The 115343-nt window shown below is 43.9% G+C and carries 110 protein-coding genes, 1 tRNA gene, 3 rRNA genes, 1 pseudogene, 1 riboswitch and 1 other annotated feature (2 of these 117 only partly in view); of the genes and pseudogenes, 6 read left to right on the top strand and 109 right to left on the bottom strand.

The genetic code is table 11. The annotated features are described in order from the left end of the window. The 76 genes from MHH49_RS12855 to MHH49_RS12480 form a co-directional block, all read right to left on the bottom strand. On the bottom strand, nucleotides 1–118 hold the 5' end (the start) of the coding sequence (locus MHH49_RS12855; RefSeq protein ID WP_076186606.1) for an Mrp/NBP35 family ATP-binding protein. Its footprint begins 992 nt before the window's first position; the window shows 118 of its 1110 coding nt (coding positions 1–118); its start codon is at nucleotides 116–118; its stop codon lies beyond the left edge, outside the window. 90 nt (nucleotides 119–208) lie between these two features. Next, a complete protein-coding gene (gene cwlD / locus MHH49_RS12850) occupies nucleotides 209–949 on the bottom strand; it encodes an N-acetylmuramoyl-L-alanine amidase CwlD (RefSeq protein WP_038573445.1) in 741 nt (246 codons plus the stop codon). Nucleotides 950–1027: 78 nt separating this feature from the next. Next, a complete protein-coding gene (sat, locus tag MHH49_RS12845) occupies nucleotides 1028–2197 on the bottom strand; it encodes a sulfate adenylyltransferase (RefSeq protein WP_076186611.1) in 1170 nt (389 codons plus the stop codon). Between the two features lie 37 nt (nucleotides 2198–2234). Next, entirely contained in the window at nucleotides 2235–2927 is a 693-nt protein-coding gene (locus tag MHH49_RS12840) for a phosphoadenylyl-sulfate reductase (RefSeq protein WP_036680616.1), read from the bottom strand. A gap of 227 nt (nucleotides 2928–3154) precedes the next feature. Continuing rightward, the gene (gene rpsI, locus MHH49_RS12835) at nucleotides 3155–3547 is read right to left on the bottom strand and encodes a 30S ribosomal protein S9 (protein WP_025706574.1); all 393 of its coding nucleotides are present in this window, start codon (nucleotides 3545–3547) and stop codon (nucleotides 3155–3157) included. 20 nt (nucleotides 3548–3567) lie between these two features. Next, complete coding sequence (gene rplM / locus MHH49_RS12830; protein WP_036680589.1) at nucleotides 3568–4005, bottom strand: 50S ribosomal protein L13; 438 nt, start codon at nucleotides 4003–4005, stop codon at nucleotides 3568–3570. Nucleotides 4006–4234: 229 nt separating this feature from the next. Then, nucleotides 4235–5017 (bottom strand): tRNA pseudouridine(38-40) synthase TruA, encoded by a 783-nt coding sequence (gene truA, locus MHH49_RS12825; protein WP_036680587.1) that lies wholly within the window; start codon nucleotides 5015–5017, stop codon nucleotides 4235–4237. 317 nt (nucleotides 5018–5334) lie between these two features. Beyond that, nucleotides 5335–5700: a 50S ribosomal protein L17 gene (gene rplQ, locus MHH49_RS12820; protein WP_019908254.1), complete on the bottom strand. Its 366-nt coding sequence runs from the start codon at nucleotides 5698–5700 to the stop codon at nucleotides 5335–5337. Between the two features lie 34 nt (nucleotides 5701–5734). Next, nucleotides 5735–6679, bottom strand: coding sequence for a DNA-directed RNA polymerase subunit alpha (locus tag MHH49_RS12815; RefSeq protein WP_036680585.1), 945 nt, complete (start codon nucleotides 6677–6679; stop codon nucleotides 5735–5737). 130 nt (nucleotides 6680–6809) lie between these two features. Next, nucleotides 6810–7205 carry a 30S ribosomal protein S11 gene (rpsK, locus tag MHH49_RS12810; protein ID WP_019908251.1) on the bottom strand — a complete coding sequence of 132 codons (396 nt, stop codon included), beginning with the start codon at nucleotides 7203–7205 and terminating at the stop codon, nucleotides 6810–6812. 19 nt (nucleotides 7206–7224) lie between these two features. Then, the gene (rpsM, locus tag MHH49_RS12805) at nucleotides 7225–7593 is read right to left on the bottom strand and encodes a 30S ribosomal protein S13 (RefSeq protein WP_036680583.1); all 369 of its coding nucleotides are present in this window, start codon (nucleotides 7591–7593) and stop codon (nucleotides 7225–7227) included. A 19-nt stretch (nucleotides 7594–7612) separates the two neighbouring features. After that, nucleotides 7613–7726, bottom strand: coding sequence for a 50S ribosomal protein L36 (gene rpmJ, locus MHH49_RS12800; RefSeq protein ID WP_003322638.1), 114 nt, complete (start codon nucleotides 7724–7726; stop codon nucleotides 7613–7615). Nucleotides 7727–7779: 53 nt separating this feature from the next. Further along, nucleotides 7780–7995, bottom strand: coding sequence for a translation initiation factor IF-1 (gene infA / locus MHH49_RS12795; protein WP_036652996.1), 216 nt, complete (start codon nucleotides 7993–7995; stop codon nucleotides 7780–7782). Between the two features lie 2 nt (nucleotides 7996–7997). Continuing rightward, nucleotides 7998–8306, bottom strand: a complete 309-nt coding sequence (locus MHH49_RS12790; protein ID WP_036680581.1) for a KOW domain-containing RNA-binding protein — start codon at nucleotides 8304–8306, stop codon at nucleotides 7998–8000. Nucleotides 8307–8317: 11 nt separating this feature from the next. Further along, nucleotides 8318–9070, bottom strand: coding sequence for a type I methionyl aminopeptidase (map, locus tag MHH49_RS12785; protein ID WP_038573450.1), 753 nt, complete (start codon nucleotides 9068–9070; stop codon nucleotides 8318–8320). Between the two features lie 4 nt (nucleotides 9071–9074). Continuing rightward, nucleotides 9075–9719 (bottom strand): adenylate kinase, encoded by a 645-nt coding sequence (locus tag MHH49_RS12780; protein WP_038573451.1) that lies wholly within the window; start codon nucleotides 9717–9719, stop codon nucleotides 9075–9077. A 96-nt stretch (nucleotides 9720–9815) separates the two neighbouring features. Then, on the bottom strand, nucleotides 9816–11114 hold the full coding sequence (gene secY, locus MHH49_RS12775) for a preprotein translocase subunit SecY (protein WP_340394666.1): 1299 nt from the start codon (nucleotides 11112–11114) through the stop codon (nucleotides 9816–9818). Beyond that, the gene (gene rplO / locus MHH49_RS12770) at nucleotides 11114–11554 is read right to left on the bottom strand and encodes a 50S ribosomal protein L15 (protein WP_036680569.1); all 441 of its coding nucleotides are present in this window, start codon (nucleotides 11552–11554) and stop codon (nucleotides 11114–11116) included. Before rplO ends, secY begins: the two co-directional genes overlap by 1 nt. 40 nt (nucleotides 11555–11594) lie before the next feature. Next, nucleotides 11595–11780, bottom strand: a complete 186-nt coding sequence (rpmD, locus tag MHH49_RS12765) for a 50S ribosomal protein L30 (RefSeq protein ID WP_036680567.1) — start codon at nucleotides 11778–11780, stop codon at nucleotides 11595–11597. Nucleotides 11781–11794: 14 nt separating this feature from the next. After that, nucleotides 11795–12292 (bottom strand): 30S ribosomal protein S5, encoded by a 498-nt coding sequence (rpsE, locus tag MHH49_RS12760; protein ID WP_036652980.1) that lies wholly within the window; start codon nucleotides 12290–12292, stop codon nucleotides 11795–11797. A gap of 27 nt (nucleotides 12293–12319) precedes the next feature. Continuing rightward, the gene (gene rplR, locus MHH49_RS12755) at nucleotides 12320–12688 is read right to left on the bottom strand and encodes a 50S ribosomal protein L18 (RefSeq protein WP_036680564.1); all 369 of its coding nucleotides are present in this window, start codon (nucleotides 12686–12688) and stop codon (nucleotides 12320–12322) included. An 84-nt stretch (nucleotides 12689–12772) separates the two neighbouring features. Then, a complete protein-coding gene (rplF, locus tag MHH49_RS12750; RefSeq protein ID WP_036680562.1) occupies nucleotides 12773–13315 on the bottom strand; it encodes a 50S ribosomal protein L6 in 543 nt (180 codons plus the stop codon). Nucleotides 13316–13345: 30 nt separating this feature from the next. Then, nucleotides 13346–13744, bottom strand: a complete 399-nt coding sequence (rpsH, locus tag MHH49_RS12745; protein ID WP_036680560.1) for a 30S ribosomal protein S8 — start codon at nucleotides 13742–13744, stop codon at nucleotides 13346–13348. 32 nt (nucleotides 13745–13776) lie between these two features. Next, the gene (locus tag MHH49_RS12740) at nucleotides 13777–13962 is read right to left on the bottom strand and encodes a type Z 30S ribosomal protein S14 (protein ID WP_013312154.1); all 186 of its coding nucleotides are present in this window, start codon (nucleotides 13960–13962) and stop codon (nucleotides 13777–13779) included. A 49-nt stretch (nucleotides 13963–14011) separates the two neighbouring features. Next, nucleotides 14012–14554, bottom strand: a complete 543-nt coding sequence (gene rplE / locus MHH49_RS12735; protein ID WP_036680558.1) for a 50S ribosomal protein L5 — start codon at nucleotides 14552–14554, stop codon at nucleotides 14012–14014. A gap of 31 nt (nucleotides 14555–14585) precedes the next feature. Then, nucleotides 14586–14939, bottom strand: a complete 354-nt coding sequence (gene rplX, locus MHH49_RS12730; RefSeq protein WP_076099615.1) for a 50S ribosomal protein L24 — start codon at nucleotides 14937–14939, stop codon at nucleotides 14586–14588. Between the two features lie 48 nt (nucleotides 14940–14987). Then, complete coding sequence (rplN, locus tag MHH49_RS12725) at nucleotides 14988–15356, bottom strand: 50S ribosomal protein L14 (protein ID WP_036680556.1); 369 nt, start codon at nucleotides 15354–15356, stop codon at nucleotides 14988–14990. A 38-nt stretch (nucleotides 15357–15394) separates the two neighbouring features. Next, nucleotides 15395–15661: a 30S ribosomal protein S17 gene (rpsQ, locus tag MHH49_RS12720; protein ID WP_036680554.1), complete on the bottom strand. Its 267-nt coding sequence runs from the start codon at nucleotides 15659–15661 to the stop codon at nucleotides 15395–15397. A 43-nt stretch (nucleotides 15662–15704) separates the two neighbouring features. Continuing rightward, nucleotides 15705–15902: a 50S ribosomal protein L29 gene (gene rpmC, locus MHH49_RS12715; protein WP_019908232.1), complete on the bottom strand. Its 198-nt coding sequence runs from the start codon at nucleotides 15900–15902 to the stop codon at nucleotides 15705–15707. Beyond that, on the bottom strand, nucleotides 15892–16326 hold the full coding sequence (rplP, locus tag MHH49_RS12710; RefSeq protein ID WP_036680552.1) for a 50S ribosomal protein L16: 435 nt from the start codon (nucleotides 16324–16326) through the stop codon (nucleotides 15892–15894). Before rplP ends, rpmC begins: the two co-directional genes overlap by 11 nt. 2 nt (nucleotides 16327–16328) lie before the next feature. Then, complete coding sequence (rpsC, locus tag MHH49_RS12705; RefSeq protein WP_038573452.1) at nucleotides 16329–16994, bottom strand: 30S ribosomal protein S3; 666 nt, start codon at nucleotides 16992–16994, stop codon at nucleotides 16329–16331. Between the two features lie 13 nt (nucleotides 16995–17007). Beyond that, nucleotides 17008–17340 (bottom strand): 50S ribosomal protein L22, encoded by a 333-nt coding sequence (gene rplV, locus MHH49_RS12700; protein WP_036680546.1) that lies wholly within the window; start codon nucleotides 17338–17340, stop codon nucleotides 17008–17010. Nucleotides 17341–17373: 33 nt separating this feature from the next. Further along, nucleotides 17374–17652 (bottom strand): 30S ribosomal protein S19, encoded by a 279-nt coding sequence (gene rpsS / locus MHH49_RS12695; protein WP_036652940.1) that lies wholly within the window; start codon nucleotides 17650–17652, stop codon nucleotides 17374–17376. A 76-nt stretch (nucleotides 17653–17728) separates the two neighbouring features. Beyond that, nucleotides 17729–18559: a 50S ribosomal protein L2 gene (rplB, locus tag MHH49_RS12690; protein ID WP_036680541.1), complete on the bottom strand. Its 831-nt coding sequence runs from the start codon at nucleotides 18557–18559 to the stop codon at nucleotides 17729–17731. A gap of 29 nt (nucleotides 18560–18588) precedes the next feature. After that, on the bottom strand, nucleotides 18589–18882 hold the full coding sequence (gene rplW / locus MHH49_RS12685; RefSeq protein ID WP_036680537.1) for a 50S ribosomal protein L23: 294 nt from the start codon (nucleotides 18880–18882) through the stop codon (nucleotides 18589–18591). Then, nucleotides 18882–19505: a 50S ribosomal protein L4 gene (gene rplD / locus MHH49_RS12680; RefSeq protein WP_036680536.1), complete on the bottom strand. Its 624-nt coding sequence runs from the start codon at nucleotides 19503–19505 to the stop codon at nucleotides 18882–18884. Before rplD ends, rplW begins: the two co-directional genes overlap by 1 nt. 25 nt (nucleotides 19506–19530) lie before the next feature. Beyond that, nucleotides 19531–20154 carry a 50S ribosomal protein L3 gene (gene rplC / locus MHH49_RS12675; RefSeq protein ID WP_036680532.1) on the bottom strand — a complete coding sequence of 208 codons (624 nt, stop codon included), beginning with the start codon at nucleotides 20152–20154 and terminating at the stop codon, nucleotides 19531–19533. Nucleotides 20155–20196: 42 nt separating this feature from the next. Beyond that, nucleotides 20197–20505 carry a 30S ribosomal protein S10 gene (gene rpsJ, locus MHH49_RS12670; RefSeq protein WP_017692074.1) on the bottom strand — a complete coding sequence of 103 codons (309 nt, stop codon included), beginning with the start codon at nucleotides 20503–20505 and terminating at the stop codon, nucleotides 20197–20199. Between the two features lie 225 nt (nucleotides 20506–20730). Then, nucleotides 20731–22080, bottom strand: a complete 1350-nt coding sequence (locus MHH49_RS12665) for a globin-coupled sensor protein (RefSeq protein ID WP_076130018.1) — start codon at nucleotides 22078–22080, stop codon at nucleotides 20731–20733. A gap of 259 nt (nucleotides 22081–22339) precedes the next feature. Next, nucleotides 22340–23530 carry an elongation factor Tu gene (gene tuf, locus MHH49_RS12660; RefSeq protein ID WP_036680523.1) on the bottom strand — a complete coding sequence of 397 codons (1191 nt, stop codon included), beginning with the start codon at nucleotides 23528–23530 and terminating at the stop codon, nucleotides 22340–22342. Between the two features lie 109 nt (nucleotides 23531–23639). After that, the gene (fusA, locus tag MHH49_RS12655; protein WP_036680521.1) at nucleotides 23640–25718 is read right to left on the bottom strand and encodes an elongation factor G; all 2079 of its coding nucleotides are present in this window, start codon (nucleotides 25716–25718) and stop codon (nucleotides 23640–23642) included. Nucleotides 25719–25765: 47 nt separating this feature from the next. After that, complete coding sequence (gene rpsG / locus MHH49_RS12650) at nucleotides 25766–26236, bottom strand: 30S ribosomal protein S7 (RefSeq protein WP_036680520.1); 471 nt, start codon at nucleotides 26234–26236, stop codon at nucleotides 25766–25768. Nucleotides 26237–26281: 45 nt separating this feature from the next. Beyond that, the gene (gene rpsL, locus MHH49_RS12645; RefSeq protein ID WP_036680518.1) at nucleotides 26282–26701 is read right to left on the bottom strand and encodes a 30S ribosomal protein S12; all 420 of its coding nucleotides are present in this window, start codon (nucleotides 26699–26701) and stop codon (nucleotides 26282–26284) included. A 133-nt stretch (nucleotides 26702–26834) separates the two neighbouring features. Next, a complete protein-coding gene (locus MHH49_RS12640; protein ID WP_038573459.1) occupies nucleotides 26835–27086 on the bottom strand; it encodes a ribosomal L7Ae/L30e/S12e/Gadd45 family protein in 252 nt (83 codons plus the stop codon). Between the two features lie 180 nt (nucleotides 27087–27266). Continuing rightward, nucleotides 27267–30878 carry a DNA-directed RNA polymerase subunit beta' gene (gene rpoC / locus MHH49_RS12635; protein ID WP_076130019.1) on the bottom strand — a complete coding sequence of 1204 codons (3612 nt, stop codon included), beginning with the start codon at nucleotides 30876–30878 and terminating at the stop codon, nucleotides 27267–27269. Between the two features lie 116 nt (nucleotides 30879–30994). Beyond that, nucleotides 30995–34540 carry a DNA-directed RNA polymerase subunit beta gene (rpoB, locus tag MHH49_RS12630; RefSeq protein ID WP_038573461.1) on the bottom strand — a complete coding sequence of 1182 codons (3546 nt, stop codon included), beginning with the start codon at nucleotides 34538–34540 and terminating at the stop codon, nucleotides 30995–30997. Nucleotides 34541–34962: 422 nt separating this feature from the next. After that, nucleotides 34963–35562 carry a class I SAM-dependent methyltransferase gene (locus MHH49_RS12625; protein ID WP_038573463.1) on the bottom strand — a complete coding sequence of 200 codons (600 nt, stop codon included), beginning with the start codon at nucleotides 35560–35562 and terminating at the stop codon, nucleotides 34963–34965. A gap of 111 nt (nucleotides 35563–35673) precedes the next feature. Then, nucleotides 35674–36033 carry a 50S ribosomal protein L7/L12 gene (gene rplL, locus MHH49_RS12620; protein ID WP_036680508.1) on the bottom strand — a complete coding sequence of 120 codons (360 nt, stop codon included), beginning with the start codon at nucleotides 36031–36033 and terminating at the stop codon, nucleotides 35674–35676. A 65-nt stretch (nucleotides 36034–36098) separates the two neighbouring features. Beyond that, complete coding sequence (gene rplJ, locus MHH49_RS12615) at nucleotides 36099–36602, bottom strand: 50S ribosomal protein L10 (protein WP_076099619.1); 504 nt, start codon at nucleotides 36600–36602, stop codon at nucleotides 36099–36101. A 64-nt stretch (nucleotides 36603–36666) separates the two neighbouring features. Further along, nucleotides 36667–36819, bottom strand: a sequence feature (ribosomal protein L10 leader region). A 67-nt stretch (nucleotides 36820–36886) separates the two neighbouring features. Next, nucleotides 36887–37579, bottom strand: a complete 693-nt coding sequence (rplA, locus tag MHH49_RS12610; protein ID WP_036680504.1) for a 50S ribosomal protein L1 — start codon at nucleotides 37577–37579, stop codon at nucleotides 36887–36889. Nucleotides 37580–37661: 82 nt separating this feature from the next. Then, a complete protein-coding gene (gene rplK / locus MHH49_RS12605) occupies nucleotides 37662–38087 on the bottom strand; it encodes a 50S ribosomal protein L11 (RefSeq protein ID WP_036680502.1) in 426 nt (141 codons plus the stop codon). Nucleotides 38088–38161: 74 nt separating this feature from the next. Next, the gene (gene nusG, locus MHH49_RS12600; protein WP_036680499.1) at nucleotides 38162–38695 is read right to left on the bottom strand and encodes a transcription termination/antitermination protein NusG; all 534 of its coding nucleotides are present in this window, start codon (nucleotides 38693–38695) and stop codon (nucleotides 38162–38164) included. Nucleotides 38696–38716: 21 nt separating this feature from the next. Then, a complete protein-coding gene (secE, locus tag MHH49_RS12595; RefSeq protein ID WP_036680497.1) occupies nucleotides 38717–38908 on the bottom strand; it encodes a preprotein translocase subunit SecE in 192 nt (63 codons plus the stop codon). Between the two features lie 20 nt (nucleotides 38909–38928). Then, complete coding sequence (rpmG, locus tag MHH49_RS12590) at nucleotides 38929–39078, bottom strand: 50S ribosomal protein L33 (RefSeq protein WP_076099620.1); 150 nt, start codon at nucleotides 39076–39078, stop codon at nucleotides 38929–38931. A 391-nt stretch (nucleotides 39079–39469) separates the two neighbouring features. Further along, complete coding sequence (sigH, locus tag MHH49_RS12585; RefSeq protein ID WP_036680496.1) at nucleotides 39470–40114, bottom strand: RNA polymerase sporulation sigma factor SigH; 645 nt, start codon at nucleotides 40112–40114, stop codon at nucleotides 39470–39472. Between the two features lie 158 nt (nucleotides 40115–40272). Further along, entirely contained in the window at nucleotides 40273–40794 is a 522-nt protein-coding gene (locus MHH49_RS12580) for an NYN domain-containing protein (RefSeq protein ID WP_036680494.1), read from the bottom strand. Nucleotides 40795–40796: 2 nt separating this feature from the next. Further along, entirely contained in the window at nucleotides 40797–41561 is a 765-nt protein-coding gene (gene rlmB, locus MHH49_RS12575; protein WP_076317119.1) for a 23S rRNA (guanosine(2251)-2'-O)-methyltransferase RlmB, read from the bottom strand. 36 nt (nucleotides 41562–41597) lie between these two features. Next, nucleotides 41598–42032 (bottom strand): Mini-ribonuclease 3, encoded by a 435-nt coding sequence (locus MHH49_RS12570; protein WP_038573467.1) that lies wholly within the window; start codon nucleotides 42030–42032, stop codon nucleotides 41598–41600. Next, nucleotides 42029–43435, bottom strand: coding sequence for a cysteine--tRNA ligase (gene cysS / locus MHH49_RS12565; protein ID WP_076274936.1), 1407 nt, complete (start codon nucleotides 43433–43435; stop codon nucleotides 42029–42031). The genes MHH49_RS12570 and cysS overlap by 4 nt, the downstream gene beginning before the upstream one ends. Nucleotides 43436–43484: 49 nt before the next feature. Continuing rightward, entirely contained in the window at nucleotides 43485–44177 is a 693-nt protein-coding gene (cysE, locus tag MHH49_RS12560; RefSeq protein WP_036680489.1) for a serine O-acetyltransferase, read from the bottom strand. 553 nt (nucleotides 44178–44730) lie between these two features. Then, entirely contained in the window at nucleotides 44731–46194 is a 1464-nt protein-coding gene (gltX, locus tag MHH49_RS12555) for a glutamate--tRNA ligase (RefSeq protein ID WP_076105939.1), read from the bottom strand. Nucleotides 46195–46245: 51 nt separating this feature from the next. After that, nucleotides 46246–46734, bottom strand: coding sequence for a 2-C-methyl-D-erythritol 2,4-cyclodiphosphate synthase (ispF, locus tag MHH49_RS12550; RefSeq protein WP_036680486.1), 489 nt, complete (start codon nucleotides 46732–46734; stop codon nucleotides 46246–46248). Then, entirely contained in the window at nucleotides 46731–47429 is a 699-nt protein-coding gene (gene ispD / locus MHH49_RS12545; protein WP_076317118.1) for a 2-C-methyl-D-erythritol 4-phosphate cytidylyltransferase, read from the bottom strand. Before ispD ends, ispF begins: the two co-directional genes overlap by 4 nt. Before the next feature lie 95 nt (nucleotides 47430–47524). Further along, nucleotides 47525–48613 carry a PIN/TRAM domain-containing protein gene (locus MHH49_RS12540; RefSeq protein ID WP_036680481.1) on the bottom strand — a complete coding sequence of 363 codons (1089 nt, stop codon included), beginning with the start codon at nucleotides 48611–48613 and terminating at the stop codon, nucleotides 47525–47527. A 177-nt stretch (nucleotides 48614–48790) separates the two neighbouring features. Beyond that, entirely contained in the window at nucleotides 48791–49528 is a 738-nt protein-coding gene (gene pssA, locus MHH49_RS12535) for a CDP-diacylglycerol--serine O-phosphatidyltransferase (RefSeq protein ID WP_036680477.1), read from the bottom strand. A 64-nt stretch (nucleotides 49529–49592) separates the two neighbouring features. After that, nucleotides 49593–50669, bottom strand: a complete 1077-nt coding sequence (gene disA, locus MHH49_RS12530) for a DNA integrity scanning diadenylate cyclase DisA (RefSeq protein ID WP_036680475.1) — start codon at nucleotides 50667–50669, stop codon at nucleotides 49593–49595. 13 nt (nucleotides 50670–50682) lie between these two features. After that, nucleotides 50683–52050, bottom strand: coding sequence for a DNA repair protein RadA (radA, locus tag MHH49_RS12525; protein WP_036680472.1), 1368 nt, complete (start codon nucleotides 52048–52050; stop codon nucleotides 50683–50685). Between the two features lie 186 nt (nucleotides 52051–52236). Continuing rightward, nucleotides 52237–54705, bottom strand: coding sequence for an ATP-dependent protease ATP-binding subunit ClpC (gene clpC, locus MHH49_RS12520; protein WP_036680471.1), 2469 nt, complete (start codon nucleotides 54703–54705; stop codon nucleotides 52237–52239). Nucleotides 54706–54740: 35 nt separating this feature from the next. Further along, a complete protein-coding gene (locus tag MHH49_RS12515; RefSeq protein ID WP_036680469.1) occupies nucleotides 54741–55805 on the bottom strand; it encodes a protein arginine kinase in 1065 nt (354 codons plus the stop codon). Nucleotides 55806–55833: 28 nt separating this feature from the next. Then, a complete protein-coding gene (locus MHH49_RS12510) occupies nucleotides 55834–56358 on the bottom strand; it encodes a UvrB/UvrC motif-containing protein (RefSeq protein ID WP_036680467.1) in 525 nt (174 codons plus the stop codon). A gap of 30 nt (nucleotides 56359–56388) precedes the next feature. Continuing rightward, nucleotides 56389–56850: a CtsR family transcriptional regulator gene (locus MHH49_RS12505; protein ID WP_036680465.1), complete on the bottom strand. Its 462-nt coding sequence runs from the start codon at nucleotides 56848–56850 to the stop codon at nucleotides 56389–56391. Nucleotides 56851–57144: 294 nt separating this feature from the next. Then, entirely contained in the window at nucleotides 57145–58317 is a 1173-nt protein-coding gene (locus tag MHH49_RS12500) for a GNAT family N-acetyltransferase (RefSeq protein ID WP_076215388.1), read from the bottom strand. A gap of 421 nt (nucleotides 58318–58738) precedes the next feature. Continuing rightward, nucleotides 58739–58855: ribosomal RNA gene (rrf, locus tag MHH49_RS12495) — 5S ribosomal RNA — on the bottom strand. Nucleotides 58856–58984: 129 nt separating this feature from the next. Continuing rightward, nucleotides 58985–61910 (bottom strand): 23S ribosomal RNA (locus MHH49_RS12490). A 142-nt stretch (nucleotides 61911–62052) separates the two neighbouring features. Beyond that, nucleotides 62053–62128: transfer RNA gene (locus MHH49_RS12485), tRNA-Ala, on the bottom strand. Nucleotides 62129–62229: 101 nt separating this feature from the next. Then, a 16S ribosomal RNA gene (locus tag MHH49_RS12480) occupies nucleotides 62230–63787 on the bottom strand. The 16S, 23S and 5S rRNA genes sit together here with 1 tRNA gene alongside, the layout of an rRNA operon. Nucleotides 63788–64191: 404 nt before the next feature. On the opposite strand from MHH49_RS12480, the gene MHH49_RS12475 reads away from it, so the two are divergent. Continuing rightward, nucleotides 64192–65448, top strand: coding sequence for an MFS transporter (locus tag MHH49_RS12475; RefSeq protein ID WP_076215995.1), 1257 nt, complete (start codon nucleotides 64192–64194; stop codon nucleotides 65446–65448). A gap of 4 nt (nucleotides 65449–65452) precedes the next feature. On the opposite strand, the gene MHH49_RS12470 is transcribed toward MHH49_RS12475, so the two are convergent. The 25 genes and pseudogenes from MHH49_RS12470 to MHH49_RS12350 all read right to left on the bottom strand — a co-directional run bounded on the left by MHH49_RS12470 (nucleotide 65453) and on the right by MHH49_RS12350 (nucleotide 93703). Next, nucleotides 65453–67255 (bottom strand): transglycosylase domain-containing protein, encoded by a 1803-nt coding sequence (locus tag MHH49_RS12470; RefSeq protein ID WP_235219412.1) that lies wholly within the window; start codon nucleotides 67253–67255, stop codon nucleotides 65453–65455. Nucleotides 67256–67308: 53 nt separating this feature from the next. Then, nucleotides 67309–67893 carry a HAMP domain-containing protein gene (locus MHH49_RS12465; RefSeq protein WP_036678672.1) on the bottom strand — a complete coding sequence of 195 codons (585 nt, stop codon included), beginning with the start codon at nucleotides 67891–67893 and terminating at the stop codon, nucleotides 67309–67311. Nucleotides 67894–67955: 62 nt separating this feature from the next. Then, complete coding sequence (locus MHH49_RS12460; protein WP_036678670.1) at nucleotides 67956–69068, bottom strand: sensor histidine kinase; 1113 nt, start codon at nucleotides 69066–69068, stop codon at nucleotides 67956–67958. A gap of 19 nt (nucleotides 69069–69087) precedes the next feature. Then, complete coding sequence (locus tag MHH49_RS12455; RefSeq protein ID WP_036678667.1) at nucleotides 69088–69795, bottom strand: response regulator transcription factor; 708 nt, start codon at nucleotides 69793–69795, stop codon at nucleotides 69088–69090. Between the two features lie 180 nt (nucleotides 69796–69975). Beyond that, a complete protein-coding gene (gene ligA, locus MHH49_RS12450; RefSeq protein ID WP_036678665.1) occupies nucleotides 69976–71988 on the bottom strand; it encodes an NAD-dependent DNA ligase LigA in 2013 nt (670 codons plus the stop codon). 77 nt (nucleotides 71989–72065) lie between these two features. Continuing rightward, nucleotides 72066–74405: a DNA helicase PcrA gene (pcrA, locus tag MHH49_RS12445; RefSeq protein WP_036678664.1), complete on the bottom strand. Its 2340-nt coding sequence runs from the start codon at nucleotides 74403–74405 to the stop codon at nucleotides 72066–72068. Between the two features lie 61 nt (nucleotides 74406–74466). Continuing rightward, a complete protein-coding gene (locus MHH49_RS12440) occupies nucleotides 74467–75186 on the bottom strand; it encodes a heptaprenylglyceryl phosphate synthase (RefSeq protein ID WP_094902717.1) in 720 nt (239 codons plus the stop codon). A gap of 226 nt (nucleotides 75187–75412) precedes the next feature. Beyond that, nucleotides 75413–76279: a phosphatidylinositol-specific phospholipase C/glycerophosphodiester phosphodiesterase family protein gene (locus tag MHH49_RS12435; RefSeq protein ID WP_036678660.1), complete on the bottom strand. Its 867-nt coding sequence runs from the start codon at nucleotides 76277–76279 to the stop codon at nucleotides 75413–75415. A 108-nt stretch (nucleotides 76280–76387) separates the two neighbouring features. After that, nucleotides 76388–77794 carry an undecaprenyl-phosphate glucose phosphotransferase gene (locus MHH49_RS12430; protein ID WP_036678658.1) on the bottom strand — a complete coding sequence of 469 codons (1407 nt, stop codon included), beginning with the start codon at nucleotides 77792–77794 and terminating at the stop codon, nucleotides 76388–76390. Then, the gene (locus tag MHH49_RS12425) at nucleotides 77791–78690 is read right to left on the bottom strand and encodes a glycosyltransferase family 2 protein (RefSeq protein ID WP_051491035.1); all 900 of its coding nucleotides are present in this window, start codon (nucleotides 78688–78690) and stop codon (nucleotides 77791–77793) included. Before MHH49_RS12425 ends, MHH49_RS12430 begins: the two co-directional genes overlap by 4 nt. 162 nt (nucleotides 78691–78852) lie before the next feature. After that, on the bottom strand, nucleotides 78853–79881 hold the full coding sequence (locus MHH49_RS12420; protein WP_036678654.1) for a glycosyltransferase family 2 protein: 1029 nt from the start codon (nucleotides 79879–79881) through the stop codon (nucleotides 78853–78855). 62 nt (nucleotides 79882–79943) lie between these two features. Further along, nucleotides 79944–81371: a DUF6056 family protein gene (locus tag MHH49_RS12415; RefSeq protein WP_036678651.1), complete on the bottom strand. Its 1428-nt coding sequence runs from the start codon at nucleotides 81369–81371 to the stop codon at nucleotides 79944–79946. Between the two features lie 18 nt (nucleotides 81372–81389). Further along, nucleotides 81390–81839: a GtrA family protein gene (locus MHH49_RS12410; protein WP_081383742.1), complete on the bottom strand. Its 450-nt coding sequence runs from the start codon at nucleotides 81837–81839 to the stop codon at nucleotides 81390–81392. Between the two features lies 1 nt (nucleotide 81840). Then, nucleotides 81841–82767 carry a glycosyltransferase family 2 protein gene (locus tag MHH49_RS12405; protein WP_036678648.1) on the bottom strand — a complete coding sequence of 309 codons (927 nt, stop codon included), beginning with the start codon at nucleotides 82765–82767 and terminating at the stop codon, nucleotides 81841–81843. 140 nt (nucleotides 82768–82907) lie between these two features. Then, the gene (gene rfbD / locus MHH49_RS12400) at nucleotides 82908–83771 is read right to left on the bottom strand and encodes a dTDP-4-dehydrorhamnose reductase (protein ID WP_036678647.1); all 864 of its coding nucleotides are present in this window, start codon (nucleotides 83769–83771) and stop codon (nucleotides 82908–82910) included. 24 nt (nucleotides 83772–83795) lie between these two features. Then, the gene (rfbB, locus tag MHH49_RS12395; RefSeq protein WP_036678645.1) at nucleotides 83796–84818 is read right to left on the bottom strand and encodes a dTDP-glucose 4,6-dehydratase; all 1023 of its coding nucleotides are present in this window, start codon (nucleotides 84816–84818) and stop codon (nucleotides 83796–83798) included. A 30-nt stretch (nucleotides 84819–84848) separates the two neighbouring features. After that, complete coding sequence (gene rfbC / locus MHH49_RS12390; protein WP_036678644.1) at nucleotides 84849–85400, bottom strand: dTDP-4-dehydrorhamnose 3,5-epimerase; 552 nt, start codon at nucleotides 85398–85400, stop codon at nucleotides 84849–84851. 19 nt (nucleotides 85401–85419) lie between these two features. Next, a pseudogene (locus tag MHH49_RS12385) lies at nucleotides 85420–86049 on the bottom strand (sugar phosphate nucleotidyltransferase). Then, a complete protein-coding gene (locus MHH49_RS12380; RefSeq protein WP_036678642.1) occupies nucleotides 86046–87185 on the bottom strand; it encodes a DegT/DnrJ/EryC1/StrS family aminotransferase in 1140 nt (379 codons plus the stop codon). The pseudogene MHH49_RS12385 and the gene MHH49_RS12380 overlap by 4 nt, the downstream one beginning before the upstream one ends. A gap of 24 nt (nucleotides 87186–87209) precedes the next feature. After that, nucleotides 87210–87896 (bottom strand): PglD-related sugar-binding protein, encoded by a 687-nt coding sequence (locus MHH49_RS12375; protein WP_036678641.1) that lies wholly within the window; start codon nucleotides 87894–87896, stop codon nucleotides 87210–87212. 12 nt (nucleotides 87897–87908) lie between these two features. Further along, a complete protein-coding gene (locus tag MHH49_RS12370) occupies nucleotides 87909–89015 on the bottom strand; it encodes a glycosyltransferase (RefSeq protein ID WP_051491034.1) in 1107 nt (368 codons plus the stop codon). A 14-nt stretch (nucleotides 89016–89029) separates the two neighbouring features. After that, the gene (locus MHH49_RS12365) at nucleotides 89030–89941 is read right to left on the bottom strand and encodes a glycosyltransferase family 2 protein (protein ID WP_036678639.1); all 912 of its coding nucleotides are present in this window, start codon (nucleotides 89939–89941) and stop codon (nucleotides 89030–89032) included. Then, entirely contained in the window at nucleotides 89934–91556 is a 1623-nt protein-coding gene (locus MHH49_RS12360; RefSeq protein ID WP_036678637.1) for a class I SAM-dependent methyltransferase, read from the bottom strand. The genes MHH49_RS12365 and MHH49_RS12360 overlap by 8 nt, the downstream gene beginning before the upstream one ends. Nucleotides 91557–91573: 17 nt before the next feature. Continuing rightward, the gene (locus MHH49_RS12355; RefSeq protein ID WP_036678636.1) at nucleotides 91574–92884 is read right to left on the bottom strand and encodes an ABC transporter ATP-binding protein; all 1311 of its coding nucleotides are present in this window, start codon (nucleotides 92882–92884) and stop codon (nucleotides 91574–91576) included. Nucleotides 92885–92899: 15 nt separating this feature from the next. After that, entirely contained in the window at nucleotides 92900–93703 is an 804-nt protein-coding gene (locus tag MHH49_RS12350; RefSeq protein ID WP_051491033.1) for an ABC transporter permease, read from the bottom strand. A 156-nt stretch (nucleotides 93704–93859) separates the two neighbouring features. Between MHH49_RS12350 and MHH49_RS12345 the strand changes: the two genes are divergently transcribed. Beyond that, nucleotides 93860–96613, top strand: coding sequence for an O-antigen ligase family protein (locus tag MHH49_RS12345; RefSeq protein ID WP_036678634.1), 2754 nt, complete (start codon nucleotides 93860–93862; stop codon nucleotides 96611–96613). Nucleotides 96614–96684: 71 nt separating this feature from the next. Here MHH49_RS12345 and galU read toward each other — a convergent pair whose 3' ends face one another. From galU to uvrB, 7 genes are all read right to left on the bottom strand, one after another. Next, a complete protein-coding gene (gene galU, locus MHH49_RS12340) occupies nucleotides 96685–97572 on the bottom strand; it encodes a UTP--glucose-1-phosphate uridylyltransferase GalU (protein WP_036678633.1) in 888 nt (295 codons plus the stop codon). A 319-nt stretch (nucleotides 97573–97891) separates the two neighbouring features. Further along, nucleotides 97892–100414, bottom strand: coding sequence for a U32 family peptidase (locus MHH49_RS12335; protein WP_036678631.1), 2523 nt, complete (start codon nucleotides 100412–100414; stop codon nucleotides 97892–97894). 607 nt (nucleotides 100415–101021) lie between these two features. Continuing rightward, complete coding sequence (locus MHH49_RS12330) at nucleotides 101022–102935, bottom strand: stalk domain-containing protein (protein WP_036678629.1); 1914 nt, start codon at nucleotides 102933–102935, stop codon at nucleotides 101022–101024. A gap of 27 nt (nucleotides 102936–102962) precedes the next feature. Beyond that, the gene (locus MHH49_RS12325) at nucleotides 102963–104036 is read right to left on the bottom strand and encodes a S1C family serine protease (RefSeq protein WP_370511531.1); all 1074 of its coding nucleotides are present in this window, start codon (nucleotides 104034–104036) and stop codon (nucleotides 102963–102965) included. 152 nt (nucleotides 104037–104188) lie between these two features. Beyond that, nucleotides 104189–104398 carry a DUF2759 family protein gene (locus MHH49_RS12320; RefSeq protein WP_036678627.1) on the bottom strand — a complete coding sequence of 70 codons (210 nt, stop codon included), beginning with the start codon at nucleotides 104396–104398 and terminating at the stop codon, nucleotides 104189–104191. A 1036-nt stretch (nucleotides 104399–105434) separates the two neighbouring features. Next, on the bottom strand, nucleotides 105435–108308 hold the full coding sequence (gene uvrA, locus MHH49_RS12315; protein WP_036678625.1) for an excinuclease ABC subunit UvrA: 2874 nt from the start codon (nucleotides 108306–108308) through the stop codon (nucleotides 105435–105437). 447 nt (nucleotides 108309–108755) lie between these two features. Then, the gene (gene uvrB / locus MHH49_RS12310) at nucleotides 108756–110747 is read right to left on the bottom strand and encodes an excinuclease ABC subunit UvrB (RefSeq protein WP_036678623.1); all 1992 of its coding nucleotides are present in this window, start codon (nucleotides 110745–110747) and stop codon (nucleotides 108756–108758) included. A 179-nt stretch (nucleotides 110748–110926) separates the two neighbouring features. On the opposite strand from uvrB, the gene MHH49_RS12305 reads away from it, so the two are divergent. Together MHH49_RS12305 and MHH49_RS12300 are read left to right on the top strand one after the other, a co-directional pair. Beyond that, a complete protein-coding gene (locus MHH49_RS12305; RefSeq protein WP_036678620.1) occupies nucleotides 110927–111709 on the top strand; it encodes a flagellar motor protein in 783 nt (260 codons plus the stop codon). Next, nucleotides 111706–112536 carry a flagellar motor protein MotB gene (locus MHH49_RS12300; RefSeq protein WP_036678617.1) on the top strand — a complete coding sequence of 277 codons (831 nt, stop codon included), beginning with the start codon at nucleotides 111706–111708 and terminating at the stop codon, nucleotides 112534–112536. Before MHH49_RS12305 ends, MHH49_RS12300 begins: the two co-directional genes overlap by 4 nt. Nucleotides 112537–112929: 393 nt before the next feature. Here MHH49_RS12300 and gcvH read toward each other — a convergent pair whose 3' ends face one another. After that, the gene (gene gcvH / locus MHH49_RS12295; protein ID WP_036678614.1) at nucleotides 112930–113322 is read right to left on the bottom strand and encodes a glycine cleavage system protein GcvH; all 393 of its coding nucleotides are present in this window, start codon (nucleotides 113320–113322) and stop codon (nucleotides 112930–112932) included. Nucleotides 113323–113600: 278 nt separating this feature from the next. Then, nucleotides 113601–113699, top strand: a riboswitch (glycine riboswitch). Between the two features lie 186 nt (nucleotides 113700–113885). On the opposite strand from gcvH, the gene gcvT reads away from it, so the two are divergent. Both gcvT and gcvPA read left to right on the top strand, forming a co-directional pair. Continuing rightward, complete coding sequence (gcvT, locus tag MHH49_RS12290) at nucleotides 113886–114998, top strand: glycine cleavage system aminomethyltransferase GcvT (RefSeq protein WP_076099655.1); 1113 nt, start codon at nucleotides 113886–113888, stop codon at nucleotides 114996–114998. A gap of 106 nt (nucleotides 114999–115104) precedes the next feature. Further along, nucleotides 115105–115343, top strand: partial view of an aminomethyl-transferring glycine dehydrogenase subunit GcvPA gene (gene gcvPA / locus MHH49_RS12285; RefSeq protein ID WP_076099656.1) — the start only. Its footprint extends 1114 nt past the window's final position; 239 of the gene's 1353 nt are visible here — the first part of the coding sequence; it begins with the start codon at nucleotides 115105–115107; its stop codon lies beyond the right edge, outside the window.

Raw genomic sequence — 115343 nt, 5'->3', positions numbered from 1 at the left:
ATATACGATCTTCTTTAATCATAATGTCACGGATCAGCTGTAGTTCCACAAGGCTTTTTCCGGTTTCCGGGTCTATTATTGACTGCAGTATTTCCTGGATATGTTCCCTAGTCAGCATGGAAAGCACCTCTGTTTCCCTTCCGGAGGAGAATTCTTCCGGAGTTTTTGTCTATTATAGCATTACCCATCTCCTGATGAGTAGTCCCGGCTACTCGGAAGCATAACGAAGAATGCCACGATATATGCTAGTCGCTACCTTGCGTTGATAAACATCATCTCCGAGTAGAACTGATTCCTGAGGGTGCGACAAAAAACCGACCTCTACAAGGATCGCAGGTATTTTTAATGCTTTTAGTAGATAAACAGTATTTACAGTCTTAGCTACACGATCAGTATTCTCCAGTGTAGTCTTCAGCTCACTCTGTACAAACTCTGCGATAGCTTTATTATCCTTGTGATTGGGATAGTAAAAGGTCTGCGCCCCGCTCCATCGGTTCGAAGGCACACTGTTCATGTGAACGCTTATAAAAAGATCTGCGCCCTTCTCTTCAATACTTCTTACTCTTTGCTTAAGATCTTCAGTCTTGCGCTTAGAATAGCCCTTAGTGCCCTCCTGAGCCAAATCATAATCCCCTTCACGGGTCATTACAACAATAGCCCCTGCCTGTTGCAGGTAATCACGTAAATAAAGAGAGACCGCAAGATTAATGTCTTTCTCAATTAGCCCTTCCCGGCTAACTGCCCCTCCATCTGCTCCCCCATGTCCAGCGTCGATAGCGATCACTTTACCAGACAAAGGCAGACTCCAATAATTTAACGTTTTGGCAGTAGGCATGTCATACGCTATAATGCCGATCATTATAGCTAGCAGTGTCGCGCCCAGCATACATTTTTTGATACTGCTCCATGAGATCCAGACCGAGACTTTACTGTGTTTTCGGCCAGACATAACAAAGACCCCCTCGTCCCGATAGATAATACTCATCTATATGGGACAAGAAGGCCAAATAGTACTAGCTAACTATGATTAAGCTGTTACTTCTTGAGTCATGCCTTCAATTAGAATCTGCGCAACCTCAGGTCGCGTAAATTCAGGAGGCGGACATTGACCCTCCCGAAGCAAAGCCCGTACCTTTGTACCCGACAAAGTCATATGATCATCGCCAGGATGTGGGCAGGTTTTACTGGAAGCCATATTTCCGCATTTTTTACAGAAGAAGCTGTGTTCAAAAAATAATGGAGTAATATCAAGTTCCTCAGCGGTGAAATTCGCGAAAATTTCTTGCGCTTCATAAGTTCCGTAGTAATCACCTACGCCCGCATGGTCACGTCCGACAATAAAATGGGTGCAGCCATAATTTTTGCGAACCATAGCATGAAAAATCGCTTCTCTCGGACCAGCATAACGCATGGCCGCCGGGAAAACACCTAGAAAGGTACGATCCTCAGGATAATAATTCTCCAAAAGCGCCAGGTAGCTCTTCATTCGTACATTTGCCGGTACATCATCAGACTTCGTCTCACCCACTAGCGGGTTTAAGAACAGAGCGTCTACAACCTCCATAGCGCACTTCTGAATATATTCATGTGCACGATGAACAGGGTTACGCGTCTGGAAGCCTACAACTGTTCTCCAGCCCTTGTCTGCAAATATCTTACGTGTAGCTGAAGGGTCAAAATAAAATTCTCCGAACTTTTCTGGCTGTGGTCTATTCAGCACTGTAATTGGTCCTCCTACATAGATAGCCGGGCGGGCCAACAGCTTACTTACTCCTGGATGTTCAGGGTCTGTTGTTTTGAATACATTTTGCGCTTCAAGGTTTTGATCAACCGTATAAATACTCTCAATATCCAATAAACCGTAGATCTCGCCATCCTCTTCACCGATTAGAGATACCTTGTCTCCAATAGCTAAACCAGAGGCCACATCCTCTTCTACAGCAAGTGTTATTGGAATGCTCCACACTGTGCCATCTGCTAAACGCATGTTTTTGACTACGGAGTGATAATCTTGTTCATTCAAAAATCCAGTCAGTGGAGAAAATGCACCTACCGCAATTAGATCCAAATCAGATAAAGTCCAGGTGTTCACGGCAATCGCCTTATAATCACGTGCAAGCTGCAGTAATTCTTCTCTTTCTGTACCCTCTACTACACAGTTAACTAATGTTCCGCCATGCGGACGTATTGAAGTCATTATCGTCTCTCCTTCTGTGTTCTCACGGGGATAGGTCCTACTTGTGTAATCCGCACTCAGTCTTCTCTGATCCAGCCCAACGTCCAGCACGCGGATCTTCACCAGGCATAACCTGACGTGTACATTGCTCACAGCCGATACTTGGATAGTTACGGTCATGTAGAGGGTTATAAATTACATCATTTTCACGAATATAGTTCCATACATCTTCGGTTGTCCAATCCGCAATTGGATTAAACTTAACCAAACCAAATTTATAATCATACTCAACCTTTTTGGCATTAGCACGGGTAGGCGCTTGGTCACGACGAATGCCTGTAATCCAAGCTTCATATTGAGATAGGATGCGAGTCAGCGGCTCTACTTTACGAATCCCACAGCATTGGTTAGGATCTACTGTCCATAACGCATCACCGTGTTGAAGTGCTTGCTCCTGCGGAGTGATTTGTGGAGACACTCGTACGAACTCCAGCCCGTATTTATCTGCCATCAAATCTCTGGTTTCATAGGTTTCCTTAAAATGATAATCTGTATCGAGATAAAAGACGTCTGTAGACGGACTAACTTTGTGAAGCATATCAACTAGCACTACATCTTCGGCACCAAAACTGCAGGCAAAAGTAATGTTAGGAAATGTTTCTACAGCCCAGCGGATAATTTCCTCGGGTGAAGCAGTTTCTAATTCTTCGGCCTTAACTTTGATTAAATCCTCTTTCTCGAGCAGGTTCATTAAGGTATTCCTCCATCCAAAATATTAATCGTATGAATAAATGAGGTAAAAGAAGTAATAAAACCAACTAATTCTATATGAAATAGTATATAACTTTTACTGAGGAAGTCAATGCGTTTCATCCGTTAGAATTAGTAAATAGATGCAAAAAAAGCCCATTTCTTGTGGAAAGGGGCAACAAAAATAAAACCCTTGGCCATATGGCCAAGGGTTGAATTCTGTAGATATTAACGTTTCGAGAACTGAGGCGCACGACGTGCAGCCTTCAAGCCGTATTTCTTACGTTCCTTCATACGTGGGTCACGAGTCAGGAAGCCGGCTTTCTTCAATGCACCGCGATATTCAGGGTCAACTTTAAGCAATGCACGGGAGATACCGTGACGAATTGCTCCAGCTTGACCGGAAATGCCGCCACCATGTGCAAGAACGATTACATCGTAGTTGCCCAGTGTTTCAGTCAGGTTCAAAGGTTGTTTTACGATCATTTTCAGTGTTTCCACACCGAAATATTCGTCCATCTCACGTTTGTTAATGACAATGCGTCCTTCACCCGGTACAAGGCGAACACGTGCTACCGAATGTTTACGACGACCTGTCCCATAGTATTGTACTTGTGCCATGAAACTGTCCTCCTCTATTCTTATCCGCGAAGTTCGTAAACTTCAGGTTTTTGTGCTGCATGTGGATGCTCGGCGCCTGCATATACTTTCAATCTCAGCTTCATGTGGTCCCCTTGACGAGTCTTAGGAATCATACCATGAACCGCGAATTCAATTACGCGTTCTGGTTTAGTATTCAGCAGAGTTTCAGCATTAGTAACTTTCAAACCACCTGGGTGCATCGAGTGACGGTAGTATTTTTTGTTTTGCAATTTCTTACCGGTCAAGTGAATTTTCTCAGCGTTGATAACGATAACGAAATCTCCTGTATCAACGTGTGGAGTGAATTGCGGTTTGTGTTTGCCACGGATCAAAGCAGCGGCTTCGCTGGCCAAACGACCGAGTGTTTTGCCTTCGGCATCAATAATGTGCCAATTGCGTTCAACTTCGTTCGGCTTCGCCATATAGGTGGTACGCATGAATGTTTCCTCCTTGTTCTCGTACGAAAATCTTCTGTTTCGTATATCTTGTTTCTCATTGAATTACGATTATGTGAGTTAAGCAAAGCATTTTTTTGGCATTTTCTCGATCGGGGCTGTGGGATAGCCATCAAGAAAACACAACTTTTATATTACAGTATAAACATAACAAGTGCAAGTGATTTTTAAACATTTAGCCTATTAATCAGGAAGAAATTTATAGAAAAAACTATTCACTTTCAATCTCGTCATATTCAACACTCCACAAAGCTAACCCCATGGCCACAGCTGTTGGACCAGCATGTGATCGATCACATGCTGCCAATATTTCAGCAACCTTATCAGCAGGTATTTTACCTTCCCCCACATGGATCAAAGTCCCCATAATAATGCGAACCATGTGCTGAAGAAATCCACTACCCGTTATATAAGTATGGATAACTCCTTGATCTGATGAAGAGGGTCGGCACATACTGCGATCTACTTCCATATGAGCTTCAAAGATCGTTCGTACATGAGAAGTCTTCGTAGACCGTCGTGATGCAAACGAAGTGAAGTCATGTGTCCCTATAATTTGCGTTAAGCCTTGCTGCATCGCAGGAATATCCAACTTCACTGGATGGTGAAGCTGCCAGCGCCGCTGAAACGGATCTGGAAACCTGTTGCCATTGATCGTGTATCGGTAAGTTTTACGCTTAGCCCCTCTACGAGAGTGAAACGTTAGCGGAACTTCCCTAGCCTCTGTAACCACGATGTCTTGTGGCAGCCGGGCATTAAGCGCTAGACACCAACGTTCAGTTGGGATTCGAGAGGAGGTTGTAAAGTTAAAAGGCTGGCCATAGGCATGTACTCCGGCATCTGTGCGGCCTGAAGCAGTAATCTTAAGCTTCTCACCTGTCAGATGGAGTATGGCTTGCTCCAGCCGATCCTGAATCGTATTGCCCTGAGGCTGGGTCTGAAAGCCATCATAATTCGTTCCGTCATAATTGACCTTCATCAATAGATTACGCATTCCGTTCTCCTTTTTAAACCGGTCAGCAGAACGTCGATCGAAGCACTGTCTGATCTTCTATTTGAAGAAATGGCTTCGCCGTCCCTAGAAGGACGGCATCCATTTTTCATATATAGAACTACAAGTCCTATAGGATCCTTAATTTCAAAAAAAAGAGCCCCTGCGGGAGCTCCTTCAATTGAACCAAGGTGATTCCCACGGTTATTAGTACAGCAGAGTCTTGCGCCTCTGCAGCACAATAACGCTGATATTTCCCCCATCTTTACTCCAAAGAGGGCTGGATGAAAGGGAAGCATCGGAAATCAATACTTGTGATACTACGCGCGGTCTACCAATTCAAGATAAACCATAGGCGCAGCGTCGCCACGACGAGGTCCTAGTTTAAGGATACGAGTGTATCCACCTGGACGCTCAGTGTAACGAGGAGCAATGTCAGAGAACAATTTTTGAATTGCATCTTGTTCACCATCAACAGTCTCGCGGCGAACAAATGCAGCTACTTGACGACGAGCATGAAGATCACCTTTTTTAGCTTTAGTGATCAGCTTTTCAGCGATAGAACGAACTTCTTTCGCTTTAGCTTCCGTTGTTTGGATGCGCTCGTATAAAAACAGATCCGTTACCATGTCGCGAAATAACGCTTTACGCGCACTGGAATCACGGCCCAATTTTTGGTATGCCATTGTGTTTTCCCTCCTTTACTAAAGCAATCTGCAGCTATTCTTCTGTGCGGAGACCCAAACCAAGTTCCTCAAGCTTTTCCTGAACTTCTTCCAAAGATTTGCGACCAAGGTTACGCACCTTCATCATATCTTCTTCAGTCTTCGTGGTAAGCTCTTGTACGGTATTAATACCAGCACGTTTGAGGCAGTTGTAGGAACGAACAGAAAGATCAAGCTCTTCGATTGTCATCTCAAGTACTTTTTCTTTTTTGTCTTCTTCTTTTTCAACCATAATTTCGGCGTCTTTCGCTTCGTCCGTAAGACCTACGAACAGAACGAGGTGCTCGTTCAAAATTTTGGCTCCGAGGCTTACAGCCTCTTCCGGTCTGATACTTCCATCCGTCCAAATTTCAAGCGTCAATTTGTCGTAGTTAGTCACTTGACCAACACGTGTATTGTCTATGCCGTAGTTAACGCGTGAAATTGGAGTGTAGATGGAGTCAACTGGAATAACACCAATTGGCTGATCGTCACGTTTGTTCCGGTCCGCTTGGACATAGCCGCGACCACGGCCTGCAAAAATACGCATATGAAGTCTCGCACCAGGTCCCAGCGTTGCAATGTGAAGATCCGGATTGAGGATCTCAACATCGCTGTCCGCACGGATATCACCTGCGGTAACGATGCCTTCCCCTTCAGCATCAATCTCGAACACTTTTTCCTCGTCTGAATGAATCTTCAGAGACAAGGCTTTAAGGTTCAGAATGATTTCCGTCACATCTTCCATTACGCCTGGAACGGTCGAGAACTCATGCAGAACGCCGTCAATTTGGACCGAAGTCACTGCGGCTCCTGGAAGCGAAGAAAGCAATATCCGGCGAAGCGAGTTCCCCAGAGTCGTGCCATACCCACGTTCCAGCGGTTCAACTACGAATTTCCCATAGGTACCTTCATCATTAGCTTCTACGGTCTCAATCTTCGGCTTTTCGATTTCTATCACGAGTTTACCCCTCCTTCAACGTCGCTCCTATATGAAACTGTCACCCCATCAGGTGCATCATGTAGTATGCCTAAACACCTATTATTAGCAGATGCGTCAGAATTATACCACATTCACAATACTGATTTCACTATACGCGACGACGCTTAGGCGGACGGCATCCATTGTGAGGAACCGGAGTTACGTCTTTAATAAGGTTAACTTCAAGCCCTGCAGCTTGAAGGGAACGGATGGCTGCTTCGCGGCCCGCGCCCGGTCCTTTAACCATAACCTCAACCGACTTCATGCCGTGCTCCATAGCTGCTTTAGCTGCTGATTCAGCTGCCATTTGCGCTGCGAATGGAGTGGACTTACGGGAACCTTTAAATCCTTGGCCGCCGGAGCTTGCCCAGGAAATTGCATTTCCGTGAGGATCCGTGATGGTAACGATGGTGTTGTTGAACGTGGAACGAATATGTGCCACGCCGGATTCGATATTTTTACGGTCGCGACGTTTGGTACGTACGACTTTTTTCGGTTTAGCCATTGTCTCTTATCCCCCCTTATTATTTCTTTTTGTTTGCTACCGTACGACGCGGGCCTTTCCGGGTACGGGCATTCGTTTTAGTACGTTGACCGCGAACAGGCAATCCACGACGGTGGCGAACACCGCGGTAACAGCCGATCTCAGTAAGACGTTTAATATTTAAGGAAATTTCACGACGCAGGTCACCTTCAACCTTAACCGTTTTGTCGATCGTTTCACGCAGTTTGCTGACTTCATCTTCCGTCAAATCACGGACACGTGTATTAGCGCTAATGCCTGTTTCATTAAGAATTTTCTGAGAAGTCGTTTTACCGATTCCGAAAATATAAGTCAAGGCGATCTCAACGCGTTTGTCACGTGGCAAATCCACTCCAGCTATACGAGCCATTTTACGCTACACCCCCTTCTTAACCTTGTTTTTGTTTGTGTTTCGGATTTTCGCAAATCACCATAACAGTCCCTTTGCGGCGGATTACTTTACATTTCTCGCAAATGGGCTTTACAGAAGGTCTTACCTTCATGTTAATTACCTCCTCAAAGTTTTGCGAAGCAAAACTTTTTTCGTAGTTCCCATCTATTTACGGTAAGTTATACGACCTTTTGATAAATCATAAGGCGATAACTGCACGACCACTTTGTCTCCGGTCAAAATACGGATAAAGTGCATCCGCAATTTACCGGATACATGGGCAAGTATTTGATGACCGTTCTCAAGCTCAACCTTAAACGTTGCGTTTGGCAACGGTTCAAGGACAGTACCTTCTACTTCAATGACATCTTCCTTAGCCACAGTTAGTCTCCTTTCTCATCAGCACTTATTCCGGTGGGTCCAGCATACTTCATGACTGCGAATCGCAGCTTTCCGTTTGTTACCCGCCCAGTTTCCTTCAAACTGTCCACAACCTCACTGCTGATGAAGGGTATGAGCTCAAGATGAAGAATATTCTTCTTCTTTGGCCCATCAAACTTACGTTTGTCTCCATCTGCAATGTATACAAATCTGCTATCAACAACTGCGATAACAACGGCTGCCTCTCCGGCATCTTTGCCTTTGAGAATTCTCACTAATTGACCAACCTGCGGGCTGCTCACAGTATTCAAGAGGAGATCACCTACGCATTCAGTTTTGTGAAAATTTCCATGCCGTCCGGAGTAACTGCTACTGTATGCTCGAAGTGAGCACATAGTGAGCCATCAACCGTAACGACAGTCCAGTTATCTTCCAGTGTTCTGACATGTCTCTTTCCTGCGTTTACCATCGGCTCAATCGCGAGCACCATACCCGGTTTCAGACGTGGTCCGCGGTCCGCTATGCCATAATTCGGAATTTGCGGTTCTTCATGCAGTTTTGCCCCAATACCATGACCAACATACTCACGTACGACTGAGAAACCAGCCTCTTCGATGTATTGCTGAATAGCATGGGAGATTGTAAACAAGCGCACATCCGGCTTAACTAACGCCAGTCCCGCGTACAAGGAGCCTTCCGTAACGTCCAGCAAACGCTGAGCCTCTTCGGAAATGCTGCCCACACCGTAGGTCCAGGCGGAATCACCGTGATAACCGCGGTACTCTGCACCGATATCCAGCGTAACAATATCGCCTTCGATCAGTTTACGTTTACCAGGAAATCCATGCACTAATTGTTCGTTGACTGAAGCGCAAATGCTGGCAGGAAAACCGTTGTAGCCTTTGAAAGACGGCACAGCATCTTGACTGCGAATGTATTGATCGGCGATTCTGTCGAGCTCACCCGTTGTAATGCCAGGCTCAATGGCCTGAGCAATAAGACGGTGACTCTCGGCAACAATTCGACCAGCTTCCCTCATAAAGGCAAGTTCCTGTTCGGATTTACAAATGATCATTACATTAACCCCGCATTAAAGACACGATTTCAGAAGTAACGACATTAATTTCGTTTTCCCCGTTTACCTGACGCAAAAGACCTTTATTATCATAAAACGCAAGCAGCGGCGCTGTTTTATTATCATACTCATCCAGGCGCTTGCCTACACTTTCTTCGTTGTCATCCGGACGTTGATATAATTCACCGCCATCAATGTCGCAAATGCCATCTTGCTTCGGCGGGTTGAAGATTAAATGGTAGGATGCTCCGCAAACGCTGCAGATACGACGTCCAGTAAGACGCGCCATTAGCAATCCACGGTCAACATTCAAGTTGATGACATGATCCAAAGAAGTGTTCAAACGGCTAAGAATATCATCCAGCGCTTCCGCTTGCGAAAGAGTTCTTGGAAAACCATCCAATAGAAATCCTTTTTCGCAATCGGACTGCTGCAACCGTTCTTCGACTATCCCAATGGTCACATCATCTGGTACAAGCAAACCTTGATCTATAAATGATTTGGCCTTCAATCCTACCGGAGTTTCCTGTTTGATTGCCAAACGGAAAGCATCTCCTGTCGAAATATGAGGAATACCAAATTCTTTAACGATTTCTGCCGCTTGTGTTCCCTTGCCTGCCCCAGGAGGGCCCATGAATAAAATGTTCACGATTTCTCTCTCCCCCCAAAAGTTCGCCACCAAGCAAGAAACAGCATAATAGGTGCCGGGAAGAATAAAAACTTAAGCTTCACCGGAACCTATCACCTATTTATTGATGAAGCCTTTGTAATGGCGTTTGATCAATTGGCTCTCGATCTGCTTCATAGTATCCAATGCCACACCGATTACGATTAGCAGTGCAGTACCGCCAATTCGAACTTCTTTAGGCAATCCAGATATAGCACCGAAGAACATCGGCAAAACAGAGATCAGAGCTAGGAATAGCGCGCCAGACATAGTCAGACGAGACATTACTCTAGTCAGATATTTCTCTGTAGCTTTACCAGGACGGATACCTGGAATGTACCCACCATTCTTCTTCATGTTATCAGCCATCTGCTGAGGATTCATCTGCACGAACGTATAGAAGAACGTGAACCCAATGATCATCACTACATACAGAAGCATACCAAGTGGAGCATCGGTTGCTAAATACTTAGCAATCCATTGAGCCCAGGCATGTGTTGACCAGAAACTGGAGAGAACAACTGGGAACTGAAGCAATGATACGGCGAAGATTACCGGAATTACACCTGCCGCATTAATTTTCAATGGGATATGTGTATTCTGTCCACCGTACATTTTATTGCCGACTACGCGTTTAGCGTATTGAACAGGAATCTTCCGAATACCTTGCTGTACGAAGATAACTGCTGTAATAATCGCTACAATCACAATCAGCACGATAACGACTTTAAGAATATTCAGGAACACCTGATCCGGCTGAATAAAACTTGAGTTAGCCGTACTTGTGATATATCCCGGAATGGCGGCGACGATTCCCGCAAAAATCAGGATCGAAATCCCGTTCCCGATTCCCTTTTCGGTAATCTGTTCACCAAGCCACATCAAGAAAGAAGTACCCGCCGTCAAGATAATGGCAACCAGCAAGTAATCAGCAAATGTCGCATTCGGCATCATTTGAGTTCCATAAATCCGGTTAAACCCTATCGACGTAGCAAAACCTTGGATCAGGGCTAATATCACTGTACCGTAACGAGTGATTTGCGCCAATTGTTTTTTCCCGTGCTCCCCTTGTTTAGCCCATTCAGCAAACTTGGGAACAACATCCATCGACAGCAATTGCACGATGATGGATGCTGTAATGTACGGGTAAATACTGATCGCAAATATCGAGAAGTTTTTGAGCGCTCCGCCCGAAAAGGTGTTCAAGAGTCCCATCAAAGCGTCACCGCTCTGATTTGCTGTTTGCAGTACATCTTTGTTCACACCAGGAACCGGAACAAACGAACCGATACGGTAGATAATCAGAATGAACAAGGTAAACAGGATCTTTTTGCGCAAATCTTCAACATGCCAGATATTCTTAAGCGTCTTGAACATTAGATCACCTCGGTTTTACCGCCGGCAGCCTCGATTTTCTCTACCGCAGATTGAGAGAACTTATTTGCTTGTACAGTCAATTTTACGGTCAACTCACCGTTGCCGAGAATCTTGATGCCGCTTTTGGAATTCTTGACAACACCAGTTTCAAGCAACAACTGCGGAGTCACTTCAGTTCCTTCTGCAAAGCTATTCAGATCTTCCAGGTTCACAATCGCATACTCTTTACGGGTAGGATTGACGAAACCACGTTTAGGCAGACGACGATAGAGCGGATTTTGTCCACCCTCGAAGCCCGGACGAACACCACCGCCAGAACGTGAGTTTTGACCTTTGTGACCGCGACCGGAAGTTTTACCATTTCCGCTACTAGGACCACGACCAACGCGATTGCGTTCTTTGCGGGAACCAGGAGCTGGAGCAAGTTCATGTAACTTCATCGTTTGCACCTCCTTATGTTTGTTAATTTATGCGAGGCGTTTAGCCTTCAATTTCAGTTACAGATAGCAAGTGACTCACTTTATTGATCATTCCGCGAATTGCAGGACTGTCATTGTGAACCACTGTCGTGTTGAGTTTACGCAGGCCGAGCGTCTTAACAGTAACACGTTGTGTTTCTGGACGTCCGATTACACTACGTACGAGGGTAATTTGCAATTTTGCCATTGACGTTCCCCTCCTTAACCGCGCAATTCTTCGACAGATTTGCCGCGAAGTTTCGCGACCTCTTCAATGCGTTTCAGACGGGAAAGTCCCTCCAAAGTTGCATTGACCATGTTCATGGAATTCGAAGAACCCAGTGATTTTGTCAAAATGTCGCCAACGCCTGCCAATTCCAATACCGCACGAACTGGACCGCCAGCGATAACGCCAGTACCCTCTGATGCTGGTTTCAACAACACGCGTCCTGCGCCGAAGTGTCCAGTAACGAGATGGGGAATCGAAGTTCCTACGATTGGGATGTGAATCAGGTTTTTCTTGGCGTCTTCAATGCCTTTACGGATGGCATCCGGAACTTCGCCGGCTTTACCGATACCAGCACCGACGTAGCCGTTGCCGTCGCCCACAACAACAAGTGCACTAAAGCTGAAACGGCGTCCGCCTTTTACAACTTTTGCAACACGGTTAATGTGTACAACTCTTTCTGTCAGTTCTAAACTGTTCGGATCTACACGCAAGTCGTTAACCTCCTTTTAAGAATTATTCTAGAATTCAAGACCAGCTTCACGAGCTGCATCAGCCAATGCTTGAATCCGTCCATGGTACAAGTAACCTCCGCGGTCGAATACGACCACTGCATATCCTTTTTCTTTGGCACGCTCAGCGACTAATTGGCCAACTTTCGCTGCAGCTTCAACGCTACCGCCATTACCGATATTAGCGCTCAGATCTTTATCAAGTGTAGAAGCGGATACGATAGTAACCCCTTTAACATCATCGATCAGTTGAGCGTAGATGTGTTTCGAAGAACGGAATACGTTCAAACGTGGACGCTCAGTAGTTCCCTGGATCTTCTTACGAACACGCAGGTGTCTTTTGAGACGAGCCTTGTTTTTATCTTCTTTTGTAATCATGACTTCCCTTTCACTCCCTTCAGTTTGCCGTAAACAGCTTCACTTTAAGATGCACGGGGTATCTTACAATTAAGTTTAAACTGGTTATTTCTTCTTACCAGCTTTACCTTCTTTGCGGATGATACGCTCGCCTTCATATTTGATACCTTTACCTTTATACGGTTCTGGTTCACGAACGGAACGGATTTTAGCAGCGTATGCGCCAACGCGTTCTTTATCGATACCTTTAACGATGATCTTCGTGTTCGCAGGAACTTCGAACTCGATACCAGCTTCCGGTGTAATTTCAACCGGGTGGGAATAACCAACGTTCAGAACGATTTTATCTCCGGATTTGCTTGCACGATATCCGACCCCAACCAGTTCCAGAGATTTCGAGAAACCTTCAGTCACACCTGCTACCATGTTGTTGACAACGGAGCGGGTTGTGCCGTGAAGTGAACGATGCAATTTGTTATCCGACGGGCGAACAACGGTAATTTCGTTATTTTCAACTGTAACCTTCATGTCTTTATGAAGCTCACGAGTCAAAGAACCTTTTGGACCTTTTACTGTAATAACGGCGTTGTCCAAAGTGACATCTACACCGCTAGGTACTGCGATTGGTTTGCGACCAATACGAGACATGTGTTGCACCTCCTTATCTTGTGACGTTTATTACCAAATGTAGCAGACAACTTCTCCGCCAGATTTTGATTGACGAGCTTCTTTGTCGGTCATAACTCCCTTAGATGTGGAGATAATCGCGATTCCTAGACCACCGAGTACACGAGGCACTTCATTGCTCTTCGTGTATACGCGAAGGCCTGGTTTACTGATTCTTTTCAAACCAGAAATAACACGCTCTTGGTTAGGGCCGTATTTCAAGAAGATACGGATAATCCCTTGTTTGCTATCTTCAACGAATTCCGCATCGCGGATGAAACCTTCACGCTTCAAAATGTCAGCGATTTGTTTCTTCATAGTAGAAGCAGGCATTTCTACCGTCTCGTGACGCACAATGTTAGCGTTACGAATACGAGTAAGCATATCTGCAATAGGATCAGACATAGTCATGTGTGTAAACCTCCTTCCCGTTTATAAACTTCTTACCAACTTGCTTTTTTCACGCCAGGGATCTGGCCTTTATAAGCTAATTCACGGAAACAAATTCTGCAAATTTTGAACTTTTGCAGTACCGAATGTGGACGACCACAACGTTCGCAACGTGTATATGCACGTACTTTAAACTTAGGCGTACGTTGTTGTTTAACTTTCATCGAAGTTTTTGCCACTTAGCCTGACACCTCCTAAACATTTTCGGAGAAAATGGATTAACCGACTTTATTTTGCGAAAGGCATTCCCAGCTGACCCAGCAGCTCGCGGGATTCCTCGTCCGTCTTAGCAGTCGTTACAATAACGATGTCCATACCGCGGACTTTATCCACTTTGTCATATTCGATCTCGGGGAAGATCAATTGTTCTTTAAGACCAAGTGTGTAGTTACCACGGCCATCAAAGGCTTTAGTGGAAACACCACGGAAGTCACGTACACGTGGAAGTGTTACGTTGAACAATTTGTCCAAGAAGTAATACATACGCTCTCCGCGCAGTGTTACTTTAACCCCAATCGGCATATTTTCGCGTAGTTTGAAACCAGCGATGGATTTTTTAGCTTTAGTGATTACTGGTTTTTGACCAGCGATCAACTGCATGTCATTAACTGCAGCATCAAGTACTTTGGAGTTTTGAACAGCGTCACCCACACCCATGTTGATGACAACCTTCTCGATCTTAGGCACTTGCATAACAGTTGTATAGTTAAACTTCTGCATCAAAGCAGGTGTAATTTCGTTAAGAAAACGTTCTTTCATTCTTGCTGCCATGAAGATTTAACCTCCTTTCTTAAGGGCTAGATTAGTCGATAATCTCTCCGGATCTTTTAGCAATCCGAACTTTTTTACCATTGTCCAAAACTTTGTAACCGATACGGGTTACTTTGCCGGTCTTCGGATCGATGTGCATTACGTTGGACACATGAATCGAAGCTTCCTGCTCAATAATTCCACCCTGTGGATTCAGCTGGTTCGGCTTTTGGTGTTTTTTCACCATATTGACGCCTTCTACCAGAACGCGGTTTTCACGAGGATAAGCAGCGATGACACGGCCTTTTTTGCCTTTGTCTTTACCACTGATCACAAGCACCACGTCATCTTTCTTCACATGCAGTTTATTGTTATGGGATTCCAGAACTTTTTTCACTCTAGGCATTTATTACACCTCCTATAACTAACCTTCAACTTATTGGTGCCGTGTTTATTAGATAACTTCCGGTGCCAAGGAAACGATCTTCATGTAGTCTTTATCGCGAAGTTCGCGAGCAACTGGTCCAAAGATACGTGTTCCACGAGGGCTTCTGTCGTCTTTAACAACAACAGCTGCATTTTCGTCGAATGCGATGTAAGATCCATCTTTACGACGAACGGAACGTTTCGTACGAACAACTACCGCTCTAACAACATCACCTTTTTTGACAACGCCGCCTGGTGTTGCTTGTTTAACGGAACAAACGATCAAATCACCGATTGCTGCTGTACGGCGTCCAGTACCACCCAGTACGCGGATACACATCAGTTCCTTCGCACCAGAGTTGTCAGCCACATGCAAACGTGTAAATGGTTGAATCATTATAATTTCCTCCTTCCGGAAAAACTCTCTTGATTATCTTAGATGATAACCGCTGCTTCTACCACTTCAACTAGTCTCCAACGTTTGTCCTTAGACAACGGACGAGTTTCCATGAGTTTTACGGTATCGCCAATCTTTGCAACATTTCCCTCATCATGTGCTTTGAATTTCTTCGTAGACTTGATGCGTTTGTGGTACAAATTGTGTTTCTTATAGGTTTCAACAGCAACTACGATGGTTTTATCCATTTTATCACTGACCACTTTACCGATTAGCACTTTACGTGCATTACGTTCTTCACTCATTAGTTAGCCTCCTTCCTGAATACGGATCTGCGATCCGTCTCACTTAACTAATCCCAAGCACTCTTTGATGGATCACGGTTTTAGCACGAGCTATTTCCTTACGCACGTCACGAATCCGAGTTGGGTTGTCCAATTGGCCAGTTGCCAATTGAAAACGGAGATTAAAAAGTTCCTCTTTGAATCCAGCGATCTTTTGTTCAATCTCAGCAGTGGTTAAGTTGCGAAGTTCATTAGCTTTCATTTGCTTCACCACCCAATTCTTCACGTTTCACAAACTTAGTCTTTACAGGCAGCTTGTGAGCGGCAAGACGCATCGCTTCACGAGCGATTTCTTCCGACACGCCTCCGAGTTCGAACATAATCTTGCCCGGTTTAACTACGGCTACCCATTTCTCAACGTTACCTTTACCACTACCCATACGAACCTCGAGAGGCTTTTGAGTAATAGGTTTATCTGGGAAAATCTTGATCCAAACTTGACCGCCACGTTTGATATAACGTGTCATCGCGATACGAGCAGCTTCGATCTGACGGTTAGTGATCCAAGACGGTTCAAGTGCAACCAGGCCGAATTCGCCGAAGTTCAATTCAGTACCGCCTTTTGCCATACCCTTCATGTGTCCGCGTTGTTGCTTGCGGTGTTTTACGCGTTTTGGTACCAACATGATTAGTTGCCTCCTTCCTGAGCAGCTTGTTTCTTAGCTGGGGGAAGAACTTCTCCACGGTAGATCCATACTTTTACGCCGATAAGACCGTAAGTTGTATGTGCTTCAGCCGTTCCGTAATCGATATCGGCACGAAGCGTATGAAGTGGAACTGTTCCTTCGCTATAACCTTCTGAACGAGCAATCTCAGCTCCGCCAAGACGTCCGCCCACTTGAGTTTTAATCCCTTTTGCGCCAGAACGCATAGTTCTTTGAATCGCTTGTTTGAGTGCACGACGGAACGATACACGACGTTCCAATTGTTGAGCAATGCTCTCAGCTACAAGAATTGCATCCAATTCAGGGTGCTTGATTTCATTGATGTTGATGTGTACTTTTTTGCCACCAGCGATTGCTGTAACTGCGCTGCGAAGTACTTCTACTTCTGCTCCGCCTTTACCAATAACCATACCTGGTTTAGCTGTATGAATTGTAACGTTCACGCGGCTAGCCGCTCTTTCGATCTCGATATGGGAAACAGCGGAATCCTTCAATTTGCCTTTAAGGTATTCCCGGATTTTGACGTCTTCCATCAGAAGAGTACCGAAATCTTTTCCTGCATACCATTTAGATTCCCAATCGCGAATAATACCGATTCGGAGTCCGATTGGATTTACCTTTTGACCCACGTGTTATCCCTCCTTATTTCTCAGATACCACCAGTGTAATGTGGCTCGTGCGTTTATTGATCCGACTTGCGCGGCCCATGGCGCGCGGACGGAAACGTTTCATAGTAGGTCCTTGGTTAACGAAAACCTCGCTAACGAACAAACTGTTCACGTCCAAAGAATAGTTATGCTCAGCATTCGCAATTGCCGAATTAAGCAACTTTTCAACGACCGGAGAAGCGGATTTCGGAGTGTGGCGAAGAATAGCAATTGCTTCCCCCACTTGCTTACCACGAATCAAGTCAACAACCAGTTTCGCTTTACGAGCGGAAATTCGCACCGATCTTGCATGTGCTTTTGCTTCCATTGTTTAACCTCCTTTCAAACAGAGACCTTATTATTATCTTCTTGTTTTCTTATCGTCACCCGCGTGGCCTTTGTAAGTACGTGTTGGCGCGAACTCGCCCAACTTGTGACCTACCATATCTTCTGTTACGTATACAGGCACGTGTTTACGGCCGTCATATACACCAAACGTATGTCCGATAAACTGAGGGAAAATGGTTGAGCGACGGGACCAAGTTTTAACAACAACCTTTTTCTCAGCCTCGTTCAGTTCCTCAACTTTTTTAAGCAGGTAGCCATCGATAAACGGCCCCTTCTTTAAACTGCGACCCATGTGTGAATCCTCCCTTCATCCGGTTCTTCAAACCGCGAATCGACGCTTCGCGCTTTATTAACTTGCCAGAAGCGTCTTATTTAGTGCGGCGGCGAACGATATATTTATCAGATGCCTTGTTTTTCTTACGCGTTTTGTAACCAAGGGTTGGTTTGCCCCATGGAGACATTGGCGATTTACGTCCGATTGGAGCGCGACCTTCACCACCACCGTGTGGGTGATCGTTAGGGTTCATTACTACCCCGCGAACTTCAGGACGACGGCCGAGCCAGCGACTACGTCCAGCTTTACCGATTTTGATCAATTCGTGATCTTCGTTACCTACGGAACCGATAGTTGCACGGCATACGCTAAGGATCTTACGAACCTCACCGGATGACAAGCGAACGGAACAGTATTTTTCTTCTTTACCAAGCAATTGAGCTTCTGTACCAGCTGCACGAACCAATTGTCCGCCTTTACCTGGTTTCAACTCAATGTTGTGGATAACTGTACCTACTGGAATGTTCTCCAGTGGAAGACTGTTACCAATTTTGATGTCGGCCGCAGGACCGGACTCTACTTTATCCCCAACTCTTAGACCTTTAGGAGCGATGATATAACGTTTCTCTCCATCAGCATAGTGGATCAAAGCAATATTAGATGTGCGGTTCGGGTCATACTCGATTGTAGCAACGCTACCTGGTATGCCGTCTTTAGTCCGCTTGAAGTCGATAATACGGTATTTACGTTTGTGTCCGCCGCCATGGTGACGAACCGTAATTTTACCTTGGTTGTTGCGTCCCGCATGTTTGAACAGCGGAGAAAGCAACGATTTCTCTGGCTGGTTTGTTGTAATTTCTTCAAACGTAGACACGGACATAGCGCGTCTTGCCGGAGAGGTCGGTTTGTACTTTTTGATTGGCACTGTAGTTCCCTCCTTACTTCAACAGAGTATTATTCTACCGCTTCAAAAAATTCAAGCGGTTTGCTGTCCGGGCTAAGCTTAACGATGGCTTTTTTCCACTCTGGAGTGTAACCAGAATATTTACCATAACGTTTCAGTTTGCCAGGTACGCGCATTGTGTTCACATTAGTTACTTTTACTTTGAAAATAGCCTCGACAGCTTTTTTGATTTCGGTTTTGTTAGCACGGATATCCACTTCAAAAGCGTATTTCATTTCGCTCATGTAGTCGGAAGTACGTTCCGTAATCACTGGACGTTTGATAATATCACGAGGATCTTTCATTACGCGAACACCTCCTCTACCTTCAGAACTGCTTCTTTAGTGATGATCAGTTTGTCGTACGTCAGTACGTCAAGAACATTAATGCCGTCAGCCGCTACGAATTTCACCCCAGGGATGTTACGAGCGGAAAGTGCTACGTTATCATCATAGCTAGTAGCTACGATCAACGCTTTACGATCTACTTTCAGGTTGTTCAAGATTGCTGCGAATTCTTTCGTCTTCGGAGCATTCATTGTCAAGCTATCCAATACGATAATGTCATTCTCGAGTACTTTCGAGGACAAAGCGGATTTGATCGCCAAACGACGAACCTTCTTAGGCAGTTTCCAGGAATAGCTACGTGGTGTTGGTCCGAAGACAACGCCGCCGCCTTTCCATTGTGGAGAACGAATGGAGCCTTGACGAGCGCGACCTGTACCTTTTTGTTTCCAAGGTTTACGTCCACCGCCACGAACTTCAGAACGTCCTTTTACTTTGTGTGTACCACGACGTAGGGAAGCTCTTTGCATAAGCGCAGCTTCATGTAGAACGTGCTCATTCGGTTCAATACCGAACACTGTATCGCTCAGTTCCACTTCACCAACTTCGTTGCCACTAATATTAAAAAGTGTTACTTTTGGCATTTCATGTTCCTCCTTTCTTCAATAATTATTTCTTAACGGTTTGTTTAACTTTCACGAAGCTGTTTTTAGGACCTGGGATAGCGCCTTTAACCAGCAATACGTTACGTTCAACATCAACCTTGATAATTTCAAGCTTTTGAACCGTAATAGTCGTGTGACCCATATGTCCTGGAAGGCGTTTGCCCTTAGGAACACGGTTAGCTTGGATAGAACCCATGGAACCCGGTCTTCTGTGGTAACGCGATCCGTGTGCCATTGGTCCGCGGCTTTGCCCCCAACGTTTGATGTTACCTTGGAAACCTTTACCTTTAGATGTACCAGTTACGTCAACAAATTCGCCCTCAGCAAAGATATCAGCCTTCAGCTCTTGTCCAACCTCGAGAGACCCGAGATCAACACCGCGAATTTCACGAACGTAGCGCTTAGGTGTTGCATTTGCCTTTTTGGCGTGACCCTGTTCAGGCTTATTGGAGCGTTTTTCTTTTTTATCAGAAAAGCCCAATTGCACTGCTTCATATCCGTCGATATTCAGGTCTTTCTTTTGCAGTACTACACAAGGTCCTGCTTCGATAACAGTAACAGGAATTACGTTACCTTCTGGAGTAAACACTTGAGTCATACCGAGTTTTTTTCCTAAGATACCTTTCAATGTTGACACCTCTTTTCTTTTCCTAAGTTACTTAAAATAGAATTACAATTTGATTTCGATATCTACACCGGACGGTAGATCCAAGCGCATCAAGGCATCCACAGTTTGTGGTGTTGGGTTCACAATATCGATCAAACGTTTGTGAGTCCGTTGTTCAAACTGTTCACGGGAATCCTTGTACTTGTGTACCGCTCGGAGAATAGTAATGATTTGCTTCTCAGTTGGTAACGGAATCGGCCCGGACACACCTGCACCCGAACGTTTTGCTGTTTCAACAATCTTCTCAGCGGATTGATCAAGAATTCTGTGGTCGTATGCTTTCAAGCGAATACGAATTTTTTGCTTTGCCATTTTAGTCCCTCCTTCTATCGCCCAATTTGGTATCGGACATACTCCGTGAAAATTTTCTGACCTCGTCCCCATGGCAAAGGGGCCGGGTGTGTCAGTAACCTCTCACATCATCGCAACGTCTCAGAACAACATTTATTATTATATATAATAGGCAGCAGTATTGCAAGCGAAAATAGAAAAACAACGCATATTTTTTTCATGCGCTGTTCTTCTACTATATATATGTTAAAGATTCTCTGTGGCAGACTTAAAAAACTCTGCGGAGGAAGCAGTCTGAGCCGTTGCTGTTCCGATCCCCTCAATGGTTTGGATTAAGGTTCTTATTTCTTCTTCCACTATTACAATCTCCTGTGTACTGCTACGCATAGCGTCTACAATATCAGAGAACAAAAGACTAGTCTCGACCGATTGGTGCTTCCCATTCTTAGTTAACTCCTGCACCTTACGAATCTCTTCTACAACCTGCTGAGTGAGTAGACCAGATTTATTTGTTAGCTCTACGATCTGAATTACAGTACTCTTAGTATCCTCTGCAAGTCGGCTAACTTCTTGAGCAACCACACTAAAACCTCTACCATGCTCACCGGCTCTAGCGGCTTCAATCGTTGCATTAAGTGAGAGGATTTTAGTCTGATCGGCAATTTCCCTTACTGAGTTCACAATTTTTTGAATTTGCTTAGAGGAATCGCTTAACTCAATGATCGAGTCTTCCATCTCACTGGTGGTCTGATATATAAGATTAATTTGCTCAGTCAAATCACCCAAGTGTTCATGCCCATCTGTAGCTAATCCCTGTGACTCCAGGGCGGATGCAGCCGTACGTTGGAATGTTCTACTTACTTCATTGCTGCTTGCCACTAGCTGCTTCACAGCAGCATTAGTATCGATGCTATAATCTATCAATTCAACGCTAAACTCTGAAATTTTTTGTTTTAATTCATTTTTCACCAATAGATATTGCTCTTCCTTCTCTTTTATGTTCTCCTTCTCATATTCTTCTAGAACCAGCTGCTGCTCAAGGTTAAGGAGTTTGGTCACGGTCTGAACCACTCGAAGGCGTGTATTATCATCGTTTGTTTCATTATATATAACGCGTATAAATACGTTCTGAAGATTCTGAAAAGCAGATAAGTACCATTTGGGCTCAAGCCCTACTTTTTTATGAATATTAGCGATCATTAGACGCTTTGCTATGTACTCATCATCAACTTTTCCATTAAAAATCTCTAGAATATGCCCACGAAGAGTAGTTTTTAACCTGTCTATACTGCTATGCTCTAAAATAATAGCTTCAAGTTTATTTACGCCTAATACCGAATTGTAAAATTGATCAATGATATAGTCTATATTCTGCTCAACAACAGGTTTCACCCTGCGTAGTAAGTTCAAATCTGCTTCAGTTAGATCAATCATTCTCATCTGCTCGTTAAGCTCACCATGTCCATCCAGCTTATGAAAAGACTCTGCCACAGAATGATTCTGATCCTTGAAGTCTAAGGAATGAGAGGCAGGAGAATCCACATTATTATTACGTGCAGTTAACGCATGCATGAAGGAAAAAGGACATTTCCCCATATTACCACTCTCCCACAATTCCTATTATTTTACATTATTATTCCTCCTTCATTTTACTCTATCATTAGTATAATTGTAAACAATTGATTGTTGTAATTTGACGAATTATGTAGAAAAAGATCATATTGTTATGCTTTATTATCAATTGGTGTCGAATAATACATTATTCTCAGAAAAAACAAAAAAGCCCCTGATTCTCCGCAAGAAGAATCAGGGGTGTTTGTAATTCGGAATCTACCCGCAGATAGAAGTCGAATTATTATTTTTGGATAGAAGCTACGCTACCAGCACCAACTGTACGGCCACCTTCGCGAATGGAGAATTTAGTACCTTCTTCAATAGCGATTGGGGAGATCAGTTGTACGGTTACGGAGATGTTATCACCAGGCATAACCATTTCAGTACCTTCTGGCAAGTTGATGATACCAGTTACGTCAGTTGTACGGAAGTAGAACTGTGGACGGTATCCAGTGAAGAAAGGCTTGTGACGGCCACCTTCTTCTTTTGTCAGAACGTAAATTTGAGCAGTGAACTCAGTGTGTGGTTTAACGGAGTTCGGCTTAGCCAATACTTGGCCACGCTCGATCATGTTACGGTCAACACCACGAAGCAATGCTCCGATGTTGTCCCCAGCTTGAGCGGAATCCAGCAATTTACGGAACATTTCTACGCCCGTAACTACGGATTTCTTAGTATCTTCGTGAATACCAACGATTTCGATTTCTTCTCCGACTTTAACTGTTCCGCGTTCTACGCGACCAGTTGCCACAGTACCGCGGCCAGTGATGGAGAATACGTCTTCGACAGGCATCAAGAAAGGCTTGTCAGTTTGACGCTCAGGAAGTGGAATGTACTCATCGATTGTTTCAAACATTTCGATGATTTTTTTAGCGTAATCGCCATCTGGGTTTTGCAGAGCTTCACGAGCAGAACCACGGATGATTGGAGTATCGTCGCCTGGGAAGTCATACTCGCTAAGCAAGTCGCGAACTTCCATTTCAACCAATTCCAACAACTCTTCGTCTTCAACCATGTCGCATTTGTTCAAGAAGACAACGATGTAAGGAACGCCTACTTGACGGGACAACAGGATGTGCTCGCGAGTTTGTGGCATTGGGCCATCAGCTGCGGATACAACCAGGATAGCTCCGTCCATTTGCGCTGCGCCAGTGATCATGTTTTTAACATAGTCGGCGTGACCAGGGCAGTCTACGTGAGCGTAGTGACGGTTAGGAGTTTCATATTCAACGTGGGAAGTGGAGATTGTGATACCACGTTCGCGCTCTTCAGGAGCTTTGTCGATTTGATCGAATGCGATAGCTGCGCCACCGTAAGTTTTGGACAATACAGTAGTGATTGCAGCAGTCAGAGTCGTTTTACCATGGTCGACGTGACCAATAGTACCGATGTTAACGTGCGGTTTGTTACGTTCAAACTTTGCCTTTGCCATTTGAACAGTTCCTCCTTAATGTGGGGTTCCTTATATTTGAGCCGCCCGCATACCTGTAATCTTAGATGACTGAGTGTTTATACCCGGGACGGCAAGTTAAAACTGGTAATTATTCAGCGCCTTTGTTCTTTGCAGCGATCTCTTCCGCAATGGATTTAGGAACTTCTTCATAGTGAGAAAGCTCCATTGAGAATACGCCACGTCCTTGTGTACCAGAACGAAGTGTTGTAGAGTATCCGAACATTTCGGAAAGAGGCACCTTAGCACGGATAATTTGCGCTCCACCACGGGAATCCATACCTTCGATACGGCCACGGCGGGAGTTCAGCATACCCATTACATCACCCATATATTCCTCAGGAACAGTTACTTCTACTTTCATGATTGGCTCAAGCAGGACAGGCTTACACTTGTCTTTAGCTGCTTTGAGTGCCATCGAACCGGCAATTTTAAATGCCATTTCGTTGGAATCGACATCATGATAAGAACCATCTACGATGGTAGCTTTAACGTCTACTAGCGGGAAGCCAGCAAGTACGCCGTTTTTCATTTGTTCTTCAATACCCGCAAGTGCAGGAGCGATGTACTCTCTAGGAACCGAGCCACCAACAACTTTACTTTCGAATTTGCTACCAGTACCTGGTTCGAGGGGTTCAAACTCAACCCATACGTGACCGTATTGACCACGACCACCAGATTGGCGTACAAATTTACCTTCGACGCGAGCAGGTGCCTTGAACGTTTCGCGGTAAGCAACCTGTGGTTTACCCACATTGGTTTCTACTTTGAACTCACGACGCATACGGTCGATGATGATGTCCAAGTGAAGTTCACCCATACCAGCCAGGATTGTTTGGCCTGTTTCTTCATCAGTGTGAGCACGAAGAGTTGGATCCTCTTCAGTCAACTTTCCGAGAGCAACGCCCATTTTATCTTGGTCAGCTTTAGTTTTTGGTTCAACAGCGATCTCGATAACTGGATCAGGGAAGTTCATTGATTCCAGAATTACTGGATTCTTCTCATCACACAGTGTATCACCTGTACTGGTATCTTTCAAACCAACAGCAGCTGCGATGTCGCCAGAATACACGATGGAAATTTCTTGACGGCTGTTCGCATGCATTTGAAGGATACGACCAATACGTTCACGCTTGTTCTTAGTTGCATTAACTACGTATGATCCGGACTCAAGTACGCCTGAGTAAACACGGAAGAACGTAAGTTTACCAACATAAGGGTCTGTCATAATTTTAAATGCCAAAGCTGCAAACGGCTCTTCATCCGAAGAGTGACGAACAGCTTCTGTACCGTCATCAAGATGTCCAGTAATAGCTGGAACGTCAAGAGGAGATGGCAAGTAATCAACAACAGCATCCAGCATAAGCTGAATCCCTTTGTTTCGGTAGGAAGATCCAGCAATTACAGGGAACAATTTAACTTCAACTACGCCTTTGCGAATTGCAGCTTTAATTTCCGGAATTGTAATTTCTTCGCCTTCCAAATACTTCATAGTCAGATCCTCATCAAGTTCAGCAACTTTCTCGATCAACTCGAGACGCAGCTCCTCAACTTTGGCCAAATATTCTTCCGGAATATCCGTTACTTCGATGTTTTGGCCCAGATCATCTCTGAACATGTGTGCTTTTTGCTCAACTAGGTCGATAATACCAGTGAAATCACTTTCTGCACCAATTGGCAATTGAATAGCAACTGCATTGGCTTGAAGGCGATCACGCATAGTTTCGATTACGTTAAGGAAATCCGCACCGATAATGTCCATTTTGTTTACATATGCAATCCGGGGAACGTTATAACGGTCAGCCTGTCTCCATACGGTTTCAGACTGAGGCTCAACGCCCTCTTTTGCACTAAATACACCAACTGCCCCATCCAATACACGCAGGGAACGTTCAACTTCAACAGTGAAGTCAACGTGTCCTGGGGTATCAATGATATTGATGCGGTGACCTTTCCACGCAGCAGTCGTAGCAGCGGACGTAATCGTGATTCCGCGCTCTTGTTCTTGCTCCATCCAGTCCATTGTAGCAGCACCCTCGTGAACTTCACCGATTTTGTGCGTACGGCCTGTATAGAAAAGAATCCGCTCTGTGGTAGTTGTTTTACCAGCATCAATATGCGCCATGATCCCGATGTTACGTGTATTTTTTAAGGAGAACTCTCTAGCCATGAAATGGATCTCCCTTCAAAATATAAGTTATTTGAATGACCTTTATCCTACCAACGGTAGTGAGCGAACGCTTTGTTTGCTTCAGCCATTTTGTGTGTATCTTCACGTTTCTTAACAGAAGCGCCTGTGTTGTTGGAAGCGTCGATGATCTCAGCCGCCAAACGCTCTTCCATAGTCTTCTCACCGCGGTTGCGAGAGTAGTTTACGAGCCAACGTAATCCCAGAGCAGTACGTCTCTCTGGTTTAACCTCGATAGGTACTTGATAGTTAGCACCACCGACACGACGAGCTTTGACTTCCAAAACCGGCATGATATTCTTGATGGCAGCTTCGAAAACTTCCATCGGATCTTTACCCGTACGTTCTTCAATCAATTTGAATGAATTGTACAGAATGCTTTGAGCGACACCTCTTTTACCACCCAGCATAATGCGGTTAATCAAACGAGTAACCAACTTGCTATTATACAACGGATCTGGCAATACGTCTCTCTTTGTAACTGGACCTTTGCGTGGCATGGATATCCCCCTTTCTTAAATGTTTATTATTCAGATATTGTTATCTTACTTCTTAGCTTTAGGACGTTTTGCACCGTATTTAGAACGAGCTTGCATCCGGTTAGCTACACCTGCTGTATCCAAAGCACCACGAACGATATGGTAACGAACCCCTGCAAGGTCCTTTACTTTACCTCCGCGAAGTAATACAACACTGTGCTCTTGTAAGTTATGTCCGATACCCGGGATATAAGCTGTTACCTCGAGACGGTTCGTCAAACGAACACGGGCATATTTACGAAGCGCTGAGTTTGGTTTACGTGGAGTCATTGTGCCTACACGAGTGCACACACCGCGTTTTTGCGGAGCGCTCAAATTTGTAGCCTCACGCTTGAGGGCGTTATACCCTTTTTGAAGAGCGGGAGATTTAGATTTTTCGATTTTGGCTTGACGGCCTTTACGAACCAATTGGTTAATTGTTGGCATGTTGTTGCCACCCCCTTCCTGAAATGATAGTCGATTTAAGAACTCTAAGCCCACAGACCCAGGCGGTTCATAAAAAGACAAATGAAAAGTTCTTGCCGCTGGTGTTCACCCCAGTACAAAAACATTTCTGTAGCTATTGTTTTAAGACGGCTGCCATCGCAGCGCCAACTTCTATTCCGCAGGCCTTGCCCAAATTCAGCATCGTATCCACATATGTGATCTTAACACCTTGTTTGTTACAAAGCAAAACTATCCTGGAAGTAAGCCTTTGATCTCCGTCCTCTGCCACATAGACTTCTGCGGCTAGGCCCAACTCTACCGCCTTGACGGTTTGTTTGGTACCGATCTTGACCTGAGCATCCTGTAGTCCTCTATCATCAGTCATTCTCTTTACCTCCAATGAACAAGGATAACATGGCTACTCACGCACCTTAGACATTTTAGCATTATCAATAGATGGTGTCAAGAAATTCAGCAACAATTTTTATAGAAATTATACACAGCAGAACACTCATGCCACACCTATGAGTAGGTATGACATGAGCACACTACCATGATTGCTAATTTATTCAGCAGGAACCGTCTCTAAAGATTCAAGTTCGCTTTCTGCATTTGGATCACTTAGCTTAACGTTACGGTAACGGTTCATCCCAGTACCTGCAGGAATCAACTTACCGATAATAACATTTTCTTTAAGTCCAAGCAACTTATCTACTTTACCTTTGATAGCAGCGTCTGTTAGGACACGAGTAGTTTCTTGGAATGATGCAGCTGACAAGAAGGAATCAGTTTCAAGAGACGCCTTGGTAATACCGAGCAAGACTGGTTTAGCAACAGCAGGCTCTTTACCAGACAAGATAGCTTCCTTGTTAGCACCTTCGTACTCATGAATATCCGCAAATGCACCTGGCAACAGACTTGTGTCACCTGCGTCAATGATACGGATCTTCCGAAGCATTTGCTTGATCATAACTTCAATGTGCTTATCATTGATCTCAACGCCTTGGTTACGGTATACACGCTGTACTTCTTGCAGAATGTAGTTTTGTACCCCACGGATCCCTTTGATACGCAGCATTTCTTTAGGGTCAATCGAACCGTCTGTCAGCTCATCGCCGGCTTCGATTTCTTGGCCTTCGCTAACACGTAGACGTGAACCATAAGTAATGGAATAAGTCTTGGATTCTGCTTCACCTTGAACCTCGATTTCGCGACGGTCTTTGGTTTCACGGATTTCCTTGATTACGCCATCGATCTCACTGATTGTAGCTTGACCTTTAGGGTTACGAGCTTCAAACAACTCCTGAATACGCGGCAAACCTTGAGTGATGTCATCACCGGCAACACCGCCGGTATGGAACGTACGCATTGTAAGCTGGGTTCCTGGTTCACCGATAGATTGTGCGGCAATAATACCAACTGCTTCACCAATCTCAACGTGTTTACCAGTTGCCAAGTTACGTCCGTAACATTTCTTACAAACACCATGACGGGCACGGCAGCTCAGTACAGAACGAATTTGCAGCTTAGTTACACCTGCGTTTACAATTGCCTCCGCTTTATCGGAGTCAATCAAATCATTGCGGTGAACAATGATTTCGCCTGTTTCTGGGTGACGAACAGTTTCGAAGCAGTAACGACCTTCAATACGGTCATACAGATCTTCGATAACTTCTTTACCATCCTGAATACGACTAACTGTGAAGCCTTTATCGGTTCCACAATCTTCTTCACGGACAATAACGTCCTGGGCAACGTCAACAAGACGACGAGTCAGATACCCTGAGTCAGCGGTACGAAGTGCGGTATCGGCAAGACCTTTACGCGCTCCGTGAGTGGAGATAAAGTACTCCAAGACGGTAAGACCTTCACGGAAGTTCGCCTTGATTGGCAATTCAAAAATCCGACCTGAAGGTGTTGCCATCAGACCACGCATACCACCCAGCTGAGTGATCTGCGATTTGTTACCACGCGCTTTAGAGTCAACCATGAGCATGATAGAGTTGAAACGGTCCATCGACTTAAGCAGGATGTTCGTAAGATCATCCTTAGTCTTCGACCAGATCTCAATAACACGGTCATACCGTTCGTCATTGGTGATCAAACCACGGCGATATTGGTTAGCAACCACATCAACCTTAGCTTCAGACTCTTTCAGGATGGTAACTTTCTCCTCAGGGACAATAACGTCCGACACGGCAACTGTAACACCAGAACGTGTGGAGTAAGTGAATCCGAGTTGTTTAATTTTATCCAAAATCATAGAAGTTTTGGTTGTGTGATAAGTTTCAAAACAACGAGCAATAATCAGACCCAGATATTCTTTACCTACAGCACTGGCTTCTGGAGCGGATTCAATCAGCTCGCGAATGTTCGCGCCTTTTTCGTAGATAAAGTATTTCTCTGGTGTGCCGTGCAGCAAGTTAGTTTTGGTTGCTTCGTTGATATAAGGGAAACTACTTGGGTAGATTTCATTAAAAATGATCTTACCGACCGTAGTAATCAACATTGCATTTTGTTGTTCTTCCGTAAAGCATGTTTTGCCAAGTGCTTTAGCCGGAATAGCAACACGAGCATGAAGTCCTGCAGTTCCGCGTTGGTAAGCTGATACAGCTTCGTTAACGGTACGCAGAATCATACCACTACCCTTTTCTTCCTTGTTATCCATGGTCAAGTAGAAAGTACCAAGGACCATATCCTGGGAAGGTGTTACAACTGGCTTACCGTCTTTAGGGTTCAAGATATTACCAGATGCAAGCATAAGAATGCGTGCTTCCGCTTGAGCTTCTGCAGACAGAGGAACGTGCACCGCCATTTGGTCACCGTCAAAGTCGGCATTGTACGCCGTACATACGAGTGGGTGAAGACGAATAGCGTGACCTTCCACCAAGATCGGTTCAAATGCTTGAATACCGAGACGGTGAAGTGTTGGTGCGCGGTTTAGAAGTACTGGGTGTTCTCTAATTACTTCTTCGAGTACATCCCAAACTTCAGGACTTACGCGTTCAACTTTACGTTTCGCGCTCTTTATGTTGTGGGCAAGACCCTTATTGACCAATTCTTTCATAACAAAAGGCTTGAACAATTCTAACGCCATTTTCTTAGGAAGTCCGCACTGATACATCTTAAGGTACGGTCCTACTACGATAACGGAACGTCCAGAGTAGTCAACCCGTTTACCGAGCAAGTTCTGGCGGAAACGTCCTTGTTTACCTTTCAGCATATGGCTGAGCGATTTAAGCGGACGGTTACCAGGACCGGTTACCGGACGTCCCCGACGGCCGTTATCGATGAGAGCATCGACAGCTTCCTGGAGCATCCGTTTTTCGTTCTGCACGATAATGTCAGGAGCACCGAGATCAAGCAGTCTTTTCAGACGGTTGTTCCGGTTAATAACACGGCGATAGAGATCATTCAAATCAGACGTAGCAAAACGGCCACCATCCAACTGAACCATCGGACGAAGCTCCGGAGGAATAACCGGAAGAACATCCATGATCATCCAATCAGGCTTGTTGCCGGAGTTACGGAATGCTTCAATGACTTCCAGACGTTTGATCGCCCGGTTACGGCGTTGGCCTTGGGCCGTACGCAGTTCTTCTTTGAGGAATTCCAGCTCTTTATCAATGTCGATATCTTGAAGAAGCTTTTTAACAGCTTCAGCACCCATGCCGGCTTGGAAACCGTAACCGTATTTTTCACGGTAGCTACGATATTCTTTTTCGGACAGAAGTTGTTTCTTTTCCAGTGGAGTTTCACCTGGATCCGTTACAACATAAGATGCGAAATAGATAATTTCTTCAAGTGATCTTGGAGACATATCTAGTGCAAGCCCCATGCGGCTTGGGATACCTTTGAAATACCAGATATGAGATACCGGAGCAGCCAATTCAATGTGACCCATACGTTCACGACGAACTTTAGCACGGGTAACCTCAACGCCACAACGGTCGCAGACTACGCCCTTATAACGGACACGTTTGTATTTACCGCAATGACATTCCCAGTCTTTTTGTGGTCCAAAGATACGCTCACAGAAAAGACCCTCTTTTTCCGGTTTCAATGTACGATAGTTAATGGTTTCCGGTTTCTTAACTTCTCCGCGGGACCATGAACGAATCTTCTCCGGAGAAGCGAGTCCGATTTTCATAAATTCAAAATTGTTAACGTCCAACAAGGAGCAACCCTCCTTAACCTAATCCTGATTTAGTACCGCTTTGCCCTCTTCTGACTGTTACATCAAAAGAGGGCGTGCGGTCCTTTATAAAATGGAACTTTTAAGCTCCAGCTTGATTATTCTACTCCGACTTCTGAACCTTCTAAATTGAGGCTTAGTTTGTCGCCTGACGTCTCGTCCTCATCGTCCAATTCTCTCATTTCAATTTCCTGCTCGTCACCGCTAAGAATCTTAACATCCATACCCAGGGACTGCAGTTCTTTGATCAATACCTTGAACGACTCAGGAACACCTGGTTCCGGTACATTTTCACCTTTGACAATGGATTCGTACGTCTTCACGCGACCAACCACGTCATCGGATTTCACGGTCAAAATTTCTTGCAATGTATATGCAGCACCGTAAGCTTCAAGCGCCCACACTTCCATCTCCCCGAAACGCTGTCCACCAAATTGAGCTTTACCACCCAATGGTTGTTGCGTAACTAGCGAGTAAGGTCCTGTTGAACGGGCGTGAATCTTATCATCAACCATGTGCGCCAGTTTGATCATGTGCATGACACCAACAGTAACTTCACGTTCGAAGCGTTCACCTGTACGGCCATCATACAGTACAGTTTTACCATTACGCTGCATACCTGCTTCTTCCATCGTATCAAACACGTCGTACTCACGCGCTCCGTCAAATACCGGCGTTGCAATGTGAATTCCCAGACGCAATGCGGCCATACCAATATGGACCTCAAGCACCTGTCCGATGTTCATACGAGAAGGAACGCCCAGAGGGTTAAGAACAACCTGTACTGGCGTACCGTCCGGAAGGAACGGCATATCTTCTTCTGGCAGGATACGGGCAACGACACCCTTGTTACCGTGACGTCCGGCCATCTTGTCACCCTCAGAGATCTTACGTTTCTGAGCGATGTAGACACGAACCAATTGATTTACACCAGGAGGCAGCTCATCCCCGTTCTCACGTGTAAAGACTTTAACGTCCACGATAATACCATCACTACCATGAGGAACGCGTAAAGAGGTATCCCGTACTTCACGAGCTTTCTCACCAAAGATAGCGTGCAGGAGACGTTCTTCTGCTGTCAGTTCAGTTACACCCTTAGGAGTAACCTTACCCACCAGAATGTCACCAGCGCTGATTTCCGCACCGATGCGGATGATTCCGCGCTCATCAAGATTGCGCAGAGCTTCTTCGCCGACGTTCGGAATATCGCGCGTAATTTCTTCAGGTCCCAATTTAGTGTCGCGAGCTTCAGATTCGTATTCTTCGATATGAATCGAAGTATATACATCTTCCTTAACCAGCTTTTCACTTAACAGGATCGCATCCTCGTAGTTGTAACCTTCCCAAGTCATGAACGCAACGACTACGTTACGGCCAAGAGCAAGTTCGCCCATTTCTGTGGAAGGACCGTCTGCCAGGATATCACCCTTCTTAACAATGTCCCCTCTTTTAGCTAGAGGACGTTGGTTAATACAGGTACCTTGGTTAGAACGCATAAATTTGTGTAATTTATATTTAACGATATCGCCTTTAACTTCCTTGCCTTCGACAGTCTCAACGCGACGCAGCCAAATTTCATTAGCTGAAGAACGTTCGATAATACCGTCATACTTGGAAACGATACATACGCCAGAATCCTTAGCGGATTTATGTTCCATCCCTGTTCCGACCAGCGGAGCTTTTGGAATTAGAAGCGGAACAGCTTGACGTTGCATGTTAGATCCCATCAGTGCGCGGTTGGAGTCATCGTTCTCAAGGAACGGAATGAGCGCCGTAGCGACAGATACAACCTGTTTAGGCGAAACGTCCATGTAATCGACACGATTACTTGGCATCGTTGTAATGTTGTCTGAGTCTTTGTTGTAACGAACGATTACCATGTCTTCTTTAAAGGTGCCATCTTCTTCGATCAACACGTTAGCCTGAGCAACTACATAATTATCTTCCTCATCAGCAGTCAGATAGTCAATTTGCTCAGTCACCTTACCAGTCTTCGGATCCACCCAACGATACGGAGCTTCAATAAAGCCGTATTCATTGATGCGGGCAAAGGTAGACAAGGAGTTGATCAACCCGATGTTTGGACCTTCCGGCGTTTCAATTGGACACATCCGACCGTAGTGACTGTGATGGACGTCACGAACTTCAAAGCCCGCGCGTTCACGTGTCAAACCACCAGGTCCGAGGGCGGACAGACGACGTTTATGCGTAAGTTCCGCAAGCGGGTTCGTCTGATCCATAAATTGAGACAGCTGGGAGCTACCGAAGAACTCTTTAATAGACGCGATGACCGGACGAATATTGATCAGAGCCTGAGGCGTAATCGCATTAGCATCCTGAATCGACATTCTTTCACGTACAACACGTTCCATCCGGGACAAACCGATACGGAACTGATTCTGCAAGAGTTCACCTACAGAACGCAGACGACGGTTACCCAAGTGGTCAATATCATCGGTATTGCCAATTCCGTGAAGCAAATTAATAAAGTAGCTGATTGAGGATATAATATCAGCTTGAGTAATATGCTTAACAGATTTGTCGATATTGCCGTTAGCGATCAGCTTAATAACCCGGCCTTCTTCAATTGGCGAGAATACGTCAATTGTTTGAAGAGGAATATCTTCGCTGTCCATAACTCCACCAGTAACACGGTAGTTTTTAAAGGCAACATTCTTTTCGAAATATGGAATCAATTCATCAAGCAGTCTACGATCGACCATTTGGCCGGATTCTGCCAGGATTTCTCCAGTAGAGTCGTCAACCAAAGGCTGAGCAAGACGTTGATTGAAAAGACGGTTCTTAATGTGTAGCTTTTTATTGATTTTGTAACGGCCTACATTAGCTAGGTCGTAGCGTTTTGGATCAAAGAAACGCGCAACCAGCAAACTTTTGGCATTGTCTAGTGTCGGCGGTTCGCCCGGACGCAAACGCTCATAAATCTCAATAAGCGCCTTCTCCGTGGAGTCCGTGTTGTCTTTATCCAGCGTATTGCGAATATATTCATCATTGCCAAGCAATTCCAGAATTTCGGCATCACTACCGAAACCGAGAGCACGCAAAAGTACGGTAACAGGAATTTTACGAGTCCGATCGATACGAACATACATAATGTCCTTAGCGTCGGTTTCAAGTTCCAACCAGGCTCCGCGGTTTGGGATTACTGTGGCGGTGTAGGTTTTTTTGCCGTTCTTATCCACTTTTGTGCTGAAATAGACGCTTGGAGAGCGAACCAACTGGCTGACAATAACCCGTTCCGCACCATTAATAATAAAAGTGCCGGTCTCCGTCATCAGCGGGAAATCTCCCATGAACACTTCCTGCTCTTTAACCTCACCGGTCTCTTTATTAATGAGCCGCACCTTTACACGCAGAGGAGCCGCATACGTTACGTCCCGCTCTTTAGCGTCGTCAACCGTATATTTCGGTTCACCCAGGCTGTAATCAATGAACTCTAGTACCAAATTACCTGTGAAATCCTGGATCGGCGAGATGTCCTGAAACATTTCCCGCAATCCTTCCTCCAAAAACCAATCATAAGATTTTTGTTGGATCTCGATCAGGTTCGGGACCTCGAGTACCTCGTTAATTCTCGCATAGCTCCGCCGAGTGCGTCGACCATACTGAACAAGATGTCCTGCCAACTTTACTCACCCCTCATGTCTACTCACTTAAAAATTGATTGCGAACCCTTGTTTGGAACCGTATAATGGAACCATACTACAAGGATTCAGTCATAAATAAAAGAAAAGCCCTTATCGAAATCTTCGAAAAAAGAGCGCATTTATCCATGACCAAAATACTCCTTATCAAGTAGATTTGCCCAAAACGTACATATTATACGTCACCAAGCAATAGTTTATGCGCTATTATCTATTACCACGTAGCATTCGCTGCGTTAGAGCATAGACAACCAACTCGCAAAAACTTGCCGTGCGGCATGCGCTAGCCGGGCGACAATATATTGCTTGACATTTCAGCAAACTAAAGACATGGAGCCTATCTTAATACTGACATTTTATAATAATACCATTATCACTATCACATGTCAATAACCTATTGTATTTTATTTTTGCGCTTTAATAATACGATAGCCTTTGTCTTTCCCCACTTCTTCCACCATTGAGAACAAGCTTTCTAGTTTTGCCACTGCTGATGGAGCGCCCTGCTTCTTCTGAATTACAATCCACAGATAGCCACCCTCATTTAAATGTTCATAAGCATCTTCAAAAATCTTATGCACTACAGCTTTTCCTGCACGAATCGGAGGATTAGTTAGAATCACATCGAACTTCTGCTGCTCATTCAATGCGCCGAGCACATCGCTTTCCATTATCGTAACATTCCGGATTCCATTGTGCTGAGCATTCTCACGCGCCAGTTCTACCGCACGACTGTTAATATCAATCATGGTCACATGTCCTTTGGGAGCTAGGTATGCTGCACTTATGCCAATCGGCCCATAACCACAACCTACATCAAGCACCGCTGAACCGTCCGGAATTATCATAGCTTCAATAAGAACTCGGCTACCGTAATCGATGTCTCCTTTAGAGAATACACCAGCATCGCTCGTAAAACGAAAGCTTTTGCCTCTTAGTACGGTATCAATGCTACGTCTGTCATGACGTACTTCCGGCTGCTGCGAATAATAATGTTGCGACATCTCTTTCCTCCCTTTCCTATTATGTTAGCAGTTGGTATATACGCCCTACTAACTCTATTTATAAAACAAACCCCTTGAACAAGTTCAAGGGGTTTTCAGTAATAGAAGGAATTACTTCACTTCTACAGCTGCGCCTGCTTCTTCCAATTTTGCTTTAGTAGCTTCGGCTTCGTCTTTGCTTACTTTTTCTTTGATTGCTTTTGGTGCGTTGTCTACAAGATCTTTAGCTTCTTTCAAGCCAAGACCAGTGATTTCGCGAACGATTTTGATAACGTTGATTTTGGAAGCGCCAGCGCCTGTCAAAATTACGTCAAATTCGGATTGCTCTTCAGCTACTGCTGCTACCGCACCGCCAGCTGCTACTGGAGCTGCTGCAGTTACGCCGAATTCTTCTTCAATTGCTTTAACCAGGTCGTTCAGTTCCAATACGCTCATGCCTTTAATTGCTTCCAAGATTGCTTCTTTACTCATGATTGAACCTCCATTTTATATTTAAATTTATTTGTGGTATTGATTATGCTGCAAGAGTCAAAGGCTTACGCGCTTTGTTCTTCTTTTTCAGCAACAGCTTTAACTGCAAGCGCGAAGTTGCGCATTGGAGCTTGAAGTACGCTAAGCAGCATGGACAGCAAACCATCGCGGGATGGAAGCTCAGCCAGTGCTTTCAGTTGTTCCGCGTCAATGACACGACCTTCAACTACGCCGCCTTTCAATTTCAAAGCGTCGTTTTTCTTGGCGAAATCGTTCAAAATTTTAGCTGGTGCTACTGCATCAGTTGTGCTGAATGCGATAGCTGTTGGACCAGTCAAAACTTCATCCAATTCACTCAACTCAGCCGCAGCAGTTGCGCGACGTAGCAATGTGTTCTTCAGGACTTGAAACTCAACGCCAGCTTCACGAAGTTGCTTACGCAGTTCAGTCACTTGGGAAACGTTCAATCCACGGTAGTCAGCTACAACAGTCGAAAGACTGTTTTGCAGTTTTGCAGTAACGACGTCAACCGCGTCTTGTTTTGCTTGAATTACTTTTGCATTTGCCAATGTATACACCTCCTGAAAATTTATGTGTCGGCGTTCTTTCCAAGGAAAGCTTCACCGCTCCTACGCAGGCAGTAGAAAAGCCTCCGCAGAATCACGAAGGCTTGATAAAACGAAAGTTATACGAGCAAGCTCGTTACTTCTTGTTTCTATCACAACACCTCGGTAGGAAATTAAGCACTAAGGCACCTACTGTCTACGGTAAGCATATTCAAGGTTAAGATTGATACCTTAAGTTTCACAACTGTTATAGATTATCAAAATTGACTCAAAGAGTCAACCCTTAATTATCTGAAGACGGTTGTGTTCACACGAGCGCTAGGTCCCATTGTGGAAGAAATCGAGATGCCTTTAAGGTATACACCTTTAGCAGCAGCTGGTTTCGCACGGTTCAAAGCGTCGATAAGAGCTTTAAGGTTATCGTTCAATTGTGCAGCATCAAAGGACACTTTACCGATTGGCGCGTGAATTTGACCTGCTTTGTCGAGACGGTATTCGATTTTACCGGCTTTGATTTCTTGCACAGCCTTGGAAACATCGAATGTAACTGTGCCAGCTTTAGGGTTAGGCATAAGACCTTTACCACCAAGCAGACGACCCAGTTTACCGACTTCACTCATCATATCAGGTGTAGCTACGCAGACATCAAATTCAAACCAGCCTTGTTGAATTTTGTTGATCATGTCTTGATCACCAACAAAATCAGCGCCAGCAGCTTCTGCCTCTTTCGCTTTTTCACCTTTTGCAAATACAAGCACGCGTTGTGTTTTACCAGTGCCGTGAGGCAGGACAACAACACCACGAACTGCTTGGTCTTGTTTACGCGGGTCTACACCCAGACGAACTGCTGCTTCAACGGTTTCGTCGAACTTAGCAGTCGCTGCCTTTTTCACAAGCTCTACAGCTTCTGAAGGCTCGTAAGTTGCTTCGCTGTTGATCAGCTTAGCAGCTTCTTGGTATTTCTTACCATGTTTAGCCATGAAAATGTTCCTCCTTTGTGGTGTTAGCGGAAATTCCTCCCACATACTTGCGGGTCACGAATGACCGATTCTTCGAAAACTACTAGTCTTCGATTGTGATACCCATACTGCGGGCAGTACCTTCAACCATACGCATTGCAGCTTCAACAGTTGCAGCGTTAAGGTCAGGCATTTTTGTTTCAGCAATTTCACGTACCGCAGCGCGGCCGATTTTTGCTACTTTTTTCTTGTTTGGTTCGCCGGATCCTTTTTCTACTTTAGCAGCGATGCGAAGCAGAACAGCAGCCGGAGGAGTTTTAGTGATGAAAGTAAAGGAACGGTCTTCAAATACTGTAATTTCAACCGGAATGATCAAGCCAGCCTGGTCGGCAGTACGAGCATTAAATTCCTTACAGAATGCCATGATGTTGACACCTGCTTGACCTAACGCCGGACCTACTGGAGGCGCTGGATTCGCTTTCCCTGCAGGAATCTGCAGTTTCACCATTTTAATAACTTTTTTAGCCATGAGTGACACCTCCTTGCAAAAATAGTGGTCTTCGAACGCCAATAGCGCTCTCCCACAAGAAACCCTAGCTTATGTTATATTTTCTCCACTTGAGTGAAATCCAACTCTAGCGGGGTTTCCCGTCCAAACATGTTAACATGCACTTTGATCTTGCTCTTGTCAGCCAAAATTTCTTCCACGGAGCCCACAAAATTCGCAAACGGACCAACCATAATACGTACGGATTCCTTGATTTCGAAATCAATCTTCGCTTTAGGTTCAACCATGCCCATATGCTTCAGAATTTGTTCTACCTCTTCCGGAAGCAAAGCTGTTGGTTTAGACCCTGAGCCTGTCGAACCAACAAATCCAGTAACGCCCGGAGTATTGCGGACAACATACCAGGAATCATCAGTCTGAACCATTTCCACCAAAACATATCCGGGGTAAACTTTACGCATAACGGTTTTTTTCTTACCGTCTTTGTTTACGATTTCTTCTTCCATAGGAACAAGAACGCGGAATATTTTGTCTTCCATGCCCATGGACTCAACGCGCTTTTCCAAATTGGCTTTGACCTTATTCTCATACCCAGAATAGGTATGAACGACATACCATCTTTTTTCCATATCAAGCCACCTGGGACCTCTCTAAATAATCGCTTCAATCACAGCGGAAATACCGATGTCCAGAACCCAGAAGTAAATAGCGACAACTACAATCGTACCGAGAACGATCAATGTATAGTTGGTCAATTCTTTACGACTTGGCCAGCGAACCTTTTTGAGTTCACTCCAGCTCTCAGTGAAAAAGGAAAACATAGACTTGAAACTACGTTTCATGCCGACTACACCTCCACAGACTATCTGGTTTCGCGATGAGGAGTTTGCGAGTTACAATACTTGCAAAATTTCTTCATCTCCATGCGGTCGGGGTGATTTCGCTTGTTTTTGGTAGTCGCATAGTTTCTTTGTTTGCAACTTGTACAAGCCAAAGTGATAATTACCCGCATGATGTGCACCTCCCGAGACGTCCTTCTAATTCACATTAGAAGACGCAAATATTGATCCTAAAAAAAAGCCGCGAATTTAGGCCTACCTAAAACACTTTAGCATAATGTCAAGGTCTGTGTCAACGAAAGAATTCCGTTCTGCACTGGGTAATTCCGGGTTTAGTAGTCATATGGCCGTACCCTGTCTTTGGGTCTATCTCTTCCTCACACTTCGCTGTCTTCCTTACCATTATGGGGTATTCCGTCTGTGTATAAACCTACCTTCAACGGCAACGACTAAAATCGGCTCAAATAGAAATTTATGGTGCAAGCACCTAATTCTATCCGAGTGATTTCAAAAAGACTAAAAAAAAGAACTCGATGTCCGAGCCCTCTCTTGTTCATTATATCATCAATTGTCACGTACTTCTAGATATCTTTCTAATTTCCTTTTTACTCGTTGTAGAGCGTTATCAATAGACTTCACATGCCGCTTAAGATCTTCAGCAATCTCTTGATAGGATCTTCCGTCTAAATACAACATCAGAACCTTGCGCTCCAAGTCACTTAGAATCTCCGCCATCTTATCTTCAAGACCAATGAATTCTTCTTGATTAATAATTAGCTCTTCTGGATCTAGAACCTGTGTTCCACAAATGACATCCATAAGTGTTCTATCAGAATCTTCGTCATAAATGGGCTTGTCCAAGGAAACATAAGAGTTCAGCGGAATATGTTTCTGACGAGTGGCCGTCTTAATAGCCGTTATAATCTGTCGTGTAATGCAGAGCTCAGCAAAAGCCTTAAATGAAGAGAGCTTGTCACCTTTAAAGTCACGAATAGCCTTGTATAGACCAATCATTCCTTCTTGTACAATATCTTCACGGTCTGCCCCGATCAAGAAATAAGAGCGGGCTTTAGCACGTACAAAGTTACGGTATTTATTAATCAAGTGTTCTAATGCGCCACTGTCGCCACCACGGAAAGCCTCGACAATATCTTCATCACTTATGAAATCATACTCAGACAGCATTATTTCCTTGAGGTCGACACTCACCAAGAATCCCCCCGGCTGCAACGCAAGACACATCGTTACTTCGCGAAATATAGGATCAGTATATATTATGTTACCTTCCACCGTCAACCGGAGTTTGTCCAAAATCAATCTAGAATAGCATAAATTGGAATAAAATATTTCCTGATTCTTCCTCGATCTCACTGCCTGCGCCATTTTTCCAGCTTACTGCGCACATCGGGAGGCAGTTTGTCTTCCAAAGAATGACGAGTAGAACTGACACCGCCAGGTTCGATAGCTTTTTTTACTTGTTTTTGATTCTCTTCAATTTCCAGATGCAATTCCCTTGCCGAAATTCGCAATGCACCTTGTGCAAAAATAATATGCTGCTCTATAAAATCACTCGTAGCCACATAGATCTGCCGGCGCCGATTGCTATATTCCCCAACCAGTCGCTCAATGCATTCATCTGCGGTTTCTTTTTCCTTGGTGAAGTACACCTGGACCTTACCCTGGACAAAAGACCTTCCCAACCCCGGAACACGGTATGCATCAAAAACAGCAATAACTCTTCGTCCAGAGAAAGCCTGGTAATCTGCCAGCAAATCCATCAAGCGGTCGCGTGCTTCCTGCATACCAATCTGGGACAGTGCCACAAGTTCCGGCCAGCCACCGATCATGTTATATCCATCCACAAGCAGCACATCGCGCCAGTCGGCCATAGCTATCCCTGCTGTTGCCGGCGGCGTATCACTTCATACATAATGACTCCTGCGGCGACAGAGGCATTTAATGAATTGATCTTTCCGGCCATCGGCAGCTTAAGAAGCACATCACATTTTTCACGAATCAGGCGTCCCATTCCTTTATTCTCATTGCCGATTACAACAGCTACCGGACCCGTGAAAATATCGGATTGGTATAGATTCTGATCGGTATCCACGTCTGTTCCTACTACCCAGACTCCCTGCTCTTTTAGACGGTCAATGGTCTGACCCAGGTTTGTAACCCGGGCAACCGGAACATACTCCACAGCACCCGCGGATGTTTTGGACACGGTCGCAGTTATCTGAGCCGAACGGCGTTTAGGTACGATTACCCCATGTACTCCAGTACAATCCGCCGTCCGCAGAATCGAGCCCAGGTTATGAGGATCTTCAATTTCATCAAGCAAAATAAGGAATGCCGGTTCTCCTTTGGCTTCTGCTATAGCTAACAAATCATCCACTTCAACATAGGCAAATGGTGCTGCTTGTGCAACCACCCCTTGATGCTGCACACCTGGTGCCAGTTGATCCAACTTACGCTTGTCCACATGCTGAATGACAATTCCCGCTTTCCGGGCTTCGGCAACGATGGGTGCTGTCAGATGCTTCTGGGCTGTCTCTGCAATCCAAATTTTATTTAATGTACGACCAGCACGAAGCGCTTCAAGCACAGAATGCTTCCCTGCCAATATTTCCTCTTCATTCTTCAATTCTTCTTCCATGTTCACTTCTCCTATTTTCTATTTCGCCAAAGCCTATCACGGCTGTTTCAACATAAACTGTATACCCTTGTGCACAATTTCTTCTATTCTCTCCTGTTGTCCTGTGTAGTACAAGTAACCAATCAAGCACTCAAAAGCTGTAGCATGACGGTATTCAAGCACATCCGCATTCTTAGGAACACTTCCCGATTTCGCATTTCTCCCCTGACGGGCGACATCCTTCTCCTCTTCCGTGAGACTAGGCTCCAAAAAGTTCAGAATTGCACACTGTGCTTTAGCGGATACCAGCCCTGTAGCAGAACGATGCAAATGGTTCGGACGCAAATTCGGAAGAGATACTAAATACTGGCGAACAGCCACCTCATAGATAGCATCTCCTACATAAGCTAGAACAATAGGCGAAAGTAGTCGCGCAGGTTTGGAAGGCTCATAAGGAAACCATCCGTTATCAAACTTGCGTTCCTCACTCATTTACGACGCCACCGCATTCCTTGTGGAGTATCCTCAAGCAATATGCCCAAGCGGCCTAATTCATCACGGATCTCGTCAGACCGGCTCCAATTCTTATTCTTACGAGCTTCAACCCGCTCGGCGATCAACCGTTCAACTTCTTCACTTGCAATTTCCTCTTCCAGTTCAGGCGTCAAACGCAGCACAGCATTCATTTCGCCAAAAGCTTGCTGCAATGCAGCAAAATCAGCAGGAGCAGCCTCGTTATTCGCAAGCGTATGGTTTGCCAGGCTCACCCAGTCGAACATAGCTGTGATCGCATCAGGCGTATTAAAGTCATCCTGCATTCTAGCATGGAAATTGGCCACTATAGCCGACAGCTTATCATTAATCTCTGAGTTGACTTCACCTTGAGCACCATCAGCAGCGAGTTCAAGCCGATGTTTAACGTTACTCTCTGCAAGCGTGATCCGTTCAACGCTCTTTTCGGCGGAAGTCATAGATTCCTCTGAGAAATTCAGCGGGTTGCGGTAATGGGTCGATAGCATGAAATAGCGGATAGCTCCTGCTTTAAAACGCTCACGGATGTCTTTTACAAGCCAGCCATTACCGAGCGATTTCGACATTTTCTCATCACCAATGTTGATGAATCCATTATGCATCCAGTAATTAGAGAGTGGTTTACCAGTCAGAGCTTCAGTCTGAGCGCATTCGCATTCATGATGTGGGAACTGCAAATCTTGTCCACCACCATGGATATCAATCGTATCTCCCAAGAACTCGCGCGCCATAGCCGAGCATTCAATATGCCAGCCTGGACGTCCGTCTCCCCAAGGGCTACTCCAGTGCACTTCACCAGGTTTGGCTGCTTTCCAAAGCACAAAATCCTCTGGTTTTTCCTTACGTGAGTCCACCTCAACACGGATACCAAACTGCAGCTCATCCAGATTCTGACGAGATAATTTACCGTAGTCTTCAAATTTTGAAGTGCGGTAATATACATCGCCGCCGCTTTCGTATGCGTATCCTTTTTCCTCAAGCTCTTTAATAAATCCAATGATCAGTTCCATGCTTTCCGTTACACGGGGATTCAAGGTTGCCGGTTTAACACCAAGCCCTTCCAGATCCTCACGGTAAGCAGCAATGAAAGTTTCCGCTACCTCTGCTACAGTAGTGTTCATTTCTTCGGCTTTGCGAATCAGTTTATCATCAACATCCGTGAAATTCGTAACATAACGCACCTCATTACCTAACTGCTCCAAGTAATTCCGGACCATATCAAAAACAATTATAGGTCTAGCATTTCCGATATGCATATATCCATAAACGGTTGGACCACACACATACATCTTAACTTTGCCCGGCTCCTGGGGCACAAACTGCTCCTTGCTGCGTGTCATTGTGTTATATATTTGTAAAGCCATCCTTATTCCAGCCCTTTCTGTTCTTCCGGATTCCTTAATACCGGGATGCTTAAATTTCATAGTCACCAATATACTGCTGAGCTTCTGCTATCCGCTGTGCGGTTTTTTGTTTATCTTCTGCGCCAAGCTTTTCCCTAATTTCTTCGATTTCTTTCTGCAAAAACCGCAGTGAATCGACAAGCGGGTCAGGCATCTTCGTATGATCGAGCCGATCGGATACCCGTTCTCCATTACGTTTTACCACACGACCTGGATTCCCTACTACTGTACTGTTGTTAGGCACTTCACGCAACACAACAGCATTCGAACCTATATTTGAATTGTCACCAATACGAAAAGATCCTAAAACCTTCGCACCGGAACCAATAACTACATTGTTGCCAACCGTGGGATGTCGCTTACCTTTTTCTTTTCCGGTTCCTCCAAGCGTAACCCCTTGATAGATTATAACATCATCACCGATTTCGCAGGTTTCTCCAATAACAATCCCCATACCATGGTCGATAAACAGCCTGTTTCCGATGACAGCTCCGGGATGGATCTCAACACCAGTCATAAATCTGCTAAACTGCGAAACCATACGAGCCATTGTATACCAGCGGCGTTTGAAAAAAGAGTGGGCGATCCGGTGACCCCAAATGGCGTGCAAGCCGGCATATGTGAAGACAACCTCGAACCAGCTGCGGGCAGCAGGATCGTTATCAAATACCGCCCGAATGTCCGACTTAATATGCTTAAACATCACGGTTCCTCTCTTCTTAACTTCCTTATCTCCTGTTTACAGGTACACAAGAAAGGTATTGTCTCCAGGCCCATCATCCTTATCATACATATGCTGTGAGTGTTCGCTTGGTTTGTTATCTCGTAGAAATATAAGACAAAGAGTATTGTATGAAAATTATTTTTGCTTATATTTAGACAAAAAACGCCCCTGCAGCATAATGCTGCAGAGACGTTTAACCGCGGTTCCACTCTGCTTGAACGAATCAAATGAGCCGCTATTGTAACAAACGGCAGAATTTCTTCGTTCCACTTGGCATCATTAACGGCGACGTTCCCGGCGCGATCTAATGAGCCTTAAAAAGGTCATTCAACCGTGCAGCTCACAGGCGCATGTTCTGCCCCGGACAAATGAATAACTCCCAGCCCGAAAGGGTGTCCCTTTCTCGGTTATTCTCTCTGGCAATTGTCTTCAATGGACGTACTTCTCCTGATCACAGCTATTATCATATAATTCTATCTTAGCGCAAAAGACAAGATACTGACAAGGGGGTTTAGTCGTATGAAATACGACCTTAAGCGCCCTTAATTTGTGATTTCAAACGTTCGATAACGCGATTTTTGCCGAGCAAAGCAATGGTTATATTAAGATCACGTCCGTGCGTTTGTCCGGTCAGAGCCACACGAATTGGCATAAAGAGTGCTTTGCCCTTATGACCTGTTTCTTTCTGTACTTCCTTAATCAGAACAGCCATGTTGCTTGCACTGAAATCCTGACAGGCTTCAACTTTAGCCAGGAAAGCAGACAATACCTCAGGAACTTGGCTTTCAGCCAGAACCTGCGCTGCTTCCGTCTCTAACTCTAGATGACTGCGGAAGAACAGTTCCGATAGCGCCACGATGTCAGAAGCTGCAGTCATCTGCTCTTGATACAACGCGACAAGGCTTTCCGCCCATGTTTGTTGCTCTTCGTTCAGCTCAGCAGGTATTTTACCCGCTTTTTGCAGATGTGGAATAGCCAGTGCAGAGATCCGTTTAGGATCAGCATGCTTAATATAATGATTATTCAGATGCGCCAGCTTGTTTTTATCAAATACAGCCGGGCTTTTGGACAAACGGTCCGCATCAAAAATAGAAATAAGTTCTTCTTTACTGAAGATCTCTTCTTCTCCCTCTGGAGACCAGCCAAGCAGAGAAATGAAGTTAACCAGAGCCTCAGGCAAGTAACCCAATTCATCATATTGCTCGATAAACTGAATAACGGATTCATCCCGTTTGCTGAGCTTCTTGTGGTTGTCGCCAACAATAAGCGTCATGTGACCAAATAAAGGTGGCTCCCAGCCTAGCGCTTCATAGATCATAAGCTGGCGGGGTGTGTTGGAAATATGGTCTTCTCCACGCAATACGTGGGTAATAGCCATCAGATGATCGTCAACAGCTACCGCGAAGTTGTAGGTCGGAATTCCGTCCTTCTTCACAATAACAAAGTCACCCATTTCTTTTGTGTCAAAAGAAATACTGCCTTTTACGAGATCATCAAACGCATAAGTACGATCTTCTGGCACACGGAAGCGAATGCTGGCAACTCGTCCCTCAGCTTCAAAAGCTAGACGTTGCTCTTCAGTCAGATCACGATGTTTGCCAGAATAACGAGGCGTTTCTCCGCGGGCAGTCTGTTCTTCACGTTCCGCTTCCAGCTCTTCCTCTGTGCAATAGCAGCGGTAAGCCAGACCTCTGTCCAGCAAATCCTGCCAATGTACACGATATAAGTCAAGACGTTCTGTCTGACGATAAGGTCCGTACTCTCCGCCCACATCAACACTCTCATCCCAATCCATACCCAGCCATTTCAAATACTTAAGCTGGCTCTCTTCACCACCAGCGACATTGCGCTTTACGTCTGTATCTTCAATTCTGATAATGAATTTACCGCCTTTATTACGGGCGAACAGATAGTTAAACAGCGCCGTTCTGGCGTTACCTATATGTAAATGTCCCGTAGGGCTCGGTGCGTAACGCACCCGGACTTCATCCGTCATTGTATTCCCTCCGCTTCATATGGTTGAACTTAATTTACTACTTAGACCATCTCAAGATGATATCACATCTTGGAGTAGACAGACAATAGATTGTGCGGCAATTCCTTCGCCGCGTCCGGCAAAACCAAGCTGCTCAGTTGTAGTAGCTTTAACATTCACCTTGGACGGGTCGGCATTAAGCGCACGTGCGATAATCTCGGTCATTTGTGGAATGTATGGAGCCATCTTAGGCTTTTGGGCGATAATTGTTGAATCGATATTTCCCAGCTTATATCCTCGCTCACGAGCAAGTGCCCATACCTCTTCTAATAACTTCAAGCTATCTGCGTCCTTAAAGGCTGGATCTGTATCCGGAAAATGTCTGCCGATATCACCAAGTCCAAGTGCGCCTAGAATCGCGTCACTAACTGCATGCAGCAGTACATCTGCATCGGAATGCCCAAGCAATCCTTTTTCGTAAGGAATCGTAACTCCCCCAATAATACAAGGCCTGCCCTCTACCAGCTGATGCACATCAAATCCTTGTCCTACAGCGATCATGATTGTCCCTCTCCCCTGTTTCTTTCTGTGAATTCTGCATAATCCAAATCATCAGGTGTCGTAATCTTAATATTTCTGTAGCTTCCCTCTACCACAGAAACCGGAATCCCCGCACGCTCCGCCAAGCTGGAGTCATCGGTGCCCAGAAAGCCATCCCGTTCCGCCGCTGCATAAGCCTTCAGCAAATCAGAAAGACGAAAAGTCTGCGGGGTTTGAATCGCCCACAGACTTCGCCGATCCGGCGTAGACAGTACTTGTCCTTCATTATCCACCTGTTTGATCGTATCCTTGACGGGTACAGCAAGAACCGAAGCACCCATCTGCTTCGCTCGTTCGTAGCAAGCCTCAATTTCATTCGGCTGTACAAACGGACGAACACCATCATGTACCATTACCCACTGTGTCGTAAGTTTCAACAACCCTTTATGTACGGAATGCTGACGCTCAGATCCACCAGTTACTATAGCCTTAACCTTGTCCAGCTTATAGAGCTGTATCCATTCCCGGCAGCGTTCAACATCCTCTTCACCGGTTACGAGCACGATTTCAGAGATCAATTCGTGCTGCTGGAATACCTCCAGCGTATGAACGATAATCGGCTTCCCCTGCAGTAACAAATATTGCTTGCTCTCCGCAGTTCCCATTCGCGTTCCTCTGCCTGCCGCCACAATGACGACGCCCACACTGTTTGACATTAATCTGGCTCCTGTCTTTCACGTATAATCCCATCATAACGTGTTTGGCGGGCATTTCCAACCCATAGGACAGTCCCCATACACTTTATCTTCACTTATTGCGCTTTTTCCAAAAGTTTTGGCTTAGCAAATATCATTCGGCCAGCCGAAGTTTGCAGCACGCTAGTGACCAGAACCTCCATCGTAGTCCCGATATATTCCCGTCCGCCCTCTACAACAATCATCGTTCCATCGTCTAAGTAGGCTACCCCTTGTCCGTGCTCTTTGCCATCCTTAATGACCTGAACTACGATTTCCTCACCGGGCAGCACTACTGGCTTCACAGCATTCGCCAGATCGTTAATATTCAGAACGGAAACGCCCTGCAATTCGCAAACCTTATTTAAGTTGAAATCATTAGTGACTACTTTACCTTGCAGTACCTTCGCCAACTTCACTAACTTACTGTCAACCTCAGAGATTTCTTCAAAATCTCCCTCATAGATCAATACCTTCACATCAAGCTCTTTTTGAATTTTGTTTAGAATATCAAGCCCACGCCGTCCCCGGTTCCGCTTCAACAAATCCGAAGAATCAGCAATATGCTGGAGCTCTTCTAGTACGAATTCAGGTATGACAATGGTTCCCTCAATAAATCCCGTCTTACAAATGTCAGCGATTCTTCCATCGATAATAACACTTGTGTCGAGGATTTTATGTTCCTCAAGCCCGCGGCCTTCCGGCTCAGCCGCTTGACCCCAGCGTCCAGATGTCCACAGTGCAGCTAGCTCCTCTTTTTTCTCCAAACCGATCCGCAGCCCCAGATATCCAAAAGCTAACGTAGCCGGCACTTGCAGCAGCTGCCCAGCTTTCCCAAGCCAGATCATTGCAGGGTATAACAGGAGAGATAACAGAAGCCCCCCTGTAAGCCCAGCTGCACTTGCAGCTAATTCATTCATTGGAATACGCGAACAGTAGTGAACCGCCTCCCGCAGTTTTGAACCTCCCCATTCCGCGCATAAAGACCCCGCAAACAAAAAAATAATGGCACCCAGCACCGTAAATAAAATGCTTCCTTCTACAGGTAAGCTTTCACCCAGCTTTTCCATCCCCTTGGGGAATCCTCTTTCGAGCGCATGGTATAGCGAAAAACCTGACCAAGCACCACATATTAAGGCAAAAGACAAAATCACTTTTTTCCACATAACCTAACGCACCTCCTTTTTATTCATCCTAAATGGATCTATTCCTCACCAGTATGTTCCAATTTTCAAGACGATAAACTTGGGGTAGCGCTGGAAATGCAAAAAGGCTTTGCCATCCCTTAGGGAAGACAAAACCTTTGGTCATAATTTATTCAGTTACCTTACCTTATGGACCGATTAACCGTTCTTGGAGTGATACACTTTATCCTCTGAACGGCTACGACGACGATGACGGCGTCTGGCTGTCAACCGATCAATATTTTGCTTAAAGCCGTATAATGCGTAAATTCCAAGTAAGACAAAGATCAGCTTAGCGATTTGCTCTGGGAACACAACAGCTACAGCCACTGCAACAACAATAACCACTGGCGCTCCAACCACCGCTTTTTTCGGCAATCCAATCTTTTTGAAATTAGGATATTTAACAGTGCTGACCATCAAATAAGATAAGAGCAGTGTAGCAACGATCATAAACGGAGCCGAAACATCTTTATTAAAAAGAGCTAATGTGGCCAGTACACCACCTGCAGCAGGAATTGGCAAACCGATAAAATAACCCGGAACCCCCGGACGAACATTAAAACGGGCTAAGCGCAAAGCACCAAACACCGGAAAAATCGCAGTTACTGTCCAGCCTAATGCAGAGTTTAAATCCTGCAGGCTTGAGACGTACAAAATAACGGCCGGTGCGACTCCGAAAGAAACGACATCAGATAAGGAGTCCAGCTCCTTGCCAAATTCGCTTTCGCATTTTAGAGCGCGAGCTACTCGACCATCTAAGCCGTCTAACAGCATAGCAATAATAACCATGATAGCGGCCATGCTAATCTTACCGTCAAACGCCATCATGATACCAAACATTCCGAGCATCAAATTACCTATCGTAAAAAGACTCGGAATTGATTTTTGTATCATTTCTTCACCTCAATTTTCTAACTTTGGCCTTTAACGTCCCCAATATTACGTGATTGTATGTTATTTACATTTGCCTGTCAATAAGAACTTGCTTCTGTAAACGTTTGAGCCCATCCTGAATATTACGGGCCCGCACCTCCCCAATTCCGTCCACTTCATCCAATTCAGCAATGCTTGCGGACATCAAATTAGGCAGCATTTCAAAGCGCTCCACCAGATTGTGAATGATCACATTCGGAAGCCGCGGAATTTTGTTAAGCAGGCGATAACCACGTGGAGTCACCACTTCTTCAGAGGTAATGGCCGTAGAAGAATAACCCAGTATACGGGCAATATGGTTGTCATCCATCAGATCATCATCGCTTATCCGTTTGAGACCGGCGATAATTTCACGGATTTTATCCTCCTGCTCTTCCTTAGCATAGTCTCTGTATAGAAGCCATGCTTCTTCCTCTGTATTTCCAACCAGTTCTTCCATCTGCATGCTGATCAGGCGTCCTTCGTTGCCCAATTCGTTGATATAACGTTTGATCTCCATTTTTATGCGCAGAACCATCTCTACACGCTGGATAACACCCACTACTTCAGCAACGGTAACAATGCCCTCATATTCTGAAGCTGACAAATTCGTCAGTCCTTGCGTGAGCACTGCTTTATACTTCTCGAGTGTCTGAATCGCTTGGTTAGCCTTTGCCAAAATTGCGCCGATCTCTTTGAGTGCATAACGTATCGAGCCTTGATAAAGCGTGATGATATTGCGGCGTTGTGAAATGGAAACCACCAGCTTACCCGTTTGCTTCGCTACCCGCTCCGCGGTCCGGTGACGGATCCCCGTCTCGATGGATGAGATAGAGGAATCCGGTATAAGTTGTGTATTAGCATACAATATACGCTTTAAATCCTCGCTTAGAATAATAGCTCCGTCCATTTTAGCTAGCTCATATAAATAATTGGGCGAAAAATCGCAGTTAATGGAGAATCCGCCATCCACTACGTCCATCACCTCAGGACTGTACCCTACGACAATAAGTGCCCCTGTCTTAGCGCGCAGCACATTCTCCAAACCTTCCCGAAAAGGTGTACCCGGTGCCGCCAGTCTGAGCAGATCATTCATATTCTCTAATTGGTTATATTCTTTCATATCCCTGTGCCCCCTAATCTAACGCGACCGATAGTGCATCTGCTACGGTACTGACGCCAATAATCTGGATATCTTGCGGGTGCTTCCATCCCTTCATGCTCTTCTCAGGCATAATCACCCGCCGGAAGCCAAGCTTTGCGGCCTCCTTAACGCGCATTTCCGCGCGCGAAACGCCTCTTACCTCACCGGTAAGTCCTACTTCTCCGAAGAAAACGTCGTAAGGTTTTGTTGAAATATCACGAAAACTGGAGGCGATACTAATAGCTACAGCTAGATCAATCGCCGGTTCATCCAGCTTTACTCCCCCGGCAACATTCAGGTATGCATCCTGATTCTGCAGGAACATGCCCATCCGTTTCTCGAGTACAGCGATAATAAGTGCCATCCGCTGGTGATCCATGCCTGTGCACATTCGCCGTGGGGAAGGGAAGTGGGTGGCAGCAACAAGTGCCTGAAGTTCTACAAGCACAGGTCTAGTTCCCTCCATACTTGCCACCACAGTAGAACCAGCCACGCCAAGCGGACGTTCCGATAAAAAGAGCTCCGATGGATTCTCTACTTCGGTAAGCCCCGCTTCACCCATTTCGAAAATGCCGATTTCATTCGTAGAGCCAAAGCGGTTTTTTACAGCCCGCAAAAGTCTATACGTATGATGCCGCTCACCCTCAAAATACAGCACGCAGTCCACCATATGTTCAAGCATCCGTGGTCCAGCAATAGCCCCTTCCTTGGTAACATGACCAACGAGAACTGTTGCAATTCCACGAATCTTAGCGATACGCATAAATCTTGTCGTACACTCCCGAACCTGGGTCACGCTGCCTGGCGCACTCGTTACTTCTGGCATAAATACGGTCTGAATAGAATCGATGACAAGAAATTGCGGCTGGATTTGTTCGATCGCTTCTTCTATGCTTTCCATATTTGTCTCACATAGTACATAAAGCTCCGTTGACAACGCATCGAGGCGATCCGCGCGCAGCTTAGTTTGCCTTACCGATTCTTCGCCCGAGATATACAGTACTCGCAATCCCTGTGTTGTAAGGGCGTGCGAGGTCTGTAATAAGAGCGTAGATTTACCGATTCCTGGGTCTCCCCCTACTAGTACCAGCGATCCTGGTACGATCCCCCCACCGAGAACACGGTTAAGCTCACCTATACCTGTCAGTATGCGCGGTTCCTTGTCACTTTCTATACTTATGATCGACTGTGCCTTTTCTTTACTATGAAAAATAGGGGCATTCATTCCCTGTGTTTTGACTACGCTTTCCGTTTCCTCCACCATGGAGTTCCAAGCCTGGCACCCTGGGCATTTCCCGAACCATTTTGGCGATTCGTATCCACAGTCGGTGCAAAAAAATTTTGTTTTTGCTTTAGCCATTTGTTCTCCTTACGGTCCGAACTGTTTACAATTCGGATCATTTTCTTCTAATGAAAGTTTACCATTTCTACCCCTTTAACGAAAGGTCATTCGGTATTTGCATTAAATGTATATTTTAAATTGATCTATTTCCAATAAAAAAAGCTTCCGCTCCTCTATAAATCAGGAGCGAAAGCCTTGTTTATTTTATTCGGATTCTACTTCTTTTTCAAGCGCTGGCGCTACTGGAGCGTCCACTTTAGTCACCACAAGTTCTCCGCCGACCTCATCAATATTGAGGGAATCACCCTTTTGGATATTTCCTCTCAACAATTCCTCAGAAAGACGGTCCTCAATATGCTTCTGAATTGCCCGGCGCAATGGACGTGCACCAAAGGCTGGGTCATAACCTTCTTTAGCCAAGAAGGCCTTGGCTGCATCCGTGAGTACGAAATCAACATCATATTCACGCAGGCGCTTGCGGAGCTCATCAGACATCAACGTAACGATCTCAGCGATATGTTTCTCATCGAGTGAGTGGAAGACGATGATTTCGTCGATCCGGTTCAAGAACTCTGGACGGAAGCTCTTCTTGAGCTCTTCCATAACCTTGCCCTTCATATTGCCGTATTCTGCTCCTGCATCTTGCACAGCCGTGAATCCAAGCGTCGAATTCTTCTTGATTGCCTGTGCACCTACGTTAGAGGTCAGAATGATAAGTGTATTACGGAAGTCAACTACCCGGCCTTTAGAGTCGGTAAGGCGACCATCTTCAAGCACTTGCAGCAAAATGTTGAATACTTCCGGATGCGCTTTTTCAATTTCATCAAGCAGTACTACAGAGTATGGTTTACGACGTACCTTCTCTGTTAATTGGCCGCCTTCTTCATAGCCGACATATCCAGGAGGGGCACCAACTAAACGGGACGTGGAGTGCTTCTCCATGTATTCCGACATATCAATACGAATGACCGCATTTTCATCGCCGAACATAGCTTCAGCAAGCGCACGTGCCAACTCAGTTTTACCTACACCCGTAGGACCGAGGAAGATAAACGAGCCCATTGGACGTTTCGGATCTTTAAGACCCGCACGCGCCCGGCGCAATGCCCGGCTGACAGCCTTAACAGCTTCGTCCTGACCAATCACTCGTTCATGCAACAGAGCTTCCATGTTAAGCAGACGGTCGGTCTCTTCTTCCTTCAGCTTGCTTACAGGGATCCCCGTCCAGCTTGCGACAACCTGTGCGATATCTTCAGGTGTAACTTCAGAGTCGGTGCGTCCTTGTTTTTCTTTCCACTGGTTCTTAGTCGTATCAAGCTCTTCACGGATTTTTTGCTCCGTATCACGCAGGGCAGCCGCTTTCTCAAACTCTTGGCTCTGAACAGCGGAATCCTTCTCCTTGCGGATATCATCCAAGCGCATTTCTAGTTCCTTCAGATTTGGCGGGATAGTGTAAGAGTGAAGCCTTACTTTAGACCCTGCTTCATCGATAAGGTCAATGGCTTTATCCGGCAGGAACCGATCCGGAATGTAACGATCAGACAGCTTTACAGCTTCCACGATAGCTTCATCCGTAATTTTCACACGGTGATGTGCTTCATAACGATCGCGAAGTCCAAATAGAATTTGTACCGCTTCTTCTGGAGATGGCTGATCCACCGTAATTGGTTGGAAACGACGCTCCAAAGCTGCATCTTTTTCAATATATTTACGATATTCATCCAGCGTAGTCGCACCGATGCACTGAAGTTCTCCGCGGGCTAAAGCCGGCTTAAGAATGTTAGATGCATCAATAGCACCTTCTGCGCCACCAGCACCGATCAGCGTATGAAGCTCATCGATAAAGAGTACGATATTCCCCGCTTGGCGAATCTCATCCATGATTTTCTTGAGGCGGTCTTCAAACTCACCGCGATATTTAGTACCAGCCACTACAGAACCCATATCGAGCGTCATTACGCGTTTGTCGCGCAGTGTTTCTGGAATTTCATTATTAATGATCTTTTGGGCCAAGCCTTCAGCAATAGCTGTTTTACCAACCCCAGGTTCACCTATCAACACGGGGTTGTTCTTCGTCCGGCGGCTCAGTACCTGAATAACACGTTCAATTTCCTTGCTACGACCGATAACTGGATCCAGGTTGCCATCCTTCGCATAAGCCGTCAAATCGCGTGCTAGGCCGTCTAGAGTCGGTGTGCTGACATTAGCAGGTGTTCCGCTATGACTGGATGCAGCCTCGCTGCTTCCCAGAAGCTGAAGCACTTGCTGACGAGCTTTGTTCAAGCTGATGCCGAGGTTATTAAGCACACGAGCCGCGACACCTTCTCCTTCACGAATAAGTCCTAGCAGAATATGCTCAGTGCCGACATACGTATGTCCCAGCTTGCGGGCTTCGTCCATCGACAACTCGATTACTTTTTTGGCGCGAGGAGTATAAGCAATGTTCGTAGGTTGTTCTTGGCCTCTGCCAATCAGTGTCTCCACTTCATCCTGGATTTTCTCAAGACCCAGACCCAAAGCGATTAATGCTTTAGCAGCAATGCCGTCTCCTTCACGAATAAGTCCTAGCAAAATATGTTCTGTGCCAATATTGTTGTGTCCTAAACGAACAGCTTCTTCCTGCGCTAGCGCTAGCACTTTTTGTGCGCGTTCCGTAAATCTTCCAAACATCATATCTCCTGCACCTCCATGAATAATAAATATCTATATTAATGTTGTGTTCCCAGTGTTTCTCGGAGCAGTTTCGCCCGATACATATCCCGTTCAGTAGCGTTCATCTCGTCACCGAACATTTTTTGCAGAAATCCTGGCTGTGTCTTAACGTTAAGCTCATTAAGCACGGAAATCGAAGGGCCTTCCAGTATGCCAAGGTCGACCCCAAGTCTCACATCAGACAGCCGTTGTGCGGATTCTTTAAGCTCCATTAGAGCTGCATAACACAAAATCCCATAAGATCTTTTCACTCGGTCTGTAATTCTTAAAGCGGAATCTACCAGCAGCCTTTCACGGGCATTTCGTTCATGCTCTATAATCTGGGTGACTACACTGTGAAGGTTCTCGATGATTTCACTTTCCGTTTGACCGAGAGTAATCTGATTGGAAATTTGAAAGATGTTCCCTACTGCTTCGCTGCCCTCACCATAAATTCCTCTTACAGTCAATCCCACTTGATTCACTGCTGACAATATGCGATTGATCTGTTGGGTCATTACTAGTGCTGGCAAATGCAGCATTACTGAGGCACGCAGCCCTGTACCCACATTGGTGGGACAACTGGTCAAGTATCCTCTTTTATCATCAAAAGCGTAATTAACAGCTGATTCGAAGATATCATCGATGGCTGTCGCACGTTCCCATGCTTCTCTTACCTGAAGACCCGGGAACAGACATTGGATCCGCAGATGGTCTTCTTCGTTAATCATGATGCTGACCGACTCATCTTCATTTAATATCACAGCTGCGCCACGTGAATCATTAGCCAGATTAGGACTGATGAGATGTTTCTCGACCAATACCTTTTTGTCCAGTTCATTCACTTCAGCAAGCTTTATCAGTTGAAAAGATCCGAATTCGGCAGCAGTTTCCCCATGAAACACAGGGGCCAGCAGCTCTAATACTTCTTCCGATTGCTCTAAGGAAGCAAGCATAGGGAATGGAAGATGCTCTAAATTACGTGCAATACGCATACGGCTGCTAATTACAATCTCGGAGTGACTGCCTCCCGAGCGCATCCAATCACTAAGCGCTTGTTCAGTAAATCGGAGACTTGACATGTCATATCCCCCCTATATATCAAAGACTTTACTCTTGTGCCATTTCTTTTTCAAGTTGGCGAATTTGATCCCGCAGCTCTGCCGCAGTTTCGAATTCCTCCTGTGCGATACTTTGCTGTAATTCCAGCTTCAATTCATCAATTTGCCGTTTAAACACAATCTGTGCTCCAGCACGTTTGGGAATCTTGCCTACATGCGAAGTGCTGCCATGCACCCGTTTAAAGAGCGGGTCCAGTGCACTGTTAAAATATTTATAACAGGAGCTGCAGCCAAAACGACCCAATTTGCTAAACTGCGAGTACGTCATCCCACAATTCTCACATTGCAGACTCTGCGTAGTCTTCGTAGCAGCCGTCTTTTCCTTACCGGCCCCTTCAAGATCAAGCAGACCGGACAGCAAGCTGTGAATGGAGAATCCTCCAGCAGTTCCCGGGATCAGTTCACCCTTCTCCCGCGCACAGCTCTCGCAGATATGAAATTCTGTCTTCTCTCCATTCACGATCTTGGTGAAATGGAGTGTTGCTGGCTTGACGCCACATTCCTGACATTGCATAAGCGAAAGCCCCTCCCTTATGATTGACAATTATTTGCCTAACAAAGAGATTAACATCGCCTTCATAATCTTGGCCCGAATCTCATCCCGATATGGAATCTTAACCGTTAGGCAATCCCGAGAAACAGCAGCGCGCATAAGACACGCCTCACGCTTGCTTAGAAAACCAGCTTCCTCCAGTTGATAAATCAACCCTTCGGCAGCGTTCTGATCTATCCCGCCACCTATAGTATGGTTTAAATGGGCATGCAGTGCCACGTTGGGCGGCAATTCAAAACGTTGAATACGAATATATCCCCCGCCACCACGCTTACTTTCCACCACATAGCCTTTTTCCAGTGTAAAGCGTGTACTAATAACATAATTGATCTGTGACGGTACGCATGAGAACTGGTCCGCCAGGTCATTTCGCTGGATTTCCACCGTACCTTCGGGACTTTCATGCAAAATATTCTTCAGATATTGTTCAATAATATCAGAGATATTGCGCATCACTCATCCTCCAGTGCTCTTTAAAGCTTCATAATATCGCTTGCGGCCCGCATCCTTAATGACATTCATTAGTGAACTTCATTCATATAAGTCTGAAGAAAACTTCACGAATTCAGAGGATCGCACTGTATGCCATCAGGTGCGTTGACTTTGACTTTCTTTGACTTTTTAATATTATAACATATTCTGTGCTAATTCCAAGAGGATTCTCTTATTTTTCACTTTTTTCAGCGAATGTATTCGGAAATAAAGAACTCTCCCAGCATCTTTCGAAGGGGAGAGCCTAATTATTTTCTAAAAATGATCAAAAAGTGCGGTTTCAGCTTGCGGAATGATTTCTTCGAGCCATTCCAGAGCCGTCGGACTACCAGTCACAAGTCCATAACGAGCCAGCTCTGCAGGGCGTTTATATCCAAACATTAGAATCGTCAGCGTGCCAATATCACAGCTTAAGTCAGCTGCATCCCGTTCACCCTCTATACGCAAGAAAGCTGCTGCTCCCTCTTCGGAGACCGTCCATTCCCACAACCCGTCATTCCATGGTGCATATTTATCTTCAATATAAATAACCTGTTTCTTCTGACTGCTGTGACGCTTAAAAGAATAACTCTCCACAAATACTTTAGCATTCACAATACGCGCCATAAAATAAGGATAGTTCTCCTGCTCTATACGCGGATCAGGCAGCAAAAAGGGTAACATATCATCGGATGGCACCAGTTTTAGCGATGCACCGGTCACCATTGAATCGTGATTCGCAAGAAATGTCCACAGCCCCTGCCGGGCCTGTTCGTTCAAAAACACAAATTCATCAATGACCAGTTCTCTATTTTCTATCTTATATAATACGTATCCTTCAGGTTCCCCAAGCTGTGAATAAAATACCGCAGTCTGACCTTCATCATCCAGAACAGAGTTCTCCCACCAGTCCAAATCACGCTTAAGTGTTCCGTTATATCTAACTGCAAAACGATTGTATAAGTTGTCCAATACTACGATATCTTTAACACCGCGTCTTACCTTGCCCTCAACTTCAACCTTCTTGGGAAACTTGGCAACAGGAATGGAGTATTTCTTATATTCACAATAAACTTCCCAACCAAATTTGCGATAAAAAGGGATCAAGAACGGATGCAGAAAAGATAATGTCTGCCCCGCCTCATTCATCGTTTGCAGCGTATGCGCTAGGAGCTTTGCCACATGTCCCTGTCTGCGATTCTCTGGCCATGTCGCTACCCCAGCGAGCCCTCCCATAGGTACTAATCTACCTTGTATGTACACTTGGAATGGAAGAAGAGTAAGTTTGGCTTCCAAAGTACCTTCTTCAAAAGCACCCCATACGCGTTCTGCTTTAAATCTTTCCTTAGCATTAGCCCTTTTCTCACTAGGCAGCTTGTATTGAAAAGCATATTCAGATAAATCCATGCTTAGATCAAACTCTTCTGAGTGCAACTGTCTGATATCCACAAAACTCACCTCACCATTTATGAATTTACTTTTATGGTTAGTATAACAAGAGAGTGTATTGTGTGCGAATTATAAGGATATTTTTCGAACTTTTTTTAGTTATCCACAGCTTTAAGCAGTTTCAAAAATAGTCTTGTAATCTTGTCCTATTCAAGTTAAAATAATTATCCACTTATCAATCCCTCTATCCACATAAATCTGACTATATCCACAGCAACCCGTGTATTACTTAGGTTTTCTGTTGACAGATCTACATAAATATGTACTTAATCCACACCATTCGGTGATTTTTTGCCTTTTAATCATCTATCCACATGTGCGTAAGTTTTCTGCAAATTCCAATGAATTATCCACAAGTTTTCCACAATCTATAATAGACGCAAAAAAGCCACTGTCGAGTTATCAACAGTGGTCTATTTGTGCTTGGCAACGTCCTACTCTCCCAGGACCCTTCGGTCCAAGTACCATCGGCGCTGGAGGGCTTAACGGTCGTGTTCGGGATGGGTACGCGTGGAACCCCTCCGCTATCGCCACCAAACATGCGTCTGTGAAACAGACGCTGCCGCGTGAAATTCGGTTCATCACCAGAAGTGACAATGAATTTCTAAGCGTATTACAGGCTTAATCGCCTGAAAACTGAATCCGAAACGAATCTGCATTCTAAGTATAGGATAAGCCCTCGACCGATTAGTATTGGTCAGCTCCATGCATTGCTGCACTTCCACCTCCAACCTATCTACCTCGTCGTCTTCAAGGGGTCTTACTAATTGGGAAATCTCATCTTGAGGGGGGCTTCACGCTTAGATGCTTTCAGCGCTTATCCCGTCCGTACGTAGCTACCCAGCCATGCTCCTGGCGGAACAACTGGTGCACCAGCGGTACGTCCATCCCGGTCCTCTCGTACTAAGGACAGCTCCTCTCAAATTTCCTGCGCCCACGACAGATAGGGACCGAACTGTCTCACGACGTTCTGAACCCAGCTCGCGTACCGCTTTAATGGGCGAACAGCCCAACCCTTGGGACCTACTTCAGCCCCAGGATGCGATGAGCCGACATCGAGGTGCCAAACCTCCCCGTCGATGTGGACTCTTGGGGGAGATAAGCCTGTTATCCCCAGGGTAGCTTTTATCCGTTGAGCGATGGCCCTTCCATGCGGTACCACCGGATCACTAAGTCCGACTTTCGTCCCTGCTCGACTTGTAGGTCTCGCAGTCAAGCTCCCTTATGCCTTTGCACTCTGCGAATGATTTCCAACCATTCTGAGGGAACCTTGGAACGCCTCCGTTACTCTTTAGGAGGCGACCGCCCCAGTCAAACTGCCCGCCTGACACGGTCCCCGTACCCGATTAGGGTACTAGGTTAGAACCTAGATACGATCAGGGTGGTATCCCAACGGCGCCTCCACCGAAGCTTGCGCTCCGATTTCTACGGCTCCCACCTATCCTGTACAGATCGTACCCAAATTCAATATCAAGCTGCAGTAAAGCTCCATGGGGTCTTTCCGTCTTGTCGCGGGTAACCTGCATCTTCACAGGTATTAAAATTTCACCGGATCTCTCGTTGAGACAGCGCCCAAGTCGTTACGCCATTCGTGCGGGTCAGAATTTACCTGACAAGGAATTTCGCTACCTTAGGACCGTTATAGTTACGGCCGCCGTTTACTGGGGCTTCGGTTCATAGCTTCGGGTTACCCCTAACCACTCCCCTTAACCTTCCAGCACCGGGCAGGCGTCAGCCCGTATACTTCGCCTTGCGGCTTCGCACAGACCTGTGTTTTTGCTAAACAGTCGCTTGGGCCTTTTCACTGCGGCCCCCTCGTGCTATTCACACTACCGGGGCACCCCTTCTCCCGAAGTTACGGGGTCATTTTGCCGAGTTCCTTAACGAGAGTTCTTCCGCGCGCCTTAGAATTCTCTTCTCGCCTACCTGTGTCGGTTTGCGGTACGGGCACCTTCTCCTGGCTAGAGGCTTTTCTTGGCAGTGTGAGATCATGACCTTCGCTACTATAATTTTCGCTCCCCATCACAGCCCAGCCTTAATGATGTGCGGATTTGCCTACACATCAGCCTCACTGCTTAGACGGACATCCATCAGTCCGCGTCACTACCCTCCTGCGTCACCCCATCGCTCATAGCGGATTACGGTGGTACAGTAATTTCAAACTGTTGTCCTTCGACTACGCCTTTCGGCCTCGCCTTAGGTCCCGACTTACCCTGAGCGGACGAGCCTTCCTCAGGAAACCTTGGGCTTTCGGCGGATCAGATTCTCACTGATCTTTTCGTTACTCATACCGGCATTCTCACTTGTGTAGTGTCCAGCGCTCTTTTCAGTACACCTTCAACCCCTACACAACGCTCCCCTACCCCAGATACATAGTATCTAGCCATAGCTTCGGTGGTGTGTTTAGCCCCGTTACATTTTCGGCGCAGAGTCACTCGACCAGTGAGCTATTACGCACTCTTTCAATGGTGGCTGCTTCTAAGCCAACATCCTGGTTGTCTGTGCAACTCCACATCCTTTCCCACTTAACACACACTTGGGGACCTTAGCTGATGGTCTGGGCTGTTTCCCTTTTGACAATGGATCTTAGCACTCACTGTCTGACTCCCGGCAATAAGTATATGGCATTCGGAGTTTGACTGAGCTTGGTAATCCTTGCGGACCCCGCACCCAATCAGTGCTCTACCTCCACTACTCTTATACCGAGGCTAGCCCTAAAGCTATTTCGGGGAGAACCAGCTATCTCCGAGTTCGATTGGAATTTCTCCGCTACCCCCACCTCATCCCCGCACTTTTCAACGTACGTGGGTTCGGGCCTCCAGTGCGTGTTACCGCACCTTCACCCTGGACAGGGGTAGATCACACGGTTTCGGGTCTACGTCCACATACTCAATCGCCCTATTCAGACTCGCTTTCGCTGCGGCTCCACCTTCTCGGCTTAACCTTGCATGTTAAACGTAACTCGCCGGTTCATTCTACAAAAGGCACGCCATCACCCATAGATCGGGCTCTGACTTTTTGTAAGCACACGGTTTCAGGTTCTATTTCACTCCCCTTCCGGGGTGCTTTTCACCTTTCCCTCACGGTACTGTTTCACTATCGGTCGCCAGGTAGTATTTAGCCTTAGCAGATGGTCCTGCTGGATTCATACGGGGTTTCACGTGCCCCGCACTACTCGGGATCCGTCTCGGAGAGAATACAGTTTAGGTTACAGGGCTTTTACCTCTATCGCGGGCCTTTCCAGACCTCTTCACCTACCATATTCCTTTGTAACTCCATGTGAGACGTCCCACAACCCCTAAGAGCAAGCTCTTAGGTTTAGGCTGTTCCGCGTTCGCTCGCCGCTACTGACGGAATCACTATTGTTTTCTCTTCCTCAGGGTACTTAGATGTTTCAGTTCCCCTGGTCTGCCTCTACACACCCTATGTATTCAGGTATGAGTAACTGCGAATTACCACAGCTGGGTTTCCCCATTCGGACACCCCCGGATCAAAGCTTGCTTACAGCTCCCCGAGGCAGTTTCGTTGTTCGCCACGTCCTTCGTCGGCTCCTGGCGCCTAGGCATCCTCCGTGTGCTCTTATTAGCTTAACCTTGATTTTTCCGAAGAAAAATCTCACTAATAACATTTACTTGTTTGCACAAGTTGCTAAAAGATGTTCTAAAACGCAAATTCGTTTCGGTATCCAGTTTTCAAGGATCAAGTGTATAGACATAACAAATAGATGAAGTTTGTTGGTGGAGCCAAGCGGGATCGAACCGCTGACCTCCTGCTTGCAAGGCAGGCGCTCTCCCAGCTGAGCTATGGCCCCGCAAATTCCATCAAAACCGAACAAATGGATACACGTTAATTAGTTGTGGAAGCTGAGCTTCCGATTTGAATGTTCTCATTGCAGAGAACGATTCTCCATAGAAAGGAGGTGATCCAGCCGCACCTTCCGATACGGCTACCTTGTTACGACTTCACCCCAATCATCTACCCCACCTTCGGCGGCTGGCTCCCTTGCGGGTTACCCCACCGACTTCGGGTGTTGTAAACTCTCGTGGTGTGACGGGCGGTGTGTACAAGACCCGGGAACGTATTCACCGCGGCATGCTGATCCGCGATTACTAGCAATTCCGACTTCATGCAGGCGAGTTGCAGCCTGCAATCCGAACTGAGACCGGCTTTGATGGGATTGGCTCCACCTCGCGGCTTCGCTTCCCGTTGTACCGGCCATTGTAGTACGTGTGTAGCCCAGGTCATAAGGGGCATGATGATTTGACGTCATCCCCACCTTCCTCCGGTTTGTCACCGGCAGTCACTCTAGAGTGCCCAGCATTACCTGCTGGCAACTAAAGTTAAGGGTTGCGCTCGTTGCGGGACTTAACCCAACATCTCACGACACGAGCTGACGACAACCATGCACCACCTGTCTCCTCTGTCCCGAAGGCCGCTGCTATCTCTAGCAGATTCAGAGGGATGTCAAGACCTGGTAAGGTTCTTCGCGTTGCTTCGAATTAAACCACATACTCCACTGCTTGTGCGGGTCCCCGTCAATTCCTTTGAGTTTCAGTCTTGCGACCGTACTCCCCAGGCGGAGTGCTTACTGTGTTAACTTCGGCACCAAGGGTATCGAAACCCCTAACACCTAGCACTCATCGTTTACGGCGTGGACTACCAGGGTATCTAATCCTGTTTGCTCCCCACGCTTTCGCGCCTCAGCGTCAGTTACAGCCCAGAAAGTCGCCTTCGCCACTGGTGTTCCTCCACATATCTACGCATTTCACCGCTACACGTGGAATTCCACTTTCCTCTTCTGTACTCAAGCCACCCAGTTTCCAGTGCGACCTCAGGTTGAGCCCAAGGTTTAAACACCAGACTTAAATAGCCGCCTGCGCGCGCTTTACGCCCAATAATTCCGGACAACGCTTGCCCCCTACGTATTACCGCGGCTGCTGGCACGTAGTTAGCCGGGGCTTTCTTCTCAGGTACCGTCACTCCGGTAGCAGTTACTCTACCGGACGTTCTTCCCTGGCAACAGAGCTTTACGATCCGAAAACCTTCATCACTCACGCGGCGTTGCTCCGTCAGGCTTTCGCCCATTGCGGAAGATTCCCTACTGCTGCCTCCCGTAGGAGTCTGGGCCGTGTCTCAGTCCCAGTGTGGCCGTTCACCCTCTCAGGTCGGCTACGCATCGTCGCCTTGGTGGGCCGTTACCCCACCAACTAGCTAATGCGCCGCAGGCCCATCCCTCAGTGACAGATTGCTCCGTCTTTCATTCTTCTCTCAGGAGAAAAAAGAAATTATCCGGTATTAGCTACCGTTTCCGGTAGTTATCCCAGTCTGAAGGGCAGGTTGCCTACGTGTTACTCACCCGTCCGCCGCTAAGTTATTTTGAAAGCAAGCTTTCAAAATAACTCCGCTCGACTTGCATGTATTAGGCACGCCGCCAGCGTTCGTCCTGAGCCAGGATCAAACTCTCCAATTAGTATTGAAAAGAGCGATGTGCTCATTTTGAAACTGACGATTCATTAAATGAATCTTTTTAAAAATTAACGCGTTCCATTTGTTCAGTTTTCAAAGAACTTGCTCCTGGCATTTCGACATCCAATGTCTCTTGCACAGGAATTAGAGTATATCATGTTTGTTTCTATCTTGTCAACTTATTTTTTCATCGCTTGTGTTTCGTATGTGCGATGCGTCGTAAGCACAAGAGATAATATACCATGCTGTCATTGAGTTTGCAAGCTTTTTTTGAAATAAAAAAATCATTCGTATAAATAACTTCGATACAACACAAATTGATACCATTCATCCATTATTTGTGGCTAAATAGAATTTATCGTATTCGCCAATCTTACCTTCTAACTATCAGTACAGAGAGGAGTCAAAATGAAGACCAAACCTACAGACGCTGCGTCCACGGTAGACAGCAAGGACAAAGAGCAGCGTAATCTGCAGCAGGCAACGATTTATAAAATTTTGTTAGCTGTCAGTTTTGTTCATTTATTTAATGATTCTATACAGGCAGTCATTCCAGCAATCTTCCCTATTCTCAAAGATAATCTACTGCTCTCTTTCGCCCAGATTGGATGGATCTCATTCGCTTTAAATATGACGTCATCAGTAATCCAACCCGTCATTGGATATGCTGCAGACCGTAAACCCCGTCCTATATTATTACCACTAGGTATGTGCAGCACATTTTTAGGTGTACTTCTATTGGCTTATGCCAATAGCTATTTTCTGGTCTTATTCTCGGTTATCCTGATCGGATTCGGTTCAGCCACCTTCCACCCAGAGGGTATGCGTGTTGCTCATATGGCCGCAGGTCAGCGAAAGGGATTGTCGCAATCTATTTTTCAAGTGGGCGGCAATGCTGGACAGTCCCTTGGTCCAATGCTTACGAAATGGGTATTCATCCCCTTTGGCCAGATTGGTGCCCTAGGCTTCACGATCGTCGCGGCTGCCGGAATCGCTGTTCAGACCTATGTAGCTCGCTGGTATAGAGAAATGCTAGATGCCGGTTATACCTTTCATAAAAAATCAACAGCACGAGCAATCGACCCCACCCGCCGAAAAAGCATACGAACAGCAACGATTATTCTTGTATTCCTAGTCTTTGTTAGGTCTTGGTATGGCGCTTCTATCGGTAGCTACTACGCCTTCTATCTAATGGACAAATATCAAATGTCACTGGATAAAGCCCAAATCTATATTTTTATGTATTTGGCTGCTGGCGCAGTGGGTACATTTTTTGGGGGTCCGCTGGCTGACCGTTTTGGACGGCGTAATCTCATCTTACTGTCAATGGTCGGAACCGTCCCCTTTGCGCTTGCTCTACCCTTTGTAGGTCCATTATGGGCGGCTGTATTGCTGCTGATTGGCGGTTTCATACTTCTGTCCAGCTTCTCGGTTACCGTCATTTATGCTCAAATGCTATATCCAGGCAACATTGGCACAGTTTCAGGTCTGATCACGGGACTTGCTTTTGGACTCGGCGGGATCGGCTCATTAGTCCTCGGCAACCTCATTGATAATATCGGGATTGCTAAAGTGTTCATCGCTTGCGGCTTCCTCCCGCTGCTTGGGTTTCTTGCCTTGCTGCTTCCTAGAGATGAGAAATTAGAAGAATGGGCGGCGCAATAACTTCTCAATGATCACTTAAGGCTTTACTCATTACTGTAGAAAATAGAGCGGCAGCCTTCCCGCTGCCTTCAGTCATATAATTATCCTGATTCGTACGATCAAAACCCATCCATACCGCAGCTGTCCACTCCGAAGTATAGCCTACAAACCAAAGATCCCGATTGGCTTTCTTGCTCACGCCAGCCAAGTCCAATTGGGTCGTACCGGTCTTTCCCGCTACTGGTCTGTTCATCTGCGCTTTTTTCCCTGTTCCTTCATTAACAACATTGCGTAACATAGCCGTCATCGCTTCTGCGGTACGCGGCGAGATTACCTGACGTGATTCAGAGGGATGAGTATACAAGACCTTCCCTTTTGAATCCGTTATGGAGCGCACCATATGAGCCGCATTAAATTTGCCTCCACTAGCAAAGACACTGTAGGCCTGGGCCATTTTTAGTGGAGAAACCCCATTATGAAGCCCCCCCAAAGCTATAGATAAATGATTGTCCTCCTCCGTCAGTACAATTCCTAATTTGGCGGCAAATTGCCGCGCAGAAGAGATTCCAACCTGCTTCAATAGCCATACAGCTGGTGCATTGATGGACTTTTGCAAAGCTGTGTTCATTGTAACCTGACCTTGGTATATACCGTTCAAGTTCTCAGGCTTATAGCTGCCATAAGCAACTTTACGGTCGGACAGCACACTACTCGAGTTGAATTTCCCGCTCTCGAGTGCAGGTCCATAATCAATGATCGGCTTAAAGCTGGAACCAGGCTGACGTGCATCAATAATAGCTCTGTTCAAATTGCCCTCGTTTTGATCTCGCCCACCAATCAACGCCACTACTTCTCCTGTACGATGATCCATTATGGTCATAGCTGCTTCTACCTGCTGATCTTTTCCGTCAGGTGGAAATGAAGCCTCTTTGAGAACGGCCTGCTCAAGTGCCTGCTGTGCTTTGATGTTCAAACCTGTAACTATAGTGTAGCCGCCTGTACGAAGCTCCTCTACGGATTTCCCTGTGATCTGAGCCGCTTCCTTAAGGGCGGCATCCACATAATACACTCCGACAACCCCATTTTCGACCGCAGCTGGAGGCTGATATTGTTTATTCAGAGCTTCCTGCATTTGCTCATACGTGATTAGTCGCTGATTGAACATCATCTTTAGCACTAGATTTCTTCTCGTTTTGGATAATGCACTATTGTCTACTGGGTTATAAATAGAGGGGCCTTTAGGGATTCCCGCCAGAGTGGCTATTTGCCAGATCTCCAATTTTTTCAGATCAGACACGCCGAAGTAACGCTTCGCTGCTGCTTTTACTCCATATTGTCCCCGCCCCATATAAATCTGATTGAGGTACAGCTGCAAAATCTTACGTTTCGTCAGTCGCTGCTCCAAGGCAAAAGCAATAGAGGTTTCATTTAACTTGCGCAGCATATTCTTATCTCTGTTCAAATAAAGATTGCGAGCAAGCTGTTGAGTAATACTACTGCCACCTTCTGATAAACTCATGTCCAAGATATTTTTTAAGAAAGCGCGTGATATCCCTTTATAATCGACCCCTTGATGGCTATAAAAACGGCGGTCTTCTACTGTTAAAAAGGTATTTATCAATAAAGCCGGCATCTCCTCAAGCTCTGCTGTAAGCCTATAACCCGAGCTCGGTAGCGGAGTCATTCGTATAACTGTTCCATCTGAAGCTGTGATGATGCTTGATTCTGGCAATTGCAGCCTATCCTCATGCCGGTTAAGTACGATCCCCCCATACTGGTATACATAAAAAAAAATCAAAAGCGCCAATACCGTACTAATAACACTCACATCAAATAATAGGTACCCTACTCGCAATATCCGGGTGCGTGCATTCCATCTGCTCATGATTCGATAATCAGGTTCTCCAGGAACCGCTCCATACTGCGCACTTCATCATTCGCTGCTGCAAGAAGTGTATGTACTTCCGCCTCATCCTCTTCAACCTCACGGAGGGTGCGAAGTATCGCCCTAGTCCTTATTAATAAAGCTACTGCTGGTGTGTCCTCTATCCGCTTTGAGCTTGCATCCCTATCTGGAACTTCTATTCTTTGCATTCGATTGAGGTTAGCAGCAATTTCACCTATTTCTCCTCCAGAAAGAACCTTGATGTTCTGAGCGACTCCTTTGTCTGCCAGCTCCGAGGTTCCCACCACTAGCGAGCGCAAATCATCAGCTATTTTCTGTGAACGAAGAACATACAGCCCACCGAAGACTAGAATAAATAGAAGGATGGCACTAGGGGTTTGACCCAAATGATTAATAACCCAATGAATAAGCCGGACAAAAAAGGCTTCTGATTGGCCCGAATAATGAGAATACAGCAAAGCGACAGCCCGCTGGACAACAAAAAGAAAGGCAGCACTCAAAAGAGCGCAACCCATAAAAATATATAAATAGCTGATACGAACCGTCCGAAGTTTTGGCATGGTAGTTCCCTCCTTGTGCCACAAGGATAACTTCCAAATCTTAAGAACCCGCCAGAGTTTTCTTAAGATTCTATGAAGAATGGGAAACGGGTAATAAAATCCGTGCGAAGAGATGTACTTTCTACATAAATAACGCCATTGTGGCGTTCGATGATACTTTTGGCAATCGCAAGTCCAAGCCCTGAGCCACCTGTATGCTGTGAACGCGACTTTTCTGCCCGATAGAATCGTTCAAAAATAAAAGGGATATCACTTTCCGCAATCCTGTCTCCAAAGTTGCTAATACGGACCACAGCATCCTTTTCCTTTTTACTGAAACCTATCTCCAATTTTCCGCCGCTTCTGCCGTAACGGATCGCGTTAGTAATCAGATTTTCATAAGCACGTACTAATTCTTTAGGCGAAGCCTCTATCCATAACTCATCAGCAACGTCCTCGATCTCATAGACCATATCCGCCTTTGTTAGTTCAGGAACCGACTCCTCCGCCAGCTGCCGTATGAAAGCCTTCAAATCCAATCTCTGCATAACCAAAGGGTACTCTCCACTATTTACACGTGTGTATTCAAAAAGATCATCGATCAGTTTACGCAGCACCAGGGATTTGTTGTAGGCTATATCCACGTAATACCGTATTTCCGCTTCTTCCTGACATCGATCTTGTTCGATGTATTCCAGAAAACCCAAGACAGAGGTAAGCGGGGTGCGTAAATCATGGGAAACACCTGTGATCAAGTCATTTTTTGCATTTACAGCTTTACGTTCCTCCTCTATGGAGTGCTGCAAACGCTCAGCCATTTCATTAATATTCTCAGCCAGCACACCCAGCTCATCCGTGGTTCTGACTTCAATTCTATGGGACATCCCGGAGCTTGTAATTTCTCGAATCCCTTTCGTGATCTCTTCCAGATACAGCACAACTTTACGAGTGTAGATAAAAAAGAATAATAAAAAGCTGATAATACCCGCTGCTGTCATTAGTGGCATAGAACCAATATGATTAATAATCCAGCGCAGTATGCGTGAATAGGGCGCCGACTCTGAAGCCGGATTTAGATAGATCATAAAGTTGACGAGTTGGTACCCTGCCATAAGCAGCAAAGCGCCTGAAAGCACACTCAGCAAAAAAGCGAACATAAACTTCCAGCGAATCGTCGTTATATATTTAGAATTCAAGAAGCCTCACCTAATCCTTTCAGGAAGGTCCGTCCAATTTATAGCCAACTCCCCAGACGGTTTGTATGTAACGTGGGCGTTTCGAATCGATTTCGATTTTGTCTCGGAGATTACGAATATGTACCATCACTGTGTTACCGCCATCTAGAAAAGGTTCATTCCATACCTTATTGTAAATTTGCTCCAAGCTAAGCACTTGACCTTGGTGTCTCGCCAAAAGCTCTAGAATAGAGAATTCCCGCGGAGTCAGTTTAATCTTCTGCTGGTCTACATACACCTCATGCTTAGACGTATCTATAGTCAGATCCTCAAAGCTTAGTTTGCTGTCGTTTCCCAACGTATTACTATCCTTATTAAATCCGTGATAACGGCGCAGCTGTGATTTTACTCGTGCCACAATCTCCAAGGGATTAAACGGCTTGCCCACGTAGTCATCTGCCCCGAGGCTCAGGCCGGAGATTTTGTCCATATCTGTATTTTTGGCTGATAGTATGATAATTGGCATTTTCCGCTCTTCACGGATTTTCATACATGCAGCTAACCCGTCCATTTTAGGCATCATGACATCAAGAATAATTAGATCAACTTCCTCTTTCTGCAGACATTCCAGCGCTTCCATTCCATCATAAGCCTTTAGCAGTCTATAGCCTTCATTACAGAGATAAATCGTTAACAGTTCTACAATTTCCTTCTCATCATCTACTAACAATATCGTTTCTCTCTTCACAGGAAGGGTTTCCTTTCAAATATAGTAATAAATATCTATAGCCTATATATTAGCAGATCATCCGAATTTTTTTCTAAAAAAGAAACGTTTAGTTGTATCCACGCAAAAAAGGCCCCTGCTCCTCTCGCACTTAAACGAAATGGAACCCGGAACCTTTTGGAATCGAATATAGTTTGTTACTTACATATCCAACAAGCGAATTAGCTCATCTTCATCCTCAATGACCTGAATGCCTAACTGCTGCGCTTTAGCCAGCTTACTGCCAGCTTTTTCACCAGCGATAACTAAATCTGTCTTCTTGGACACACTTCCGGACACCTTTGCTCCGAGTGCTTCCAGACGTTCAGCTGCTTCATCTCGGGTAAGCTTTTGCAAGGAACCGGTCAATACGACCGTTTTGCCACTAAAGAAGGAATCGGTACTAACAGGACGTGGCGCCTCAGGAGCCTTCGCTTCCACACCCAACGCCCGCAAGCGGGAAACATTAGCTACTACAACTGGATCTGCGAAGAAGCTGACAATGCTCTCGGCGACAATCCCACCAATGTCTGGTAACTCAGCGAGCTCCTCGGCTTTGGCCTGCATCACGGCATCCAGATCGCGGAAATGATCAGCCAACATCTTCGTCGTTGCTTTACCTGTGTTAGGGATCCCTAACGCAAAGAGAAATGAAGCAAGATCTCTACCTTTGCTATCTTCTAAAGCTTGCAGCAAATTCTGTGCTTTTTTCTCACCAAAACGGTTCAGCTGTACGAGCTGCTCAAAGTTCAGTTCATACAGATCCGCAGAGTCATGTACATTAAGCTCATCATAGAGCTGACCCGCCGTCTTCTCACTGAATGTCTCAATATCCATCGCATCACGCGAAGCAAAGTGGGTGATCCGACTGATAATCTGCGGCCTACAATTCAGTTTATTGTTACAGAAAAGATGTGCTCCGCGCATTTCTAACGGATATCCACAAGCTGGACAATCCTCAGGGAAAATAATCTCTCCACCGTCATTCTCCTCTGTTACCTTGCCGAGAATTTCTGGGATAACATCATTGGAACGGCGAATAAAGACCCGCGAACCTAAGGCGAATTTCAAGTTTTTGCGCTCAATATCACCCACATTATTCAGGGTGCAGTTCTGAACGGTAACTCCAGCAAGCTCTACAGCCTCAACCCGAGCCAGCGGAGTCACTTTACCTGTACGACCTACATTCCAGCTAACAGACTCCAGCACGGTCGTCGTTTCTTCGGCTTCAAATTTATAAGCTACTGCCCAACGTGGGAACTTGTCAGTGTATCCAAGCACCTCACGGATTCTGAAATCCGTGACCTTAATTACAGCCCCATCAATGAGGTAATCGAGACTCGAACGACTCTCCTCGATTCCAGCAAGCTGCTCAGTTACATCATCAAAATCATTACAGTAGGTCAGGTATGGGTTCACTTTAAATTTGTTATTCCGCAGAAAATCCATCATTTCCTGATGATCAGCGAACTCCGCACCTTCTGCAAAGCCTACATTATAGAAAAAAGCGTTCAAACGGCGGTCCGCAGTAGTCTTCGGATTAAGATTACGCAGTGCACCTGCTGCTGCATTACGCGCATTCTTCAGCGGCTCTGCAGCCCTTGTATTATAATCAGCCAGCACAGACAGATTCATAATCCCTTCACCCTGAACCTCAATGACCCCATCCTTGAAGGGAATCGTCAATGGAACGGATTTGATGGTCTTCACCTGTGCAAGTATTCCTTCGCCAACTACACCATTGCCACGCGTCGATGCCTGTTCGAGAACACCATTACGATAGGTTAAATTCAGCGTTAAGCCATCGAACTTCAGTTCTACTGCATAACAAGGATCAGGAAGAGGGTTGTCTGGATTCTTAAGATTGTATTCATTCACTAACCGGAGCACCCGGGTATTCCAGCTGCGCAGCTGTTCAATATTCTGTGCTTTATCCAGACTCCAAAGCGGTGCCAGATGCCGATGCGGCGTGAAGCCCTTAAGCAGCTCTCCACCTACACGTTGTGTAGGCGAATCTGGTAGCACGAAGCCACTCTCAGCCTCCAGTGCTACAAGCTTGTCGTATAAAACATCGTATTCCTTATCGCTGACTAGCGGTGCATCCAGCGTGTAGTAGTGGTAATTATAATTATTTAATTCCGCAACAAGCTCTTCCATCACATGCATAGCATCCATGCAGGTACATCCCTCCGTCAATAAGTTTCCTAAAGTTAGCGTGGTCTAAATATCCGTTCGTTAATCGTTGTCTGCTATTATTCCACTTTGGTAATCGGCGCAAACCCCGCAAGCAGACGTTTGACACCCACTGGTGCCGGAAAAGCAATCTGCAGCTCCGTGTCATTCCCGCTGCCTTTAACAGATACAACGGTGCCGGTGCCCCATTTGCCGTGGGAGACCTTGTCACCCGCTTTGTAATCGCCAGCTGCTGCAGCTCCTGCTCCGGTAGCACGCTGTGCGCCTCCGGAGGTCACGGTCACGCTGCTCTTGCTTGCCGCCGCTGACGCCGTGCTTCCGCCGCCTGCCGGTGTAGCTCCGGCGGCTCCGCCTCGGCCGCCAAAGTTCCCACGGCCACCGCTGCCGAAGCCGCGTCCGCCGTAAGCACCGCCTACCTCCGCGCCTCCGCGCTGGAAGCGGTCTTGAGTCTTAACGGTATCTTCCTTCAGTTCCTCCGGAATCTCCTCTAAGAAGCGGGACGGTTGGTTCGCCGTCGTCCGCCCAAAGAGCGTGCGCATCCGCGCACAAGAGAGAAACAGTTGTTTCTCCGCGCGGGTGATCCCTACATACGCAAGCCGGCGTTCCTCTTCCAGCTCGTCGTTGTCCTGAAAGGCACGGCTGTGTGGGAACACGCCTTCTTCCATTCCGACGATAAATACCGTCGGGAACTCCAGACCTTTGGCGCTGTGCATCGTCATTAACACAACCGCATCACTACGATCCTCTTCATCATCGTTCACACTATCGATATCTGCGATAAGTGCAAGATCCGTGAGGAAGGAGACCAGCGACTTGTCTTCATTGTTTTTTTCAAACTCCATCGTCACCGATAAGAACTCATCGATATTCTCTAGCCGCGAACGTGATTCGAGTGTATTTTCATTTTGCAGCTCCAAACGGTACTGGGACATCTCCAATATTTTTTCCGTCAATTCGGTTACAGACAAGAACTCTACCATACGGTGCAGAGCTTCAATCATATCGTAGAACTCTACTAGCATATTCCGCGTCCGTCCAGCAAAGCCCAAATCATCGACCGTTTGCAGTACTCGGAAAATAGAAACACCACGTTCACCAGCCGCAGCTGCCAGCTTACCAACCGTTGTATCTCCTAATCCACGCTTAGGAACATTAATAATACGCGTCAGGCTGATATCATCATCAGGGTTAGACAATAAACGTAGATACGCCAGCAGATCCTTGATTTCTTTACGATCATAGAACTTGATCCCGCCAACGATTTGATATGGAATATCTGATTTGATCAGAATTTCCTCTATTACCCGTGACTGAGCATTCGTCCGATACAAAATCGCGTGATTCTGGTAGGCTTGACCTTGTTTCACATTTTTGCTGATTTCTCCGGTTACAAAATATCCTTCGTCATGCTCGGAATCCGCCCGGTACACCTTAATCTTGGCGCCTTCCTCGGAATCGGTCCACAGCTTTTTCGGTTTACGGCCACTATTAAGCGCGATTACCCCATTGGCTGCATTCAGGATATTAGCGGTTGAACGGTAATTTTGTTCTAGCAGAATCGTCTTCGCTTCCGGATAATCCTCTTCAAAATTAAGAATATTCGTAATATCCGCACCACGCCAGCGATAGATCGACTGGTCACTATCCCCTACCACACAAATGCGGTGGTGGCTGTCTGCCAGCATGCGGCACAACATGTATTGTGCTCTGTTCGTATCCTGATACTCATCCACATGGATGTATTTGAATTTCTTTTGGTAAAAATCCAGAACCTCGGGAACTTCCTTAAATAATTCGATAGTCTTCATAATCAAATCATCAAAATCAAGCGAGTTATTGCTTCTCAAACGTCTTTGATACATTTTATAAACCTTAGCAACTAAACCTTCGAAATAATCACCGACTTTTTGCTCATACTGCGCCGGAGTTATCAACTCATTCTTAGATGCGCTAATTATGGCTTGTACAGCTTTCGGTTCGAATTTTTTCGTATCAATATTCAGTTCCTTCATGCAATTACGAATAACTGATAACTGATCTGTAGAGTCCAGAATCGAGAAGTTGGAGGTAAATCCAATCCGCTCAATATCCTTCCGCAAGATCCGAACACACATGGAGTGAAAGGTAGATACCCAAATATCTCTTCCCTCAGGTCCAACGAGCTTAGATACACGTTCCTGCATTTCCCTCGCAGCTTTATTCGTAAATGTAATCGCCAAAATCGCCCAAGGCGGCGCCTTTCGATTAGCAATCAGCCAGGCAATTCTGTGAGTCAGCACTCTCGTCTTCCCACTGCCCGCACCAGCCATAATCAAAAGGGGTCCTTCAGTAGTTTCGACAGCCTGCCTTTGTGGAGGATTCAATCGGCTGACCGCGTCTTGTATGTTAATAAGTTGCATGTGTAACATGCTCCTTTCCAAAAATGAAATTACAAATCATAAGTAGTCCATAAGCTAGCCGCTACTCGAACTGCTCTTGCACCGTCTTTTTAACAGCTAATACCGTACGAATTGCCTGCTCTACATCCCGATAAATAATATTGCCGACAACTACTGTATCACATAGAGCTGCTGCCTGCTCGGCCTCCGCCTCACAAGTAATGCCGCCTCCATAAAATAGTTGGGCTTGCTCCACCATCTCACGCACGATACGTACTGTCTCCATCTCCCCAAATCTACCGCTATATTCAAGATATACTATTGGCAGAGACATCAGCTTGTCCGCAACCTGGGCATACGCAGCCGCCTCTTCAGCATTAATGGTTGTCTCGGCCCCTGTAATCCGCGCAACTGAAGAATCACTGTTCAAAACGACGTAACCTTCCGTTAGCAGCTGATCCCATGGGATCATAAATCCATAACGCTCTATAGCTCGACGATGATGACCTACAATCCAAGCTGGATCGGGTGTATTTAGCACCATAGGAATCATATAAAGATCAAATCCGGGTACAGCAGCTTCAAGTTCGGATACCTCGAGTGCACAGGGCAGCTCAAAACGTCTTACTCTTGATAAGAGATCTACTGTATTCTCATAGGTTACTCCTGTAGAGCCCCCTATCAATATGGCATCCGTGCCGGACAAGCAAACAGCCTCCAAATCCTCATCAGAAATCATACGATCCGGGTCCAACTTAAACACATGCCGCCAAGGTTTGATCATTTGCTGTACTGATTTCATGAGAATCATCCTTAATTGTCATTTGGGCAAGACAAAACACTCCTGCCGCCGCAAAAGATATAGATCTAGTCTATGCCAGCACAGGAGGTGTGTCAATTTAAAGCGAACAAAAATACGAACATTTTTTCGCATATAAATTTTGGGTCCCCGCAAAGTACCTGAATACGCATCTGAGGAAAGCAGCACTTTGCAGGGATATATTAGTTGTAATGAGTGGAGAAAGATTTCAGCGTATACCTCTGAGGTTATTCAAATCATTTTCAGGCACAAAATCACTATAAAATCCGTCTACACCCATACGAGATAGCTCTCTAATCTCATCCTCTTCATCCACTGTATGAACGTATACACGAGCTCCAATATTTTTTAACTGTTTGACAAAACTCTTGGTGGCCCGGCTAACTGGCATCGTAATATCCACACCTGTTTTTTTAACAAACTCAATAACTTGTTCATCCGTATCCTTAGATTGGTACAGGGTGTAAAGCACTTCTGGAAAAGAATACACCTTATTGATCTCATCAAGCATCGGCTGATTGTAGATCTGTGGAACTATCCGCTCCAACAACGCTGGATCCCGACGCTGCGCCGCTTCGGTCAGCAATGTAAATTGCTTCTCTATAAGTTCCGGTTGGATTTCTTTGGTATCCGTAACGATATAAGCATCTGGATAATTCTGCATTAGATCAAGCACCTTCTCAATATCAAGGGGAGAGTATATATTCAGGATGGGGCTGTCCATAAATTCCTCGTAATCTAGTGCCACACCCTGTTTATTAGCAGGGAGAACCTCCAACTGACCTAAAAGCTTGCTCATATTGCCTGTCCATTCATGCCGAGCAACCAACTGATCATCCTTCGATAGCAAAAAATCAACTTCAAATACGCGAGTGCCCCGTTCATAGTTAGCGACAAATGCCTCCCAAGCATTGGTATACGCATAGCCGTTGATTCCCCCCATGGCATGTGCAACGATTTTGTGCGCTTCAAAGCCGCTCACGGGTTGCTCTTCCTCTTTGTTCAACGTTATTACAAATATCATTATTAGTGCGACAATCATTACTACGGTTGCAATAATCTTTTTCTTATTCATAGTTGTGAGTTTCCTTTACAAAGTTTAGATTAGAAATTTAATACCCCGCTCTGCCAGTGGCAAAACGGGGTATTATTAAAATTTCACAAATCTAAATAAGTGCAGGTCTCAATATGCGTTTTTGTTAACGAAGCCGTTGCGAATCGTTTTGAAAATAATTCGAATGTCGAACAGTAAGGACCAGTTCTCGATATAGAAAATATCGTGCTTAATCCGTTCCTCAATTGAAGTGTCCCCGCGCAGCCCATTGCTCTGTGCCCAGCCCGTAATTCCTGGACGCACATGGTGCTTCACCATATACTTCGGAATTTCATCACGGAATTGTTCTACATAAAATGGTCGTTCTGGCCGTGGGCCAACTACACTCATATGACCCAGTAACACATTAAAAAATTGCGGAAGCTCATCCAGACTTGTCTTACGGATAAAGGTTCCAAATCGAGTTCTACGAGGATCTTCCCGCGTACTCCAACCTGTATCCTCTTCCCCGTCCTGCTGCATCTTCATTGAACGAAACTTATACATCATAAAATTACGCCGATTAAGTCCCACCCGTTCCTGCCGGAATATAATCGGTCCCGGTGAGGTAAGACGTACGCCGAGAGCTACGATCAGCATCACGGGAGATATCATAATAATCGCGAATAGAGAGAACACGATATCAAACAAACGTTTTGCCATCTTATTCCCCGTCATATCCAGTGGAATATCACGAACATTAATCATTGGCATACCTGCAAAGTTATCAAAGTAAGGACGAGCTGGTAAATAATCGAAGAAATCCGGAATAATCAATGTGCGTACCCCTGCTTTTTCACAGGCCGCAATAATCGAAGAATATTTAGAATGTGCATCGAGTGGCAAAGCAAGAATAACCTCGTCCACAGGCAGCATCTCCAGCATTCCGGATAACTGATCGACCGTTCCCAGAATCGGTTTATACCGTTGCTCCTCAATCCCGTCCCAAGTATGGTAATCGTCTAAAAAGCCAATGGCTTCATATCCAAGCTCAGGATATTGTTCCAAATTGTTGTAGAATCTTTTACCAAGAGTACCTGCGCCGATGATAAGTACGAACTGGCGGTTCAATCCTTTTTCCCGCAATGATTTAAGCATCTTCTTCAGCACATAACGGTAAAGCATAATGGAAAGAACATTAAACCCCATATAAATAGCCAGATATGTACGGGAGATGTCAATTTCTTTCACGAAGAACATTAGACCGAGCAGGATGAAAATACTCATGATATGCACTTGGAAAATCTTAATAAATTCATCGACAAAACGTTTCTTACGCTTAGGCAAATAAAGCGATAAAAGGATACCAATTAAGACAGCTACTACGCCATAAATCATACTCCAATAAGCGTAAGACTCTACAGGCAGCGTGTTATAGGATTCCATCCATCCGCTCTTGAACTTGATCCACCAAGCCGCTAAAAAGGACAGTTGGATGACAAGAAAGTCAGCAACCATATAGAGCTGTGTCAAAAATTTCTGATTCCGCCGAATCATAATCTCACCTCAGTATTCTTATCTTTACGAGCGCCTGTTTCCATAGCAGAGCTAAGACTCTGTGCAGGTGATAGAACTGCTTTAGGAAAGATTAGGGCATTCCGCAAAAGGGACAGAGCAAACTTCACACCAACACCAGCATACACTGTTCCATTTATAATACTGTTGTACTTCCTACTATAATGCTTACGATGAAATAAAATCATTGCCCTGTGAAATTCATAGACGATCTTGAACGGTCTATGTCTGGCACTGCCGCCTTTGAGATGGACGATGGAGGTCTTCGGATAATAATAAATCTCCCAACCAGCCTCTTTAATACGATAGCACCAGTCTAAATCCTCACCGTACATAAAAAACTCTTCATCTAATCCGCCGACCTGATCAATCGTCTCCCGCCGCAACAGCATAAACGCACCCACCAGACAATCTATCGGGTAATCAAGATCAGGGTCCAGATAACCTAACTGGTAACCGTTAAACTTCGGTCGATCCGGAAACAACTTACTGAAACCAAAAGCATAATAGAAGGAAGCTGAAGGTGTAGGAAATCCTCGCTTACACGCTTTATCCAGCGACCCATCTGGCAAAATAATCTTACACCCTGACGCCCCAACATCGGGCCGACCATCCATAAAGGAGATCATCGTCTCCAGCGTGTCCCTGCGTACCACCGTATCTGAGTTGAGCAAAAGCATATACCGTCCGGATGAGGCTTCCATCCCCTGATTATTTGCACGGGCAAAACCGACATTGTCGTTATTTGCGATCAACATGACACTTGGAAACTCTCTACCAATCATCTCTACCGAATCATCATGGGAATTGTTGTCTATCAAAATAATCTCATAGGAATAGTTCGTTTCTGAGTCATATACCGACCTGATACAGTCCATCGTCAGGCGACACGTGTTGTAATTGACAATAAGTATGCTTACATCTACATTCACTGCGTAACGCTCCTGACAAATATAGTAATCTACCGACAATTATTATAACATAAAACCTCCCTGAGAGGAGGTGACCTTTCAGGGAGGTTTTTCCAGATACTGTTTGATTTACGTGTTCTTTCGCTCTTTTACGATGGTCTGTATATATTTTCGTTTCTTTTTTAACGCTGGGAGCTGAGTGAAAAAGGATTTCCACGCTACGATTAACTTCGGCTCTCTCAGAAGCATATAACCATGAGCGGCAATTTCATAGGGAAGGGAAATCAAGATTGTCTTCAGCATAGTTCGAGCCGATTCATTCTTGTAGATCATTTTGTAGCGATTAATGTAAGATATTCGCCGGATGAACATTGGTTTGGTACTACGGCCAGACGTTTTCCACCCACGTTCATGATACCCAATTGCCTCAGCATCATAATACCCCTGCCAGCCAAATAGCTGGGCTCTCCAAGCCACATCCACATCTTCCTTATATGCAAAAAAATCTGCATCAAAAAACTCCCCATCAACACTAACGTCTTCAATCATCCGCCGAGAATACATCGCCGCTGCCCCAGATACACCAAATACTGTCCCCGACTGTGTCCATTGTTCTGCTGACTCACCCGCACCACGGTCAAACGCACGACGTGCTTTGTTCATCCGAAGACCAGTGCTATCCACTAATCCGTGATCAGCCTTTAGCAAAAGCTTACCTGTGGCGCTGCCAATTAAAGGATTTTCCTCCAGCCGTGTAACTAATCTAGATACGTAATCCTTCGCTAGTATCAGATCTGGATTTAGGACAAGTACGTAGTCCGTATCTGTGACACCGATAGCCTTATTGTGAGCATGGGCGAAACCAGTGTTACATAAGTTCTGATATACAAACAATTGTAGGTCAGTGATTTCAGATGATTTTTTATCAATATTTAAGATTTCCTCATCCGGGAAGATAGCCATAAGGGGTTTACCCATAGGATCGACAAAGCTTGATGCTCCTCTTAATTTCTCTATAGTATCATCTGTAGAGTTATTATCCACAATCACAATACATTTTAGTGGATAATCCTGTGCAAGGACTGCCTTTAAACAATCTACAATATCATCAGTACTATTATATGTTACTAGTTGTACACTAACGGTTTTGGTAAGCATGATAATCCTCAGATCTTTATGATGTTGACATTATTCAAGATTTTTTTTCAAATTTGTTCTTATCAATAAAGAATGATATAAAAAGTGAGATGCCTCAGTGCCAGAAAAACTAAAATAGCTTCATAATAAATCCAAATTCTAAATAGAGCTTTTGACTCTGTTATAGTATTTAATAAAACAGAAAGTAAAGTCGCTAGTAGTATTAATAAGAGAATGTCAGTCGCATAAAAAACTCTATGCCCTGAGGCATAAATAGTTGGTGAAAAACTAATGACAATACTTGAGGCTAAAGCAGCCATATAAAAGAGAACACTCACAATTGTTATCCTAGAATTTCCAAATAACTTCACAATAGACAAGGCAATACAAAGAAAAACTAGTAAGCCCAATAATATCGAAACATTCATACTTACTGATTTTGAATTATAATCACTGAATATTTTGGGGAGATCATATAAATTATCAAACATAGAAATTTTATTGCTTTTAATGAACATTTCAAGAGTTTGATCAAATGCCGTAGTAACATTCCCTGGTCTGCTTTTTGCAGAAATTATGCGTATACCGAAATATGCCACCGGTACTAAGGACATTATTCTATACATTATTCTTTTATTTTTTGTGAACATCAATATTGTAATGAGTAATGAGATTATAAACATTATAGAACTAGCCTCATTAACAAGATGCCAAAGACTATAAAACAACCCATAAAATAATTTCTTAAACACGGAAAACGTTTCATATTCCGGGAATAATGAAGCTTCCGAGGTAAATCTTTTGACATTCCCAGGTGCTGTATAACCTATAATAGCATTAATTATGACAACTGCTAAAACAAGCATAGAAGGTATATGTATTTTCTTTTTCTTAAGAGCAGAAAGTAAAATTAGAATTGTGCTAAAAGTAATCACAATCGCAGCTATTTGCTCTGAGTATGCAGCATATATCCCAGCCAATAAATTAAAAATTATTAACTTATTATTATACTCCTTCTCGAAATAATTATAAATTATAGGGATTAAACTAAATAAACCAAGAGCAGTAGGCCAAAGATAATTAAAAGATCCAGTAACCCAAATGCTACCACTCCAAAAAACTGCATCAGGTAATAAAAAAATGGACAGGCAAATAGATATTATCAAGTATGTCTTTTTCTCTCTTCTATCTCCAGTTATGGCTAATACAATCTTATACATAGTTAAAAATAGCAAGATAAAAATCATGGTATTTAGTATTTTCCAAACAATTGGATCTAGAACTATTATACTTGTAAGGAAATAATTAATCATAATTCTGCCATTCCAATTTAAATAGTAATTTTTGACAAATTCAAAAGAACTCACCTCAGTTAGAGCCTTTTTAAATTCAATATCATCTGAAATATTACTATCCACATGTAGATTCACTATAAACATAATAATTGAAAAAAATATAAACAGTAATGTAACATTATATTTATTGGAAAACTTTTTTATATGATCTATCATATGTCAAATCCTTTACGATTATTTTCTAAATACTAATAAACGCTGTCCTAAATAGTTCAAAATTGTATATAACCCCATACCGAATAACATTGCTAGTTGTTCATTAGTTTCTATTGAAAACTTTAAAGAAAGTAAATTTATAATTTCTAGTATAAGGCGCTTAGATATAAGAAAACCAACTAAATAAGATACTGAGCTTACTAAAAAGAATTGAAAAAATGATTTGTAGTCGAAGTTACCATATTTAAAAGTAAAGGTCTTGTTTAAGAAATAACTAATAACCCCACCAAATAAATAGCTCAATGCACTTGAACTCCAGTATCCAAATCCAAAATAATTATACAACAGGAACATAGTAATTGCGCCCAAAATTGTATTAAATACACCAACGAGTAGGAACCTTATGAGCTTATTATTAGTTAGTTTCATACATACCTCTTGTGTCTTTTCCACAACTATATTTTTCATGCTATCCTTCTTGTTTTACTATATATATTGGACGCCCTTTTGTTTCCAGATAAATATTCGCCAAATAATTCCCTATAATTCCAGTGCAAAAAAGTTGAATCCCTCCAACAAAAAAAACTATAGATGCTAGTGAAGGCCAGCCAGTTACAGGATCACCCCACAATAAAGTTTTAGAGATAATAACCAAAATAAGAACAAAAGAAGCAAAACAAAAAAACAAGCCTATTAATGAAGAAAGAGCAAGCGGAACAGTAGAAAATGCGACAATTCCTTCAATCGAGTAAATAAAGAGCTTCCAGAAAGACCACTTAGTCTCACCAGCTACCCTTTCAATATTTTCGAATTCAAACCATTTGGTTTTAAAACCTACCCAACCAAAAATACCTTTTGAAAAGCGATTGTATTCTCCCATTGATAATACCGCATTAACCATTTGACGAGTCATTAGTCGGAAATCGCGCGCTCCATCAATAATTTCAGCCTTTGATATTTTTTTTACGATTCTATAAAACATTCTTGCGAAGAAAGAACGTATTACGGGTTCACCATTTCTAGAATTTCTTCTTGTAGCAGCACAATCGTATCCTTCCTCTTTAATAGACTTAAGCATGTTAGGAAGGAGTGCTGGTGGATCCTGCATATCCGCATCCATTACTGCAACATAATCGCCTTTGGAATATTTAATACCTGCATATAAAGCTGCTTCTTTTCCAAAATTCCGTGAGAAAGATATAAATCTAACGCGATTATCTGAATTAGCAAGATCTTTAATAATATCTAAAGTGTTATCAGATGACCCATCATCCACAAAAACAAATTCAAATTCAACCTCGTTCATTAATTTAGCAATCCGTATTATTTCATTATAAAAAATAGGAAGACTTTTCTCTTCATTATAACAAGGGATACAAATGCTTATAATCTCCATAATTCATAACTCATCCTTTATATTTAATACTAATATGGCAGTTAACATTAATTAATTAACCCTTATTTAGTACCTAATACTAAATAAGGGCTATTCAAAGACCTAGTTCTCTTCCCGTTACGGGGATAATGTTACCACTATTACTTTTTAAGTTCTAGCAGAAAGCTTCTCAAACCTTCACGCCAGTGACGTATATCCTGAAAACCGTTTGTACGTATTGACAAATGCTCCATCACAGAATTACGAGGGCGTGGTGCAGGACGTATAAATTGTTCCGTAGAACACGGGTTAAGTTTGGCCGTAAAACTCAAATCCAAAATAGCCTCAGCCTCTACAAAAATCGCTTGTGTAAATTCAAACCAAGTACAAGAATCACTATTTGACGCATGGTATACACCATACTTCTCAGTTTGGATAAGCTCAAGCAAGAATTGAGCTAAATCGACTGTATATGTTGGCGAACCTTTTTGGTCATCCACTACCTGTAGTAATGGCTTTTCCTGACCAAGCTTTAGCATCGTTTTGACAAAGTTATTCCCATGCTTACCATACACCCAAGAAGTCCGCACGATAAAATATTTAGATGACAAGCTTTGAACTAATATTTCACCAGCTCGCTTAGACTTACCATAGATGCTTTTAGGATCTGTATTATCGTACTCATGGTAAGGCTGTGATCCTAAACCATCAAATACATAATCCGTGCTGATATACACCAGTTTAGCTCCAATTTTCTCAGTAGCAAGAGCTACATTCCGGCTTCCAGTTGCATTTATTAAATATGCAACATCGATGTCACTTTCTGCCGCATCTACCGCGGTATGAGCAGCGCAATGAATAACCACATCTGGTCCAAACCCACCAATAACTTGGATACATTGATCCAGATCAGTAATATCCATCTCCTGACGATCGCAAGCCAACACTTCGTGACCTTGATGCTGGAGCAGTAAAACTACGTCCTGACCCAGTTGTCCGGCCGCACCTGTAACAAGTACCTTCATAGCTAGTTTACCCCCGTATCAAAATTACAATGAGTCACCTAAACGATCACCATATTGCTGTTCAGCGTATTTTTGGTATTCCCCAGATTGAATACGGGTCCACCACTCGCGGTTATTGAGATACCATTGGATAGTTTCTTTAATACCTGTTTCAAACGTATGTTTCGGCTTCCATCCCAGTTCATTCATAATCTTAGTTGGATCAATCCCATAACGGCGATCATGACCTGGACGGTCTTGAACATAAGTGATCAAAGAATCAGGTTTGCCTAGTTCCTGCAATACCGTGTTTACAATATGCACATTCGTACGTTCATTATTACCGCCAATGTTGTAGACTTCGCCGTTCACACCCTTGTGAATAACCAGATCAATCGCGCTGCAATGATCCTCAACATACAACCAGTCACGGATATTCATTCCATCGCCATAAACAGGCAACGCTTGATCAGCAAGAGCGCGGGAGATCATGAGCGGAATAAGCTTTTCCGGGAATTGGTACGGGCCATAATTGTTTGAGCAGCGGGTAATATTCACTGGCAGTCCAAACGTTTCGTGATATGCACGTACTAGCAAGTCTCCGCCTGCTTTGCTTGCTGAATATGGACTATTAGGAGCCAAAGGAGTTTTTTCGGTGAATAATCCAGTCGCACCCAGTGATCCATATACCTCATCCGTAGATACTTGAACAAACTTAGTGATACTGTATTTTTTCGCCGCATCCAAAAGTACTTGTGTTCCAAGTACATTCGTCTTCACAAACACTTCCGGCTCTAAAATACTCCGATCCACATGCGATTCAGCCGCAAAATTAACAACGACATCCACACCCTGGCTAATCAGTTCATCCATCGCAGTAACATCTGTAATATCAGCCTTCACGAACGTATAGTTCGGATGATTCTCGATCGATTTTAGGTTCTCCAGATTACCTGCGTAAGTCAATGCATCCACGTTGACGATTTCGTAATCAGGATGTTGTTGCATCATGTACAGCACAAAGTTGCTGCCGATAAACCCAGCTCCGCCAGTAACTAACAGTTTCATTTATAACCCACCTTTTGTTCAATGAGATGTTTACATTTCGAAGTTTAACTCCGCATCCTTCAGTAAAGGATGACGTTGATCTTTATCCGATAATATCGCACTAGAAGTTGGCCAACCAATACCCAGCGCTGGATCATTCCATAATATGCCACGATCATTCTCAGGGGAATAATATTCGTCCACCTTATATAACACTTGGGTATTAGGTACTAATGTACAGAAGCCATGAGCGAATCCTTTCGGAACAAGCAACTGTCGCTTATTATATTCGCTAAGTATTACACCTACCCATTGCCCAAAGGTAGGCGAATTAAGACGAATATCAACAATCACATCGTAAATAGCACCCGATAAGACACGAATTAACTTAGTCTGAGATTTGGGATTAAGCTGGTAATGGAGACCACGCAAAACACCCACCTCAGCAGATAGGGAGTGGTTGTCTTGAATAAAATTATGAGTTATACCTAACTTGTTCATTATTTCTTCATTATAACTTTCCATAAAAAAACCACGATTATCACCATGAACCACAGGCTCTATTAAATTTGCACCAAACAGTTGAAGAGGAATTACCTTCATAACCTCTCCTCCTTCACCATTATAATTTCAGCTTACCGAACTCATTTCCAAACACAACAGATTGTGCTAGTTCATCCGCCTTAGCTAAGGACACATGCGTACCAACATCTGTCCACCAACCTTGCAGAATATCGTAGGTTAACTCATCTCTTACAATATATGCATTATTTACATCTGTGATCTCTAATTCACCACGTGCGGATGGCTTTAAGCTTTTAACTATTTCATACACATGACTATCAAACATATAGATACCGGTTACTGCGTAATTCGATTTTGGTTCAGCCGGTTTCTCTTCAGTTGAAAGAATTCGCCCATTACGAAGCTCTGGAACACCATTTTTTTGGGGATCAGATACTTCTTGAATCAATATTTTAGCCCCTTGTTTTTGATCAACAAAGTTTTGTACATATTGCGTAATATCATCTTCAAAGACGTTATCTCCAAGTATTACAACCATTTGATCATTACCAACAAATTGTTCAGCTAAATCTAAAGCTTGTGCAATCCCACCTGCTTCATCTTGTACTTTATATGTAAAGCATAAATGTCATAGGATATTTACCTACAGGAAGCAAGTGTTATTAGTAACTTTAGTCAAAGGAAATAGACGAGAACCAGTACCTCCAGCAAGAATTATGCCTTTCATAATGACCTTCTATGGATTATATCTATATTTTTACATATTAAATCAACTATGTCATAACTTAAATCAGGATATATAGGTAGAGTTAGGATGTTATCACTTATTTTCTTAGCATTAGGCAATTCAATATTTGAATACTCCTCTTTAAAACAACTATAATCAGTTGCCAATGGATAAAAGTATTTTCTAGTGAAAATATTATTGTCCCGAAGGATTTCATATAGAGTATTTCTGGATACTCCGTACTTTTCTTTATCAATTACAATAGGAAAGTAAGAGTAGTTATAAACTATATTTGACTTTTTGTAATCCAGAAGACTTATTCCTGGAATCTCCCCAAGTAAGTCTACATATCTTTCTGTTACCAATTTTCTTTTTTCAATATTTTCCTGAACATGATTTAAGTTCACGAGTCCCATTGCTGCTTGGAACTCATTCATTTTTGCATTATAACCAACAATTTCAACAGTTTCAGGACCGCTAATACCAAAGTTTTTATAAAGATCAATTATTCTTTTATATTCGTCATTTTTATAAACTAATACTCCACCTTCAATTGAATGAAAGAGTTTCGTAGCATGAAGACTAAACATCGAAATATCTCCGAACTGACTTATAGGTTTACCATTAATCTCAACCCCAAATGCATGTGCAGCATCATATAATACTTTTAAATTGTATTTCTGAGCAATCCTCTCAATAGCGTCTACATTACATGGAGTTCCAAATACATGTACGGGCATTATGGCACTCGTATTTTCATTAATAAGTGCTTCTATTTTGGTACAATCAATATTATAGTCACTTAAATCAATATCACAGAAAACTGGTTTTAAATTATTATTGACAATAGCATGAGTAGTTGAAGCAAATGTAAACGGAGTAGTTATAACCTCACCAGTGATCCCTAAAGTCTTAATGGCTGTTTCTAAAGCCATGTGTCCATTTACGAGAAGACTAACATTATTAATGGATAAAAAATCAATTAGCTTTTTCTCGAATTCTTGGTGCAACTCTCCATTATTCGTAATCCAAGAATTATTCCAGAGACGTTCAATTTCTGCAGTAAACTCCGAAAAAGGAGGCATATAAGTCTTTGTTACATTGACAGGTGTTTCTAATTTAATTAATTCATTCATTATGAGTTGCCCTCCACTTATAAATCATGTAGACATTTTTGTTGCAGCCTTAGAAATAACTATTGTAGAATCCTCAACATTCTTAATTATTATTGCCCCTAACCCAACAATACTTTTAACACCTATATTAGTTTTTTCTCTAACACAAGCTCCTGCACCAATTAATGTTAACTCACCTATAGACACATTCCCTGAGATGACTGCTGCAGGATTAATAGTGCAGAAATCACCAACTGTAGAATCGTGACCAATATTACAGGATCGATTTAATAATATAAAATTCCCTAGTTTCACATTAACAGTAAGATTTACTCCTGAACAGATTACATTTCCATACCCCATATTATTATTAGAACTTTTAGACAATTTAGAGAGAGGGTGTATTAAATTAGGAAAAACAATATTCGATTTATTTAAATCCATAATTTCTTGATATATCTTTTCTTTAATCTTTGGATCCGCTAAACCAATTATCACACCGATTACCGGGAATTTGTCGCTATACCCGGAAAATTCCACATTAGAAGTAATAATCTCTACATCTTCAATAGATTTACCAATTTCATTTGGATCATTAGTCACAAAACCAACCAAATGATATATATTAGTATACGAATAATCATTTATTTCATCTATTAAAGCTTTGATTTCTTTAGCACACCCTCCAGTACCATAAATAACAATCGGTAATCCATTCCACTCATTTAACATGCTTACCGGCTCCTATTTTTTAAAAAATTTCCTGATTGTTGAATATAGGTTTGTATCTTTTTGTATTTTCCGTTTAGCACTTTCCACTACCACCTGATGAAATGACGTTTCAAACACATCAATAATATCAAGTTTACCAGTATATGCGAAGAAATCATTGGCACTAAAATTATACTTTTCTTTTAAAACTCTTCTTGTGTTTTCATTTTTCAAAAGAATGCTAAGTTTTCGTAAACCAATAAGAACGTAAATAGGTTTTATATCAGGGGATATTTCTTTTAAATAAGCGAATGCTTTTTCACATTCAATTTCTTCTTTCGTATATAAGGCGTTCGATTCATCTAGAAAACCTTCAACAAAATCTTCGTCTTTTATTTCATCAAAAAAGTTACTCATAATAATAAAAAGCTCATTTTTATTCCTAATTCTATTTTCATAAGTAACAGAACTAGTATTCATTTCATTAGATAATATTCTAAAGTTAACTAATTTTTCTTCCATTACATGAATATTGAATTTTTTAATAACATTTATCCACATTGAAAAATCCGGTAATTGCCTCAAACTCGGATCATACAATCCAACTTCGTTATACACTTCCTTTTTAATAAGCATCGATGGATGACAAAAGCAATTTAATTTATAAAATAATTGTTTTAACCATTGCCCAGAAGACTTATTATTTTGAGTGAATGCGTCTGCCCAAAAATAATCTGTTTTTGATAACACTCTTCCTGCTTCATCAATAAAATTGGCGTCTGAAAAAACACAATCCACACTATCACTTTCTTCTAAAAAGTGCACTTGTTTCTCTAATTTATCTATTTCCCAATAATCATCTGAGTTTAACAAAGCAATATACTCTGATGATGAGTTTATTATTCCATGATTAAGTGTATCAACTGCTCCCTGATTTGTTTCAAATCCATAAAATTTAATCCTGGGATCTTCATATTTCTTTATCACATCTACAGAGTTGTCAGGTGATGCATCATCAATAATTAGTAATTCAAAATTTTCATACGTTTGGTTTAAAACACTCTCTATAGCTTTTCCAATGAATTTTGAATGGTTATAGGATGGAATAATTATAGAAACTTTCGGATTAGTACTTTTCAATTTCTGCACCTGCTCTATTTATAAAATTTTGGGGGTATTATACCTTTTAAGAGTGATGTTGCAAATGGAGGAAGGTATTTCTTTACTTTTTGTTTAATACTCTCTTTACTAGTAATAATCAAAGGACCATCTATATTATCTATTCTATCCTGAAGTCTTCTTTTATGAGCATTGAACTCTTCATGATACAGACCATCTAGATATTTATCATACTGCTCTATCAAGGAAACAGTATCTTTCAACTTTTCCAATTCCTTCTTCTGACTCCAAGTTCCGTTCGGATGCAAGCGATACACAGACATCACTTCGGGGAGATAGGCAATCAGTCCATTCTGGGCTACCATTATATTCGTCATCCAGTCATAAACTGTCAACTCATATAAAGAGCTATCTAATTGCTTCAAATACTTAGCCTTATATACGCAAGTAGAAAAATTACCTATAAAATTGTCCAGTACAAGTTCAGAGACTGTGATCAACTGGAAACTATGATCCCAATTCCAAGGTTGAACATTATATCTCTTTTTCTTCATGTCATGTACCACAAATTGATTAAAGGTCATAACACAAGCTTTATTAGACTCTAGAAAATCCACATGTTTTTGGATTTTCAAAGGATCAGTCCAAAAATCATCACCTTCTAGAATAGCTATGTATTCTCCCTTACATGCAGCAAAGCCTCTCTTATAGTTTAGCGTTATCCCCAAATTACTCTCATTAGCTAAAATCCTGAATTTCCCAGGATGATTCTCAGCATATTGCTGAATTATACTCATAGTACTATCTTTTGAGCAGTCATCTGCTACTACAATTTCATAATCAAACGTCGTTTTTTGTTCTAGAATACTGTCTATTGCTTGATTGATATAACTCTCGTGATTATATGTCACCAATAGAATACTACATTTTGTAATTGAATCAGTCATTTTTTCTTCTCCTTAATTTATCAATGATTGGTTCTAATCTTGTTATTAACTTATAGGCCTTTCTATTCTTAATAGCTTCGATTTCTTTTTCTAATTCACTTTTCTCTTTTGAAATCCCCAAATTATTCAACTCAATCATTTTAAGTACTTCATCTTTCTTCTTAAACTCATCATCAAACCAATTTTCTCGTGACTCATTCATTTCTTGCATTTCTTGATTTCTCTGTATCAGATCTTCATTTGTTAACTTTAAATTCTTAATCCTTGTTTTGAGAGTTTGATTCTTCATCCGTAATTTTTTTACAAAATTCATATATTTATATTTAGTATGTTCCCAATCACTATTCGCTTGTAATTTTGAAATCAAATTCTCTGATATATCTAGTACAGGAGTACTATATTTAAGCAGACACGAAACTGATCTAATATAAGTGCCTTGCATAACCTCAATAACAATTTGAGGATCATTATTAAGAAACATATATTGATTATTCTCTGTAGAGAAAGCATTTGAACTCAGTGTATATTCTTTGTTTTTTAAATTATCTTGATTTGTTAATTCTAAATCTAAAATTTCAATAATGCACTTAGTAGCAGAAGGATCTATTCTAATCTTATTGGCTAAAGCAGGAAGATCGAAATTAACTTGAAATACTTTTTGGGATTTTTCTACTTTAAAAGATTCACTTTTTGATTCACTGTACCCCTGACCATCATCCCAGTATATTTGAAGGTATAAATTATCTTTATCAAGATCACCTCCATTTTTTTTGTTGTTATCTGCATTCATTTTATGAGTTGACATAAAGTCAATCATATTTTCATGATGCGATATCATTGCATAATCTTCCGAGGTCATTTCTGCACTTATTTTTTTGAAAAGCGAAGGCAAGTTATCAATTCTTTTTTCGAATCCATTTTTGCCATATATAATAAACGTACGTACTGATTCTTCATTATTAAAATCTTTATAAAATAATTTTTCATTGTAAAAACTATTTACCGTATTCCAGTACTCATATATATCAGGATGTAATCCTGTCTTAAACTCCATTTGCATAAATTTCTCGAACAGAAAAATTGAAGCATGGTTAAATTGATTCCACTCTCCATTAAATTCATCCATCTTATCTTTAATTAATTGAAGATCAGGCAAACCATTTTCCTGATGTTCTTTACTCCATAGTATTTCACCGTTATATAAATAATGAAAAAAAGCACCTAATCTCTCTTCCACTTCCTCTATCCCGTTATTTGAAAACGGCGCTGAAATTATAAATCCATATTTAGATACTCTTTCAATTTCAGATAGAAAATCATTTCTCTTATGCAGAGGAATATGTTCAAGGACATCCAGCCCAATAACAAAATCAAAGTAATTATTATCAAAGCTAAGGTTAGTAGCATCACCCTGTATGAATGATGGATCATTTAATAACTCTTCAGGAAGGAGTAAATCCAAATATTTTATATTCTTATTTTCAACAAAGTTCTCTAAATTTTTATGTTCATTCGCCCCTACTTCCAGAATAGAAAGTTCAAGTTCTTTAATCCCCAATAATTCAAAAATAATCTCTACCATCTTATAACGTTGAAATTGATGAAATGGAATCACAACTCAAAATTCACCTCCTAATTAACTCTACTTATCTGTATTTCATTTGGAATATATAACTTGTTCCAGATCTTATAAGGATCCCTTTCGCGCATTTCAAATATATATGAGTTCTCTGTATAGTCTACGAATAACGATGTTCTATTTTTTATAGTTGAGGTAGAAAGAACAGTAGAAAAATTATACATTCCTTCTACTAAGGGTAAGCGCGTTTTGAATTCAACAATTATCTTCTGACCTGCTTCGCCAGATATTTCGCCGATTTCCTCAATCAAAGTATTACTGCCTAAATATTCGATGTTTTGTTTATCTCTAATATGATACCCAACAGAAATTTGACATTTTTTATCAAATTTTATATGCATTCTAATTTTAATTTTGTCATTAAAATCAGCTGTTATAACTGGATTATTGTTGCTATCTAACACTTCTAGCTCTGTTAAAATCGCATCACGGGTCCCCTGCCTGAAATATTCCACTTTCTCCATAAACTCAGAATTCTCTTTGAAGACAAGATTGTCATCCAAGGAAACCTCATCGAGATGGTACAGTTTATCTTCCGAGTTCACTCTCCCCTTAGTATTATTGTTCATTTGATCTCTAACATATTTAGCATACATATCTACTACCTTTTCAGCATCTCCGTAAGCTTCAAGATTTCCGTTTTTCAAATATATAGCCTTTTTGCACAAGGACTTAACAGAATTCAAATCGTGACTTACGTATAAAACTGTAACTCCCTGGAGAAATAATTCTTTCATTTTCGTTATACATTTCGCTTGGAAATACATATCTCCAACACTTAGAGCCTCATCGACTATTAAAATATCAGGTTGTACATTGATAGCAACAGAAAAGGCTAACCTTGCAAACATACCACTACTATATGTTTTAACTGGTTGATAAATATACTCCCCTAGTTCTGCGAACGAGAGGATTTGCTCAAGTCTTTCTTTTATTTCTTCTCTTTTAAAACCCATCATCAAACCGTTTAAATAGATATTTTCAATACCTGTATACTCAAAGTTAAATCCGGCACCAAGCTCCAAAAGTGCAGCTACTTTTCCATTCACTTCTGAGATACCACTTGATGGCGTTAATACTCCGGTTATAATTTTTAACAAAGTTGATTTACCAGATCCATTCTCTCCAATAATACCTACAATATCTCCCTTATCTATAGTGAAATTGAGATTCTGAAGAGCATGGTGCTCAGAATACAACGTCTTCTTTCGATAAAATAAAGACTCCTTGAGCCTATCCATAGGAGTTTTATATAGTTTATAAGTTTTGCTGACATTTTGAGCGCTGATCGCTATAGTTTCCATTTCCAAACCACCTTATCAAAGCACATCAGAAAGATGTGGTTTAAGTTTTCTAAATACTTTTATTGATATAGCAAAATTAACTATGACTACAAATGCAAAGTAAAGTGTCAATTTGTATTTCTCATAAAACCAAATTTTATTAATCATAGAATCTCGAAAACCTTCTACGATATAATAGAATGGATTTAATTTAAACAAAAAAATCATATGCGGAGACAAAACATCTACAGACCAAAGAATTGGCGTTAACCACATACCAAACTGCAAAATAATAGACAATACGTACGAGAAGTCTTTAAAAAATGGAGTAATTGCTGCGGTTAACCAAGATATACTAGAAATAAGAATTATATTACATAGGGTATAATATATAATTTGAACCGCAAAAAAACTAATAGGATAACCATAACTAATAAAAAAGGAGAATAAGATTATAATGAAAAACAGATGCACTAAGAATGCCGAGAATATCTTTACTAATGGTAATAATTCAATTCTAAAAACAACCTTCTTAACTAAATAATTATACTCTAAGAAACTATGTGTCGCTGTTGTTAATGCTTCAGAAAAATAGAACCAAGGTATAATCCCAGATACAAACCATAAAACGAAAGGTGCGTTTAAATCAGCCGGGGCGCTGACTTTCAAACCCTTTTCAAAAACAAACCAATAAACCAGTATAGTAACTAATGGCATTAGTAACGCCCATAACAATCCAAAATATGAACCAGCATATTTTGATTTGAAATCATTAATAGCTAAACTTTTAGTTAAGGAACATATATTTTTGATCCTCTTCATGTACGGTTCTTTCCTCATTTGTGCGTCTCCTTAGTAAAATCATATATATATTATTATTGCATTTATTACCTATACGTTTATTATTAATGTATTTATTATTAATGATAAAAAGTAGTTAGGTCGCCTTACATATGTTAAAATATCCACGTACCTACAGGAAAAGGAGATTATAACGTGTCGAAACCAGTATACGGTAAAAACGCCGCTCAGTCGAGAAATGTTGAAAAGATAGCAAGTCCGATATGGGCATTAGTTGTTGGTTTTATTCTATTTTTGTGTTGGACCCCATTTCAAGTGGGATTGTTTAATGGATCGCTAGTAGATTACGAGAAGCCAATATATGTATCCGCACTATTAAGCGCACTGATGCTGCTAGTCTGTGTTGGCTTGAACTACAAAAAATTCAAGCTTGAAGAGCAGAGTGATTTAGTAGCTTGGGCAGCGTTATTGCTCCCTGTGACCTATGCTCTGTCACTGTTTGTCGCAGTTTCGCATTATACGGCGATGAATATGCTGTTCATTCAGTGTACATATGCCGCAGTTTTCATTATAGCCTTTTATCTCATGAAGCAAAAGCAAGTAAATGTTGTCATTCAAAATGCTATATTAGCGATTGCGTATTTTATAGTGGGTTTTGGACTTTTAAATTGGCTAGGCAGTAGTAAATTAGCAGGAAATCTTATAGGTTGGTTCTCAAACACTGTCCGAAATGATGTCTATTTAGATGCTGTTATGACTGACTCTAACGGACTTCGTCTGACTTCGATCTTTCAGTACGCAAACACGTACGCTGCCTTCTTGATGGCCTTTCTATTTGTAGCAATATTCGCGCTTATTCGCTCTAAAAATTGGTATGGAACGTTAACACACAGCTTTATGTTGGTACCTATCATTGTTTCTATCCTACTGACGTTATCTCGTGGCGGCTTAGTCCTGCTACCTGTAGTATTCATACTCCTACTTCTATTCCTAAAACCTGCACAGCAAATCCTTTGGATTCTGCATCTAGGAGTTGCTGGTATTGCTTCGCTACTAATTACAACTCCAGTGACCAATCTGGGCTTAGAGTTAAATACAAATTTCACTTCATCCGCTGCCTTAAAGGGTTGGGGATACCTGCTGGGTGCTTCAATAGTTGTTGCCATTATCGGCTGGGTGATCCAACGTTTCGTATCTCCATGGTTACATATGAAATTGGAGAAAGTGTCGTCCCGTAAACTGACGGGTCTATGGATCCCACTCGGATCAGTTGTGCTGGTAGCCATTGTAGCATTCTTGCTCATTGGTACAAGTGCAAAAAGCATCTTACCCGACAATATGGAGACTCGCCTAGAGAACATCAACTTCCAACAACATAGCGTACTCGAGCGGATTACTTTTTATAAGGATGCCTTGAAGGTGGTTAAGGATTATCCGATCCTCGGTGCTGGTGGAGGAGGCTGGGCATCACTCTATGAGCATTATCAGAATAACCCTTATACAAGCCGGCAGGTGCATAACTTCTTCTTACAATTTCTCATTGAAGTAGGTATTGTTGGATTTATCATCTTTATGAGCTTCATTCTGTATATCTTCTATAAATATATTCGTGGATATGTAAAACGGGATAAGAATGAATTCGAGAATGGTTTCTTCTATTTAATTATTGCTCTATCTATTCTTGTGCACAGTCTACTTGATTTCAATATGAGTTATGCCTTTATGGGCATACTAGTTTTTATTGGTCTTGCTGGAATGGCAGCTGTTATGGATAGCAAGCCACTGCGGAAAAATTGGAATAAAGCGGGCATCCGTTTTGGATACCTCGCTGTGCTTTCTTTAGGAACCTTGTTCCTAGTGTTCTTATCAATTAGCTATATTGGCTCCAGTAACTCCGCTTTGAAAGCTAAACAATTACGGGGTTATAGCAATTCTTACGAAGAGCTTAGAGCTCCCTTGATAGAGACTTTGAACAAACGCCCAAGCCATCCAGAATCGACAATTTATCTTTCAGCCTTGGATCAGCAGGTATTTAGCCAGACCCAAGAGGAACAGTTCCTTGACGAATCTTACAGTGTATTAACTCGCGCACTCAAAGATGAGCCATACAACAAAAATCTTCTGCTCCAATTAGTGAGCTACTACGATCTGAAAGGTCAAAGTAACGTCGCCTTGGGTATTTACCGTGACAACGCAGATAAGTTCAACTGGGATATCGATTGGTATGATGCAATAATCAGCCGTTCTTTTGCATTAGGTCAGCAAGCACTTAATCAAAAGGATGAGACAAAGAAACAAGAGTATTTCAATGAAGCGCAAGAAGCATATAATCATGTTCTTGCTGGGATTGAACATCTGAAGACTCTTCCACCAGAACAACTGCAAGGGCGTCCTTTCTCAGTAACGCCAACTATCGCTTTAAACGTTGGCAAAATGCAACTTTTATCCGGACAAGAGGATGCGGCGAAGACCACTCTCAAGCTTAATTCAGATGCTAATTACACGGATATCATGAACAGTGAAACTCCATGGGATATAAATTGGTACAGTTCACTCATCAGCCGTTCATTTGATTTGGGGCAGGCAGCTTATGCACAACAAGATAATCCAGATAGAATAGACAACATGAAAGCTGGCTTTGTTATTGGGCTTTTGGCCTACGATCATGTACTTGCGGATAATGATCCTTCGAAGACATTTAATCCGGATGTGACACTGAAGGTAGGAAAGATGCAGTATATGTCTGGAAAGATACAAATTGCAGCCTCTATCTTAAAAACAGCCTTAAGCCAAGATTTCGCTGATGCAACCAATCGTGAGATTGCCCGTTGGTACCTAGCTGCACTGGCGAAAACTGGTGGCGAGGATCAGGCACTATACGATTCGCTGATCGCAGCTGATCCTGCGGAAGCAGCACAAGTTGAGGCCATTACAAATTCACAATTTTAAAAAAGAATGAAACCCTAAAAGCGCGCCACTGTAATTACAGTGGCGCGCCTTTTTTATTTTATGAGATTTACTTATAGCCCAACCTTAGCTGCTTCGCTCTCGACAAGCTCTTTCATATAACGAAGCAAGTCATCTTTAAGCTCCTCGTGTTGAAGTGCATAATGAATGGTAGTCTGGATAAAGCCCATTTTCTCACCCACATCATGACGTTTACCTTCAAAGTCATAGGCAATAATTCGTTCAACCTCGCTTAGACGTGCTATCGCATCAGTAAGTTGGATCTCTCCACCTACACCTACCTGCTGCTCACCTAGCATATCGAAGATACGTGGAGTTAAGATGTATCGTCCTAAAATTGCTAGATTAGAAGGAGCCTCTTCTCTCTTTGGCTTTTCTACTAGACGATTAGCTTTATATACCCGTTCTGCCAAAGGCGAAGCATCTACAACACCATACCGTGATACTTCTTCCCATGGAACAGGCTGAACACCCACGATAGAAGATTTATACTCGTCATAAACATCTATCATCTGTTTGAGACAAGGTTTATTCGCTTCAACAATATCATCGCCTAGCAGGACAGCAAACGGTTCGTTTCCTATGAATTTACGTGCACACCAAATTGCATGTCCGAGACCTCTTGGTTCTTTTTGACGAATGTAGTGGATATCTGCCATTTCGGAAGATTTACGAACGGATTCAAGCAGCTCCCACTTCTGCTTCTCTGCTAAGTTAAATTCCAGTTCAAAAGAGTTATCAAAGTGGTCTTCAATCGCACGTTTACCTTTCCCTGTTACAATAATAATATCCTCGATCCCGGAAGCAACAGCTTCTTCAACAATATATTGGATCGTCGGTTTATCTACAATCGGTAGCATTTCTTTAGGCATTGCTTTGGTCGCAGGCAAAAAACGGGTACCAAGACCTGCGGCTGGTATAATGGCTTTACGGATTTTCATCACATTAACTCCTTCTGTCGGATACTCTTCCATTCTAAATACTCAGTATGTAAAATGGCATATTTCCTTCAATTATAGCAGTTATAGCAGATTTATGTCAGAGTGTTTGTTATATTTGTATATCTATTCCATCTAAATAAGAGAGACGGCATTATAAACCATTTATTTCTAGAATAAACACTTTGCTGACCCTTACGATATATTATCTAGTATATGCAAATTAGGATGAGGACGAGATCAAATCTAATAAAAAGGGCTAAGCAATACCAGCATCTACCTGGTAGTTACTTAGCCCTTTTTCTTTAACTCTTAACTCTTATTACTTCGCGTTCACCAATTGCCCACGCGTTACGCCAAGTTGGTTAGTAGCCTTTAGGCTCTTCCATACCTGCGTACCAGAGATTTCACCACGCAGAGCGCGGCTGTAGAGGCTGATTACCTCAGCCACTTGCTCTGGCGTCTCTTCCAAGAACTCCACACGGTATGAAGATACTCCTAGGTCACGGAAATTGTTCAAATACTCCGCACCAGACTGCTCAACAGCGTTATAGACGGTATTACGGCAGCCTTCATCCACACGAACTGGATGTGACATTCCAATACGGTCTTGCAAAGAAGCACGGTGTTCTTCACAAGGACGACCACAGTTCGTAAAGTCCGTGCCTTCACTCATAAAGGTACAGTACACACAGTGTTCAGTATGGAACATCGGCAAATGCTGATGGATAACGACCTCCATCCGGGACGTATCACTGTGTTCAAGCAGATCGACCATCTGTTGAATGTTCAAGTCATAGGATGGCGTTACTATGTCACAGCCAGCCTCAAGGAACAAATCCACTGCTTTATGATTGGCGATATTCAGTGAGAAATCACCGATCAGGCGTGGATGCACAGCATCCGGCTGCTCCTGGCGGCGGCGCAGATAATAATACAACGCGCCTGTATTACGCACGAGCACAGCATCCGGCTGCAAGCGAAGAATATTCGCGTGGTAGCCGTTCTCGCCCGGCATATGAATGCGCGGCGTGGCCAGCGCTATGCTGGCCCCTGCAGCCCGTACCGTATCTACCGCTGCCGGGAACTGCTTGATAAACTCGAAGTCGGCGTAGATGTTTCTCACGCCGGCCTCGAGCGCAGCCTGCACCTGTGGCAGGCTGCGGCACAGCGCGGTGAGCTCCGCTTCACCAGCGCACTGCGGAGCGACACCCCTGCGGGTGGCGTCGCCGTAAACCTCGATCGCCCGTTTCACGTAGACGGGCGGTTTCGGGCGCTCGCCCGCAAGCAGCTCCACCGCTTGGCGGCGGATGCTGTTCAGCTCGCGCATAGGGACGATGACGTCGCCTTGCAGATGCGACTCCAACGCGTCAAGCTGGAACACGGTCCCGCCCAGGCGGCCGAATTGTTCTTCCAGCAGCGCGGTATCCATCGGACGCTTTTGCGCGGCTTCCAGCGCGAGCTCCGAATCCACACGGACGGTAACGTTCTTCTGAACGTCCGTCCACCAAGTCGTCAGCTTCTCGCCGACGCAGCCTTGCACTCTAACATGTACCGGAAATACCCGGTACGGCTTTTCAGTTTCATAAGTCTGGCGCAGCGCCTTATCTAACGCAGGGTCATTTGTCTTCCAAATGCGGTCACCGACATTTAGACGACGAAGATCCACATCATTACGACCGGCTACGATGTCGATGATCCAGCCTTCTCCGGCTTCGCCTTCCAGCTTCACACCTTTACGACGAAGGTCGTAGACACGACCGCCTTCTTCTTTTTTCGTCGGATCCCCAGCGTCAAAAACAATTCCGTCCCCACGCTTAAGCGGTGCATGAATACGGCAGACCACTCCGTCACGCAGAATTTGCTCAACAGTCCCCAAATATACACCACGGCTTTTTGGGAAAGTCCCGTCTACCAGTTTCTTATTGTTCGTTCCATCCAGGAAACCATGTGTAAACCCGCGGGAGAAGCTTTGTTGCAGCTCACGCACCTCCTCCTTCGAAGGTTTAGACAGATCGCCTTCAAAATACCGATCAATCGCTTTACGATACTTACTAACTACATTCGCTACATATTCCGGGCTTTTGAGGCGACCTTCGATTTTAAAAGAAGTCACACCCGCCTCGATCAGCTCAGGCATTAGATCAATTGCTGCCAGGTCCTTAGGAGAGAGCAAATAAGTTACGTCTCCCATAGGTTTTACCTCACCATCCACCATCAGATCATAAGGCAGGCGGCAAGCCTGCGCACATTCACCGCGGTTGGCAGAACGTCCGCCCCACATTTCAGAGGTCAGACATTGACCGGAGTAGGAAACACACAAAGCACCGTGTACGAATACTTCCATCGGCAGGCGGGCTTGCTCCCCGATCGTACGAATTTGTTTCAGATTGTTCTCACGACCTAATACCACACGTTCCAAACTAAAAGGTTTAGTAAACTCGACCGCTTCCGGCGAAGTAATGGTCATCTGTGTCGATCCGTGAATCGGGAAATCCGGTGAGATTTCGCGGATCATTTTGACCAAACCTAAATCTTGTACAATTACTGCGTCCACGCCAGCATCCACGCATGCATCAATCAGTTCTTTTGCATCAGACAATTCATTTTCAAAAACCAGTATATTAAAGGTCAAAAAGCCCTTCACACCATAGCTATGCAAAAACGCCATAATTTCCGACAGCTCGTCCATGCGAAAGTTGTTCGCTCTGGCCCGTGCATTAAACTTCTCTACGCCAAAAAAGATAGCATCCGCTCCGTTTGCTACCGCTGCACGCATGCAGTCCCAATCACCTGCGGGTGCCAATAGCTCCACGTCTTCTCTGCGTATTTGTTGCTCTTTCATTTATATCCTCCCAAACCGCCATTTGACGGGTCATTTCTAGTTGATTAACTTGATAATTGTATCAAATATCACACTTGAGCGCTATGCGTTTACCAACATTTATATAGAATAAAAGTCATAATGCTGTCAGGAAGCTGACTTCTTGCCTATTGCACTTTACTCCATGAATGTTGTAGAACATGCAACTTTATTGCCTAATCCAGCGCTTCGACAACTAAATGTTGTACATAAAGCATCATTCTCACACTCTAGTATCGACAACCGGCACAAAAAGTTGCAACATTTACAACAATTCACTAGGAATTCCGTGACATACGAGACATACGATAGAATGTTGTATCAAATACATCAATCCATCCTTTAGCTATTCACATTATGCCCAACTTGGATAACATTGGCTCCAAATCTCCTAAAACAACCCTTCCGACAACCCTTCTATCGGTTCAAAGTAACAAATATATGTATTTTTAATAATAGGCCGAATCCCTTTTCCCTCTTTATACAAAAAAAGAACGCCCCAAGCCAAATCGGCAACTGGGACGTTCTTCGTCTGATTGAATTATACGCTTCTATTCGTGTGTAAGCTACGACATTGGTACTCTTTTAACTACTTGCTGCCTGTAAACCGAAACGATTGTAACGTCTTGTCTAATAGAGCCTGCTGTTCTGCAGTGGCATTGGCATCATTCAGCGTAACGGTAATCGTGTAGACCACATCATTTTTGCCGAAAACAACCTGCTTGCTGCGAAAAGGGATGCCATTTTTGATTTGATGTGCAGTTATGATCGTAGCAGGGACATCCGCAAAGGTAGACTCCACTACACTTTCTATACGAGGGCCTTTGGGATCATTATTTTTATTTTGATAAGCATCTTTGAGAACATTAACTGTATAATCCACTGAACCCTCGGATTTTGAGTTGATCTGTAGACGTCCTCCGCTGAAGCGATATTCAATCGACTGCGTCTCAAAAATATCCTGATAAGGTGTCCATAAACTTGGAATATCAATGGCATAACCGTAGGTTTTGGATACTTTGGTTAATGTCTTATTTTTGAGCGTCTTATAATCATCACTAGCGAGTCGCCCGAAGTTCTCCTTCAGCAGATCAAAATCAATATCAATAGAGGATATGATGGCTTTGAATTTTGCCTTATCGTCATCTTGCCCAGCAGCTGTTACATATTCAAAATAATAGCGATACCCATTTTTGAGTATGAGAGCTTGATATTCTGTAGTAACACCGTTGCCGTAATTTAGCTGTAGCTCATTGATTTGTGCAGATACACCGGAGATCTCCGACTTGTTGCTGTCTTTCAGAACATAAGCATCCGCTACAAAGTTTTCTTTAGTTTTCGTTTTCAGATCTTCAGCCCAGCTCTCTAGTGTAGAACCAGCAGGTGCCGAGGTAACCGCCACACTCAGATGACTTCCCTGCTTACTCTCGTAATAGAGATGCTGGTCGTCCTTACTCCAATCTGCGGGAACCTGTAGTGAAATCCCATAGTCCTCATTGTACGCGTCACGCAATCCACTTTTCACCGTAGAAAGATCACGGATTTTTTTGTTTTTAGTATCAAAAGAAGGCTGGAAAGAGTTAAGTAATCCTGTGTATTTAGCAAAATCTTTATAATTAACTGCTTTGTTATCCGTCAAATAAATCTCGTAGAGTCGACCTTCAGCATATAACAGTCTGCTTTCCCAGAGCGCTCCACTGGAATCTTTACTGATCAATCTAGCATAAGGTATCGCGGCTTTGGGGAACGACTCCCGATCCAATATCAACTCCCCACCTGCCTCGACCTCCCGAACCAGCTGTTCCAGCAGCCCTTCCGCATCTACCGCAACCGCCTGGTCACTTACATGAATCTCCACATAATATAGATTGTCCGCACTTGAAAAGGTAGCCACACTTTCATCCCCACCGCTATTTCCAGCGATCAGCCCAGAGGGATAATTCAGTGTCCATTGAAAATAGCTGTTTCCAATTTGAGTCTTACCAACATCGCTGTCAATCCCAGTATCCTCTGGCGTATCTTCTTCGTTGTCTACAGGAACTAGGGTAACCATAAGCTCACCCCCACTCCCTTGAGTAAGGGTCGCACCTAACACATCAGCCACAAAACGTAGCGGTACCATCAGCACATCTGAAACCATCCGGGGCGCTGAGCCTAGTTTAACTTTGATTCCATCCTTCCAAGCGATATCACTCCCAATTGTCATCACCCCTGAATGAGTACCGTAGGTTACTTTTACAACATCGTTCTGCTCTAAGGAAACATTGCTGCCAAACGTCTTTTTAAAAACCCCAAGCGGGACCATAACCGTTCCGTTCTCCCTATAAGGCCGCTCGATAGCCACCTTCTTACCATTCACCGTAGCTGAAGTACTGCCAACTTTTAGACTCAGCTGTTGCTTGTCTCCTTCTGAAGCTAATGCTGTTTGTATGGGTAATATAGAAAATAGCAGTAATACGGCCAACATCGCACAAAATCCTTGCTTTAAAATTTTTAAGCCCATTTACCGTCCCCCTCTCCAGTTTACTGATCACTCTTCCGCGTGCTCGTCCCCATCCGATACATAATCATCTCCGCTTAACAACGGATCACCTTGAGTGAGCACGAGTTTACGAACGACGATATCCCCATCGCTTTGCATAACCAGCCGCACAGTTGCTCCCGGCAGGTAGCTTTTGAACAATTCATTAATATCAACTAGTGAGACCACACGATGCCCATCGATGCTATATAAGACGTCCTCTTCAGCAATCCCTGACTTGAGTGCTTCTGAAGACACCACCTTCGTGACGGACAGCGGGTCCAGCGTTGGCAATCCCACAACCGTAGACCAGCTCGCCTCCAGCTCTAGCCCCAGACTCGGATGCTGGACCTCACCATATTTTAAAAGCTGGTTCATAATATACTGCACAGTATTCGCTGGAATCGAAAACCCCATATTTTCCACACCCACCGCTGAGTATTTCAGGCTGTTGATTCCCAGCACCTCACCTTTCATATTTACTAGCGGCCCTCCGCTATTTCCGGGATTAATCGCTGTGTCACTCTGGATAAGACGATAAGCCGCATCTACCTCACGGTTAAGACCACTTATAACGCCTACAGTCGCTGAATTTCGTAGAGAAAAGCTAATCGGTGTTCCGATAGCAATAACCTTCTCCCCAACCACTGTTTTGCTATTCGCTGGAATAAACTTGGCGGGCTTTAAATGGGTGGCATTGATTTTGATCAGCGCCAGATCACTAACTTCATCCAGATATGTTTCTTTAACGCTGTAGGTTTTGGAGTCCGAAGTGACTACTATGGCATTTTGCAGATCCTTGATTACATGAGCATTGGTTATAATCCATCCGTTCGATTTCACAATGATGCCGGAGCCATGCGTCAGATTGTACCGATCATCCAGGCCACTATTCCCGCCACTCTCATCTTTGCCGATAATGCCCACAACAGAAGGAGTGATACTTTTAATAATTCCAGGTATCGGATCTTCTGCCGCTGCTTTACTAACCACCTTACTAGTACTATCAAAAGCAAACACCGACTGACTCCATGCTACCGACAGCACTACGCCGCACAGTAATAGACCTAATCCTTTCTTCACCAGCTTCTCCCCAATACTCCTCATTCCTCACCAGACCCTCTCTTTACAAATGGATAAATTTAACATTATATAATTTGAAAAAAGACGCCTTCAATGCGCCCATGGCGTTAAAGGAGTCTTTTGGTGCAAAGCTGTTCAATTTAGTTCTTTCATTAACTTAACCAATGCATCACCATGGCATAGTCAGAGATCACAAAAACCAGCAAGCTAACGGCTCCAAAACCAATGGCAAATTTGTTCTTCTGGGGAGCTTTCAATAGTCGAACAACCCCGACCAAAATCAAGATGGTAAATAAAATCATAAACACATCAAAGGTATGAAATTTAGACGGTCCTTGCGCGGCAACTTCTGCAAGCAGCATAACCTTACCTCCTCAAAAATGTTGTCAAGCAAGATCCAGTAATCCCCATATCACCTTCTATGTTATCGCTACCATTTGGGCGATGCAATAGGTTTTGTAGAAAAATTATGTATTTGTCGCAAAAAATATATTTTATCCCTGCAAAATCCGTAATAACGATGAGATTGATCACTGACAATTGGGTGTGCTTAGGGAAACGTTGTGAGCCCAATCAACTCTTTCGTCGTGAACGTTACAATAGAAAGTCCGTTAACTGCTTTAGAGATGAGATAAATTGAGCAGTGAATTGGAATTGGAATTCAGAACTTAGAACTTAGAACTTAGAACTTAGAACTTAGAACTTAGAACTTAGAACTTAGAACTTAGAACTTAGAACTTAGAACTTAGAACTTAACATTCTAGGCTCGAAATTTAGGGTTTTAATGAATTAGGGAAATTCTCCCTAATATTGACCGATTATCAGTTCATTTTGTGGTTATCAGGGAATTCCTCCCTAAAAATCATTAGAAAACCGGCTATATGAATGAATCTACCCTATAATTAGGGAGGTTTTCCCGGATTTCACCTTTTATGATCTAAAAACTCGGATTTTCAGGGAGGTTTTCCCTAATCTAATAAACAGTTATTTGATAGAGTGATATGAATGATTAATTATTCGGTTTTCAAGGAACTTTTGACCCTAACGTTAGTCAATTACCCGTTAACCCTATCAACAGAATACTCCTCATTGAATCTTACTACGAACATGTCCTACATATGCCTACCTTGCCTATTATTAAATCCATTTTTTCTATAAGAATTCGTATAACTTTTGCTAGAAATATCACATCATATATCTAAGAGCCGTCTTTCGTACAATTACCGGATAATCCTACCACGCCTTAAATGGCCTTTACTCCATTCTAGAGGACGAGATTAGCTGTTCGTTGTTATTTGTTAGATATTTTCCCTGTGAAAATTATTGCTTACAACCTACAATAAAAGCCCCGGCAAGATACCGAGGCCTTATTTATACATAGGTTATATTACTTACTGTTTATTTGGTTTCCGCCGTCTCAAGCATAAGCGCTTCGGTCCGCTCTGTATCACGAATCAGAACCGGCTTCAGATATTTACCTGTGTAAGACTCTGTGACAGTAATGATCTTCTCCGGTGTTCCTGTTGCCAGGACGGTACCACCGCCGCTACCACCTTCCGGTCCCATATCGATGATATAATCCGCTGTCTTGATTACATCCAGATTATGTTCAATAACAAGAACCGATTCTCCGGAATCCACCAAACGATGCAATACCTCAAGCAGACGACCAATGTCATCTACATGCAGACCTGTCGTAGGCTCATCCAAAATATAAAGTGTTTTACCCGTGCTGCGACGGTAGAGCTCAGAAGCCAATTTTACCCGCTGTGCTTCACCACCGGATAAAGTGGTTCCTGGTTGACCAATCTTAATATAACCAAGGCCTACATCCATCAGTGTTTGCATTTTACGATGGATACGCGGGATATTTACAAAAAACTCTGTTGCGTCCTCTACCGTCATCTCTAACACATCTGAAATGTTTTTGCCTTTATATTTCACTTCTAGTGTTTCCCGGTTATACCGTTTGCCTTTACATACTTCGCAAGGGACGTATACGTCCGGCAAGAAGTGCATCTCGATCTTAATGATCCCGTCTCCACGGCAAGCTTCACAACGTCCGCCTTTTACGTTAAAGCTGAAGCGTCCCTTTTGGAAACCACGTACCTTAGCCTCATTTGTCTTGGAGAACAGATCACGGATGTCATCGAATACACCTGTATAGGTTGCTGGGTTGGAGCGCGGTGTCCGCCCGATTGGCGACTGATCGATTTCAATAACTTTATCGAGATTTTCTAGTCCTCGAATTTCTTTATGCTGACCAGGACGCACCTTCACAGCCTTATTCAGCTGCCGTGCCAAACTCTTGTAAAGAATCTCGTTGATAAGCGAGGATTTACCGGAACCCGATACACCTGTCACCGCTGTAAATACACCTAATGGAATCTTCACATTCACATTTTTCAGGTTATTCTCTTTAGCACCACGTATTTCTACCCAGCGATCATCGGTAGGACGGCGTTTAGCAGTAACCGGAATAAATTTACGTCCGCTTAAATATTCACCCGTTAATGAATTCGGATCTTTCATAATCTCTTCTGGCGTCCCTTGAGCCATAACTTGTCCACCATGAATACCTGCGCCCGGACCAATATCAATAATATAATCCGCTGCCATCATCGTATCTTCATCATGCTCTACAACAATTAGCGTGTTACCTAGATCGCGCATATGCGCAAGCGTAGAGATCAGGCGATCATTGTCCCGTTGATGCAAGCCAATACTTGGCTCATCCAGAATGTACAATACACCCATGAGACTTGAACCGATCTGAGTAGCCAACCGAATACGCTGCGCCTCACCACCGGAAAGCGAACCCGCTGCACGGCTAAGCGTCAAATAATCCAAGCCTACATTCACAAGGAATCCAAGCCGATTGCAGATCTCTTTTAGAATGAGGTTGGCGATGGCTGTTTCTTTTTCACTCAATTTTATCTCTTCAAACCAATGCTGGCAGTCTCCTATTGAAAGGTCCGTAACATCAGAAATATTATGATCATTGATAGTCACAGCTAATATTTCTTTTTTCAGACGTTTACCTTTACATACATGACATGGCTTAGCACTCATAAATCCTTCGATAAATTCACGAATACCATCCGAAGCAGTTTCACGGTAACGCCGCTCTAGGTTAGGTATAATCCCTTCAAAGGCAACCATCGCATCTTTCTTTTGACCGAAATCATTTTCATAACGGAAGCGGACCTTCTCACTGCCTGTTCCGTTCAGTAATTTATTCATATGATCAGGTGTCAGACTGCTTACCGGAACGTTCTGTGGAATTTTAAAGTGTTCACAAACCGACTTCAGGAATTGCGGATAGTAATTAGAAGTACTTCCAGTCCAAGCTAAAAAAGCACCTTCTTCGATGGATTTCTCAGCATCAGGAATAAGCAGGTCTGGATCGACCACCATCTTCATGCCAAGTCCATCACACTCTGTACAAGCTCCAAACGGACTGTTGAAAGAGAACATCCGTGGTGCCAACTCTTCAATACTAAAACCACAAATTGGACAAGCAAAGTTAGAGCTGAAAAGCAGCTCTTCCTGGCCGATGATATCCACAAGGATTTTACCGCCCGAAAGCTTAAGCGCCGTCTCCAGTGAATCCGTCAGCCGGGTCTCCACATCGTCTTTAACAACGATCCGGTCTACCACAACTTCTATTGTATGTTTTTTATTCTTTTCTAGTTCAATATCCTCAGACAGATCTCTTAGTTCCCCGTCCACACGCACACGTACGAAGCCTTGCTTAGAGATATCTGTGAAGAGCCCTTTATGCTCACCTTTACGTCCTGAAATGATTGGCGCCAGGATCTGCAACCGAGTTTTCTCGGGATACTGCATAATCCGGTCTACCATCTGTTCAACGGTCTGGGAGGTAATCTCAATACCATGCTCTGGGCAATGGGGATGACCAATACGTGCAAAGAGCAACCGCAAATAGTCATAAATCTCCGTAACTGTACCTACCGTGGAGCGTGGGTTCCGGCTTGTTGTCTTCTGATCTATAGATATCGCCGGAGACAAACCATCAATTGAATCCACATCTGGTTTCTCCATTTGTCCCAAAAACTGACGTGCATAAGCCGACAAAGATTCAACATAACGCCGTTGTCCTTCAGCATAAATCGTATCAAATGCAAGCGATGATTTACCTGAGCCGCTAAGTCCCGTCAGCACGACGAAACGGTCACGTGGAATCGTCACATCGATGTTTTTGAGATTGTGCGCCCTCGCGCCTTTAATTACAATATTTTCGTTCGCCAACGGAACCTCTCCTTTAAAAAACTATTTCAACTTTATTTCAAAATATTCTCAAAGCCTTTTCAAAGCCTTTCGATCCCTCCCAAACCCTCTCTTCCAAGGGAGGGCCCCAAGGGTTGCACCCTCTGGACACCCGCATTTTCTGGAGAAGGAGTATGGTGGGACGTAACTTAGTGACTATAATGCTCAGAGCGCTTATCCCTGCGGGACCGCTTGGACATTCTCGCACTACCTAAAAGCAGGTACAAGCAACTGTCATAGACGTTGCATGGTGCTGTCCCTGCGGGATACGCATAAGTACCAAGTACATTGCGGGCGCTGTCCCTGCGGGATACGTTTAAGTGCCATAAACATTACTGGATACGCGACCCTCTATTGATTCAAAAAGAACGGTCTAGGACAGCACCGTTCAATACCTATTTTAAATATCGGTGATGCATTAATGGTTTGTTACTCAGCCCGAAGCTCCAGCAATGCGTCGCGCAGCTCTGCCGCGCGTTCGAATTGCAGGTTCTTGGCAGCGTCCTTCATTTCAGCTTCCAGACGTTGGATCAGACTTTGTTTTTCTTTCTTATTCATCTTGCCACCAACACCTGTGAGATAATCGGCTTTAGACTCAGCAACCTTCGTCGCCTCGATGATGTCACGCACTTTTTTATTAATGGTGGTTGGGGTAATGCCATGTTTCTCATTATGAGCAATCTGAATGGCGCGACGGCGCGATGTTTCGCTCATCGCTTTCTCCATCGAATCAGTGATCCGATCACCATACATGATTACACGACCCTCAGAGTTACGAGCCGCACGGCCAATCGTCTGAATTAGTGAACGTTCGGAACGAAGGAACCCTTCTTTATCGGCATCGAGAATTGCAACTAAAGATACCTCCGGTAAGTCGAGACCTTCTCTCAGGAGGTTAATCCCTACCAGGACATGGAACGTACCGAGACGAAGATCCCGCAAGATCGCCATCCGTTCCAGTGTTTTGATGTCAGAGTGCATATAACGAACCTTAATACCGATTTCCTTAAAGTAGTCTGTCAGATCCTCCGACATCTTCTTCGTCAAAGTGGTAACGAGTACACGTTCATCACGTTCGACCCGGTCACGGATTTCGCTAATCAGATCATCGATCTGGCCTTCTGTAGGACGAACCTCAATGATTGGATCCAATAGCCCAGTCGGACGGATAATCTGCTGCACCATAGTTTCGCAGTGTTCCATTTCATAAGGTCCAGGTGTCGCAGAAACGTAAATGATCTGGTTCACTTTATCTTCGAACTCTTCGAACTGAAGCGGACGGTTATCCAGCGCAGAAGGCAGACGGAAACCATGCTCTACCAACACTGTCTTACGCGCCCGGTCACCGTTATACATCGCCCGAATTTGCGGAAGGGTAACATGGGATTCATCTACGACAATTAACATATCATCAGGAAAATAATCCATTAACGTATATGGAGTTGCTCCTGGCTCCCTGAAGGTTAGTGGCCCGGAATAGTTCTCAATCCCCGAACAGAAACCCACTTCCTTCATCATCTCAATGTCGTAACGTGTCCGTTGTTCCAGACGTTGCGCTTCCAGAAGCTTGCCTGCGTCACGAAGCACGGTCAGCCGCTCTTCCAGCTCCCGTTCAATATTGACTATTGCTACACGCATCGTTTCTTCCTTGGTAACAAAGTGAGAAGCCGGAAAAATGGCGACATGGTCGCGTTCACCGATCAATTCACCCGTTAAAACATCAATTTCAGTGATCCGCTCAATCTCATCGCCAAACAATTCAACGCGAATCGCATGTTCACCCTGAGATGCCGGGAAGATTTCAACCACATCACCACGTACACGGAATGTTCCGCGTACAAAATTGATATCATTGCGCTGGTATTGAATATCCACCAGTCTGCTCAGAATCTCATTGCGCGGCTTCTCCATCCCAACCCGCAAGGACAACAGCAAGCTTCCGTATTCCATTGGTGAACCGAGACCGTAAATACAAGACACACTCGCTACAATAATAACGTCACGCCGTTCGAACAAGGAGCTTGTCGCGGAGTGGCGAAGTTTATCAATCTCTTCGTTAATGCTGGAATCTTTCTCAATATAAGTATCGGAGGAGGGAATGTACGCCTCTGGTTGGTAATAGTCGTAGTAGCTGACGAAATAGTCTACCGAATTATTCGGGAAAAACTCCTTAAACTCACTTGCCAGCTGGGCAGCCAGTGTCTTGTTATGCGCAATAACCAGCGTGGGGCGATTTAATTTGGAAATAACTTGCGCGACAGTAAAGGTCTTCCCTGTACCTGTCGCTCCCAGCAGCGTCTGGTGCTTCTTACCCTGCCGGATGCCTTGTAGTAATTCATCTATGGCATGAGGCTGATCGCCCTGGGGTGTATACTCGGACTCCAATTCAAAAGTCTTCGTACTGACGACAATATCACTCATTTGCCCGTCTCCCCTCTATCGTCTAAACTAGATTAATATATTATAATTGTTGTCTGAATCTTCTCTCTCCATACGATAGTAAAAAATATGGAAGATAAGAATATGTGTTCCCGTTCATTATACAGTGTTGCTTAGATCGATGCAAACCATAATACACAGAAATGTTAGGAGCTTGAAGCATGGATATTACCGCAATAATCGGCCTAGTGGCCGGACTGGCTGCGCTAATCGGCGGCTACCTCTGGGAAGGCGGAAGCCTTTCCGGACTGCTGCAGCTTAATGCAGCTTTGATTGTATTTGGAGGTACGATTGCCGCCGTAATGATCAGCTTCCCGGCAGCTAAGCTACGCTCCATTCCCACCGCTCTGCGCATGGCTTTTGGCCGCAATCCTGAACGTGATGAAGAGAAGGCAGAAGAGCTTATCGCAATGGCCACAGTGGCCCGCCGCGGCGGCGTTTTAATGCTCGAAAAACAAGCGGAAGCACATCCCGATTCCTTTACGCGCGAAGGACTGCTGCTTATCGTCGATGGCACTGACCCTGAGCAGGTAAGACAGATTTTGGAATTGGAAATGGATGCGAAAGAATTGAAGCATGAAAGCTACGCCAAGATTTTTGAAGCCGCTGGCGGATATGCTCCAACGATGGGGATCATCGGTACAGTTATGGGACTCATTAGGGTACTGGGCAACCTTACAGACCCATCAAATCTAGGTACCTCTATCGCAGTAGCGTTCACTGCAACACTGTACGGAGTAGCCATCGCTAATCTAATATTTTTACCCATTGCTTCCAAAATCAAATCCCGCAGCCAAAGTGAGCTGCATAGCATGGAGATGCTGCTAGTAGGCATTCTTTCTCTACAAAACGGGGATCATCCGTTGCTGGTGCGTAAAAAACTGAACTCCTTCATTTCAGACACCACCACAGATGACCGTGCAGAAGCAAGAGGTTTTATATGAGACAAAGAGACCGGCGCAAACGGCGGGTAGAGAATCGAGAAAGCCGTGATCGTTGGATGATTACTTACGCAGATCTAATTACGCTTTTACTTATATTTTTCGTTATATTGTATGCGATGAGCAGCCTGGACACTGACAAATACAATATCGTAACCGGCTCTTTATCCCAGACTTTCAAGTCGAGCAGCACTGTTCTTGAAGGCGGAGATGGTATTTTAGATGCTGGAAAGACCCCCGACAACAAACCAGAGAGTACAGATGGGAATGGGAACGCAACTGCAAAACCAAATGACGGTTCTGATAAACAAACGGAGAATGAAACACCTTCAGCACGGGAGTTGGCTTTTCGAGAACAAGAGGCGAAGCTTGCTGAGTTAATGGGTGTGATCACCCACTATGTGGAGGAGAATAATCTCGGTGAACAAATATTTGTAGCCGACAAACCGCAGGGCATAGAAATCACGCTCAGCGACCGTTTTCTTTTTGATGTGGGTAAAGCAGATGTGAAGTCACCAGCCCTTCCTGCTCTTCAGCAGTTGTCTGGCTTATTCAAAGATATCGGGGCAACGATCAGCATTGAAGGACATACGGATAATACACCAGTGTCATCAGCTTCCCGTTATAACGACAATTGGGAGCTATCGGGTGCTCGTGCGCTTTCTGTGCTGCGCTTTTTCTTAGATAATGAAGGACTGAACCCGGACACTTTTCAATATGCAGGTTATGCCGATACCCGACCAACAGCAGATAATACTACGGTAGCAGGCAAACAAAAAAATCGACGCGTAGAGATCATTGTACTTCGACAGCTTCAAGAGGTGGAATAAAATATAGTCTATGCAATTGTCACATCGAGCTAACTAGGGCTTCATCCAAATTTAATTAGGGAAAACCTCCCTGATTATTCACCTATTATCGTATCCAATCGCGGAATGAGGGAATTACTCCCTGATTATTACTCTTTTTAGTCTGAAATAGTGGTTTTACCGAGATGATTAGGGAGGAATTGCCTAAAACCCTAACTCTCAAGCTATAATCGTCTAAAATGAGGGAGGTTTTCCCTAATTCCATACTCCACTAGACCCTCAAACCACTCGATTGAGTTTACGAATACTCGCACAATTTACATAAGAAACACAAACAGCAAGTCCCCAAATCACAGAAACTTGCTGCTAAAAACATCACACTTGATCAGACTATTTCCCGTCCCCAATTTCCAATTATTCAGCAACTAACGCGCTATAACCGGCTGCATCTAACAGACCTTTTACAGCATCAGCATATTCTCCATCAACTTCAATCTCAAAAATCCAACCCCCGCCATATGGCTGATCATTGATAAGCTCCGGACTAGCTTCTAATCCATCATTCACCTTGGTAACCGTCCCAGAGACGGGCGAATACAATTCCGATACCGTCTTAACGGATTCGATACTGCCTACGCTGTCACCGGCCGAAATGGTTGATCCTACCTCAGGAAACTCAACAAATACGATGTCGCCTAATAAATGCTGAGCATGGTCCGTAATCCCAACACGTACTACTCGTCCTTCTACTTGCTGTGCCCATTCATGCTCTTCGCTGTAAAGAAGGTTGTCTAATACTTCACTCATTTCAAGCCGCCTCATTTCCAATTTGGAGTTCTAAATTTAGTTATAGCCTAAGTTATCCCGGCTCACAATGTCAATATTACTAACAGGAAATTTAAATTTGTCATTTTTTCGACGTTTTCTTGTTGACAGCGCCCGACTATACCCGTTTAATGGAGACATACAAGAAGAAACGACGTTGTCGTCTTTTTATAGACAATCGCCGTTTCTCGGAGAAATATAAGGATAATGTATAATGTGAACCATATACTTTCTTATATTTGAAATAAATATAGTTGCGGATGATGGCATAGGGAGAGACTGTCTCACTTGAAGACGGCGCCGAAGGAGTAAGCCCTAACAGGGGTGAATCTCTCAGGCAAAAGGACCTTTGTCGGACGTATCTCTGGAGAGCATCAGACGCAAGGCTAGATGCGTCAGATCACCAACGGGGAAACCTGCAAGCTAGTTACGGCAGGGTAACTCTCAGGTACAAAGGACAGAGCAGAAAGCGATTTGTGCATTTATGCATGATTGCTTCTGCCTGTCCTTTTTTCGTATGTAATCAGATCAAGGGGAGTGACGACATGGATGCTTTGAGAAGAACACCTTTTTATGATCTCTATTCCGCTTATGCGGAATCCAGATGCATTGACTTCGGTGGCTGGGAGCTGCCAGTACAGTTTACAGGTATCGTAAAAGAGCATGAAGCCGTTCGCCAGCAGGCTGGGCTGTTCGATGTCTCGCATATGGGTGAATTCATGGTGATTGGGAGCGGTGCAGAAGCCTTTTTGCAAAAAATGACAACCAATGATGTCAGCCGCCTCACAGATGGTGCGGCGCAATATACGCTGCTCTGTTATCCAAATGGCGGAGTTGTCGACGATCTACTCGTGTATCGCCTAAGCGAAGGGCATTATATGCTCGTCGTTAATGCCTCCAACATCGACAAAGACTTCCAGTGGCTGCAAGAGCATCTGAGCTCTGAATTCGGTGAAGTCACGCTCACTAATGTCTCTGACGAGACGCTTTTGCTCGCCTTGCAGGGTCCTCTGGCAGAGACCATTCTCGCGGAAGTTACTGATGCTCCTATTTCAACACTCAAGCCTTTCCATTTCATCGAACGCGCCACCGTTTGCGGTGTAGAGGTACTTATCTCCCGTACGGGTTATACCGGTGAAGATGGCTTCGAGATCTACGCTTCGCTGGAAGGTGCAGAAACGTTATGGAACGGACTGCTTGCTGCAGGCGCGCCTCACGGATTAACACCTGCTGGACTGGGTGCACGGGATACCCTGCGTTTTGAGGCAAAATTACCACTGTACGGTCAGGAGCTATCCGCTGACATCACCCCGCTTGAAGCAGGAGTACAGTTCTTCGTGAAGCTGGACAAAATAGACTTTATCGGACGCGATGCACTAATACAGCAAAAAGAAGCTGGGATTCCCCGTCGCCTTGTCGGCCTAGAAATGATTGATCGAGGCATTCCACGATCCCATTATCCTGTTTGGGCAGATGGGGTTAAGATTGGTGAGGTCACAACCGGAACACAGTCCCCTACGCTGAAACGGAACCTGGGGTTGGCTTTGATTGATGCTGCTTACAGTGAAATAGGCACAGAGGTTTACGTAGAGATACGCGGCAAGCAGCTTAAGGCTGTAGTGATCAAGGCCCCTTTTTACAAGTATAAACGCCTTTAGCGTCCATATAAGGACGGTGAGCTTTTAAGCGAGAAATAGAAGGATAAAGTATAGCGTGAAAATTGTACTTTCTTATATTTTAAAAAAGCCAAGGAGTGAAACCTTAATGAAGCACCGTTATCTGCCCATGACAGAACAGGACCGCGTAGAGATGATGGAGGCCGTCGGGATTCAGTCTATAGATGAGCTGTTCTCCGATATTCCTGAAGCGGTACGTTACCAAGGCACTATGCCGATGTCTGAACCACTCGATGAATACGCCCTGCTGCGCCACATGAAAGGTTTGGCTGACCAAAATGCCGACTTTGATTCTCACGCCAGCTTCCTCGGCGCCGGATTATACGA

It is taken from the genome of Paenibacillus sp. FSL F4-0122 (genome assembly GCF_038002845.1).
GTDB lineage: Bacteria > Bacillota > Bacilli > Paenibacillales > Paenibacillaceae > Paenibacillus_AQ > Paenibacillus_AQ odorifer.
The sequence above is the reverse complement of the archived record's forward strand: the minus strand, read 5'-3'. Positions and strand labels throughout refer to the sequence as shown.

What these genes read in the sequence shown, in the direction of transcription:
- cwlD (WP_038573445.1), bottom strand. Translation starts at nt 949, where the DNA reads ATGTCTGGCCGAAAACACAGTAAAGTCTCGGTCTGGATCTCATGGAGC.
- sat (WP_076186611.1), bottom strand. Translation starts at nt 2,197, where the DNA reads ATGACTTCAATACGTCCGCATGGCGGAACATTAGTTAACTGTGTAGTA.
- MHH49_RS12840 (WP_036680616.1), bottom strand. Translation starts at nt 2,927, where the DNA reads ATGAACCTGCTCGAGAAAGAGGATTTAATCAAAGTTAAGGCCGAAGAA.
- rpsI (WP_025706574.1), bottom strand. Translation starts at nt 3,547, where the DNA reads ATGGCACAAGTACAATACTATGGGACAGGTCGTCGTAAACATTCGGTA.
- rplM (WP_036680589.1), bottom strand. Translation starts at nt 4,005, where the DNA reads ATGCGTACCACCTATATGGCGAAGCCGAACGAAGTTGAACGCAATTGG.
- truA (WP_036680587.1), bottom strand. Translation starts at nt 5,017, where the DNA reads ATGCGTAATCTATTGATGAAGGTCAATTATGACGGAACGAATTATGAT.
- rplQ (WP_019908254.1), bottom strand. Translation starts at nt 5,700, where the DNA reads ATGGCATACCAAAAATTGGGCCGTGATTCCAGTGCGCGTAAAGCGTTA.
- rpsK (WP_019908251.1), bottom strand. Translation starts at nt 7,205, where the DNA reads ATGGCTAAACCGAAAAAAGTCGTACGTACCAAACGTCGCGACCGTAAA.
- rpsM (WP_036680583.1), bottom strand. Translation starts at nt 7,593, where the DNA reads ATGGCTCGTATAGCTGGAGTGGATTTGCCACGTGACAAACGCGTTGAG.
- rpmJ (WP_003322638.1), bottom strand. Translation starts at nt 7,726, where the DNA reads ATGAAGGTAAGACCTTCTGTAAAGCCCATTTGCGAGAAATGTAAAGTA.
- map (WP_038573450.1), bottom strand. Translation starts at nt 9,070, where the DNA reads ATGATCATTTGTAAATCCGAACAGGAACTTGCCTTTATGAGGGAAGCT.
- secY (WP_340394666.1), bottom strand. Translation starts at nt 11,114, where the DNA reads ATGTTCAAGACGCTTAAGAATATCTGGCATGTTGAAGATTTGCGCAAA.
- rplO (WP_036680569.1), bottom strand. Translation starts at nt 11,554, where the DNA reads ATGAAGTTACATGAACTTGCTCCAGCTCCTGGTTCCCGCAAAGAACGC.
- rpmD (WP_036680567.1), bottom strand. Translation starts at nt 11,780, where the DNA reads ATGGCAAAATTGCAAATTACCCTCGTACGTAGTGTAATCGGACGTCCA.
- rplR (WP_036680564.1), bottom strand. Translation starts at nt 12,688, where the DNA reads ATGATTACAAAAGAAGATAAAAACAAGGCTCGTCTCAAAAGACACCTG.
- rplF (WP_036680562.1), bottom strand. Translation starts at nt 13,315, where the DNA reads ATGTCTCGTATTGGTCGCAAACCAATCGCAGTACCTAGCGGTGTAGAT.
- rpsH (WP_036680560.1), bottom strand. Translation starts at nt 13,744, where the DNA reads ATGACTATGTCTGATCCTATTGCAGATATGCTTACTCGTATTCGTAAC.
- rplE (WP_036680558.1), bottom strand. Translation starts at nt 14,554, where the DNA reads ATGGCAGCAAGAATGAAAGAACGTTTTCTTAACGAAATTACACCTGCT.
- rplX (WP_076099615.1), bottom strand. Translation starts at nt 14,939, where the DNA reads ATGCCTAGAGTGAAAAAAGTTCTGGAATCCCATAACAATAAACTGCAT.
- rplN (WP_036680556.1), bottom strand. Translation starts at nt 15,356, where the DNA reads ATGATTCAACCATTTACACGTTTGCATGTGGCTGACAACTCTGGTGCG.
- rpsQ (WP_036680554.1), bottom strand. Translation starts at nt 15,661, where the DNA reads ATGAGTGAAGAACGTAATGCACGTAAAGTGCTAATCGGTAAAGTGGTC.
- rpmC (WP_019908232.1), bottom strand. Translation starts at nt 15,902, where the DNA reads ATGAAAGCTAATGAACTTCGCAACTTAACCACTGCTGAGATTGAACAA.
- rplP (WP_036680552.1), bottom strand. Translation starts at nt 16,326, where the DNA reads ATGTTGGTACCAAAACGCGTAAAACACCGCAAGCAACAACGCGGACAC.
- rplV (WP_036680546.1), bottom strand. Translation starts at nt 17,340, where the DNA reads ATGGAAGCAAAAGCACATGCAAGATCGGTGCGAATTTCCGCTCGTAAA.
- rpsS (WP_036652940.1), bottom strand. Translation starts at nt 17,652, where the DNA reads ATGGGTCGCAGTTTAAAGAAGGGGCCGTTTATCGATGGCTACCTGCTT.
- rplW (WP_036680537.1), bottom strand. Translation starts at nt 18,882, where the DNA reads ATGAAAGATCCTCGTGATATTATCAAACGTCCAGTGATTACGGAACGT.
- rplD (WP_036680536.1), bottom strand. Translation starts at nt 19,505, where the DNA reads ATGCCAAAAGTAACACTTTTTAATATTAGTGGCAACGAAGTTGGTGAA.
- rpsJ (WP_017692074.1), bottom strand. Translation starts at nt 20,505, where the DNA reads ATGGCAAAGCAAAAAATTCGTATTCGCTTGAAAGCATACGACCACAGA.
- MHH49_RS12665 (WP_076130018.1), bottom strand. Translation starts at nt 22,080, where the DNA reads ATGGGGAAATGTCCTTTTTCCTTCATGCATGCGTTAACTGCACGTAAT.
- tuf (WP_036680523.1), bottom strand. Translation starts at nt 23,530, where the DNA reads ATGGCAAAGGCAAAGTTTGAACGTAACAAACCGCACGTTAACATCGGT.
- fusA (WP_036680521.1), bottom strand. Translation starts at nt 25,718, where the DNA reads ATGGCTAGAGAGTTCTCCTTAAAAAATACACGTAACATCGGGATCATG.
- rpsG (WP_036680520.1), bottom strand. Translation starts at nt 26,236, where the DNA reads ATGCCACGCAAAGGTCCAGTTACAAAGAGAGACGTATTGCCAGATCCG.
- rpsL (WP_036680518.1), bottom strand. Translation starts at nt 26,701, where the DNA reads ATGCCAACAATTAACCAATTGGTTCGTAAAGGCCGTCAAGCCAAAATC.
- MHH49_RS12640 (WP_038573459.1), bottom strand. Translation starts at nt 27,086, where the DNA reads ATGACTGATGATAGAGGACTACAGGATGCTCAGGTCAAGATCGGTACC.
- MHH49_RS12625 (WP_038573463.1), bottom strand. Translation starts at nt 35,562, where the DNA reads ATGTCGCAACATTATTATTCGCAGCAGCCGGAAGTACGTCATGACAGA.
- rplL (WP_036680508.1), bottom strand. Translation starts at nt 36,033, where the DNA reads ATGAGTAAAGAAGCAATCTTGGAAGCAATTAAAGGCATGAGCGTATTG.
- rplA (WP_036680504.1), bottom strand. Translation starts at nt 37,579, where the DNA reads ATGGCTAAACATGGTAAGAAATACCAAGAAGCTGCTAAGCTGATCAAC.
- rplK (WP_036680502.1), bottom strand. Translation starts at nt 38,087, where the DNA reads ATGGCTAAAAAAGTTATTAAAATGGTGAAACTGCAGATTCCTGCAGGG.
- nusG (WP_036680499.1), bottom strand. Translation starts at nt 38,695, where the DNA reads ATGGAAAAAAGATGGTATGTCGTTCATACCTATTCTGGGTATGAGAAT.
- secE (WP_036680497.1), bottom strand. Translation starts at nt 38,908, where the DNA reads ATGAAACGTAGTTTCAAGTCTATGTTTTCCTTTTTCACTGAGAGCTGG.
- rpmG (WP_076099620.1), bottom strand. Translation starts at nt 39,078, where the DNA reads ATGCGGGTAATTATCACTTTGGCTTGTACAAGTTGCAAACAAAGAAAC.
- MHH49_RS12580 (WP_036680494.1), bottom strand. Translation starts at nt 40,794, where the DNA reads ATGGCCGACTGGCGCGATGTGCTGCTTGTGGATGGATATAACATGATC.
- rlmB (WP_076317119.1), bottom strand. Translation starts at nt 41,561, where the DNA reads ATGGAAGAAGAATTGAAGAATGAAGAGGAAATATTGGCAGGGAAGCAT.
- MHH49_RS12570 (WP_038573467.1), bottom strand. Translation starts at nt 42,032, where the DNA reads ATGAGTGAGGAACGCAAGTTTGATAACGGATGGTTTCCTTATGAGCCT.
- cysS (WP_076274936.1), bottom strand. Translation starts at nt 43,435, where the DNA reads ATGGCTTTACAAATATATAACACAATGACACGCAGCAAGGAGCAGTTT.
- cysE (WP_036680489.1), bottom strand. Translation starts at nt 44,177, where the DNA reads ATGTTTAAGCATATTAAGTCGGACATTCGGGCGGTATTTGATAACGAT.
- gltX (WP_076105939.1), bottom strand. Translation starts at nt 46,194, where the DNA reads ATGACGGATGAAGTCCGGGTGCGTTACGCACCGAGCCCTACGGGACAT.
- ispF (WP_036680486.1), bottom strand. Translation starts at nt 46,734, where the DNA reads ATGATCGCTGTAGGACAAGGATTTGATGTGCATCAGCTGGTAGAGGGC.
- ispD (WP_076317118.1), bottom strand. Translation starts at nt 47,429, where the DNA reads ATGTCAAACAGTGTGGGCGTCGTCATTGTGGCGGCAGGCAGAGGAACG.
- MHH49_RS12540 (WP_036680481.1), bottom strand. Translation starts at nt 48,613, where the DNA reads ATGTGGAAAAAAGTGATTTTGTCTTTTGCCTTAATATGTGGTGCTTGG.
- pssA (WP_036680477.1), bottom strand. Translation starts at nt 49,528, where the DNA reads ATGATACAAAAATCAATTCCGAGTCTTTTTACGATAGGTAATTTGATG.
- disA (WP_036680475.1), bottom strand. Translation starts at nt 50,669, where the DNA reads ATGAAAGAATATAACCAATTAGAGAATATGAATGATCTGCTCAGACTG.
- radA (WP_036680472.1), bottom strand. Translation starts at nt 52,050, where the DNA reads ATGGCTAAAGCAAAAACAAAATTTTTTTGCACCGACTGTGGATACGAA.
- clpC (WP_036680471.1), bottom strand. Translation starts at nt 54,705, where the DNA reads ATGATGTTTGGAAGATTTACGGAACGCGCACAAAAAGTGCTAGCGCTA.
- MHH49_RS12515 (WP_036680469.1), bottom strand. Translation starts at nt 55,805, where the DNA reads ATGTCAAGTCTCCGATTTACTGAACAAGCGCTTAGTGATTGGATGCGC.
- MHH49_RS12510 (WP_036680467.1), bottom strand. Translation starts at nt 56,358, where the DNA reads ATGCAATGTCAGGAATGTGGCGTCAAGCCAGCAACACTCCATTTCACC.
- MHH49_RS12505 (WP_036680465.1), bottom strand. Translation starts at nt 56,850, where the DNA reads ATGCGCAATATCTCTGATATTATTGAACAATATCTGAAGAATATTTTG.
- MHH49_RS12475 (WP_076215995.1), top strand. Translation starts at nt 64,192, where the DNA reads ATGAAGACCAAACCTACAGACGCTGCGTCCACGGTAGACAGCAAGGAC.
- MHH49_RS12465 (WP_036678672.1), bottom strand. Translation starts at nt 67,893, where the DNA reads ATGCCAAAACTTCGGACGGTTCGTATCAGCTATTTATATATTTTTATG.
- ligA (WP_036678665.1), bottom strand. Translation starts at nt 71,988, where the DNA reads ATGGATGCTATGCATGTGATGGAAGAGCTTGTTGCGGAATTAAATAAT.
- pcrA (WP_036678664.1), bottom strand. Translation starts at nt 74,405, where the DNA reads ATGCAACTTATTAACATACAAGACGCGGTCAGCCGATTGAATCCTCCA.
- MHH49_RS12440 (WP_094902717.1), bottom strand. Translation starts at nt 75,186, where the DNA reads ATGAAATCAGTACAGCAAATGATCAAACCTTGGCGGCATGTGTTTAAG.
- MHH49_RS12435 (WP_036678660.1), bottom strand. Translation starts at nt 76,279, where the DNA reads ATGAATAAGAAAAAGATTATTGCAACCGTAGTAATGATTGTCGCACTA.
- MHH49_RS12430 (WP_036678658.1), bottom strand. Translation starts at nt 77,794, where the DNA reads ATGATTCGGCGGAATCAGAAATTTTTGACACAGCTCTATATGGTTGCT.
- MHH49_RS12425 (WP_051491035.1), bottom strand. Translation starts at nt 78,690, where the DNA reads ATGGACTGTATCAGGTCGGTATATGACTCAGAAACGAACTATTCCTAT.
- MHH49_RS12420 (WP_036678654.1), bottom strand. Translation starts at nt 79,881, where the DNA reads ATGCTTACCAAAACCGTTAGTGTACAACTAGTAACATATAATAGTACT.
- MHH49_RS12415 (WP_036678651.1), bottom strand. Translation starts at nt 81,371, where the DNA reads ATGATAGATCATATAAAAAAGTTTTCCAATAAATATAATGTTACATTA.
- MHH49_RS12410 (WP_081383742.1), bottom strand. Translation starts at nt 81,839, where the DNA reads ATGAAAAATATAGTTGTGGAAAAGACACAAGAGGTATGTATGAAACTA.
- MHH49_RS12405 (WP_036678648.1), bottom strand. Translation starts at nt 82,767, where the DNA reads ATGGAGATTATAAGCATTTGTATCCCTTGTTATAATGAAGAGAAAAGT.
- rfbD (WP_036678647.1), bottom strand. Translation starts at nt 83,771, where the DNA reads ATGAAGGTACTTGTTACAGGTGCGGCCGGACAACTGGGTCAGGACGTA.
- rfbB (WP_036678645.1), bottom strand. Translation starts at nt 84,818, where the DNA reads ATGAAACTGTTAGTTACTGGCGGAGCTGGGTTTATCGGCAGCAACTTT.
- rfbC (WP_036678644.1), bottom strand. Translation starts at nt 85,400, where the DNA reads ATGAAGGTAATTCCTCTTCAACTGTTTGGTGCAAATTTAATAGAGCCT.
- MHH49_RS12380 (WP_036678642.1), bottom strand. Translation starts at nt 87,185, where the DNA reads ATGAATGAATTAATTAAATTAGAAACACCTGTCAATGTAACAAAGACT.
- MHH49_RS12375 (WP_036678641.1), bottom strand. Translation starts at nt 87,896, where the DNA reads ATGTTAAATGAGTGGAATGGATTACCGATTGTTATTTATGGTACTGGA.
- MHH49_RS12365 (WP_036678639.1), bottom strand. Translation starts at nt 89,941, where the DNA reads ATGACTGATTCAATTACAAAATGTAGTATTCTATTGGTGACATATAAT.
- MHH49_RS12355 (WP_036678636.1), bottom strand. Translation starts at nt 92,884, where the DNA reads ATGGAAACTATAGCGATCAGCGCTCAAAATGTCAGCAAAACTTATAAA.
- MHH49_RS12350 (WP_051491033.1), bottom strand. Translation starts at nt 93,703, where the DNA reads ATGAGGAAAGAACCGTACATGAAGAGGATCAAAAATATATGTTCCTTA.
- galU (WP_036678633.1), bottom strand. Translation starts at nt 97,572, where the DNA reads ATGAAAATCCGTAAAGCCATTATACCAGCCGCAGGTCTTGGTACCCGT.
- MHH49_RS12335 (WP_036678631.1), bottom strand. Translation starts at nt 100,414, where the DNA reads ATGAAAGAGCAACAAATACGCAGAGAAGACGTGGAGCTATTGGCACCC.
- MHH49_RS12330 (WP_036678629.1), bottom strand. Translation starts at nt 102,935, where the DNA reads ATGGGCTTAAAAATTTTAAAGCAAGGATTTTGTGCGATGTTGGCCGTA.
- MHH49_RS12320 (WP_036678627.1), bottom strand. Translation starts at nt 104,398, where the DNA reads ATGCTGCTTGCAGAAGTTGCCGCGCAAGGACCGTCTAAATTTCATACC.
- uvrB (WP_036678623.1), bottom strand. Translation starts at nt 110,747, where the DNA reads ATGAGTGATATTGTCGTCAGTACGAAGACTTTTGAATTGGAGTCCGAG.
- MHH49_RS12305 (WP_036678620.1), top strand. Translation starts at nt 110,927, where the DNA reads ATGGATATTACCGCAATAATCGGCCTAGTGGCCGGACTGGCTGCGCTA.
- MHH49_RS12300 (WP_036678617.1), top strand. Translation starts at nt 111,706, where the DNA reads ATGAGACAAAGAGACCGGCGCAAACGGCGGGTAGAGAATCGAGAAAGC.
- gcvH (WP_036678614.1), bottom strand. Translation starts at nt 113,322, where the DNA reads ATGAGTGAAGTATTAGACAACCTTCTTTACAGCGAAGAGCATGAATGG.
- gcvT (WP_076099655.1), top strand. Translation starts at nt 113,886, where the DNA reads ATGGATGCTTTGAGAAGAACACCTTTTTATGATCTCTATTCCGCTTAT.